The sequence below is a fragment of the Pseudomonas sp. TH49 genome (assembly GCF_016650625.1).
Lineage (GTDB): Bacteria > Pseudomonadota > Gammaproteobacteria > Pseudomonadales > Pseudomonadaceae > Aquipseudomonas > Aquipseudomonas fluorescens_H.
On record NZ_JAEKFL010000001.1, the window covers coordinates 2,622,501 to 2,735,776 of the forward strand.

The window sequence follows — 113,276 nt, forward strand, 5'->3', positions numbered from 1 at the left end:
AGCATGGGAGACACACGGCGGGTGCTAACGTCCGTCGTGAAAAGGGAAACAACCCAGACCGTCAGCTAAGGTCCCAAAGTTATGGTTAAGTGGGAAACGATGTGGGAAGGCTTAGACAGCTAGGAGGTTGGCTTAGAAGCAGCCACCCTTTAAAGAAAGCGTAATAGCTCACTAGTCGAGTCGGCCTGCGCGGAAGATGTAACGGGGCTCAAACCATACACCGAAGCTACGGGTATCACGTAAGTGATGCGGTAGAGGAGCGTTCTGTAAGCCTGTGAAGGTGAGTTGAGAAGCTTGCTGGAGGTATCAGAAGTGCGAATGCTGACATGAGTAACGACAATGGGTGTGAAAAACACCCACGCCGAAAGACCAAGGTTTCCTGCGCAACGTTAATCGACGCAGGGTTAGTCGGTCCCTAAGGCGAGGCTGAAAAGCGTAGTCGATGGAAAACAGGTTAATATTCCTGTACTTCTGGTTATTGCGATGGAGGGACGGAGAAGGCTAGGCCAGCTTGGCGTTGGTTGTCCAAGTTTAAGGTGGTAGGCTGAGATCTTAGGTAAATCCGGGATCTTAAGGCCGAGAGCTGATGACGAGTTACCCTTTGGGTGACGAAGTGGTTGATGCCATGCTTCCAAGAAAAGCTTCTAAGCTTCAGGTAACCAGGAACCGTACCCCAAACCGACACAGGTGGTTGGGTAGAGAATACCAAGGCGCTTGAGAGAACTCGGGTGAAGGAACTAGGCAAAATGGCACCGTAACTTCGGGAGAAGGTGCGCCGGTGAGGGTGAAGGACTTGCTCCGTAAGCTCATGCCGGTCGAAGATACCAGGCCGCTGCGACTGTTTATTAAAAACACAGCACTCTGCAAACACGAAAGTGGACGTATAGGGTGTGACGCCTGCCCGGTGCCGGAAGGTTAATTGATGGGGTTAGCTAACGCGAAGCTCTTGATCGAAGCCCCGGTAAACGGCGGCCGTAACTATAACGGTCCTAAGGTAGCGAAATTCCTTGTCGGGTAAGTTCCGACCTGCACGAATGGCGTAACGATGGCGGCGCTGTCTCCACCCGAGACTCAGTGAAATTGAAATCGCTGTGAAGATGCAGTGTATCCGCGGCTAGACGGAAAGACCCCGTGAACCTTTACTATAGCTTTGCACTGGACTTTGAATTTGCTTGTGTAGGATAGGTGGGAGGCTTTGAAGCGTGGACGCCAGTTCGCGTGGAGCCATCCTTGAAATACCACCCTGGCAACTTTGAGGTTCTAACTCAGGTCCGTTATCCGGATCGAGGACAGTGTATGGTGGGTAGTTTGACTGGGGCGGTCTCCTCCTAAAGAGTAACGGAGGAGTACGAAGGTGCGCTCAGACCGGTCGGAAATCGGTCGTAGAGTATAAAGGCAAAAGCGCGCTTGACTGCGAGACAGACACGTCGAGCAGGTACGAAAGTAGGTCTTAGTGATCCGGTGGTTCTGTATGGAAGGGCCATCGCTCAACGGATAAAAGGTACTCCGGGGATAACAGGCTGATACCGCCCAAGAGTTCATATCGACGGCGGTGTTTGGCACCTCGATGTCGGCTCATCACATCCTGGGGCTGAAGCCGGTCCCAAGGGTATGGCTGTTCGCCATTTAAAGTGGTACGCGAGCTGGGTTTAGAACGTCGTGAGACAGTTCGGTCCCTATCTGCCGTGGACGTTTGAGATTTGAGAGGGGCTGCTCCTAGTACGAGAGGACCGGAGTGGACGAACCTCTGGTGTTCCGGTTGTCACGCCAGTGGCATTGCCGGGTAGCTATGTTCGGGAAAGATAACCGCTGAAAGCATCTAAGCGGGAAACTTGCCTCAAGATGAGATCTCACTGGAACCTTGAGTTCCCTGAAGGGCCGTCGAAGACTACGACGTTGATAGGTTGGGTGTGTAAGCGCTGTGAGGCGTTGAGCTAACCAATACTAATTGCCCGTGAGGCTTGACCATATAACACCCAAGCAATTTGACTACTCGAGAGAGCATCAGATTGCGGTGTGTGAAGACGCAATGAACCGAAAGTTCGCGATGCTCACAAACACCTGTATCACATACCCGATTTGCTGAAGCGAGGCCAACAGGTCACGAGTCAGTACCCGAATTTCTTGACGACCATAGAGCGTTGGAACCACCTGATCCCATCCCGAACTCAGAAGTGAAACGATGCATCGCCGATGGTAGTGTGGGGTTTCCCCATGTGAGAGTAGGTCATCGTCAAGATTAAATTCCGAAACCCCAATTGCGAAAGCAGTTGGGGTTTTGTTTTGCCCGCAGGAAAGTATTTTTGCTTAGCCAGCGAACAATTTTGCACAGTTATTTTCGAATCAGAACACTAGAATAGCCCCCATCTTTTTCGGAGCCAGAGCCTTTATGTCAGATCCGGTTGACGCCCCAGGGCTGTCAGATTTACCGCTGGAAGACTTGGTGGCCTGTCATGAGTGCGACCTGCTGATGCGCAAGCCCAAGCTTGCCCATGGCGAGAAAGCGCTCTGCCCGCGCTGCGGTTACGAGTTGTATGCCCATCGTCACAATGTTGTGCAACGCAGCCTGGCCCTGGTCATCGCCGCACTGTTGCTCTACGTGCCGGCGAACTTTTTACCGATCATGAAGCTCAATGTACTCGGGCAGTCTTCGCAGGACACGGTCTGGACTGGTGTTGTCGGGTTGTTCAATACCGACATGCGCGGCGTTTCGGTGGTTGTGTTCCTCTGCAGCATGGCGATTCCACTGCTCAAGCTGTTGTGTCAGCTCATGGTATTGCTGTCGATCCGTTTTGATATCGGACGCAGTTACGGCTTGCTGCTCTACCGCATTTATCACCACCTCAAAGACTGGGGAATGCTCGAGGTTTACCTCATGGGCGTCCTCGTGGCGATCGTCAAACTGGCGGACATGGCGGCCATCACCGTCGGCCTCGGTCTGGCGTGTTTCATCGGTTTGTTGTTGGTCCAGGTCTGGCTGGAAGTGGTGATGTCACCGCACCAGATCTGGCAGGCGTTATCAGGAGAGGATGCCCATGCGGGCGATTGATGCGGGCATTCTGATCTGTACCGAATGCCATGAATTGAACAAACAGGATGCGGACACCGACGAGCAGACCTGCACCCGCTGCGGTGCGCTGGTTCACGCTCGTCGTCCGAACAGTCTGGCCCGCACCTGGGCCCTGCTGATCACGGCTGCGATTATCTACATCCCGGCCAATGTGTTGCCGATCATGACCGTCAGTTCGCTCGGGCAGGGCGATCCCAGCACCATCATGTCCGGCGTGATCCAGTTGGTGCAGCACGGCATGATCCCGATTGCCGCCGTGGTGTTCATCGCCAGTATTCTGGTGCCGACCTTCAAACTGGTAGGCATCGCGCTGCTGCTGTTTTCGGTGCAGCGACGTCAGCCGTTGTCCGCGCGGCAGCGGATCTGGATGTACCGCTTTATCGAGTTCATCGGTCGCTGGTCGATGCTCGATATCTTTGTGATCGCCATTCTGGTGGCGGTCGTCAATTTCGGCCGGCTTGCCAGTGTCGAAGCCAATCTTGGCGCCATCGCTTTCGCCAGTGTGGTGATTCTGACGATGCTTGCCGCAGTAACTTTCGATCCCCGACTGATTTGGGATAACACGGAGTCGGACGACGACCATGACTGATTTGCCTGTAGCGAAAACCCGACCGGCCTCCAACTGGTCTGCCATTTGGGTACTGCCTCTGATTGCCCTGATCATTGGCGGCTGGCTCGGCTGGCGTGCCTACAACGAAACCGGCATCGAGATTCAGGTGCGTTTCGAAAGCGGTGAAGGCATCCAGGCCAACAAGACCGAAGTGGTCTACAAGGGCATGCCGGTGGGTAAGGTGAAGACGCTCAAGCTTGATGACGAGGGCAACTCCAAAGGGGTGATTGCCACCGTCGAGATGAACAAGGACGTCGAGCAATACCTCAAGACCAGCACGCGCTTCTGGTTGGTGAAACCGAGCGTGACGTTGGCCGGTATCACCGGTCTGGAAACCCTGGTTTCGGGTAACTACGTGGCTATCAGCCCCGGCGAAGGCGAGCCCACCCGCAAGTTCAAGGCGCTGGCCGAAGAGCCACCGCTGTCGGACTCCAAGCCGGGTCTGCACCTGACCATCAAGGCCGATCGCCTCGGTTCGCTGAACCGTGGCAGCCCGGTGTTCTACAAGCAGATCAAAGTCGGCCAGATCAAAAGCTACGTGCTGTCTGAAGACCAGAGCACCGTTGAGCTCAAAGTGTTCATCGAGCCGACCTACGCCAAACTGGTGCGCAAACACACGCGTTTCTGGAATGCCAGCGGCATCAGCATCGACGCCAACCTGTCCGGGGTGAAAGTACGCAGCGAGTCTCTGGCGAGCATCGTCGCCGGTGGCATCGCCTTCGCCACACCAGAGAATCGCAAGGACAGTCCGCCCACCGATCCAAGCCTGCCGTTCCGTCTCTATGAAGACTTCGACGCCGCCGCTGCCGGCATTCGGGTCAAGGTCAAACTCAGTGACTTCGAAGGTCTGCAGGCCGGCCGTACGCCGGTGATGTACAAGGGCATTCAGGTCGGCAACATGAAAGCGTTGAAAATCGATCCGGATCTGAACAGCGCCACGGCCGAGCTGACGCTCGATCCTCTGGCGGAAGACTATCTGGTCGAGGGCACACAGTTCTGGGTGGTCAAACCGTCGATTTCCCTGGCCGGTATCACCGGGCTCGAAGCATTGGTCAAAGGTAACTACATCGCCGTGCGTCCGGGCGACAAAGGTGCCGCGCCGAAACGCGAATTCGAGGCGCGGCCAAAAGCGCCGCCGCTGGATCTGCGTTCACCTGGTCTGCACCTGGTGCTGTTCACCGATGTTCTGGGTTCGATCGAAGTCGGCAGTCCGATTCTGTACAAACAGGTCAAGGTCGGTTCGGTACAGAGCTATCAGTTCTCCAAGACCAAAAAACAAATCGTCATCGGCGTGCATATCGAGAAGGAATACGAAAACCTGGTCAACGCGTCGACACGCTTCTGGAATGTCAGCGGCATCACCCTCACCGGTGGCCTGACGGGCGGGATTCAAGTGAAGAGCGAGTCATTGCAGACGTTGATGGCCGGCGGCATTGCCTTTGAAACACCGCAAGCCAAGGCGCCGCTGCAAAAGCGTATTCCGCGCTTCCGTCTGTTCGCCAACCACGATGAGGCGAACCAGAAAGGCACTTTGGTGACGATCAAGGTTGATCGCGCCGATGGCCTGCGCAGCGGTACCCCGGTTCGATTCAAGGGGCTGGACGTCGGCAAGATCGAAAGTGTTGATCTGGCTGATGACTTGCAATCGGTGCTGCTCACTGCGCGCATCACCGAAGTGCCAGAGCGCATTGCGCGGGTCGGCAGTCAGTTCTGGGTGGTCAAGCCTGAGTTGGGTCTGATGAAGACTTCCAACCTGGAAACCCTGGTCACCGGGCAGTATGTGGAAGTGCAGCCGGCGGCGAAAAACCTTGGCCCACAGAAGAACTTCGTCGCACTGGCCAATCCGCCGGAAGTGAGTAAGCAAGAAGCCGGCTTGAGTCTGGTCTTGAGCGCCGCGCGCCGTGGCTCGCTGAAACCGGGTGTGCCCGTGACCTACCGCGAAATCACCGTGGGCAAGGTCACCGGTTATGAACTTGGGCAGACGGCTGACCGGGTGTTGGTGCACATTTTGATCGAACCGAAATACGCGCCGTTGGTGCGCAGCGGCAGCCGCTTCTGGAACACCAGCGGCGTCGGTTTCGACATCGGCTTGTTCAATGGCCTGACGGTGCGCACGGAGTCACTGGAGACGGCGATTCAGGGTGGCATCGCCTTCGCCACACCGGACGGTGAGCGCATGGGCAACCCGGCACGGCCTGAGCAGACGTTCCCGCTGTTCGACAAGTTCGAGGATGAGTGGCTGACCTGGGCGCCGAAGATTTCGCTCGGTAAGTAATTCTGTGGTGTCTGAAGTGGCGCCATCGCGAGCAGGCTCACTCCTACAGGGGAACGCGTTCCAAATGGTAGGAGTGAGCCTGCTCGCGATAGGGCACTAAAAGTCCGCACAAATCCAAAGCCATAAAAAAGGGCCGTGATCCCAACAGATCGCGGCCCTTTTTTTGCCTTCAGCTAACGTCGATCAAACCTCATCCAGCTCCGGCTCATCGGCTTGCACATTGACGGTGGCTTTCACCACGTCATGGCGGCGGATGTACTTCCAGTCCGCCTCGTCGATGTAGATCCCCGCCGGGCCGCTGCCGCCTTCCAGGTCGATGGCGACACTGGCGCAGACCTGCGGCTTCACACTCGCCAGAATCGGCACAAAGCCCAGTTGCAGGCTGGTTTCCAGCAGGGCTGCCTGGTTCTTCTCGTCGATGTCCGCCGCCTCATCGAGGTAGTACGGCAGGCGTACGCGGCCGGCCAGATCACGGTCCATCAGGTGCAGCAACAAGTACATGTTGGTCAGCGCCTTGATGGTCATGGTGGTGCCGTTGGACGCGGCGCCGTCGATGTCGGTGTGGATCACTGGCTGGCCGTTGACCTTGGTGATCTCGAACGCCAGTTCGAACAAGTCCTTGAGACCGAGCTGGTTGTGGTTCGCCGCCACCAGCCGCGCCAGGTACTCCTTGGCCTCTTCGTTCTTGTTGTCCTGTTCGGCGCTCTGGCTCAGGTCGAACACCGACAGGGTTTCGCCTTCTTCGTATTGACCGGCGCTGTGGATGATCTGGTCGATGTGCTTGAGCGCTTCCTTGTTTGGCGCCAGGACGATGCGGAAGCTCTGCAGGTTGGACACCTGACGCTTGTTGATCTCGCGGTTGAACAGCGCCAGTTGATGCTCAAGGCTGTCGTAGTCGCTGCGGATGTTGCGCAGGGTCCGGGCGATGTCGGTGACCGCCGCACGCCGCGCCTTGCCCAACGTCAGGGCTTCGTCGGTACGGTGCGCGTAAGCGTTGATCAGCAACGACAGACGGCGCTCCATGTCGTCTTCGCTGTCGAACTTGGCCACGCCTTTGAGGCGTACTTGCGCGTACAGCGCTTCGATCTGCCCGTCAGCGCGCAGCAAGCCTTGCCAGCTGTCCTGATAGTCGTTGAGCAGCGGCAGCAGGTTGTCCATCGAATCGTCGACCGGATCCATGAACGGCGTACCGAACGGCAGGTCCGCCGGCAGCAACTGACGACGGCGCAGGGCGTCATCGAGGGTGCGCTGCTTGGCTTCCATATCCGCGATCTGCCGACCGACCAGTTGCAACTTGGCCGACAGTTGCTGGACGCGCTCGGTGAACGCATCGCTGGAACGCTTGAGTTCGTCCTGCGCGGCTTCCATCTGCGCCAGTTGCTCAAGCTTGTCGCCTTCTTCGGCGCTCAAGGTCTGGGTGCGACGGAAATCTTCCAGGGCTTTCTGCGCATCCAGCACTTGCTGGTACAGCGCTTCGGTCTGGGTCTTGCTCGCGGCGCGGTCGGCGGCCACGGCTTGCTGAGTCTTGAGCTGCTTGAGCTCTTTTTCCAGACGCTCTTTCTGGTCACGCAGCGCGGCGCGGTCGGCCAGCGCTTGCAGCGCCGGCGGCTCGATGTGCGAGATGTCGATCGACAGGCCCGGTACTTCGAAGCGCTCGCCCTTGAAGCCATCGAGGATCAGCTCGACCGATTTGACCCACTCGCCGTCCTCGTCGAGGGTGATGCCGTGCTCGCCCAGCGGCAGGCTGAACAGCGCACTGTTGAACAGGCGCATCAGGCGCTCGACGTCCTGCTGCGAGAACTCCTCACGCAGGCGCGCATAGCTGTTGTTGTCGGCGTGATCGAGTTGCTGCTTCACCGACTTCAGGCGTTTTTCCAGATCGCGCAGACGCTCTTCCAGATCTTCGGCGCTGAACTGCCGGGACTGTGCCAGCGCACCGGCCAATTCGTCGTGGGCGTCCTTGGCCGCGAGCAGCTGTTGCTCCAGCACTTTGACGTCATCGACCAGCGCGAAGCGGTTCTTCAGTACCGACAACTCGCCAAGCCAGCGCTGAATCCCGGAGATCTCCCGCTCCAGACGCATCAGCTCCTGCGTGCCACCGCGCTGATCGTTTTGCAGATCATCCTGCTCGCGACGGTAGTGCTCGGCCTGAATGGTCAGCTCTTCCTTGCGTGCCGTGGCGTAATCCGACCAAGTGCCGAGCAACGAGTCGAGCAGCGGCGACAGGCGGTGCAGCTTGCCGCGCAGCACGTCGCGCTGTTTCACGCCGTTGGCCAAGGCTTCGACCAGCGGGCCGGCAGCGACCAGCGAGTTGTAGTCCTGCTCCATCCGGCGCACATCGCGGAAGGCTTCTTCGCACGCGGCGATGTAGTCGACGCTGCCGGAACGCAGGCTGTGCTCGAAGGCATCGAGGAATAGTTGCTTCAACTTGGCCGCAGTGATTTCGCGCATGTGCAGCAGGTTGATGAACAGTGCGCGGAAGGTTTTCAGGCTCTGCTCGCTGGTGGAGCGCAGCGGGATCAGGGTCAGGTTGAGCGGGATAGAGGTGTGCCCGCCAACCAGCAGACGACGCAGTTCGTCCGGCTTGAGTTCGTAGGCTTTCAGGCCTTCTTTCTCAAGGTTGCTGAACAGCTCTTTCTGCCGCAGGCAGGTGTCGTTCTTTTGGTAGTGCGCCAGGTCGAGCTTGCCGGCATAGGCGAAGAACTGGTGACCGAAACCACCACCCGGGCCGCGACCGACCACGCCGATCACGTGCGGACCGTGGGGCAGATTGACTTCGACGAGGATGTAGCTGGTGTCGGAGGCGAAGTAGAAGCGCCGCGATTGTTCCAGGCTGTATTTGCCGAAACTCATGTCCGACATGCGCGCCAGAATCGGAAACTGCAGGGCGTTGATCGACGCCGATTTACCGAGGTTGTTCGCGCCGTAGACCGACAACGGTTCTTCCAGCGGGAACAGGCCGAGGCTGTAACCGGCGGTGTTCAAAAGGGCAAAGCGGCGGATGCCGTAGCGTTCCTGGCTCATGCGTCGGACTCCTGTTCTTCGGCAATGGCCCGGGCCAGTGCGTCTTCTTCGCTCTCTTCCTCAAATTCGCTGAGATCAAGCGGATCGTCGGTTTCGAGGAATTTGGCTTCGGCGGCTTCGTCGATCAGTACCGGTGCCGGCAGCGGCAGCACGCTGTGTACGCTGGCCGCCAGATCGCGGTCCTGCTGCACCGACAGGCACACATCGAGGAAGCGGTGCATCGGCGGCAGGAAACGGTACACGCCGTTTTCTTCGCCGGCGAAACCGAGCTGGGTCATGCGACGCATGATTTTTTCTTCGAGTTCTTCAACGGTCTGCACTTCGGCCTGGATGAACAGGTCGCGGTATTTGTCCAGCAGCGACGGCAATTCTTCGCGGCCGAGGCTGCCGCCGTCGAGCACGGCGATCGGATCGCGGCCCTGATCGGCCAGATGCTCGACGAGAATGAAGGTGAACAGCGCCAGACGCTGAGCAGTCTTGTTCACCGCCGCAGCGGCCATGTCCGGCACGAAGTAATAGAACCCACGGGTGTCGCAGACCAGTTCGAACCCCAGCGCCTTGAACAGCGTGCGGTATTGATCCTGGAAGTTCGACAGTTGCGCGTACAGTTCCGGGTCGCGGCGGCTGACGTGATAGCCCTTGAACAGCTCGCGGAAGATCGGCGCCAGTTGGGACAGTTCGGATAGATCAAGATGCATTGGGGATGCTCGCAGAATCCTCGGCGGCGGAGTCGCGGGCCGAGAGCAGGGCGAAGGAGCGCAGGCTGACCTGGTGCTCGTGAGTGTGATATTCGCGGCGTTCCAGACGCTCGCGCTTGAAGCGTTTTTCCCGCGACAGGCGCGAGAACCAGTACAGCAATTCGTCGGTGGCGCCGTCCGGTTCCTGCTCCAGCAGCCAGGTCATCAGATCCGGCATTGGCAGGGACTCTTCGCAACGCTCGACCATCTCGCGCACGGTGCGCGGTGCGCGCGGGGCATCGCCGGATTTCTGGGTTTTGTGCGCCTTGGGGAAACGCGCCGGTTTCGGCTCGAAACGCGCCAGGGCGTAGACGTAAGCCTCGACCTGACTGGCGCTGCCGAGGAAGGTGCTTTGCGGCCGGGTGAACAGGGGCATCGCCGCTTGTGGCACGGCATCGATGCCTTTACGGCGAATCGCCGCCAGCGCCAGCGCGGCACCACGGGTCACGGCGTTGTGGCGGCGTGCTTCTTCACGCAGCGGCAGCAGCAGTTCGCGGGCGTGACGCAGGGTCAACTGGGCGCTGGTCTGCATTTCGAGGATGCGCGCGTGGGTGCGCAGCAGCATGTCGTCGTCGACCAGATGGCCGAGGCGCTGCTGTTCGCTGAGCATCTTCAACAGCACGGTTTCAACCTTGCGCACGCCTTGTTCGAAGGCGCCGTCGGCGTTCACCAGATCGATCATTGGCTCGACGTATTCGTCCCAGGTCGCCAGGACTTCGGCGTAACGCTGACGCAGCGGAATCTGCCGGTCGCTGGTCTTGGCCCGTTCGGCGACGGCCACCAGCGCCTGTTCGTCGTTGTCGAGTTTCTTCAGCACGTCGCGCACGCGCATGTCGAGCAAACGCAGCTGACGGGCGAGATCGTTGCCGTCGCGAACGTCGAACGCGTCCTGAATGTAGCCGGCCAGCCGTTCGAGGTGGCGCAGATAGGCTTCGATTTCCAGGCACAGGCCCAGCCGGTGCTCACGGCGCAGATAGGCGAGGAAGTCGTGGATCTGCGCGTTCAGCTCGAAACGGTTCGGGCTTTTCGCCACGGGCACCAGAATGTCGAGGCGAATCCACACGTCGAGCAGGCTGGTGATGTCCTGCGGCGTGCTGTCCAGTTGTTGGGCGGCCAGTTGCGTGCGCAGTTCGTTGAGGCTCAGGGTGCCTTGGTCGAAGTGCTCGCACAGTGGCTCCAGAAGTGCCCAGTGTTCAGCGAGGGCGCGCAAGACGCGCTTGGGTTCGATCATCGGAATGGCCGGCTGGTTGGCGATTAAAAGCCGCGATTGTACTGCATCAGGAGGGATGCGATTCACTCTCGGGACGGGCTGTCGCTTTTTCCCGGATTAAAGACGGGATCAAGACTATCGATCAACAACGGGCGATCTTGAGCGAAGGGCGGTAGAATCAGCACACTTTCAGTTATCCACAAGTGGCCGACCTTTGCTTATCGAGTCCCGCCGCCGCGCCTATTTGAACGCCATGCAGGTGGTCAACTGGCTGCCGCGCACCGAATTGCCTTTCGCCGCCCCGTCGCGGCCCGAACTGCTGGACATGCCCGAGCCTGAGCCAGAGGTGGCGGCGGTGCCGGTTGTTCAGGCCGAAGCCCCGGTGCAGAGTGCACCGCGCCCAGTCGAACGGCCGAAAATCGAGGTGCCGCGCCCGTCGCTCGCCAGTACCCGTACCGGTGCCAAACCGGTGGCAGAGGTCGAAGAGGCGCCAGTGGTGGTCAAACCCGCCCCCGTGCCGCCACCGCGGTTTGCCCTGCAACTGCTGCGCGCCGGGGCTTGCCTGCTGCTGGTCGAGTTACCCACAGGCGAAGCGTTCCAGAGCCGCGATCCGGCCTATCTGTTGCTCAAGGACATGTTGCGCGCCGCCGGTCTGCCGGATGCGCCGCAGATCGTCGGCGAGCCGGTGCGCTGGCCGTGGCTGAACCGCGGCACCCTGGATCAGGGCCCGGAAGCGGCACGCGACTTCGTTCAGGGTTTTCTTTCGGTACAAATGGAAGCGGCGCCTTGCGCCTGCCTGTGGCTGATCGGCCTGCCGGCGGTGCGTTTTGCCGGTGAAGCGGACGCCGAAGCGTTCAATAGTGAATTGCAGATCGAAGGCCTGGGCCTGGCCTGGGCCATCCCCGGTCTGGAATTGTTAATGGAAGAGCCACAGCGCAAAGCCGCTGTGTGGCAAGCCATGCGTCGGCTGATGGCGCGCTGGAAACCATCGAATGAGTGAAGCTGTATCGTTCCGCCCGATGACCGAGGCGGACCTGGACGCGGTATTGAAGATCGAATACGCGGCGTACAGCCATCCTTGGACCCGCGGGATTTTTCTCGACGGGCTGGGCAAATACCAGATCTGGCTGATGTTCGAAGGTCAGCAACAGGTCGGCCACGGAGTGGTGCAGATCATTCTCGACGAGGCGCACCTACTGAACATCACGGTCAAACCGGAGAATCAGGGGCGTGGGCTGGGGCTGGCGCTGCTTGAGCATCTGATGTCGCGGGCATACGCGGCTGAAGCGCGGGAGTGTTTCCTGGAAGTGCGGGATAGCAACACGGCGGCGTTCAAGCTGTATGAGCGCTATGGTTTCAACGAGATTGGCCGGCGGCGGGATTATTATCCGGCGGTGGGCGGGCGTGAAGATGCCGTAGTGATGGCCTGCACCCTGGTCGACTGAACTTATTTAAAAGCTTCGCGAGCAAGCCCGCTCCCACATTGGTTTTGAGTCGTGTCTCAATTCCCTGTGGGAGCGGGCTTGCTCGCGAAGGCGTCCTTACAGGCAATACAGATCAGCGATTGCCATCCAGCGGATCACGCCGCGCCAGCTCCGCCTCATCCAGGCCGTTACCCCCGCCAATGTCGTCCTCGTCGACAATGCTCAGATCCCAATCCGCCTGATTGCCTTCGCCAGCCTCCTCGGCATCGCGTGCACCGTCCTCATGAATCAGGGTTTCCGGGCTCAGGTCATCGTCGGTCGGTTCATGGTCAGCAGTTGATGCGCCGGTAAAACCCGCCTCGCGCACCCGTTCGTCGGGCATCAGTTGCTCGCGCTCGCGCTCGGGAATCTCGTCGCCGATTTTTGCGCTGGGTTCGTCTTCATCGAAATCCAGCTCATGCACCGAGCCCATGCGGTCTTCGTTATCATCGATGGGTTCCGGTTGCACCGCATCGAACGGACGTCGTGAATCAGTCATGGCAAATCCTCATACTGTGGGCCTTACTGAGGTGGACACACCGGGCACACGAGAATTCCAACGAAAACACTTGCGATCCTTGCGTGACCCCGACGGGCGGTCGTTTGTCATACCTGCGCATCTTTCTTGAGGCCTTAACCATGCACGACTTACAAGACCTGATTAATAACAACGAGCGCTGGGCTGACGCGATCACCAAGGAAGACCCGGATTTCTTCGCCAAGCTGGCGCGCCAGCAGACCCCGGAATATCTGTGGATCGGCTGCTCCGACGCACGGGTGCCGGCCAACGAGATCGTCGGCATGCTGCCGGGCGATCTGTTCGTACACCGCAACGTCGCCAACGTGGTGCTGCACACCGACCTCAATTGCCTGTCGGTGATTCAGTACGCGGTCGACGTGCTCAAGGTCAAACATATCCTCGTTACCGGCCACTATGGCTGCGGCGGTGTGCGCGCCTCGATGCAGGATCGCCAGTTCGGCCTGATCGATGGCTGGCTGCGCTCGATCCGTGACCTGTATTACGAAAAACGTGAAGAACTGGCCAAGCTGCCGACCGAGGAAGAGCAGGTCGACCGCCTCTGCGAGCTCAACGTCGTCCAGCAAGTGGCCAACGTCGCCCACACCAGCATCATCCAGAACGCCTGGCATCGCGGCCAGAGCCTGTCGATTCACGGCTGCATCTACGGCATCAAGGACGGTCGCTGGAAAAGCCTGAACACCACCATCAGTGGTTTCGAGCAACTGCCGCCGCAATATCGTCTGCGTCCGGTCGGCGCGTTGTAATCCCGATCAGTGCGCACCTCGCCAGCGCTGCAAAAAGTGCTGGCCCTCGATCGTGGGTGGTTCATCGTAACCGGTGATCCATCCACGACAGCGCGGTGAGCCGCAGTCGCAGGCAAACTGCTGCAGCAAGCGGTCTTCGGTGGAGGCGAAGTCGATGCTCAGGCGTTCACCCGGCTGAATGTCGCGCAGCGCCCACAGCCACAGCTCACTCATGTCGAGAAAAACATTCGGATCGCAGGCATGTTCGAGCAACCCGCAAAAGCGCGGGTCGTAGATATGGATGCCGCTCAGCAACTGACGGCTCTGGCGGCAGCGGTAGGGCAGCAGTTGTCCGGAAATGCGGCACATTCTGGTGATACGCAGGAACTCCCGACGCGCCACAACGGCAGCGCGGCCATGTTCGTCCTGCACGATTTCGAAATCGACAGTGGACGGAAAACCCAGACGCACAGGCAACCCGGCAAACGGGTAGATGCCTGGCGCGTCGCGTGGAACGTGGTGCTGATGTACCTGGTTGTTCATAACGATCCCTGTCAGCCAGATGCTGCGACTTCTCGGGTCTGACATCCTGTCAGCTCTGCAACATGTTTGGATCCAATCCTCCAGTGTTTGACACAAACCGTCTACTGTCAGATCTGACAGGCGTGATTAGCTGCTTCCCGCGTCAGCGATGGCTGACACGGGAAGTCTTTTCTGCAGATCAGAGGTGTGGCGCGGGAACAGCAGGGGCCGGCAATTCGCCCTGAAGCTGTTGCAACTGGGCCTTGATCGGCGTGGTCGAGCATTTGGCGGCAGCCTGAGCCGGGGTCAGGTTGCGGATCGAGGTGTAGAACAGCTCGCAGGTCTTGACCTTCTGCGTCACTTGCCAGGTCTGCGTACAGCTGTTGAGCAGGGCTTTCGCATCGGTGCCGGGTTTGCTGCCCATCCCGGCCTGCCAGCAGGCGGCGCTCAAGTCCTGACCCATGACCTTCAAGCCGGCGGCATCGGCTTTCGCTTCATCGCCGTCGTAGCTGGCCGGGTCGGCGGCGTACCAGATGTAGCTCGGGTGGTTCGAACCCAGCACCGGCACGTTCACCCCTGCGCTCGGGCTGATGGTCGCCAGACCCAATACGGCCACGGTCGGGCCGTATTGCTGCTTGATCCAGTTACGCACCGGGGCACCGAAGGCGACCATCGGCAGGGTGGTGCCGGCGGCGGTCTGGCTGAACTGCTTGACCAGCGTGGTCTGGTAGTCCTTGAAGTAGTCGTAGACGCCTTCCAGATCACTGCCGGCGTTGGATGGCGCGGCGATCGGCGCAATGTCGATGATGGTCTGATAGGCCGGCGTCTGGTCGGTCGGGATGCCGTTGACGGTCAGCAGGGTGGCCCAGCGATCGGTGGTGTTCGAGCGCAGATAATCCTGGGCCTGGGTCAGCGAATAATCTGGCGGGAAGTGCAGCAGTTCGACGCTCTTGCGGTTTTCCAGGGCCATGCCCAGCGGCAGGAACAGATACCAGCTGTACGCCCATTTGCCATCGGCATTGAGTTTGCTGGCGCCGGTATAGGCCAGGTCACCGGCATCCAGCAGCGCCGACAGCGGTTTGTCGTAGCCTTCGGGGACGCCGCTGATCTCGGCGTAAATCTGCCCGTTATCGTTCTTCACCAGGACTTTGGCGTTTGTGTAGCCATCGCGCTGCACGCTCTGGCTCAGGTAATGGGCGACGGTCTGCTCCAGCGACCAGTTGCGATAGCAGATCACACTGCAGTTGTTGGGGTAGGCGAAGAGGCGAGTGACGCGCTCGGTGCTGCCCAGCTTCAGGTCGATATCGGCGTGGGCAGCCGCGCTCAGGGTGAGCGCGGCGAGGGTAAGCACTGCGGGGGTAAATCCTGCGAGTTTGAACATGCTCAGATCCTTTTCAGCGTGGGTTCCCCGGAGTTTCGGGGCGCTTCATAGTGGATCAGCCGTGTTGCACAGAGAAGCCGTCATTCACGGATTTTTGCGTCAGCCCGCAGAACTCATTTTTCAGACCTGAAAATGCAGGGCGTTGGTCAGATCGCCCATGGGTTTCTGGCCGCGAGCGATCATCGCTTCATCGCGCTGCTTGAGGCCGTCGAGGGTTTCCAGTTGGAACACTCGGGTGATCAGGCGCAGGATCGACGCCGTGTCGTAGACCGTGTGATCCACCGTGCCTTTGCGGGCGAATGGCGACACCACCAGCGCCGGCACCCGTGACCCCGGGCCCCAGCGATCACCCTTGGGCGGTGCCACGTGGTCCCACCAGCCGCCGTTTTCATCGACGGTGACGATCACCACCATGTTTTTCCACTGCGGGCTTTCGCGCAGCACCTTCAGGGCGCGCACGATGTGCCGGTCACCGGAGGCGACGTCGGCATAACCGGCGTGCATGTTCAGGTTGCCCTGGGGCTTGTAGAACGTCACCGCCGGCAACTTGCCGGCCTCGGCATCGGCGAAGAACTTGTTGGTGCTTGATTCATCGCCCAGGCCGGCATCGCGCAGGCGTTTGTTGCGCTCTTGCGGGGTTTCCGGGCCTTGCTGCTTGAAGTAGTTGAACGGCTGGTGGTGATACTGGAAGTTGGGGATCTTCGGAATGCCGCCCGAATCCTTGTACTGCTCCAGCGTCGCCTGCCAGGCGCCAGCGTACCAGGCCCAGTCGACGTTCTTCTTCGACAGCTTGTCGCCAATGTGCTCGTGGGTCTGCGGCACCATTACGTTGGGCAGATCGGCCTTGGAATATTCCGGACGTTCCGGATCGCGAATCCACGTCGGCCAGTACGGCGGAGCGAGGGTGTTGACGCCGAAGCCGTCCGGGGTCAGCGCACTCGGGCCGAACTGCGGCGGGCCGGTCATGGCGCTGGCGGGTGACTGTTCCAGTGGCTTGAGGCGCGGGTCAGTCGGATCATCGCTTTGCAGGACGGCAATCTGTGACTTGGCCACCGAATTGGCTACGTCCGGATAGAACGGCGCGGTGGCGCTGATCAGGTACTGGTGGTTGAGGAACGAGCCGCCGAAGGCACCCTGGAAGAAGTTGTCGCACAGCACGAATTCCTGCGCCACATCCCACAGGCGCAGCGAGTAGCGGCTCTGGGCGTAGTGCCCCATGGTCAAACCACCGGAGTCGGCCCAGGCGACAAAACCATCGTTCTTGCCGCCATTGATCTGCATCTGGTTCTGATAGAACACGTGCCACAAATCGCGGGTCACCAGACCGAACGGCAAATCTTCGGCATTCGGGCCCTTGAGGGCGAACGGCGCGTTGGGCAGGTTTTCCTGAAACTGCGTGGCGCTGGGGTAGGTCACGCCATCAAGCGTTTGCGGGCCGATCTGCAGCACGCCACCCCAGACTGGCGGCAGCGTCTGCAGCAGGCTGCCGTCGCGGTCACGTTGCTGGTAATCGGCAGGCTTGAGCGCCGACAGCGGTTTCTCGACACCGGGGAAATCACCGAACAGGTTGTTGAAGCTGCGGTTCTCGGCGTAGATCACCACCACGGTTTTCACCTGATCGCGCAGGGCCTTGTCCAGCTCGGTCGGGGTCAGCGGGCGCTCCACCGGTTTACCCGGTTGATCGCTGGCGTTGCCGCAGCCGGCCAGGGTCGCGCCCACGCCGAGGACGGCGACACCGCCGAGAAAGCGGCGGCGACTGGTGTCGGTGGGGTTGTCGGATTCAGGTGCGTCAGTGCCGTCTGTCTCGTCTTTCATCTGTCAGCCCGTTCTGCTTAATTGTTTCAGTTTGTTTCGGGCGGACGCTAGCAAGGCAATGTGACAGTTGGGTGACACTTTCAGGTGCAGCAAAACAAATGTGGGAGCGACCAGGTCGGCTCCCACAACGATTCACTCGATTACAACCGGCGCAACGCAAGCTCGCTGCTGTTCTAGCCGGGCATCAGCGAGTGCAAGGAATAGCCGAGCCTGCTGGCCGCCGTTATCGCGGTCATCACCACCAGAAACAGCAGTTGCAGCGGACTGAAGTGCGCCCAGTGCAGCGCGGTCAGCCAAGGGTGGTTATTGCTCAGCTGCGGGTCGAGAGAGCCGATTCGTCGTTTGTGCACCAGTCCGATCAGGATCACGCCCACGTAAGTGAGCGCGCCCAGTGGCCCGAGCAGCAACGAAAACAGCAGCACCATGACCACCTGCGGTAGCCCGTGGCGTATTACCAGCCAGCGGGTGTCAGGGTTCCATCGGCGCGGAATCAGCCCTTCGGTGAGCCACAGATCCGCAACGATCACGTGAGACGTCAGCACCACCCACCAACTCAGCGCAAAACGAAAAAACCACACCGGCACACACGCAAACACCAGCGGAATGAAGACCAGGGTTGCCGCGTCTTTTTGATGCGAGGGCAGATAGAACAGGAACAGCGCCAAGACAATGGCCGTCCATACCCGCACCCAGGTTTCGTCGGCGATGGGCCGTGGCAAAAACCGCCGCCAGTAAAAAACGTCGGCGTAGGGCAATCGCGCGAGCAGCTCCGGGAAGCGCCATTTGAGCTTTTCCGACAGATCGTGGCAGGCCTGCCATTCATTCTGACCAAAGCCGTCGATGATCTTCTTCTGCTGCATCGGTTTGAGCGGGTTGATCAACAGATGCGCTGCCTGCACGTCGGCCGCCCACGTACGATCGCTTTCAGCCTTGGCCCGCAGGTTGTCGTAGAAACTTTCCTGATTGCAGCGTTCGATCAATTTTTCCCAAAGCCAGTCTGGTTGCGGGTGCAGACCTTTGGTGTGATCCCAGCCGAACAATTGGCCGATACGGTCGAACAGCGGCACGCTCCACTCATGGTCGTTGAGCAGATGCAGCAGATTTTGTTGCCATTGTTCGCGGCGATCGAATACCTGGAGCCACGGCTGGCCGCTGTAGTGTTTGAGCAAATTGAGGAATTCGCGCTCGCTCCGGCTTTCGAGCAGCGCCTGCAAGGCGTTTCGATAGTCGGACATCAGGCTCTCGGCGAGCATGTCGCGCTGGCGATCGTTCATCAGCACTTCTTGCCAGGGGCCCAACCATCCCAACTGCTCGACGGCCCAGTGCAGTACCGGGCCGCGCAGTTGTGGATGCTCAAAACATAATTGCAGCAACAGCCTTTCGAATGCCTTGGCGCAGCCTTGTTGTTGCGCCTGCTCCCAGCGCTCGCCGAGGTTGTCGGGCGACAGATCTTCAAGCAGTTGCCATGCGGCGTGCGCTTCAAGACTCTGCGCGTCGGCGCCCGCATTCGCCGCCAGCGGCTCGACACGCAGGGCGTCGTCCTTCGATGGCGGCACAAACGGCTCCGGGGCTGCCGGAATGACGGGCGAAACTCCCAGAGCGGCGAAATCCCACGTCTGGTTTTGCGCCTGGCTGGAGCTGTTGGCCAGGGCATTATCGAGCGCCAGCGCAGCAAAGGCGCTGGACGCCGTGGCGACAGCGACGTCGGCGTCCTGCTCGTCTTCCTGTTCGGCGTTTTCCAGGCGCCATTGGGCAATCGCCAGCGCGCGTTCGTAGGCTTCGCGCAAGCGCTGGAAGCCTTCGGGATCTTCATCGGGCCTGAAGGTTTTCAGCAGGCGTGCATAGCTGCGCTTGATATCGCGGACGTCAGCGTCATCGGGCAGGTGCAGGACGGACCAGCAATCCATGTCAACGCTCCCTTATTGCCACGGCGTGCGATCAAGTTCGCTCAGGTGCCTGCTCAGCTCGGTGCGCACTTCACGAATCTGGCGCTCGTCCTGCGAGTCGAGCGCGATCTGGAATTGCTTGGCCCAATGGCCAATCTGATCGCGCAGGTCGCCCAGGCTTTCCTGGTAGAGCCGTTCGAGACGGGCACTGAGCAGCGTGTTGACCTGTTGCTCGCGCGGGTGAATCTTGAGCTGAGCGAGGTTCTGCAAGCGTTGCTGAATCTCTTCGGGCGTGAGCACGCCGGGGTTGTTTTCGATGACCAGCGAATGTTGTTGCCCGGTCAGCGGAATATTCACCTGGGCCTCCAGCAGGCCGTTGTTGTCATAGGTGAAACGCACATCGAGGGACACTTCGCCGGCCTTGCGTTTCGGCACCTTGATCGCCAGTTCGCCAAGCGCGACGTTGTCTTTGACCAGACGGCTTTCGCCCTGGAAGATCCGCACGACCACCTGCTCCTGATTGTCCTGCAAGGTGTACACGGTCTTGACCCGGCTGACCGGGACGATGCTGTTGCGCTCGATGATGGGCAGGTAGTGACCGGCCTCATAATTGCGGCCAATCTGAGTCGAAGTTTCGATGCCCAGCGTGTAGGAGCAGACGTCGGTCAGCACCACTTCTTCAAGTGCGGCCGAGCGGGCCTTGAGTGCTGCCTGAATGGCTGCGCCTTGCGCCACCACCTGATCCGGATCGAGGGTGATCGACGGAAAACGGCCGAACAATCCGGCGGCAAGTTTGCGCACCAGCGGCATCCGGGTAGTACCGCCGACCAGCAGAATCTCATCGAGGTCGCTGACCCGGATGCGTGCGTCACGCAGAGCCCGTTCGATCGGCGCGCGCAGGCGCTCGAGCAGTGGCATGTAAAGCGTCGCCAATTCTTGCTGGGTGATGGTGTGGGTCCAGTGACGGTCACCCAGTTGCAGCCGGAACTCGGCGCTGCTGTCCTGACCCAGGGTCTTGCGCACACGCTCAGCCTCGCGGCGCAGGGGCTGGATGACGCTGTTGCGATCAGGAAAGTCGGCGACCGAGCGGTGCTGGTCGATAAAGTGTTCCAGCAGCACGCTGTCGAAGTCTTCACCACCGAGGAAGTTGTCGCCGGCGCTGGCGCGGACCTCCATCACCCCTTCGAACAACTCCAGAATCGACACGTCGAACGTGCCGCCCCCGAGGTCGAACACCAGGAACGAGGTTTCCTTGTCGCGTTGGTGCAGCCCATAAGCGAGGGCGGCGGCAGTCGGTTCGTTGATCAGCTTCTCGACTTTCAGCCCGGCCAGCTCGCCGGCGATCCGCGTGGCTTTGCGCTGGGCGTCGCTGAAGTAGGCCGGGACGCTGATCACCGCTTCAGTGACGGTTTCGCCATAAGCCCGTTCGACGTCTTCTTTCAGACTTTTCAGCACCAGCGCAGACAGCTCTTCCGGACGAAACGCCTTGTCAGCCAGATAGACTTCCGTGGCGCTACCCATGTGACGCTTGAACAGCGACGCCGTCAGGCGCGGATGGGTGTGCAGACGCTCGCGTGCAGCCTGGCCGACCAGAATCCGGCCCTGATCATCCAGCCCCACCACGCTCGGTGTCAGGAACTGACCGAGGGCATTGGGCACCAATTCGGAGGATTCGCCACGCCAGACGGCGACGAGGCTGTTGGTGGTTCCCAGGTCAATCCCTACGATCATTGCAACAACTCCCTTGGCGCTTGGCAAAAAAATGAAACATATTTTCGGCGCGCAAGGATATTACCGAGGCGGTAATGCGGTAAAGGACGATGATGGCGCTGAGCCATTATTTGCGACAGAAAGCCATGTCGGCCTCGACGCAGCGCTGTCAGGAAGGGAAAGGCGGGGCGTCGGCCGATTGACCGCGCCCCGCACTGACTCAAGGAATGACCGGCGGCGTATACGCCAATGTCGTTCCCAGCACCCACAGCAAGAACAGCACCAGCGGCGTGTGCACCAGCAATTGCACGAACGAGAAGCCGATCAGGTCGCGCGCCTTCAGGCCAAGCACGCCCAGCAGCGGCAACATGTAGAACGGGTTGATCAGGTTCGGCAGGGCTTCGGCGGCGTTGTAGATCTGTACTGCCCAGCCGAGGTGGTATTGCAGATCGTTGGCGACTTGCATCACGTACGGCGCTTCGATGATCCACTTGCCGCCGCCGGACGGGATGAAGAAGCCGAGAATCGCCGAGTACACGCCCATCAGCAACGCGTAGGTGTCGTGGGAGGCGATGCTGACGAAGAAGGTCGAGATGTGATGCGCCAGGGTCTGTGCGTCGGCACCTTTGACCGTGGTCAGCAGCGCGGCGATCGAGCCGTACAGCGGGAACTGGATCAGCACGCCAGTGGTGGTCGGCACCGCCCGGGCCACCGCATCGAGGAAGCTGCGTGGCCGCCAGTGCAGCAGGGCGCCGAGCATGATGAACAGGAAGTTATAGGTGTTGAGTCCGGAAATAGCGGTGATCGCCGGTTTGCTCGAGAACTCGTGGAACAGCCAGCCGGCGGCCAGCAGCACCAGCAAGATGATCAGCAGCGGACTGTGCTCCAGCCATTCGCCGGGCCGGGTGCGCGGTTGCAGCGGTGGCAGGTTGAACGCCGGGTCGATGCCACAATCCTTGGCATCGCGCGCAGAGTTCGGGCCGGGTGCGGTGGCGTAGGCGACGATGATCGAAATCACGATCAGCGCCAGCAGCATGGCGCCGGACTGCCAGAGGAAGATGGTTTGGGTGAACGGAATCACCCCGGTGATCGACAGGATCGCCGGCGGCAGGCTGGCCGGGTTGGCCTGCAACTGCGCCGCCGATGAGGACAGGCCCAGCGCCCAGACCGCGCCGAGGCCCAGATACGCCGCCGCACCGGCCGCGCGGTAATCCATTTTCAGATCGGTGCGGCGGGCGAGGGCGCGCACCAGCAAACCGCCGAACACCAGCGACAGGCCCCAGTTCAACAGCGAGGCGACCATCGAGATCAGCGCGACCCAGGCCACGGCAGAGCGGCCGTTTTTCGGGATGCGCGCCAGTTTGTCGATCAGCTTGACCGCCGGCGGCGAACTGGCGACGACGTAGCCGCCAATCACCACGAAGGCCATTTGCATGGTGAACGGGATCAGGCTCCAGAACCCGTCGCCAAAGGCCATCGCGGCATCGGTGGGTTTGGCGCCCATGGCCAAAGTGGCCAGCGCGACAATGATCACCGCCAGTGCGGCGAACACCCAGGAGTCGGGGAACCAGCGTTCGGCAAAGCTTGAACAGCGCAAGGCAAAGCGCGCGGAGCGGCTATCTTCGATATCAACGGCCACAGGGAGTACCTCGGATTTTTATGGTTATTTTCAGGTCTGCAGCACGCTGAGTGCTTTGGGTGGGAGCGGGCTTGCTCGCGAATGCGGTGTGTCAGTCGACGCTGATTTGGCTGACACACCGCATTCGCGAGCAAGCCCGCTCCCACAGGTTTTCACTGGACTGTGGCTGCAGACAAGCCTCAACAGTAAATCAACCGCCGCCATTTTGTGAGCAGGTTTTGCCCATCCGGGACTATGGTCTAACGGGTTGTCCCCAGGCGGATTTGCGTAGACCATGGGCGCCTTGGTTTTTTGCCTGCCAGAGTTCTTTGCCATGACTGCCCAATCCACAGCGCGACCGGCGCCGTTCAGCCGTTCCGACTACAAGACCCTCGGCCTTGCGGCCCTCGGCGGGGCGCTGGAGATCTACGATTTCATCATTTTCGTGTTCTTCGCCCTGACCCTCAGCCAATTGTTCTTCCCGCCGGAAATGCCCGAGTGGCTGCGTCTGCTGCAAAGCTTCGGGATCTTCGTCACCGGTTATCTGGCGCGGCCGCTGGGCGGGATCCTGATGGCGCATTTCGCCGACAAACTCGGGCGCAAGAAAGTCTTCAGCCTGAGCATCCTGATGATGGCGCTGCCGTGCCTGCTGATCGGGATCATGCCGACGTATGCCCAGATCGGTTATTTCGCACCGCTGCTGTTGCTGGCGCTACGCATTCTCCAAGGCGCGGCGGTCGGCGGGGAAGTGCCGAGCGCCTGGGTGTTCGTCGCCGAACATGCGCCAACCGGCCATCGCGGTTACGCGCTGGGCTTTTTGCAGGCCGGGCTGACCTTCGGCTACTTGATTGGCGCGTTGACCGCGACCTTCCTTGCACAGGCGTTCACCCCGGCAGAAATCCTCGATTACGCCTGGCGTTATCCGTTCCTGCTCGGTGGGGTGTTCGGCGTGATCGGCGTCTACCTGCGGCGCTGGTTGAGCGAAACCCCGGTGTTCATGGCCATGGAAGCCCAGCGCGAGGCGCGGGTCGAACTGCCGCTGCGCACCGTGCTGCGCGAGCATCGGCTGGCGATGTTGCCGGCCATGTTGCTGACTTGCGTACTGACTTCGGCGGTGGTGGTGTTCGTGGTGATCACCCCGACCATGATGCAGAAAACCTTCGGCATGACCGCCAGCCACACTTTTGCCCTCAGTGCGTTGGGCATCGTCTTCCTCAATATTGGCTGCGTGATTGCCGGGTTGCTGGTCGATCGCCTCGGCGCCTGGCGCACGGTCATGCTCTATAGCCTGCTGCTGCCCTTGGGCATCGGCGTGCTTTACAGCTGCTTGATCACGGGGGGCGACTGGGTGGGGCTGGCGTACGCCATCGCCGGTCTGGGTTGCGGTGTGGTCGGCGCGGTGCCGTCGGTGATGGTCGGGCTGTTCCCAGCGCGTATCCGGGTATCCGGCATTTCCTTCACCTACAACATTGCCTACGCCGCGTGGGCGAGTATCACACCGCTGTTGCTGATCGGTCTGATGCCTTGGAGCCCATGGATCTGCGTGATGTTCTGTGCGGTGATGGGTGCGGTCGGCATCGGCAGCGCGGCGTACTTCGGCTCGCGCATGAGTGGTGTCGGGCGCCAATCCGTGGCGCCCTGTTCCTGACCGCTGTCAGGTCAACCAGTGCCACCACAGCAACGTCCCGACCAGTCCCACCACCGAAACAATGGTTTGCAGGATCGACCAGACCCAGATCGTCTGTTTGAGCTGCAAGCCAAAGTACTCGCGAACCATCCAGAAACCGGCATCGTTCACATGGCAGAAGAACACTGAGCCGGCACCAATCGCCAGCGCCACCAACGAACTTTGCGTCGCGGCGAGCCCTGCCATCATCGGCGCCAGAATCCCCGCTGTCGTGGTGGTGGCGACCGTCGCCGATCCGGTGGCTTGACGCAACGCCACGGCAATCAGCCAGGCCAGCAGCAGATACGGCATATGCGCACCTTCGGCGACTTTGCTGATGGTCTGGCTGACGCCGGCATCCAGCAAGGTCTGCTTCAGGCCGCCACCGGCACCGATGGTCAGCAACAGCACGGCAATCGGCGCCAGGCTTCTGCGCAGGGTGCCGCCCACTTGATCGCGCGGCATGCCGTTGGCCCAGCCGAGGCAGATCACCGCTGCCATCACCGCAATGCCCAGCGCCACCAAAGGCTCGCCGAGGAACTTCAGGGTCAGGGCGACGCTGCTTTCCGGGCTCATCGCGACTTTCGCCAGGGTGCTGCCAAGCATTAGCAGCACCGGCAACAGAATGATCAGCAGCGACATGCCGAAACTCGGCTGGCGCGGCGCTTTCGGTGGGGCGCTGAACAGGGCGCCGAGCTCTGCCGGTTCATCGACGTGCATGCGTTTCGACAGCCAGTTGCCGTACAGCGGCCCCGCCAGAATCACCGCCGGAATCGCGATGCTGAAGCCCAGCAACATGGTCAGCCCGAGGTCGGCATGCAACGCGCTGACCGCGATCAGCGGCCCGGGGTGCGGCGGCATCAGGGCGTGCAGGGTGGTCATCCCGGCCAGTGCCGGAATCGCGATTTTCAACAGTGGCTGACCCGAACGACGGGCCATGACAAAGATGATCGGTACCATCATCACCAGGCCCACTTCGAAGAACAGCGGCAGGCCGATCACCATCGCCACCAGCGCCATGACCCACGGCAGGGACTTGCCTTTACCCAGGCCGAGCAAGGTTGAAGCGATGCGGTCGGCCGCGCCGGACTCGGCCATCAGTGCGCCGAGCATCGAGCCCAGGGCAATGATGATCCCCGCTTCTCCGAGGATCGCCCCGGCGCCTTTGCTGAACGCCTTGGCCACGTCTTCCGGCGGCAAGCCGGCGCCGACACCGGCAATAAAGGTGCCGATCAGGATCGAGAGAAAGGGCGGAAGTTTGGTGGCGCTGATCAACACGATAATTGTGGCAATCGCCAACAGGCAGCAGAGAATCAGACGGGTATCGTGAACCATCCAGGCAGCGGTCGATAAATCCAAAACGGGACTCCTTATCGGGCAGTTACCTGCAACATGTTGTTGCAATTTGCCCTGAGAATACCTGAAGTGGCCGGTCCAGAGCGGTGGCTTTTGTAACGGCTCAGTGAGGGCGATGAATAGGAGCAAAAGCCCGACGGGATTATTTTTGACTGACCGGTCTCAATCGCTCTTCAGAAAACTTTTCCAAGGCCGATGGTTAGGCTGCATCCCGCTTTCTACCCTGCCTATCGGTACTTTCCCATGTTCAACAAACGCCTCAAGCAAGAGCTGGCCACTCTTCGTGAAGAACTCTCCAGCCTGCTGCAGGTGAAGGAAAGCCTGGAAAGCGAGATGCTGGTGCTGACCCTGGAGGCCGATGGGCGGATCCAGTCGGTCAACCAGAACTTCCTGACCGAGATGCTCTACAAGAGCCAGGACCTGGTGGGGCGCGCCATTGAAGACATCGTTCCGGCGCATGTGAAGTCCGACGAATTCCATCATCGCTTCAAGGCCGCACTGACGCGGGGCGAGCATTTCGCCGGGGCCGTGCGTCTGTTGCGTGGTAATGGTGAAGAGGCGTGGCTGCGCTCCATCGTGCAACCGGTGCGTTCCTCGGACGGGCGGATCAAGCATTTCTCGATCTTTTCCAGTGACCTGACCCGCACCATTGAAGCTTCGCGCGAGCACGAAAACCTGATCGGTGCGCTGGTGCGTTCGACGGCGGTGATCGAGTTCGACCTCAATGGCAACGTGTTGAATGCCAACGAGCGCTTTCTGCATGGCATGGGTTACAGCCTGGCGCAGATCAAAGGCAAACATCACCGGATGTTCTGCACACCCGAGGAGTACAACAGCGCCGAGTACCAGAATTTCTGGCGTCGCCTGAACAACGGTGAGTTTGTCGCCGAGCGCTTCAAGCGGGTCGACAGCCATGGTCGTACGGTGTGGCTGGAGGCGTCCTACAACCCGGTGGTCGATGCCAACAATAAACTGTACAAAGTGGTGAAATTCGCCACGGTGATCACCGATCAGGTCAACCGCGAACAAGCGGTTGCCGACGCGGCGAGCATTGCCTACAGCACTTCGCAGCAAACCGACAACACCGCGCAACGTGGCACCACGGTGGTCACCGAGGCGGTGAATGTGATGCGCGATCTGTCGCGCCACATGCAGGCGGCCGGTGAGGGCATCGAGGCGCTGAACGAGCAGTCGCAGGTAATCGGCACCATCGTCAAAACCATCAGCGGCATTGCCGAGCAAACCAACCTGCTGGCGCTCAACGCCGCCATTGAGGCGGCTCGCGCTGGTGAACAGGGGCGAGGTTTTGCGGTGGTGGCCGACGAAGTGCGGCAACTGGCCTCGCGCACCAGTCAGGCGACCGAAGAGATCGTCACCGTGGTGCGGCAGAACCAGGAGATGGCGCGCAATGCTGTGGCGCTGATGACCGATGGCAAGCTTCAGGCCGAACAGGGCCTGGCACTGGCGGCGGAAGCGGGCACGGTGATTGTCGAGATTCAGGACGGCGCGCAGAAAGTGGTGGATGCGGTCGGCCAGTTTGCCAATCAACTGTCTAACTAACCTCCATTGATCCCATGTGGGAGCGAGCTTGCTCGCGAATGCGGTGTGTCATTCAACATTGATGTAACTGACCTATCGCCTTCGCGAGCAAGCTCGCTCCCACAGGTTTTTCATCCGCCTTCTTTCTGTGGTCTGGCGCTACAATCTGTTCCTTTTCCCCGGAGCAGATCCCCATGAGTGCTTCCCACCGCCGCCCGGTGCCCTTGAACAAAGCCTATCGTCTGCTCAATCACGGGCCGACCGTGCTGGTCAGCGCTGCCCATGACGGCCAGCGCAACATCATGGCCGCCGCTTGGGCGATGCCGCTGGATTTCGAACCGCCGAAAGTCGCCGTCGTCCTCGACAAGTCCACCTGGACGCGCCAGTTGCTCGAAGCGTCCGGCACGTTTGTGCTCAACGTGCCGTGCGTCAATCAGGCAGACATCGTGCAAACCGTCGGCAATACCTCGGGGCTGGAGATCCAGCAGAATCAGGGGCAGGACAAGTTTCAGGCTTACGGCCTGCAAACCTTCGCCGGTGAAACCGTCGAGGTGCCTCTGCTTGAAGGCTGCGTGGCCTGGCTCGAATGCCGCTTGCTGCCCGAACCGCGCAACCACGAGCAGTACGACCTGTTCCTCGCCGAAGTCATCGCCGCCCAGGCCGATGAGCGGGTGTTCAGCGACGGCCGCTGGCATTTCGACGGGCATGATGGCTTGCGCACGCTGCACCACGTGGCCGGCGGGCATTTCCTGACGATTGGCGATGCGGTGGACGGTAAAACCCTGGCGCTGTGACCTGCATCTGATGGAAAACGCGCGCCGGATGTAGCAAGGTGTGGGGCATTGTCGAACCAATCAGGCGCTCGCCCCATGGACCTTTCGCTTTATCTCGCCCCGTTGCTGTCGCTGGCGTTGTTGTGGACGGTCGCGGTGGTCACCCCCGGCCCGAACTTCTTCAACATCGCCCAACTGGCGGTCAGCCGTTCCCGACGCCATGGCGTGGTCGCGGCGCTGGGCGTCGCCACCGGCACCGTGTTGTGGGGCCTGGCCGGCGGTTTGGGGATTCAGACCTTGTTCAGCGCGGCGCCAACCCTGTACCTGAGCTTCAAGATCGCCGGTGGCTGCTACCTGATCTACCTCGGCCTCAAGCAGTTCAAACGCAAAGCGCCGATTGCCGCCGGTACGCTGGATGAGTCGCAACAGACCCTGCTGGGTGCCTACGGGCGGGGCTTTCTGGGCAACATGACCAACCCCAAGTCGGCACTGTTCGTCGCCACCATCTTCGCCACCGCAATGCCGGCCCACGTCCCGCCGCTACTGCTGACACTGGCCGTGCTGACCATGGCCACGCTGTCGTTCAGTTGGTATTGCAGCGTCGCGCTGTTCTTCGCCAGCCGCCGGATCGCGAGTGTTTACGAGCGTTCACGGCAATGGCTGGATCGCTTGGCCGGTGGTTGTTATCTGCTGTTTGGGACGCATCTGGTGGCTAATCGCTGAGCCGTAGTTCTTGGATGGGACAACTGTTTGGCCTCGTAAGCTTCGATAAGGCTGATCATGCTGTCAAAGTGATCACCTTCAGGAGTGCCCGGCACTGGCTCGTTGTCGAAAAGTGCAGACACGTCTTTGAGCGCCGCACGATAGTCTTCTTCGTTATGAATTGGGGCGTGCGCTCATGGATTACTTCACTTCAAAGGGGGGGGCTGCCTCTAGGGCAATAAGGCACGCCAGGTCTATTCTGGACAACGCCAGGAATTAAGAATCCGATGCCTGCCCGGCATCGGATTTTTTATGCATTGCGATAACTACGCGACCGGCTGAACGTTATCCAGCGCCTGATTCACCGCCAGCTCACTGAGCATGACGATTTGCGCAATACCCAGCGCGGTCTTGCGGTGCGAGGTGTCCAGTACGGCGGCGAAGTTGTTTAGCATCTCGGTGACCGAGCCTAGTGTTTCACTGGCATTGGCCAATAGGGATTCGGTGTCATACACCGGGTTGGCAAGGTACATCGGTTCGTAACTGCGCGTGGACGCCATGATGTGGGCGGCCGGTTTGAGGTAATGATCAAGAGCGCGGTCGGCAGCTTCGTGGAGCTTTTTGCTGTCGATGGAGGCGTAAGGAGAGGTTGGGTCGATATCTGTTTCGGGGGGATTGGGTGTTGGCTTTTTCATGGTGTTCTCCGATCAGGATTGGAGCTGACCCATTCGGTTTCCGAACGAAAGGGTGGCAGCTGTACGCAGGTTGGAAACCCGGGGAACGGAGAACCCGGTTGACCCGAAGGTCTCCCGCGCACAGCCGCCATAACGGAGTGCACACATTGAAGTGCGCAAGGATACGTTATGAAAGGAGCTTGTGCGCTCGGTTCTACTCGGGGTTTCCAATCCCGGCCGCTGAATTGGCAGCGACGTTCACAGGCTAGAGAGCTGACGTCCGACGGACAACCTGAAAACCTTGTGGGACGGTTCTGCGTTTGCTTGGCCGCTATTAAACATCCCGATTTGAAATACGCAGTGTGTTGCGTAAAAGGCCTGCCTTGCGGCAGGCCTTTTCTTCAACCCTTGTCGCCTCAATCCCCCAACGCTTCCCCTTCACGCCGCGGATCCGCGCCACCCTCCAAAGACGCTTTACCCTGCGCATCCTTGACCCTAACGATCGCCTGGGTGCCGCTGGTCATGTCGATTTCATTCACAACATGTCCTTTGTCCTTCAACGCCTGAATCAACGCCGGGCTGAACTGGCCTTGTTCCAGTTCGGTCGGGCCGTTGCGGCTGCCGAAGTTGGGCAGGCTGATGGCGCTTTGCGGGTCGAGGTTCCAGTCGAGCAGGCCGACGGTGGTCTTGGCCACGTATTCGATGATCTGCGAACCGCCCGGCGAGCCGACGCTGGCGAGGAATTCGCCGCTGTTGCGGTCGAAGATCAGCGTCGGCGCCATCGAGGAGCGAGGGCGTTTGCCGGGTTCGACGCGGTTGGCGACTTTCTGCCCGTGCTCTTCGGGGATGAACGAGAAGTCGGTCATCTGGTTGTTCAGCAAAAAGCCCTGCACCATCAGGTGCGAGCCGAACGCCGCTTCGATGGTGGTGGTCATCGACACCGCACCGCCCAAGTCATCCACGGCGACGACTTGCGAGGTGGAAATGCGCAGCGGCGAGCGATCCGGCGCGTAGGCCACTTGCACGCCCGGCGGGGTGCCCGGTTGGGCGCTGCCCATGCTGCGTTCGCCGATCAGGCTGGCGCGGCTGGCCAGATAACCCGGGTCGACCAGACCTTTGACCGGCACCGGAACGAAATCGGTGTCGGCGACGTATTGCGCACGGTCGGCGTAGGCCAGGCGTTCGGCTTCGGCGATCAGGTGCACCGCTTGGGGATCGGGTTCGATACCGGCCGGTTTGTTGGTTTTCACGGGTTTGAGCGGCGTCAGTGACAGGCGCGGGTCGCGGCTTTCCAGCGCCTGCAAGGTGCCGAGAATCTGCGCCACGGCGATCCCGCCCGATGACGGCGGCGGCATGCCGCAGACCTGCCAGCGCTTGTAGTCGGTGCACAGCGGTGCGCGTTCCTTGGCCTGATAGCGCTGAAGATCATTCAGCGACAGGCTGCCGGGATTGGCGTGGCCCTGCACCTTGGCGACGATCTCCTCGGCAATCGGGCCTTTGTACAGCGCGTCCGGGCCTTCGTTGGCGATGCGCTTGAGCACGGCGGCCAATGCCGGATTCTGCAGACGGGTGCCGATGGCTTTGACGCTGCCGTCGCGGTTGAGGAAGTAGGCGGCCATGTCCGGTGATTTACGGATCACCGGGTCGGATTCCAGCAGCGAATGCAGGCGCGGCGAAATCGCGAAACCCTGCTCGGCGAGTTTGATCGCCGGCTCGAACAGCGTGGCCCATGGCAGGCGACCGTGTTGCTTGTGTGCCATTTCCAGCGCACGCAGCACGCCCGGAGTACCCACCGACCGACCGCCGATCTGCGCCTGCGGGAATGGCATCGGTTTGCCGTCGGCCTGCAGGAACAGCTTCTCGGTGGCACCCGCCGGGGCGGTTTCGCGTCCGTCGTAGGTGCGCACCTGTTTGCCGTCCCACAACACGATCATCGCACCGCCACCGATCCCGGAGGATTGCGGTTCTACCAGAGTCAGCACCGCTTGCATGGCAATCGCCGCGTCGATGGCCGAACCACCCTTGCGCAGCATCTCGCGACCGGCCTCGGCGGCCAGCGGATTGGCGGCAGCGGCCATGTGTTGACTGGCGTGGCGAGTCTGCAGGTCGGTGCGGTAACCGGAAGCGGCTTCCGGCGCCAGCGGCAAGGTCGAGGAGGGCGGGGCGTTGCACGCGGTGAGGGTCAGGGCGCTGATGATCAGCGTCAGGGCAGGCAGGCGAAAGCGGCTCAGGGGCAGGGCTGGAAACACGTGGGGCTCTCCGTCCGTGGGATGAAAGGTCTGACGGACTTTATCGACCGGTCGGTCGCGACGCAAACCGGTGGGCATTTTTGTCTTTCTTTTCGGGGCGGATGTTCGCTAGGGTCAACCTCAATAGAACGACCGCAAATATCCCCCTGTAGGAGTGAGCCTGCTCGCGATAGCGTCATCACATTCAACATCAATGTTGACTGAGCCACCGCTATCGCGAGCAGGCTCACTCCTACACAGGTCAAGCCATAAAAATCACAAGAGGCCGATATGCACAGCGAGTTTCCAACCCAGTCCAGTTACCGTGATCAACGCGAACAGTTTTTGACCGCCGCCCAAGCTGCCGGAGCCACGCTCACCTCCTACGCCCATTCGCGTTGCGGACCGTTTGGCGAACCGCTGAGCACCGATGTCGCGGTGCTCGGAGACCCGCAAGCCAAACGCCGGCTGGTCGCACTCAGCGGCACCCATGGGGTCGAGGGCTATTACGGTTCGGAATGTCAGATCGACTGGCTGCAGGCTTTCGTTCCCGGCTCGCTGCCCAAGGATGTCGCAGTGGTGATGATCCACCTGATCAACCCATGGGGCACCGCGTGGCTGCGCCGGGTCAACGAAGACAACATCGACCTCAACCGCAATCACCTGGATTTCGTCGCCCCGTTGCCGGACAACCGCGCCTACGCCACGCTGCACGAGATTTACGCCTGCACCGATTTGCACGGCCCCGAGCGTCAGCGCGCCGACGCTTTGCTCGACGCACAGATTGCCGAACACGGCTGGCCGGCGGTGATGTCGATTGTCGAGGGCGGTCAGCACAGCCATCCCGATGGACTGTTCTATGGCGGCCGCGCGCCGAGCTGGTCGAATCGCACGCTGCACCAGATCATCGACGCGCATCTGGCGGATGCGGAAACCGTGATGTGTTTCGACCTGCACACCGGCGCCGGCGAGTACGGGCATCCGATGTTGCTGACCATCACCGAAGCGCCTTACCCGGCACTGACCCAGGCGCAAACGATCTACGGCCCGTGGCTGTACACCTTGCACACCGGCGCCGAAACGTTGAGCGAAACCGGTGTCGCAGCGACGGCTACCGGCTACACCTCACAGGCATTGCTCGATGCGTTGCCGGGCGTGCAGCTGATGCCGTTCGTGATCGAGTGCGGAACGTATCCGGGGCCGCAGGTGCATCGTTACTTGCGTGATGACCATTGGCTGCATCTGCATGGCGATCCGCTGGATGCGACGGGGCGGGCGATCAAGTTGAAACTGCTGGAGCAGTTCTATCCGGCTGATCCGGACTGGCGGGCGATGGTGGGGCTGCGGACTCGGCAGATCTGGGCGAGGGGGGTGATGGCCTTGTCGGCAGAGCAGCCTGAATAGGTCAGGTTTGGCATTGTGGTGAGGGGATTTATCCCCGATGGACTGCGCAGCAGTCCCATGCGTTTTTACTGGGGAAGAAGGGCGCTGCGCACCCTATCGGGGATAAATCCCCTCGCCACGGGTTTGGTGTTGTCTCGAGGGATAAAAAGCGCTTATTGCTTGAAGCCGGGTAGTCCATTAGCAGCACGCCATGCTGCAACTGTACGAGCTATGCCAGCGGACGACGTGTCAGCTCCGGGTTCTGGATAGTAAATAAGGTCCATCCCGCTTGGATGGCCAACAATCGAGTTGAAGTGCCGCACTAAAACGTCTGCACGCTCATCAGTGGGCGCCTTATCTTCTTTTCTAATCTCGTCCACAAACTCAACGAAGTCTTGTTCGGTGTAGTCCGAAAAGCTGCGTTTGATGAATGGATCACTCATGCTGTTCCCTATTCTTGGTGTGTTTCGACGTGATTTTTTGGCGTGTAGATCCGCAGATTATCTACGTTATAGACCTCGCCGCCTTCGGATATCAGTTCCACGTGGTGAATCTCGTGAGAGATCCTCTTGCCCGCCGCATCTATTAAGCGTGCTCGGGGTGCCTTCCCATTGCGCATACGTTCCAAGCTGTCCTCGCTGAACTGCCCCGCTACCACACCATCCCTCGAGACCGCGGTCCAGAAGGCTCGTCTGAATGAATCAAAAGTAGAGTATTCGCGTCCTCTCAGTGAATCGGCAATAGTGGTAGGGATGGGTGCACCAGATCCAGTCCGGGCATGTTCCAGCCAGATCCCGGATACGTCCTCACCACCCCCCGTCACCGTCCCCGGCGTCAGTCTGGCCGGCCTCGAAAACACCAGATACAGCGGCTTCAGCCCAGTGTCCGCCGGGAACACCAGAATACAATCCTCGGCGGTAATGTCCTCGCCGGGCAGGCCTTCTATCTGGCTGTCAGTGTTCTCAGGTATCGGGTGGACAAGGATCGTGTTCAGTTGCTCGCCATGCTCGGGATAAACCAGCGGTGGCATTGAACCGAGTGGCCCGCGTTGTGGCGTCCACAAAATCGTGATGCCGTTGAGCTTGGCCTCCATCGCCGTCTGGTCGCTGTTCCAATCGACGTTGACGGTGCGCACCGAGTCATCGCCCGAGGCGCCGGTGTGGATGCCGTAGACCTGCATGACCCCTTCGGCATCGCGTCGGAACTGGAAGCGCACGCGAGTGGTAGCGCGCGTCAGGCTGCGCAGCTGTTGGTCGGTGTACAGCGTGCCGTCACCCATTCGGGTCGGCAGCATTCCGAGGATGAACACGCTGGCCGGGCCGCCTGCGCCACGGATGGCCCAGTTGAGACGTTGTTGCAGAATTCCACCTCCGGCCATGCGACCCAATGCCAGGTCGGCGCCGAGTGCGGTCGCTACCGCGGTGCTGGCTGAGGGAAAGAGCATGGCCCCCGCGACCATGATCTTGCCGAAATTGGCGGCGGACTCGGGCTCCGTGCCGGCGTCCGTTCGACACCAGTTACCCGGTGTGCAGGACTTGGCGAACACCAGGTCTTCGCGGGGCCTGGGCGTTGGCCATTCATCCTTTTCGATGTATACCGGCTCCGGCGGGGGAGGCGGATTCCAAGCGGCCCATGAGCCGTTCCTTCCCGGACGTTTCCAAGGCCAATCTTCATCGAAGAGAGATTTGAATCGAGCCATGACAACTCCCTGTATGGCTTTGAATCGAGCCAGGGAAGCTTGTCGGTCAGTGGGGATTTCGGGCAAACCGATGGGGTGAGTTACAGGCGTATGGTTTTACGAAAAATCTCTTTCGTACACCGTTCGCACCTTTTTCCTGCAGGGCTTTCTCGGTTTGTTGACCTGCCATGAAGCATGGTCAAGGCCAATCAGGAGTTATGGGGGGAGTGGCGACTGGATCAGCCAACTTTGTTGAGAGGGGCTGCTTTGCAGCCATCGGGGAGAAATCCCCTCACCACAGAGGATGGTTTCTTCGAGGCATAAAAAAACGGCCTACCTTTCGGTAAGCCGTTTTTAGTACTTGGTGGCTACACAGGGACTTGAACCCCGGACCCCAGCATTATGAATGCTATGCTCTAACCAACTGAGCTATGTAGCCAAGTGGCGCGCATTATTCCCCTGAAATGGAAAAGCGTCAAGCGTAAATTTAAAAATTTTTTCTACGCTTTCAACCGTTTATCAAAATCACTGGCTCAGCAGCGGCGAAGGGCAGCGCTGGAACCAGCGGCTGACCTGTTCATACGCGTACGCCAATTGCAGGACAGCGAAGTCGGCCTGGTGCTTGCCGATGATTTGCAGGCCCATCGGTAAACCATTTGAATTGAATCCCGCCTGAACGTTGGCGACCGGGCAACCCGACAGCGTGCCGGGGATCACCACCTCCATCCAGCGATGATACGTGTCCATGCTCACGCCTTCGATAGCGGTCGGCCATGGCTGCGTCTTGTCGAACGGGAAGACCTGCGCGCTCGGCAACAGCAGGTAATCGTAGCGTTCGAACAACCGGGAAATCGCCCGATACCAATCGCTGCGCGCAACGGATGCGGCGAACACTTCGCCGGCCGAGAGCTTCAAGCCGTTTTCCACTTCCCAACAGGCTTCCGGTTTCAACTGCGCGCGTTTCTGCGGATCGGCGTAGGCCGCGCCCAACGACCCCGCGACCATCCAGTGCCGCAACGTGCGCCAACTACTCCACAGCCGCTCAGGCGCGAAATCAGGCTCCACCGACTCAACGTGGCAACCGATACTTTCAAAGTCGGCAAAGGTTTTCTCGCACAGCGACAGCACACCTCTCTCCATCGGCAGATAGCCATTGAAGTCCCCCAGCCACCCCAACCGAGTGCCTTTGAAGTCACGCTCCAGCGGCGCGGCAAATGCCTCCCCGGATTCGCTGATCGACAGCGGCGCCCGCGCATCGCCCCCGGCCTGCACCGACAGCAACAAGGCTGCATCCCTCACGCTGCGCGCCATCGGCCCTTCGTAACCGAGTTGATCGAAAAACAGATCAGCACTGTCATCAAACGGCACGCGGCCCTGAGAAGGTCTGAACCCGAAGATGTTGTTGAACGCCGCCGGGTTGCGCAGCGAACCCATCATGTCGCTGCCATCCGCCACCGGCACCAGGTGCATCGCCAGTGCGGCCGCCGCGCCACCGCTGCTGCCGCCCGCGGTTTTGCTCGGGTCATAGGCGCAACCGGTGGCGCCGAACAGCGGGTTGTAGCTCTGCGAACCGAGGCCGAATTCCGGGGTGTTGGTCTTGCCGATGATGATCGCGCCGGCCGCTTTGATCCGCTCGACCATGATGCCGTCGCGCTCGGGGATAAAGTCCTTGAACAGCGGCGAACCCAGCGTGGTGCGGATGCCTTGGGTCAGCGACAGATCCTTGATCGCGTGGGGCAGGCCGTGCATCCAGCCACGGTTTTCACCGCGCGTCAGTTCAGCGTCGCGCGCATCGGCCTGAGCCAGCAGAACATCGGGCGGCTGCAGGCTGATCAGCGCGTTGACCTGCGGGTTGAAACGTTCGATATGGGCAAGATAAGTCTGCATCACTTCGCGGCAGGACACCTGACGCAGGCGGATGCGGTCGGCGAGGGCGTGGGCCTGCAGCAGGACCAGTTCGCTGATGTTATTGGAATTCATGACAACGGCGCCTTTCAGACGGCTGGAGAAACGCCCCGGCCTCATGCCGGGGCGGGCAGGAATCAACGCATCAGGTTGGTCCAGAGACGGTCGGCGAGGCGGATCGCGCCTTCACCGCAGGTCTTGCTGAACACCACGTTGGTACCCTCGGGAATGTGCAATTCCGGCGCATCCTTGAGCGCCGCATCGAGGAACGGTTCGACGCCTTTGATCGGGCTCTGGTGCTTGAGGAAGTTCTGCGTCATCGCCGAGTTCTCCGGCTGGCTGAGGAACGCGATGAACGCCTTGGCATTCGCCGGATTCTTGCTGCCGGTGGGGATGACCATGTTGTCGACCCAGGCCAGCACGCCTTCTTTCGGGTACAGGTATTTCAGGCTCGGTTTCATCTCGCGGGCGCGCATCGACGAGCCGCCCCAGAACATCGACATGTCGATTTCACCCGAGGCAAGGTTTTCGCGGATCGAACCGGCCTTGGAGCTGTAGGTCTTCACGAACGGCTTCTGCGCCTTGAGCAGCGTGAGGATCTGCTGCATCTGTTTCGGGTCTTCGCTGCACAGCGGAATGTTCAGGTACAGGCTGGCCATGTCGACCATGTCGCTGACCGAATCGAACATGTTGATCCGCCCCTGCAACTCGGCTGGCGGCTCGTACAAAACCTTGTAGCTGTCGGCCGGCCCTTGGTAGCGCGCACTGTCGAGGACCACGCTGGTGGTGCCCCAGATGAACGGCACCGAATACGCGCCTTCAGGGTCCCAGCTCGGTTTTTTCAGGTTATCCACAACGCTGGCGTAGTACGGTTCCTTAACCGGATCGAAACGCTCGAGCAGGTTTTCCTTGATCAGAATCGGGATGAACTGGTGCGACGGAATCGCCACGTCATAGCCAGCGCCGCCCTGTTTCAGCTTGGCCAGCAGGGTCTCGTTGGAGTCGTAGGAATCGACCGTGACTTCGATGCCCGTCTGCTTCTGGAACTTGGCGAGAATCTCCGGCGAGAAGTAGCCGCTCCAGCTCACCACGTTGAGTTTTTCCGCGGCCTGAACGCTGCCGGCCATGACCAGCGGCACAGTCAGGAACAACCCGGTGCCGACACTTTTCATCCACTTGCTCATGTTATTTCCCCACGGTTCGTAGAAGGTTCAGGCGGGCTTTTTGCCCAGCAGGTAAGAGAGGCTGACGAACAGCACCGAGACGCCGAGGATCAGGGTCGAGACGGCGTTGACGTCGGGTGTCACGCCCATGCGCAACAGACCGAAGATGAAGATCGGCAGGGTGGTGGTGCCGGCCTGGGAGACCATCATCGAGATCACGAAGTTATCCAGCGAGACGATGAAGGCCAGCATCAGCCCGGAGAAAATCCCCGGCATCAGCAGCGGCAAGGTCACTTTGCGGAAGGTGCGCCACGGGCCGGCGTAGAGGTCGGCGGAGGCTTGCTCCAGCGACAGGTCCATGTCGTTGAGGCGAGCGCGGATCGGCAGGTAGGCGAACGGAATGCAGAACACCGTATGGGCGATGATCAGGTTGCCGTAGCCCAGCGACAGGCCGATGGTGGAGAACAGCGCCAGCGTCGCCACACCGACGACGATTTCCGGCAGCACCAGCGGCAGCATGATTGCGCCCATCGACAGTTGCAGGCCCTTGAACCTGGCGCCGCGCGAAGTACCGAGGGCGGCGAGGGTGGCAATCGCGGTGGCGATCATGCTTGCGCAGACCGCGATCAACAGGCTGTTGCCGGCGGCCTGGCGCAGGGCCTGATTGGCGAACGCGGCGCGGTACCAGTCGAGGCTGAACCCGGTCCACACCGTCGCCGACTGGTTGGCGTTGAACGAGAACACCACCAGCACCACGATTGGCGCATACAGGTACAGATAGAACAGGAAACTGAAGCCGCCGAAGCCGGGGAAGTCCTGCACGCCCAGTCCTTTGCGTTTGAATAATCCGAGCATCACGCACCTCCCTTGGCGATGCGCTGGCGCTCGGCGCGCAGGGCATACACGGTCAGCACCAGCATCACGGCGGCCATCAGCACCAGCGACAGTGCGGCGCCGAACGGCCAGTTACGGGCATCGCTGAACTGCCGGAAAATCAGATTGCCGAGCATCATCCGCGTGCCGCCGCCGAGCAATTCCGGAGCGATCATTGCGCCCAGACAGGGCACGAAGGTGAGGATGGCGCCAGCGAGAATCCCCGGTTTGGCGATTGGCAACACCACTTTGCGCAAGGTGCGCACGCGTCCGGCATACAGATCCTGCGCCGCTTCGAGCAGGCGAATATCCATCTTTTCCAGCGTCGCGTAGATCGGCAACACCACGAACGGTGCGTAGGTGTAAACCAGCCCCAGCAGCACCGCGCCGTCGGTGTACAACAACTGCAACGGCTCATGGATGACTCCCATGCCCATCAAGCTGTTGTTGATCACTCCGGTGTTGCGCAGCAGCAGAATCCACGCGTAAGTGCGGATCAGCAGGTTGGCCCAGAACGGCACGGTGATCAGAAAGATCAGCAAGCCACGCCGGTGCGCCGGTTGCATCGCCAGCCACACCGCGACCGGGAAACCGATCAGCAGGGTGATGATCGTGGTCAGCCCGGCGATGCCGATCGAGCGCAGGGCAATGATCAGGTAGGAGTCGGCGAACGCGAGGCTGTCGTCCATCTGGCGTTCGAACAGCAACGAGGTGTAAGCATCGGTGCTGAAGACTTTATTGACCCCGCCGTAGGGGTTGGCTTCCATCAGCGAATAGCCGATGACGATCAGGATCGGCACCACCAGAAACAAGCCGATGGCGAACAGCGCCGGGCTCACTCCGAGGAAGCTCTGGAAAGCCTTGCGGCGTTCCAGTGTGTTGGCAATCGGTAAGGCGTGCATGGCAACTCCTCGGGCTCAATCGTGCAAAACGCTCGCGCTTCCCCGGTCGAACAACAGACCGGCCTGACTGCCGACGGCAAAGCGCAGGCTCTGGTCGACGCAGTTGGGCGTGCGCACGGTGAGGCGTGAACCGTCGCTGAGGCTGACCTGATATTGCAGATCGGTGCCGAGGTAGATCTGCGCTTCGATCCGGCACGGCAAGGCGTTTTCCATGTCGGCTGCGACCAGATGCAGGCGTTCCGGACGCACCGACAACGTCACGCTGGCGCCGACCGCCACATCGCTGCACGTTTGCGCCGGCAACGGATGCCCGGCCGGCCCGGCGAACCAGGCCATGCCGTCTTCGACTTGCGTGACCGTGCCTTCGATGAAATTGGTTTCGCCAATGAAGTCGGCGACGAAGCGATTGCGCGGGCGTTCGTAAATGTCTTGCGGGCGGCCGACCTGCTGCACTTCGCCTTCGGACAACACGGCGATGCGGTCGGACATGGTCAGCGCTTCTTCCTGGTCGTGGGTGACGAAGATGAAGGTGATGCCGGTCTTGGCCTGAATCGATTTCAGCTCTTCGCGCATGGCCTGGCGCAGCTTCAGATCGAGCGCTGACAGTGGCTCATCGAGCAGCAGCACTTTGGGGTGTGGCGCCAGTGCGCGGGCGAGGGCGACACGCTGTTGCTGACCGCCGGACAGCTGCGCCGGTTTGCGTTGGGCGAAGCGCTCCATCTGCACCAGCGCGAGCATCTCGCGCACGCGCTCGGCGATCTGCGTCTTGCTCAGGACTTTGCCCATCGGCTGCGATTCGAGGCCGAAGGCCAGGTTTTCGGCGATGGTCATGTGCGGGAACAGTGCGTAATGCTGGAACACCGTATTGACCGGGCGCTGGAACGGCGGGCGGTCGGCGATGTTTTCGCCGTACAGCAGGATCTCGCCTTCGGTGGGAAACTCGAAGCCGGCGATCATCCGCAGCAGGGTGGTTTTGCCGCAGCCGGAAGGGCCGAGCAGGGTGAAGAATTCGTTGTCGCGGATGTCCAGGTCGATGTTTTTCAACGCCACCGGACCGGTGTTCGGATCACCGTAAACCTTGCGCACCGAGCGGATCGACACCGCCAGCGTTTGCAGCGAATGCAGGGCATTCATGCGTTACCTCCGATTCCCCCATGCCTGCGATGGCGCTGTGAATCAGCGACGTCGTCGGGCCATGGATATTATTTTTCTGGGCAGGATCGAGATTGCGTTCGGGGTGAAACCAGCTGTTTTTTTGTTCTGCTGTGGCTCGATTATCAGCGAGGGCTTGCGCGGGGCGAAACTTCAATTTAAACATGGCAGGTGTTAGTTAATTTAACAGCCAAAGGTGCCAGGAATCATGCCCGACCACCGTTTGCCGCCGCTCAACGCGGTGCGTGCGTTTGATGCCGCCGCGCGCCTGGGCAGCTATGTCGAAGCCTCGAAGGCCCTGCATGTGACCCAGCCAGCGATTGGTCGGCACGTGAAGTTGCTGGAGGAGTGGCTGGGCATTCAGTTGTTCGAGCGCACTTCGCGCGGGGTCAACCTGACAGCGGCGGGGGAGAAGTACCACCGCAAGATCGCCGCCGCCCTGCAGTTGATCATCGAGGCCGGCAAGGAAGCGCAGCCCAAAGAGGCCGAGCGCTGGTTGCGGATCATGGTGGTGCCGGGGTTCGCCAAGCGTTGGCTGATGCCACGGATTGAAGCGATGCGTCATTTGCGTCCGGGTTTGAAGTTCGCCATCGAGCCGAACTCGACCTTCACCGAAGTCGATGGCAAAAGCGCCGATCTGGGCATCGTCTACGGGCTCGACGGGCAGTACGCCGACTCCCGTGAGGCGTTGATCTGCCCGCGCGTGTTTCCGATCTGCACCCCGCACTATCTCGCCAGCATCGGACCTGTGACCAGCCCGGCGGATCTGATCCGCCACGAGCTGATCCATGTCGATGACGGCGAATGGTGGAACCTGTGGTTCGCCGCGCACGACCTGGATATTCACCTCAATTCCGACATGCTCTACGTCAACAACGATCACGCGCTGTCGGTGGCCGAAAGCGGGCAGGGCATTGCCCTGGCCAACGAAGTGCTGGTTCGCGAGGAACTCAAATCCGGCAAACTGGTGCGCGCGGTGGACGCCCAGGTGAAGCTGGAAAGCTATCGGGTCCTCACGCCGTCCGCCGAACTGTCGGCGGATGCGGCGTGGTTTATTCAGTGGCTGAAGACCGAGCTGGAAGCGGACTTCCCCGAGGCGCGGATCAACTGAGGCGGAAGCGTGCGGTGTTGTCGCTCAGGGCCTTGCTGCCCTGGCTCAGGGTGTCCGCCGCCAGGTTCACTGCACGGGCGCCTTCCAGCAGACGCACCGCGGCTTGATCGACCTGCTGGATATTGCCGCTGACTTCATCGGCGGTGCTTGCCTGTTCTTCGACGGCGGTGGCGATCTGCGCCAGGGTGTCAGTGACGCTCTGCACCGCGCTGGCAATTTCGCCGAGACGTTCACCAAGACCGGTCACCGCTTCGGCATCCGATTGCGCCTGGCCGCATGCGGCTTCCATCAGACTCACCGCTTCGTTGACCGTGGCGCGCAGGCTGTCGACCGTGCCGGCAATCTGCGCGGTCGATGACTGGGTGCGCTGCGACAGGCTGCGCACTTCATCGGCGACCACGGCAAAGCCGCGTCCCTGTTCGCCGGCGCGTGCTGCCTCGATCGCAGCGTTGAGTGCCAGCAGGTTAGTCTGCTCGGCGACGCCACGAATGGTGTCGACCACCAGTTGAATCTGCTGACCTTGCTCGCTGACTCGACCGAGCGCCGCTGCGGTTTCGTTGAGGCGTTGGTTGAGTTGCTGAATGCTCGCCGTGGTGCGCTGACTGTCGCGGCTGCTGTCAGCGGCGATGCGCCGGGTGTGCTGGGCGCTGCCGGACGCCTGTTCGCAACTCTGCGCCACACCTTGCGAAGTGGCGGCGAGTTGCGTGGCAGCGGCGGCGATCTGGCTGATCTGCAACTGCTGCGCTTCGACTTCACTGAGCGCACCGCTGGAGTGATCGTTGAGGCTGCGCACCGCGTGGCTCAGTTGCGAGGTTTCGTGATCGACCCCGAGCATGCTGGCGCGCAGTTGCACCACGGCAACGTTGAGTGCGGTGCTGATCGCCGCCAGCTCATCGCGGCCCACCACCGGCACTTGCAGGCTCAGGTTGCCGTCACGCAGGGCCTCGGCCAGCAGGGTGATGCCGCTGGCGCTGCGGCGGATCGAAGCCTGCAGGCAGACGAACAGGTACAGCGCCGCCAGCAGCAGGCAACCGAAGATCGCCGCGACCACGATGAACTGGCGAATCGCCGAAGCGTGGTAGGCATCCAGACGCTGATCCAGCGACAGCAGCGATTGCTGGCGCAGCGACGCAAGATCGCCCAGCAATGCATCGAGGCTGCGTTCGAAGTCTTCCGGTTTGAGGGTAATGCTGCCGCCGAACACGCCCTCATCCAGCACTTTCAGCCCAGCGTCGAGACGCTTGAGACTGTCGTGGTACTGACCGGCCCAGGTTTGCAGATCGCTCGGCAGGCGCGCTTCGAGCAGGCCTGCCGTTTTGACAAGCTGCTCGCGGGCGTCGCCGATGCGGCCGCGCAGGTCGCGTAGCTGCAAGCGGCTTTGCAGGGTGAATTGTCCCGAGACCACCGAAGCCTGGCCGACCGCCGCCAGGCGACCCACGCGCTCGATCAGATCCGGTGCGTGCTGCGTGGAGATCTGCGTCAGCAGATAGGTTTCCAGCCATGGCGCCAGCGTCAGGCGGTTGTCCATGACAATCTGCTCGCGCAAGGCTTGCAGGGCGCTGAGGGCGTTGGTGAAACGCTCATAACCGTCCGGCCACCAACCGACGCTGCTCAGGCTTTTTGAGTCCAGACCACCGAGCGCGGTTTGCAGGGCTTGATAGCGAGCGAGGGTTTCGCCTTCGGCACCTTCATTTTTCAGGGCGTCGCCCAGATCCGTGGTGGCTTGCACAACGGCGGGCTGAACCTTGTCGAACGCAGCCATGGCGGCGAGGGTTGCCGGGGTTGGCTGGCGATTGGTTTCGGTGGCGCGCCAACGGGCGGCGCGGTCACGTTGGGCGGCGAGCAGGTTGTCCAGCGCATCGAGGCTGAGCAACTGGCGTACACCGGCGCGTTCGCCGGAAATCAGGTTGAGCTTGTCGCGATAGTCCTGGCCGATCATCAACAGACTGCCGGCCAACGGCAGAATAAACAGCAGAAACAACAGCTGGAATTTACGTGCGAATCCAAACCGCCCCAGCAATTTGATCCCCGGTGACAAGAAAGCCTGCATGCCTCATGACTCCTCTGGACACCACGCACCAATGGCGTGCATCGCGGTAGTGCGACCTCGATGTCGTGCCCTGCTAAAAGGCCTCGAAAGTTCACTCTCGCCCGCTCTGTAGGCCGGCTCTGTAGCGAAACTTCCCATTCTCGGCTGCCTTTGTAAGGCGGCCGCGTTCGAGGAGAGAAGCAAGGCAAGATTCAGACCATGGCGTTGGGCTATCACCTATCCCATGTAGGAGCTGCCGAAGGCTCGGGCCGCGATCGGACGATCTTTTGATCTCTGTTTTTAAGATCAAGATCAAAAGATCGCAGCCTTCGGCAGCTCCTACAGAGATTGGTCTGTTATTCGGTTGATTAGTTAGCTGGCTAAGGGGATGGCGCTGGCGCACCGAAAAATGGCACATTGGCGCACCTGCCTGCGTGCACCCATCTGCTGTACGGAAACTTTCATGGCTATCAGCAACGCTCAGACCGCCGCTGCCTCGGCGTCCGCTCCTCCCCAAAGCAGCCCGTTGGTGATGCGTATCATCGGCGCGGTGGCGCTGGCGCATTTGATCAACGACCTGATTCAGTCAGTGCTGCCGTCGATCTATCCGATGCTCAAGGCCAACTATGGTTTGAGCTTCACCCAAGTCGGTTTGATTACCCTGACCTTTCAACTGACAGCATCGTTGCTGCAGCCGTGGGTCGGTTATCACACTGACCGCCATCCGAAACCGTGGCTATTGCCGGCAGGTTCGGTTTGCACGCTGATCGGCATCGTGATGATGTCGATGGTCGGCAGTTTCCCGTTGATTCTGCTGGCGGCGGCGCTGATCGGTATCGGCTCCTCGACTTTCCACCCCGAGGCTTCGCGGATCGCGCGGTTGGCCTCGGGCGGGCGCTTCGGTCTGGCGCAGTCGACCTTCCAGGTCGGTGGTAACGCCGGTTCTGCGTTCGGCCCGTTGCTGGCAGCGGCGATCATCATTCCGTTCGGTCAGGGCAACGTGGCGTGGTTCGGTCTGTTCGCCGTGTTTGCGCTGTTCGTGCTGTACCGCATCAGCCGCTGGTACGCCCATCACCTCAACCTGTTCAAGCTCAAGGCCGGGCAGGCGGCGACTCACGGGTTGTCGAAGGGCAGGGTGACCAGTGCGCTGGTGGTGCTCGGCTTGCTGGTGTTCTCCAAGTATTTCTACATGGCCAGCCTCACCAGCTATTTCACCTTTTACCTGATCGAGAAGTTCGACCTGTCGGTGGCCAGTTCGCAGCTGCACCTGTTCCTGTTTCTCGGCGCGGTGGCGGCGGGGACGTTCTTTGGCGGGCCGATTGGCGACAAGATCGGGCGTAAGGCGGTGATCTGGTTTTCGATCCTCGGCGTGGCACCGTTCACCTTGCTGATGCCGCACGTCGATCTGTTCTGGACCACTGTCCTCAGCGTGGTGATCGGCTTCATTCTCGCTTCGGCGTTCTCGGCGATTGTGGTTTACGCGCAGGAACTGGTGCCGGGCAATGTCGGGATGATTGCCGGGGTGTTCTTCGGCTTGATGTTCGGGTTTGGCGGGATTGGCGCGGCGCTGCTTGGGCATCTGGCGGATGTACATGGCATCGAATACGTGTATTTCCTGTGCTCGTTTTTGCCGTTGTTTGGCGTGCTGGCGATTTTCTTGCCGCGCACCAAAAAAACCTGACCTACACAATTCCAACTGTGGGAGCGGGCTTGCTCGCGAATGCGGTGTATCAGTCGATATTAATGTGGCTGACACATCGCCTTCGCGAGCAAGCCCGCTCCCACAGGGTATTGCTGGTGTTGCATACAAATCTGTCAGGCACAAAAAAGCCGCGTATCAAACGCGGCTTTTTCTTGGGCGTGTTGCTTACACGTTGAAGCGGAAGTGCATTACGTCGCCGTCTTTGACGATGTAGTCCTTGCCTTCCAGGCGCCATTTACCGGCTTCCTTGGTACCGGCTTCGCCCTTGTACTGGATGAAGTCGTTGTAGGCGATCACTTCGGCGCGGATGAAGCCTTTTTCGAAGTCGGTGTGGATCACGCCAGCGGCTTGTGGTGCGGTGGCACCGACGCGGACGGTCCAGGCGCGGACTTCTTCAACACCAGCAGTGAAGTAGGTCTGCAGGTGCAGCATTTCGTAGCCGGCGCGGATCACGCGGTTCAGGCCAGGCTCTTCCAGGCCCAGGGCCTCGAGGAACATGTCTTTCTCTTCGCCGTCGTCGAGCTCGGCGATTTCCGCTTCGATCTTGTTGCACACCGGAACGACCATGGCGCCTTCTTCTTCGGCGATGGCCTTGACCACGTCCAGGTGCGGGTTGTTCTCGAAACCGTCTTCAGCGACGTTGGCGATGTACATGACCGGTTTGGTGGTCAGCAGGTGGAAGCCCTTGATCACGGCCTTTTCGTCAGCGCTCATGTTCTTCATCAGGCTGCGCGCAGGCTTGCCTTCGGTGAAGTGCGCGATCAGTTGCTCCAGCAGAGCCTTCTGAACCACGGCGTCCTTGTCACCACCCTTGGCGTTGCGCGCGACTTTCTGCAGTTGCTTCTCGCAGCTGTCGAGGTCGGCGAAGATCAGTTCCAGGTCGATGATCTCGATGTCGCGCTTCGGGTCGACGCTGTTGGAAACGTGGATCACGTTGTCGTCTTCGAAGCAGCGCACGACGTGAGCGATGGCGTCGGTTTCGCGAATGTTGGCCAGGAACTTGTTGCCCAGACCTTCACCTTTCGACGCGCCGGCCACCAGGCCTGCGATGTCGACGAATTCCATGGTGGTCGGCAGGATGCGCTTCGGATTGACGATGGCCGCCAGAGCCTCCAGACGTGGATCCGGCATCGGCACGATGCCGCTGTTCGGCTCGATGGTGCAGAAGGGGAAGTTCTCGGCCGCGATACCGGATTTGGTCAGGGCGTTGAACAGGGTGGACTTGCCGACGTTAGGCAGGCCGACGATGCCGCAATTGAATCCCATGGTGTTTCCCCTCGGATTAGAGTCAGGCCTTCTGGCTGTGCAGGTTTTTCATCGCGCGGTTCCATTCACCGGCGAGGATATCCGGCAGCACGCCGAGGGCAAAGTCGATGCTGGCATCGAGTTTTTCCTGTTCGGCGCGTGGCGCACGACCCAGGACGAAATTTGAAACCATACTGGCGACGCCCGGGTGGCCGATGCCAAGCCGCAGGCGGTAGAAAGTATTCTGATTGCCCAGTTGCGCGATGATGTCGCGCAACCCGTTGTGACCGCCATGGCCGCCGCCCTGCTTGAGCTTGGCGACGCCCGGAGGCAGGTCGAGTTCGTCGTGCGCCACCAGGATTTCTTCAGGCTTGATGCGGAAGAAACCGGCGAGTGCCGCCACGGCCTGGCCGCTGCGGTTCATGTAGGTGGTGGGAATCAGCAGACGAACATCCTGACCCTGATGCGAGTAGCGCCCGGTCAGGCCGAAATATTTGCGATCGGCCACAAGGTTCACACCTTGCGCGGCAGCGATGCGCTCAACAAAAAGGGCCCCTGCGTTATGCCGGGTCTGTTCGTATTCAGCGCCTGGATTTCCCAGGCCAACGATCAGTTTGATGGCAGTCACGATAGGGGCCCTTCCTTGGAGTGGTGGATAACATCGCCGCAAGCAGTGAAGGCGGCGAAAGTGGACGAAAATTGCTCATTTACCATGAATGTAAACTCCGCGTTCTCGCCCGCTTTCTCGCTACGTTCCAGTCCGCGATGTTTCACTCACTCCGACGAACAGAGTGAAATTACTCTGCTGCGCCTTCTTCGGTAGCTTCTGGAGCAACACGTGGAGCGTGGACGTTGGCTACTGCCTTGTCATCGCCGTGTGCCAGAGCAACGAACTCGACACCTTTAGGAGCTTTGAGGTCCGACAGGTGAACGATGGTGCCGATTTCAGCGTCAGCCAGGTCGACTTCGATGAACTCAGGCAGATCTTTTGGCAGGCAGGAAACTTCGATCTCGGCAACAACGTGCGAGATTTCGCCGCCTTTCTTCACTGGAGCAGCTTCGTTGATGAAGTGCACAGGAACGATAGCGGTCAGTTTCTGGCCAGCTACAACGCGTACGAAGTCAGCGTGCATCACGTGGCCTTTGGCCGGGTGACGTTGCAGAGCTTTGATCACGACGTTCTGCTTCTTGCCACCAACGTTCAGCTCGATGATGTGGCTGTAAGCCGCTTCGTTTTCGAGCAGTTTGGCAACTTCTTTGGCCAGCATGCTGATGGATTCAGGGGCTTTGTCGCCACCGTAAACTACAGCTGGAACCAGGCTTGCGAGACGACGCAGGCGGCGGCTCGCACCTTTCCCCAGGTCGGAACGCACTTCAGCATTCAGAGTAAAATCGTTCATTTTGTATCTCCAAAATAGCCATGACCGAGTGGCGTTTGCGACCAGCGCCGAACACGGTATGGGCAAAAAAGCCCCGCCCCGACAGGAATGCCGGGGCGGGGCGCTTTTCGTCAACGAGACATTTCGAGAAGGGCAGGGCCCTTAACGGAACATCGCGCTGATCGATTCTTCATTGCTGATGCGGCGAACCGCTTCGGCAACAACCGGTGCGATATCCAGTTGACGGATACGTGCACAGGCTTGTGCTGCAGCGGACAGCGGGATGGTGTTAGTCACCACCAGTTCGTCCAGCACGGAATTTTCGATATTCTCGATGGCCCGACCCGACAGCACAGGGTGTGTGCAGTAGGCAAAGACCTTGGCTGCGCCATGCTCTTTCAGGGCCTTGGCCGCGTGGCACAGAGTGCCGGCGGTATCGACCATGTCATCGACCAGAATGCAGGTACGCCCTTCGACATCACCGATGATATGCATCACTTCAGAGTGATTGGCTTTCTCACGGCGTTTGTCGATGATCCCGAGATCCACGCCCAGGGATTTGGCAACAGCCCGTGCACGCACGACGCCACCAATGTCCGGGGACACGATCATCAGGTTTTCGAAGCGCTGATCTTCAATGTCATCCACCAGAACCGGGGAGCCGTAGATGTTATCTACCGGAATATCGAAGAAACCCTGAATCTGGTCAGCATGCAGATCAACCGTGAGAACACGGTCGATGCCGACTACGGTAAGCATGTCAGCAACGACTTTCGCGCTGATAGCCACACGTGCGGAACGCGGACGGCGATCCTGACGGGCATAACCAAAATAAGGAATAACAGCAGTAATACGAGTAGCCGAGGAGCGGCGGAAGGCATCAGCCATCACTACCAGTTCCATCAGGTTATCGTTGGTCGGAGCGCAAGTCGGCTGAATAATGAAAACGTCTTTACCGCGAACGTTTTCATTGATCTCGGCAGTAATTTCGCCGTCGGAAAATTTGCCGACAGAGATGTCACCGAGAGGGATATGCAGCTGACGTACAACACGCCGAGCCAGATCGGGGTTAGCGTTCCCCGTAAAGACCATCATCTTGGACACGCGCAGTACCTAGAGGCTGAGGGTAACCTGGATGAGTATAGAAAATGGCAGGGGCGGCTGGATTCGAACCAACGCATGGCAGGATCAAAACCTGCTGCCTTACCGCTTGGCGACGCCCCTGTATCTGTTGCTTCAAGTGCCTGGCACTTGATTCCTTTTAGAGCAGACTTTGCAGCTTGCGATGCAACATCGAAACGTTGCTTCCTTTCGCTACAAACCCTGTAAGGGTCTCTGTCAGAAGGGCCGAGACTTTATCAGCTTCAGCTTTGCTTGGGAAGCCCCCAAACACACAACTTCCAGTTCCGGTGAGTTTTGCTTCGGTAAATTTACCTAACAAATCCAATGCGTTACGTACCTCTGGATAACGCCTTGCAACCACCGGCAAGCAGTCATTTCGACTGTTTCCCTCGGGAACGGGGCGCACTTTAATGGGCGGCGTGTTACGTGTCAACAAAGGATCGGAAAAAATTTCTGCCGTACTTACAGAGACTTGCGGCACGAGTACCAGATACCACGGTTCTTCGGGGTCGACCGGGGTCAGTTTCTCGCCCACGCCTTCGGCAAATGCTGCATGGCCACGGACGAAAACCGGCACGTCTGCACCGAGCGAAAGGCCCAGTGCCGCGAGGCGATCTTCATCCCAGCCCAGTTGCCACAAGTGATTGAGGCCGAGCAGGGTGGTCGCCGCGTTGGAGCTGCCGCCACCGATGCCGCCGCCCATGGGCAGCACCTTGTCGATCCAGATGTCGATGCCGAGTGTGCAGCCGGACTGTTGCTGAAGCATTTTTGCCGCGCGCACGATCAGATTGCTGTCGTGGGGCACGCCCGCGAATTCGGTGTGCAGTTGAATCACGCCGTCATCGCGTACGGCGAAGGTGATTTCGTCGCCGTAATCGACAAACTGAAACAGCGTCTGCAGTTCGTGGTAGCCGTCTGCACGGCGCCCGAGAATGTGCAGCATAAGGTTGAGCTTGGCCGGCGACGGCAGCGTCAGACGTGGAGCGGTCATGCTTTATTGCCCCAATTTACGCGGTTGCCAGGTCTTGATCACCAGCGTCACGTCCAGATCGGTGCCGTGCAGCTTGATCCGCTCGGGCAGCCAGTAACCGTTTTGTTCGGCATAGCTGAGGTATTCGACCTTCCAGCCGTCCTGTTCCAGGTTGGCCAGGCGACTGTCGTTATCGAGGGACACACGGCTTTTGCTGCTTGGCGCCGGCAGGCCACGAACCCACCAGGCCAGATTGGACACCGGCAGTTTCCAGCCGAGTTGTTCTTCAAGCAGCGCTTCCGGCGACTCGGAGTCATAGCGGCCCTGGTTGGCGACTTCCAGCGAGACCTTGCCCGGGCGCCCGGTCAGGCGCGCCGCGCCGCGACCCAGCGGGCCGGACAGGCGAATGTCGTAGTAGTCCTGGCGTTGCAGCCAGAACAGCGTGCCGCTACCGGAATCTTTCGGTGCGCGGATGCCGATCTTGCCGTCGATCTGCCAGCCGTCGAGGGCGGTCAGCTGTTGTTTGTTCGCGGCCCACTGAGCCGGACTGCCGTGACCCTCGACCGATTCGCGAGCGCCGAAGCCCGCGCAACCGGCGAGCAGGGCGATGAAGCTGAAAACAATAACGTGGCGCAAAAACATGAGTTAAAGAGTCTCGGATCCGGTCAGGCGCTTGATGGTGCTGCGCAGAATGGTGCTGTCGGGCTGATCTTTGAGGTACTTGCCCCAGATCTGCTTCGCCTCGCGCTGATTGCCCTTGACCCACAGGACTTCGCCCAGGTGCGCGGCGACTTCGTGGTCAGGGAAACGCTCGAGGGCCTGACGCAGATATTTCTCGGCGTCGTCCAGATTGCCCAGGCGGAAATTCACCCAGCCGAGGCTGTCGAGTACCGCCGGGTCTTCCGGATTGATCTGGTGCGCCTGTTCGATCAGCGCCTTGGCTTCAGCGTAACGGGTGGTGCGATCGGACAGGGTGTAGCCCAGCGCATTGAGCGCCATGGCGTTGTCCGGATCGCGCTTGATGATCAGGCGCAGGTCTTTTTCCATCTGCGCCAGGTCATTGCGTTTTTCCGCGAGCATGGCGCGGGTGTAGAGCAGATTCAGGTCGTCCGGGTATTGCAGCAAGGCTTGCTGCAAGACTTTCCAGGCCTTGTCGTCCTGTTTGTTGGCCGACAGGGTTTCGGATTCGATCAGATACAACTGGATCGCGTAATCCGGCTGGGCGTCACGCTCGGCGGCCAGCTTGCTCTGGGCTTCGGCGGTCTTGCCGTTGTTCATCAGGATATCGGCCTGACGCAGTTGCGCCGGCAGATAGTCGTTGCCCGGGCCGACCTGGGCGTACTCGATCAGCGCGCCCTGCGGATCGTTGCGCTCTTCAGCGATGCGACCGAGGTTCAGGTGCGCCGAATCGACGTGACTTTCGCGCGCGATCAGGTCTTCCAGATAACCCTTGGCCTCGTCCCAGGCCTTGGCTTCCAGGCAGACCAGCGCCAGCGAGTAACGCAGTTCGTCGTCTTCCGGGTATTGCTGAACGAGCGTGGAGAACTCGACCTTGGCGTCGTCCATCCGGTCCTGTTCAACCAATGTACGTGCGTAGGTCAGGCGCAGACGCTTGTCGTCCGGGTACTTCTTGATGCTTTTGCGCAGCAGCGGCAGTGCCTCGTCGCCACGATTCATGGTTTGCAGCAGGCGGGCGCGCAGCAGGATCGGGGCGATTTCGCCGTCTTCCGGCGGATGGTCTTCAAGCAGGCGCAGCGCCGCTTTATTGTCGCCGTCCTGCTGCAGCAGCAGGGCCTTGCCGAAAATCAGCTGATTGTTGTTCGGATGACGCTGCAGCAGGCGGTCGAAACTCTTCATCAGGCCGTTGCGGGTTTCCTGATCGGTATCGGCCGCGGACAGCGCGAGAAAGTCGAAATGGGTGTCGCCCTTGCCCTGCAGGACTTTTTCCATGTAGACCATGGAGTCGTCATAACGCCCGGCGCGGGCCAGTTGCACGGCGGCGGCGCGTTGCGCTTCCAGATCGTCCGGGGCGTTTCTCGCCCAGATCAGCGCGGTATCCAGCGCAGGCTGGTCGGCACCGAGGTATTCGGCGATGCGGAACGCGCGCTCGGAAACCCCCGGATCCTGGGTGTTGATGGCCTGGGTCACGTAGTTGTCCAGGGCAATGTCGAAACGATTGCGCTGGCCGGCGAGTTCGGCGGTCAACAGGCTGTATACGGTTTCCTCGCTGAACGAGCTGTAAACCTTGGGCTTTTCAGGCGTGGGCGTGGTGTCTTCGACCGGCGGGGTACCGTCCGGCGAAACGGGGGCCAAGGCCTGGCAGCCGCTGAGGAAGACAAAAGCTAGGAGCAACGCGGAAGATCTATTCATATAGGAAGAGGACGACTAACCTGCGGTCGGATCATCATGACACAAGCCTTCGGCCAAACATAACCGAGTCTCAGTTGTGAGCATTATAGGCACCAACCATTGGGACAATAGTCAGCGGTAGTTGTTCTGAATCTGACGAAGTAGGACAATTGCCGGCTTCACGTCACTATCAGCGACCTTGAATGGCCTTCCTCGCACTCGGTATTAACCACAAGACTGCTTCAGTAGACGTCCGCGAGCGCGTGGCCTTTACCCCTGAGCAACTGGTTGAGGCCTTGCAGCAGCTCTGCAGAATGACCGACAGCCGCGAAGCCGCGATCCTCTCCACCTGCAATCGCAGTGAGCTTTATATAGAACAGGATCAGGTTTCAGCTGATCTGGTCCTGCGCTGGCTGGCCGATTATCACCATTTAAGCCTCGATGAGCTGCGCGCGAGTGCTTATGTGCATGAAGATGATGCGGCAGTTCGTCACATGATGCGCGTCGCCTCCGGGCTCGACTCGCTGGTGCTGGGCGAACCGCAGATTCTCGGCCAGATGAAGTCGGCCTACGCCGTGGCTCGCGAGGCCGGGACCATCGGCCCGCTGCTGGGGCGGCTGTTTCAAGCGACGTTCAATGCCGCCAAGCAAGTGCGCACCGACACTGCCATCGGCGAGAACCCGGTGTCCGTGGCGTTTGCCGCCGTCAGCCTGGCCAAACAAATTTTCAGCGACCTGCAGCGCAGCCAGGCCCTGCTGATCGGCGCCGGCGAGACCATCACCCTGGTTGCCCGCCATCTGCATGAGTTGGGGGTCAAGCGCATCGTGGTCGCCAACCGCACGCTGGAGCGCGCCAGCCTGCTGGCCGAGCAGTTCGGCGCTCATGCGGTGCTGCTCTCGGACATTCCGGCGGAGCTGGTGCGCAGCGATATCGTGATCAGTTCGACCGCCAGCCAGTTGCCGATCCTCGGCAAGGGCGCGGTGGAAAGTGCGCTGAAGCAGCGCAAGCACAAGCCGATCTTCATGGTCGACATCGCCGTACCTCGGGACATCGAGCCGGAAGTCGGCGAACTCGACGACGTTTACCTGTATAGCGTCGACGATCTGCACGAAGTGGTCGCCGAGAACCTCAAGAGTCGTCAGGGCGCAGCCCAGGCCGCGGAAGAGATGGTCTCGGTCGGCGCCGACGATTTCATGGTGCGCCTGCGCGAGCTGGCCGCGGTCGATGTGCTCAAGGCCTATCGGCAACAGAGCGAGCGCCTGCGCGACGAGGAGCTGCAAAAAGCCCTGCGTCTGCTGGCCAACGGCGGCAACGCCGAAGATGTGCTCGGGCAACTGGCTCGCGGCCTGACCAATAAACTGCTGCATGCTCCAAGCGTGCAACTGAAAAAGCTTTCTGCCGAAGGCCGCCTCGATGCGCTGGCCATGGCCCAGGAACTCTTTGCCCTTGAGGGCTCACCGGATAGTTTTTCGGATAAAAAACCGCAATGAAAGCGTCACTGCTCAACAAGCTGGACATCCTCCAGGACCGATTCGAGGAACTGACTGCGCTGCTTGGCGACGCTGAAGTCATTTCCGATCAGGCCAGATTTCGCGCTTATTCCAAGGAATACGCCGAAGTCGAGCCGGTCGTCGCCGCTTATAAAAAGCTGCTCGGCGTACAAAATGATCTGGAGAGTGCCCAGGCACTGCTCAAGGACAACGACCCGGACATGCGTGAAATGGCCGTGGAAGAAGTCCGCGAAGCCAAAGAGCTGTTGATCACCCTGGAATCCGATCTGCAGCGCATGCTGCTGCCCAAGGACCCGAACGACGGTCGCAACGTGTTTCTCGAAATCCGCGCCGGCACCGGTGGCGACGAGGCGGCGATCTTCTCCGGCGACCTGTTCCGCATGTACTCGCGTTACGCCGAGCGACGTGGCTGGCGCGTGGAAATCCTCTCGGAAAACGAGGGTGAACACGGCGGCTATAAAGAAGTCATTGCCCGGGTCGAAGGCGACAATGTCTACGGCAAGCTGAAGTTCGAGTCTGGCGCGCACCGTGTGCAGCGCGTGCCGGCCACCGAATCCCAGGGCCGCATCCACACTTCGGCCTGTACCGTGGCGGTATTGCCGGAGCCGGACGAGCAGGAAGCGATCGAGATCAACCCGGCGGATCTGCGCGTCGACACCTACCGTTCCTCCGGGGCCGGTGGTCAGCACGTGAACAAGACCGACTCGGCGATCCGCATTACCCACTTGCCGACCGGCATCGTGGTCGAATGCCAGGAAGAACGTTCCCAGCACAAGAACCGTGCCCGGGCGATGGCCTGGTTGTCGGCCAAGCTCAACGACCAGCAGACTGCCGCAGCGGCCAACGCGATTGCCAGCGAACGTAAATTGCTCGTGGGTTCCGGCGACCGCTCCGAGCGCATTCGCACGTACAACTTTGCCCAGGGCCGGGTCACCGACCATCGCGTCAACCTGACCCTGTACTCCCTTGATGAAATCCTCGCCGGCGGCGTTGAAGCGGTGATCGAGCCTTTGCTGGCCGAATACCAGGCCGACCAACTTGCAGCGATAGGTGAATAAATGACCATCATTGCCAGTCTGTTGCGCGCCGCCGAATTGCCGGACTCGCCCACGGCGCGTCTGGATGCCGAACTGCTCCTGGCTGCGGCACTGGGCAAGCCGCGCAGTTTCCTGCACACCTGGCCCGAGCGCATCGTGCCCAGCGAAGCGGTGCTGATTTTTACCGAGTACCTGCAACGGCGTCGTGGCGGTGAGCCGGTGGCCTACATTCTTGGTCAGCAGGGGTTCTGGAAGCTCGATCTGGAAGTCGCTCCGCACACACTGATCCCGCGTCCGGATACCGAATTGCTGGTCGAGGCCGCGCTGGAACTGCTGGCGGCAACGCCGGCGAACGTTCTCGATCTGGGCACCGGCAGCGGCGCGATTGCCTTGGCCCTCGCCAGTGAGCGCCCGGCGTGGAAGGTCACGGCGGTGGATCGTGTACTGGAAGCCGTGGCCCTCGCCGAACGCAATCGCCACCGCTTGAACCTGAACAACGCCACGGTGCTGAGCAGCCACTGGTTCAGCGCCCTCGAAGGCCAGCGTTTCCATTTGATCATCAGCAACCCGCCTTACATCGCCGCCGCCGACCCGCATCTGGTCGATGGCGATGTGCGCTTCGAACCGGCCAGTGCGTTGGTGGCGGGTGTCGACGGGCTCGACGATCTGCGCCTGATTGTCGCCCGGGCCCCGGAGCATCTCGAAGCAGGCGGCTGGCTGATGCTCGAACACGGCTATGATCAAGCCGAAGCCGTGCGTGATCTGTTGCTGACCCGCGGTTTCGAAGAAGTTCACAGCCGCACCGATCTGGGCGGCCATCAACGGATCAGCCTGGGGCGCCTGCCGTGCTGAATGATCAGGAATTGCTGCGCTACAGCCGGCAGATTCTGCTGCAACACATCGATATCGATGGGCAACTGAAGCTTAAAGACAGTCGTGTACTGATCGTCGGCCTCGGCGGTCTCGGTGCGCCGGTCGCGCTGTACCTGGCGGCGGCCGGTGTCGGTGAGTTGCATCTGGCGGATTTCGACACGGTCGACCTGACCAACCTGCAACGCCAGATCATTCATGACACCGACAGCGTCGGCATGAGCAAGGTCGACTCGGCGCTCAAGCGCCTGAGCGCGATCAATCCGGAGATTCAACTGGTGGCCCATCGTCAGGCGCTGGATGAGGATTCCCTGGCCGCCGCCGTGGCCGCGGTGGATCTGGTGCTCGACTGTTCCGACAATTTCTCCACCCGCGAAGCGGTCAACGCCGCGTGCGTGGCGGCGCGCAAACCCTTGGTCAGTGGCGCGGCGATTCGTCTGGAAGGGCAGTTGTCGGTGTTCGACCCGCGCCGCCCGGAAAGTCCGTGCTACCACTGTCTCTACGGACACGGCAGCGAAGCCGAACTGACCTGCAGCGAGGCCGGTGTAGTCGGGCCGCTGGTGGGGCTGGTTGGCAGTCTGCAGGCGCTTGAAGCCTTGAAAGTGCTGGTCGGTTTTGGCGAACCACTGGTGGGGCGTTTGCTGTTGATCGATGCCCTGGGTTCGCGCTTCCGTGAACTGCGGGTCAAGCGCGATCCGGGGTGCAGCGTCTGTGGTTCGCAGCATGCGTGAGGCACCGATCGCGGTGTTCGATTCCGGTGTCGGCGGCTTGTCGGTACTGGCCGAGATCCAGCGCTTGCTGCCCCATGAATCACTGCTGTATTTCGCCGATTGCGGGCACATCCCCTACGGTGAGAAAACCCCGGAGTTCATCCGTCAGCGCTGCAATGTGATGGCCGGTTTTTTTCGCGAGCAGGGCGCCAAGGCCCTGGTGATCGCCTGCAACACGGCGACCGTGGCCGCTGTTGCCGATCTGCGCCGGGATTTCCCCCAGTGGCCGATTGTCGGCATGGAACCCGCGGTCAAACCTGCTGCCGCCGCCACCCGCAGCGGTGTGGTCGGCGTACTCGCCACCACCGGCACCTTGCAGAGTGCCAAGTTCGCCGCATTGCTCGATCGCTTTGCCACAGACGTTCGCGTCGTCACCCAGCCGTGTCCCGGTCTGGTGGAACTGATTGAAAGCGGTGATCTGCACAGCGCCGAGTTGCGCACGTTGCTGCAGCACTATGTCGATCCGCTGCTGGCCAACGGTTGCGACACGATCATTCTCGGCTGCACCCACTATCCGTTTCTCAAGCCGCTGCTCAAGTCGATGATCCCGGACCACATCAGTCTGATCGACACCGGTGCCGCCGTCGCCCGTCAATTGCAGCGACTGCTGGCCGAGCGTGAACTGCTCGCCGAAGGCCTGAACCAACCAGTCAGATTCTGGACCAGCGCCGATCCCGAGTCCTTTCGCAAAACCTTGCCCCTGCTGGGCCAAGTTGCCGGTGACGTTGAAAAATTCACCTTGTAAAAAAAGTGTGAAATATCTAAAAAGTCAGCTGAACTTCTGCTCAAGCGCCGATTTCTATACCGCTGGGTTTACTAGAAAACCAAAACGATCGTTCCGGAAAAGGAAGTTTTCAACGTGAAGCGACTATTCTGCTTGGCCGCGATTGCGGCTGCACTGATGGGGCAAAGTTTTACTGCACAAGCGGCAAACGTTGAGTTTGCAGTGGGGGCAACCAGCGATTCGACGATGACTTATCGCTTGGGCATGAATTTCGATTGGGACAAGAGCTGGCTGCAAAGCGACGTCGGTCGCCTGACCGGTTACTGGAGCGGCGCTTACACTTACTGGGAAGGTGACAAGACTTCCAGCAACAACAGCCTGTCGTTCTCGCCGGTATTTGTTTACGAGTTTGCCGGTCAGTCGGTCAAACCGTATGTCGAGGCCGGTATTGGTGTCGCGGCCTTTTCCAACACCAAATATGAAAGCAACAACATCGGTCAGTCCTTCCAGTTCGAAGACCGTATTGGTTTCGGCCTGCGTTTCAACGGCGGACATGAAGTGGGGATCCGTGCGACGCACTACTCCAACGCCGGTCTGAACAGCAACAACGACGGTGTAGAAAGTTACGCGCTGCATTACTCGATGCCGCTGTAACTGCAGCTTGCACAAATCTTTGTGGGAGCGGGCTTGCTCGCGAATGCGGTGTGTCAGTCGACAACACTATTGACTGACACACCGCATTCGCGAGCAAGCCCGCTCCCACATTGGTTTTGAGCTGCTGTTGAAATCAGCGGTAGGCAGTGGCAATGCCTTTGCGTTCTTCAATGCATTCCGGCGCGCCCATCTCGAACTCGCGACAGATCAGCGGACGTTTCTCGTAGATCGTGCACATCATGCTGTCGCGATCCAGCGCCGCGCACCAGCCGTCGTCCAGACGCAGCATCACCTCACCACCCCATTCATCGGTATCGATAAAGCGTTCGGGCACGCCAGTGTCGGTGATCAGCATCACTTCAAGCTGGCAACAGCACGCCGCACAGGTCGAACACGTGACCGCTGGCTCGGTGATTTGCTGGTGGGGAATGGTTTTCATGGCGCCAGTGTAAGCCAGTCGCCTGTGGCTGTGTGAAAGGCCTGACAGACGCTCAGTGGCTGAGCCGCCGTGCCATCGCGTGCAGCACCGGAAACAGTACCGCCCACAGCAGGCCGATGCCGATCAGGGTCGGAATTTCCCCGTAGGGAAATTGCACCCCGGCGAGGCGCCCGCCACCGTAATAGGAAACAGCGCCGCCGACCGCGCCCAGCGCGCTTGCCAGCCACCACGGACGAGCCGTCCATTGCAGACAGTGGCGCAACGTGGTGGCAAGCAGTGCCCAGAGCAGCATCAGCCAGAGCGGAATCAGCGGCGACGGATCCTGGAATTCGAACACGCCCGCCGCGCGCAACAGGCTGTCCACCGCTGTGCCGACAATTACCACGCAGAGAATCAAGCGACCCTCCGCCGGCCAACTGCTGATCCAGCCCAGATGAATCACCAGCACCGCCAGCGCCACCAGCAACCACAGACTGTTGCCGCCGATCACGCAGGCCAGCCAGCCGACCTGGAACAGCACGGCATTGATCAGCCGCTCAAGCATCGAAGCGCCCGAGCAACGGCGCTGGCATCGCGGCAGGTTTGGCCAGCAGCAATTGCGCGGTGCCGATGGTGCGCTCGAGGAACCCGCCTTCGCAGTAGCACAGGTAAAACTCCCACAGCCGCAGGAAGTAATCGTCGTAGCCCAACTCGCTCAACCGGCCATGGGCGCGGCGAAAGTTCTCGTGCCACAGGCGCAGGGTGCGGGCGTAGTGCAGGCCGAAGTCTTCCATGTGCAGCAGGTTCATGTCGGTCTCGCGGCTGACTACTTCGAGCATCTTCTGCACGCAGGGCAGGGCGCCGCCGGGGAAGATGTAGCGCTGGATGAAGTCGACGCCGCGCTTGGCCTGCTCGTAGCGCTGCTCGCGGATGGTGATTGCCTGCAACAGCATCAGGCCGTTGCTCTTGAGCAGGTGCGCGCACTGTTTGAAGTAGGTCGGCAGGAAGCGATGGCCGACTGCTTCGATCATCTCGATCGACACCAGTTTGTCGTATTCGCCGGTGAGGTCGCGGTAGTCCTTGAGCAGCAGCGTCACCCGATCCTGCAACCCCAGTGCTTCAATGCGCTTGGCGGTAAACGCGTACTGCTCTTTCGACAGCGTCGTGGTGGTGACGCGGCAGCCGTAGTGCTGCGCGGCGTAGAGCGCCATGCTGCCCCAGCCGGTGCCGATCTCCAGCAGATGATCCTCGGGTTTGAGCGCGAGCTTCTGGCAGATCCGTTCCAGTTTGTTCAACTGCGCCTGTTCCAGGCTGTCCTCGGGGCTGAGGAACTGCGCGGCCGAGTACATCATGGTTGGGTCGAGAAACTGTTCGAACAGATCGTTGCCGAGGTCATAGTGCGCCGCGATGTTTTTCTGCGAGCCCTTGCGCGTGTTGCGGTTGAGCCAGTGCAGGCCTTGCACCAGCGGCCGGCTGAGGCGGGCCAGACCGCGCTCCATGGCGTCGAGCACGTCGAGGTTGCTGACGAACACGCGCACGACCGCCGTCAGGTCCGGCGAGCTCCAGTAACCGTGGATAAACGCTTCGCCAGCGCCAATCGATCCGTTGCCGGCGACCATGCCCCACACCGCCGCGTCCTGGACATGGATTTCGCCGAGCAGGTGGCTGCCCGGCGTACCGAACATCAGGCGTTCGCCGTCCTCGACCACCAGCAATTGCCCGTGTTTGAGTTGACTCAGTTGCCGCAAAACGCCACGACGCAGCAGCGAACCGGTCAAACCATTGGTGCTGAAGCGACTGGCCGACAGGCTAGAGGATTTCATGGCGGTGCTCCTTGGGAGGCACAGTGGCGATTTGAAAGCTGCCGTCGGCAGCCTGATGAGCAAAAATCGGGGCACGCTTGAGCAACAGGCGCACGGCTTGCCAGTAAATCGCCAGACAGGTTTTCGCGGTCATCCACGGAAAACGTCGCAAGTAGCGGTGCAGGCTGTGGCGGTCGAGGGGTTCGCGCTGCAGATTGAGCGTGGCGTCGAACAGCTTGTGCTCACCCTGCCAGTCGGCCATGTGCACGCCGAGCTTTTGCGCCGCCGGGCTGAAGCTCATGCGGTACTCGAGATCGCGTGGCAAAAACGGCGAGACATGAAAGGCCTTGGCCACGGCAAAGTGCTGATGAAAGTCTTGCAGGTCGGTCGGTGTGCGGGCCGGCAGCACGTAGTGATAACGCTCGCGCCACGGCGTGTTGGTAACTTCGCAAAGAATCGCCGCCAGTTGCCCGTCGGCCTCGTGGCAATAAAAGAAACTCACCGGATTGAACGCCAGACCCCAACTGCGTGGTTGGGTCAGCAGACAGATCGATCCCTGCGGCTGGTGGCCGATGGCAGCACCGACTTGCTGGCGTACCGCATCGATCAGGCGCATTCCATTGCCGGTGAAGGTTTTCAGGTAGTCGGTTTCGCGAAACGAAAACGCTGCAAAGCGGCTGCGACTGGCAAACGGCGACAGACCGAGCACGGCGTCCTGTTCCGCGAGATCGAGGTACAGCAGACCGATCCGGTAACGGAATTCGTGGCGTCTGGGCGAAAAGCGCCGATGGCCGATCCAGCCGCTGTACAGGGCGCTGTTCATAAGCTTTCCCCGAAGGCGGCAGCCACGCGCATGGCGCTGACGACACCGTCCTCATGAAAGCCGTTGGCCCAGTAGGCGCCGCAGTAGTGGGTGTGCTGCTGACCGTCGAGTTCGGCCCAACGGTTCTGCGCCGCCACGGCCGCAAGGCTGAACTGCGGATGGGCGTAGGTGTATCGGGCAAGCACCTTGGACGGGCTGATGCCGGCGCTCTGATTGAGGCTGACGCAGAACGTGGTGTCGCTCTGAATGCCCTGCAGGATGTTCATGTCGTAGGTGACGGCCGCGTGCGTATGGCCGGCGCCGCTCAAGCGATAGTTCCAGCTGGCCCACGCCAGTTTGCGGGTCGGCAGCAGACGGGTATCGGTATGCAGCACCACTTCGTTATCGGCGTAGGGCAGGGCACCGAGGATCGACCGTTCCGCCTGGCTTGGCGTGGCGAGCAATTGCAGGGCCTGGTCGCTGTGGCAGGCGAGCACAACCTTGTCGAAACGCTCGATGCCGGCCGGGCTGTGGATAACCACGCCGTGTTCGTCGCGATCGATGCGCGTCACCGGGCAACTGAGGCGGATCTTGTCCTTGAACGCAGCGGTCAGCGGTGCGACATAGGCACTTGAACCGCCCTCGATCACCTGCCATTGCGGGCGATCACTGACTGACAGGAGTCCATGATTCTTGAAGAAGCGCACAAAGAATTGCAGCGGGAAATTGAGCATCTCGGCCATGGGCATCGACCAGATCGCCGAGCCCATCGGCACGATGTAATGCAGGATGAAACGCTCACCATAACCGCCGGCCTTGAGGTAATCGTCGAGCGTGGTGTCGGCGGCGATCCGCTGTTCGGCGAGGTCGCGCTGGGCTTCTTTGTTGAAGCGCAGGATATCGCGCAACATGCCCCAGAACCCCGGCGACAACAGGTTGCTGCGCTGGGCGAACAAACTGTTGAGGTTGTTGCCGTTGTATTCCAGGCCAGTCTCCGGATCGGTGACCGAGAAGCTCATTTCCGTCGGTTTGAACGACACGCCGAGCTGGCCGAGCAAACGGATGAAGTTCGGGTAGGTCCAGTCGTTGAACACGATGAAGCCGGTGTCCACGGCGTATTCGCGGCCTTCGACGGTCACCTCCACGGTGTGCGTGTGGCCGCCGACCCAGTCGCTGGCTTCGAACACCGTGACATCGTGTTGGCGATTGAGCAGATAGGCGCAGGTCAGGCCTGCGATTCCGCTGCCGATGATGGCGATTTTCACGAGGGTTCCTGCAGCGGTGGCGGTTTACGCACCATGCGTTTGCCGATCGCCAGTTGCACCCGCGACGGCAGTTTCGACAGCGGCCACAACGCCGCCATGAACAGCGCCGGGAAAGCGATCTCCAGTGGTCGATCCTTGAGTTTGGCGAAGATGTGCCGTGCGGCTTTATCCACAGGCCAGCTCAGTGGCATCGGGAAATCGTTTTTCGCCGTCAGTGGCGTATCGACGAACCCCGGGCTGATGATGGTGACCTCGATCCCTTCATCCGCCAGATCAATGCGCAGCGATTCGAACAGGTAACGCAGGCCTGCCTTGGAGGCACCGTAAGCTTCGGCCCGGGGCAGCGGCAGGTAGGTCACCGAGCTGGCCATGCCGATCAGATGCGGCGCGGTGCCCTTGCGCAGCAACGGCAGGGCGGCTTCGATGCAATAGCTGCTGGCCAGCAGATTGGTACGCACCACGTGCTCGATGATCGACGCGTCGAATTGCCGGGCGTCGACATATTCACAGGTCCCGGCATTGAGAATCACCGAATCCAGCGAGCCCCAGGTCTCGCTGATCTGCTGACCGATCTCACGCACGGTCTGACTATTGGTCAAGTCTCCGGGCACCACCAGTACTTGGCCGGGGTAGCGCTGGGACAAGACTTTCAAGGGCGCCACCTGACGCGAACTGACGGCCAGATGCGCGCCGCTTTTCAGAATCTCTTCGGCCAGCGCGGCGCCGATGCCACTGCTGGCTCCGGTCAGCCAATAACGCCGTGGAGGTGTACGACTCATCCCATTCTCCTTTTCAGCCAGGCGATCACCCGGCCCAATACGGGTAAATGTTCATACAGCATGGCCCCGGCATCGAAGTAATCCCGGTGGCGATAAACCTTGTCGCGCCAGAGCAGATGCGAACACCCGGCGACGCGAATCAAACGACCACCGGCCAGACGCGGGTGGCGGTAACTCATGACCCAGCGCAGGTAACCTTCACAGTCACCGATCTGGTCGAAGCCGTGGAAATCGAAACGCAGCTCGCTGACGTTGGCGTACAGCTCGCTGAAGTAATGACGCAGTTGCGCCAGCCCCTGCACTTCATGCAGCGGATCGGTGAAGTGAATGTCATCGCTGTACAGCTCGCCCAGACGCTGCAAGTTGTCTTTGTCCAGCTCGGCGAACTGACGGGCGAAGCGGCGCAGGAATTCACTCATGGACTTCTCCCGTGGACGAACGCGACGGCAGGCTCTTGAAGGCCGCCAGCGCCCGTTCGCGCGAAGCCCCGAGATTGACGATCGGCGACGGATAGTTGGCGACGCCGAACAGTCCACCGACACTGGCCGGGTTGTGTACTTCTTTCTTGTTCAGGCCGGCGAGTTCGGGCAACCAGTGCTTGATGAACAGGCCTTCGCTGTCGAATTTTTCCGACTGGCTGATCGGGTTGAAAATGCGGAAGTACGGCGCCGAATCGGTTCCGGTCGATGAGCTCCATTGCCAGCCACCGTTGTTCGCCGCCAGATCGCCGTCGATCAAGTGACGCATGAAAAAGCGCTCGCCCTCACGCCAGTCGATCAGCAGATTCTTGGTCAGGAACATCGCCACCACCATGCGCAGACGGTTATGCATCCAGCCGGTTTCCAGCAGTTGGCGCATGGCCGCATCGATGATCGGCAAACCGGTGCGTGCTTCTTGCCAGGCCGCCAGATCGCCCGGCGCATCACGCCAGGCCAGCGCTTCGGTTTCCGGGCGAAACGCGCGGTGGCGCGAAACCCGTGGGTAGCCGACCAGAATGTGTTTATAGAACTCGCGCCACAGCAGCTCGTTGATCCAGGTCACCGCGCCGACCTTGCCGCTGTCGAACTCGCCCTGATTGCTTTGCAGGGCTGCCTGCAGGCATTGGCGTGGCGAAATCACCCCGGCGGCGAGATACGGCGAAAGTTGGCTGGTACCGGGCTTGGCCGGAAAATCGCGCTCGCTCTGGTAGTAGTCGATCTGCGCGTCGGCGAAGGTATCGAGGCGGCGCCGGGCTTCCTGCTCGCCGGCCGGCCACAGCGCACGCAAGGACTCGCTCGGCGTTGCAAAACCGGCGACGGCTGCCGGTACCGGATCGCTGTCGATATTCAGCTTTGCCTGTTTGCCGGGCGTCTTCACCAGCGCCGGCATCGAGCGATGCAGGCGTTCGTAGCAGACCTTGCGGAACTGGCTGAACACCTGAAAGTAGGTGTCGGTTTTGGTCAGTACCGTGCCGGGCTTGAACAGCAGTTGGTCAAGGTAGCTGTGGAAAGCGATGCCTTTGGTCTTCAGGGCCACGGCCACGGCGGCGTCGCGCTGGCTTTCGTGGATGCCATATTCCTCGTTGACGTGCACGGCCTGGACATTCAATTGCACGCAAAGCTCAAGCAGCACCGCTGGGGCCTGATCCCAATGATCAGCGGTGCGCAGCAGCAACGGAATGTTCAGCTCGCCGAGGCGGCTGCTCAGCTCACGCAGGTTGCGCAGCCAGAAGTCGACCTTGCATGCGGCGTCGTCGTGTTCCAGCCACTGCTGCGGGCTCAACAGATACACGGCAACCGTCGGCCCGCGCGCTGCGGCGGCCGCGAGAGCGGTGTTGTCATGTTGGCGCAAGTCGCTGCGCAGCCAGATCATTTGCATAGCGGATTCCATTAAATCAGCCCACGCTGGACGAGTGCCTGATGCGCCGAGAGCGGATCTTCGGCCAGGATCAAATCAGCGGTTTCGCCAGTTCTTACGGACAACTCGGTCTGGTGGATGCATACCGTTGGTCCGACCAGCAATGTGGGGGCGCTGACGCCATTCAGCAGTTTTGGCAACTGCGCCAGGTTCATCGCCTTGCTGGAATACAGCAGCACGCCGCGGGCTTGCAGATGATCGACCGCCAGCGCCAGTTCTCCGGCCGATAGCGGCCAGTCGAACACTTGCACCGGGCAATCGGCGCTGCTGATCAGCCACGCGCAGAGCCACAGGTGCGGTTCCAGCGGCAGGTCCGAGTGATTGATCAACAGCAGCGGCGCGGTGTGTAACTGTCGATTGTTATGGTAGATGCGCGCGCCGAATTTGCTGCGTAACCAGGAATAAAAGAACACCCGCTCCATCTGCGCACCGAACTGGCCTTGCCAGCGCTGCTCGAGTTCGGTCAGCAGCGGCAGCAGCAACTGCTCACACAGAGTGCGCGGCGGATACAGGGCCATGGCCTGGTTGATGCTGTCGTCGAGGTTGCGCTCGTTGAGGTGGGTGACGGCGTCGAGCAATACGTTGCGCTGGCGCTGCCAGTCGTTTTCCACCGTTTCGGTAAAGGCTTGCGGGGTGTCGAGCAACGGCTTGACCTGACTGACCGCCACGCCCCGGTTGAGCCAGGTCAGGATGGTCAGAATTTGCTGCACATGTTCGCTGGAATACAGGCGATGGCCCTTGGGTGTGCGTTGCGGCACGATCAGCCCGTAACGGCGCTCCCAGGCGCGCAGGGTGATGGCGTTGACGCCGGTCTGCCGCGCCACTTCGCGGATCGGCAGCCAGCCCTCGTCGAGGGCTTTCTTGAAGTCTGCACCCAGGTCTTCCTGGGCGCTGGTGTCGAGTGTGTCGTTCATCAAATGGCGTTTCGCAGGCTGAGGTTTTCCGGATGCGGCTGCAGGTAAACCTGCTGCGCAATGTAGGGATCCGGGTGTAGGCGAAAGTGGTGCTTGAGCAAGGTCAACGGCACCACCAGCGGCACGATGCCGTGGCGGTACTGGCCGATCACATGCTGCATTTCCTGTTTGTCTTCAGGGCTGATCGCCTGTTTCAGGTAGCCGCTGATGTGCTGCAGGACATTGCTGTGGGTGCGGCGGGTGGCGCATTTCTTCAACGCGCTCATCAACTCGCTGAAGTAGTGCGGGCCAAGTTCGACTGGATTGGTCTTGCCCATGTTGCCCAGCAGTTTGCCCAGGGCTTTGTATTGCTCCGGGTTGTGCGCCATCAGCAGGTATTTGTAGCGGGAGTGGAATTCGGTCAGTGCGCGGCGGCTCAAGCCTTGTTCGAGCACCTGCTGCCAGGCGCTGTAGGCGAGCACGCGGGTGATGAAGTTTTCCCGCAGCACTGGATCGTTCAGGCGTCCGGCTTCTTCCACCGGCAGATCAGGGTGCTGCGCGCAGAATGCCTGGGCATAGATGCCACGGCCGCCGCCATTCACCGGGGCGCCGTTGGCGTGATAGACCTTGACCCGCTCCAGACCGCATGAAGGCGACTGCTGCATGAAGATGTAGCCGCAGATGTCATCGAGTTCACCGGCCATTTTCTGCCCGTAGGCGGCCAGCGGTTCAGTCACATTGATTTGCGGATTGACTGTGCCGACGGCTTCGGGAGCCTCCGGATCGCCGACCAGACGGATCGGTTCACGAGGGATGCCCAGGCCAATGGCAACTTCGGGGCACACCGGGACGAATTCGAAATGTTCAGCCAGGGTGCGGCTGCACAGCCGCGATTCTTTGTGCCCACCGTTGTAGCGCACTTCAGCGCCCATCAGGCAGGCGCTGATGGCGATTTTGGGCCGGGATGCAGAAAGGTCGGACATGCACACCTCGAATCTATTCCTGTACAGACAGTTAGTCCTGTACAACTTTTCCTCAGCATAGATTCATACGTGTACAAGTCAAATCATTTGTATAAGTTTTTCCAGGTTTACACGATCGACTGTGGGAGCGGGCTTGCTCGCGAAGGCGTCAGCTCAGCTGGATCAATGTGACTGACACAGCGCTTTCGCGAGCAAGCCCGCTCCCACAGGGAAATCATTTCCAGCCCAGTAACCAGTGATCGTTGTTCTTCAACGTCTGCCAATCGAGGCGTTCTGCGCGCTTGGTCAACACCGCCTGCAACTCAACCTCCAGCACCGTACCTTCCTCATCGCGGAACAGCTCGGTGACCAGAAAATGCTTTTCGCGGTTTTGCGGGTGGGCTGCTGTCCACTTCGACAGCAGCAGTTTTTGCGGATTGATACGGTTCACTGCAGGTTCTCGTGCAAGCGGCGCGCGGCTTCCTGACCACTGAGCCAGGCGCCTTCGACACGTCCGGACAGGCACCAGTCGCCGCAGGCGTACAGGCCGAGGTCGGCATCGGCCAGCGTGCCCCATTCGTGGCCGGTCGCAGGGCGAGCGTAGAGCCAGCGGTGGGCGAGGCTGAAGGTCGGAGCGGGCATTGCACTGTGCAGCAGTTCGGCGAAAGCGCCATGCAGTTGCTCAATGACCGCTTCCTTGGGCAGATCGATGTGTTGTCGGCTCCAGGCGCTGCTGGCGTGCAGTACCCAAGTGTCGCAAGTGGTGTCGCGCCCCGGTTTACTGCGGTTGCGCGCCAGCCAGTCGATGGGGCTGTCCTGCACGAAGCAACCTTCGATCGGCGTATCCAGTGGCGTATCGAAGGCGAGGGCGACGGCCCAGGTCGGGTCCATTTTCACCCCGGCGGCCGCACCGGCCAGTTTCGGCGCCGCGGCCAGCAATGCAGTGGCTTGCGGTGCCGGTGTGGCAATCACCACGTGGCTGAAGGGGCCATGGGTGAAGCCTTCCGCGTCCTGCAGGTGCCAGTGTTCTTCACCGCGAAAGACTTCGGTGATGCGGCAGGCGAAGTGGACTTCCAGACCGTCGAGCAAACCCCGGGTGATCGCGCTCATGCGTGGCGTGCCGACCCAGCGGGTCTGCTCGTCCGGCGACAGGTTCAGTTGCCCGCCCTGAAAGGTATAGAGCTGCGGCGTCCATTCGGCGACCCAGCCCAGGCTTTGCCAGCGTTGCACTTCGGTGACGAAACGCCGGTCGCGGGCGGTGAAGTATTGCGCGCCCATGTCCAGAGAACCGGCGTCGCTGCGTTTACTCGACATGCGCCCGCCACTGCCGCGGCTTTTGTCGAAGAGCTGGACGGTGTGTCCGGCGTCTGTCAGGGCCTGGGCGGCGGAGAGTCCGGCGATGCCGGTGCCGATGATTGCGATAGGTACAGTCATAGGGGCCTCGTTTTACCTTTCTGTACAGACTACGCCGTCAATGAAACCTGTACAATTTTGTTTTTTGGTATAACTTCTAGCGTTCTCGTTCTGACAGCTTGGCCTATGGTTAAACAATAGAGCCTGCCCGATAGAAAAGATCCCTGCTTATAAAAATAGACTAGTGATCCGGGTAAAACGCCACGCGAGGAAGATGTCATGCGCATATTGCTGACCGGCGGTACTGGTTTGATAGGCCGTCAGCTCTGCCGACACTGGTCGGGACAGGGCCATCAACTGACGGTGTGGAGTCGGCGTCCGGAAAAAGTCGCGAAAATCTGTGGCGCGCAGGTGCGCGCGATTGCGCGTCTCGAAGACTTCGGCGACGAGCCGCTGGACGCGGTGGTCAACCTGGCCGGTGCGCCGATTGCTGATCGGCCATGGACCCATCGGCGCAAGGCGTTGTTGTGGAGCAGCCGCATCACCCTCACCGAAACCCTGCTGGCCTGGCTGGAAACGCGTCAGCAGAAACCGGCGTTGTTGATCTCCGGCTCTGCTGTCGGCTGGTACGGCGACGGCGGTGAACGTGAGCTGACCGAAGATTCGCCGCCAGTGATCGACGACTTTGCCAGTCAGTTGTGCATTGCCTGGGAGGAAACCGCCCAGCGTGCCGAAGGTCAGGGCATCCGCGTGGTGCTGGTGCGTACCGGGTTGGTGCTGTCGGCCGAGGGCGGCTTTTTGTCGCGGCTGTTGCTGATGTTCAAACTCGGTCTGGGCGGGCCTTTGGGCAATGGCCGGCAGTGGATGCCGTGGATTCACATCGATGATCAAATCGCCCTGATTGATTTTCTTCTGCACCGCGATCAGGCGAGCGGTCCTTATAATGCCTGCGCGCCCAAACCGGTGCGCAATCGCGAGTTTGCCAAAACGCTGGGCAGCGTGCTGCACCGCCCGGCGTTCATGCCGATGCCGGCCCTGGCCTTGAAGGTCGGGCTTGGCGAAATGTCATCGCTGTTGCTGGGTGGCCAACGCGCCATGCCGGCACGCTTGCTGGAAGCGGGTTTCACTTTCCAGTTCACGGATTTGCGCGCGGCTCTGGATGATCTCTCCGGCCGCCTTTGAAATAGGACGATGCATGACCGATCACGCCTTGCTTCTGGTCAACCTGGGTTCCCCGGCCTCCACTTCGGTGGCCGATGTACGCCGCTACCTCAATCAATTTCTGATGGACCCGTATGTGATCGACCTGCCGTGGCCGGTGCGGCGGTTGTTGGTGTCGCTGATCCTGATCAAGCGCCCCGAGCAATCGGCCCATGCCTACGCTTCGATCTGGTGGGAGGAGGGCTCGCCGCTGGTGGTGCTCAGCCGTCGTCTGCAACAGCAGATGACCACACAGTGGAGCCACGGTCCGGTAGAGCTGGCCATGCGTTACGGCGAGCCGTCGATTGAAACCAGGTTGCTGCAGCTGGTCGCAGCAGGGCACAAGCGCATCACGCTGGCGCCGCTCTATCCACAGTTCGCCGACAGCACCACGACCACGGTGATCGAAGAAGCCAGGCGGGTGATTCGCGAGAAGAAACTCGACGTGCAGCTTTCAGTGCTGCAACCGTTTTACGACCAGCCGGAATACATCGACGCACTGGTCGCCAGCGCCACGCCGCATTTGCAGCAGGACTACGATCACTTGCTGCTGAGCTTCCATGGCTTGCCGGAACGGCACCTGACCAAGCTCGATCCGACCGGTAACCACTGCTTGAAAAACGCGGATTGCTGCCAGAATGCTTCGCCGGCCGTGCTTGCCACCTGTTACCGCGCCCAGTGCATGCGCACCGCCTCTGAATTCGCCAGGCGCGCGGGCATTGCCGATGGCAAATGGTCGGTGTCGTTTCAGTCGCGTCTGGGGCGGGCGAAGTGGATCGAACCCTACACCGAAGCGCGGCTGGATGAGCTGGCGAAAAGCGGCGTGAAAAAGATTCTGGTGATGTGCCCGGCATTTGTTGCCGACTGCATCGAGACGCTGGAAGAGATCGGTGATCGCGGCAAGGAACAGTTCCGCGAAGCGGGGGGCGAGGAGTTGGTGCTGGTGCCGTGCCTGAATGATGAGCCGCAATGGGCGAAGGCGTTGGCAACCCTGTGTGAACGAGCGCCGCTGGCGCTTTAAAGCCAAAAGCTTCGCGAGCAAGCCCGCTCCCACATTTGATCTACGGTGCGCTGAAGATCAAATGTGGGAGCGGGCTTGCTCGCGAAAGCTATCTGTCAGACAACAAGGATCTAGACCCTTAAATCAGCGGCTCATCCGCCTTCTTGTTCTTCCAGCCATCATTGCCCGGCAGGATCAGGTTCAGCGCAATCGCCACCACCGCGCACAGCGCGATGCCTTTGAGGCCGAAGTCATCCGGGCCAGTACCGGTGCCGACCAGCACACCGCCGATACCGAACACCAGGGTCACCGACACGATCACCAGATTACGCGCCTCGCCGAGGTCGATCTTGTGGCGGATCAGGGTGTTCATCCCCACCGCCGCGATCGAACCGAACAACAGGCACAGAATCCCGCCCATCACCGGCACCGGAATGCTTTGCAGCAGCGCGCCGAACTTGCCGATGAACGCCAGGGTGATGGCGAAGATCGCCGCCCAGGTCATGATTTTCGGGTTGTAGTTCTTGGTCAGCATTACCGCGCCGGTCACTTCGGCGTAGGTGGTGTTTGGCGGGCCGCCAAACAGGCCGGCCGCCGTGGTGGCGATGCCGTCACCCAGCAGGGTACGGTGCAGGCCGGGCTTCTTCAGATAGTCGCGACCGGTCACGCTACCCACGGCAATCACGCCGCCAATGTGCTCGATGGCCGGAGCCAGCGCCACCGGAACGATGAACAGGATCGCCTGCCAGTTGAACTCCGGCGCGGTGAAGTGCGGCAGCGCAAACCATGGCGCCGCCGCAATCTTCGCGGTATCGACCACGCCGAAATAGAACGACATGGCGAAACCCACCAGCACCCCGGAAATGATCGGCACCAGACGGAAGATGCCTTTACCGAACACCGCTACGATCAACGTGGTCAGCAGCGCCGGCATCGAGATCATCATCGCGGTCTGGTAGTGGATCAGCTCGGAACCGTCGCCCGCCTTGCCCATTGCCATGTTCGCGGCAATCGGCGCCATGGCCAGGCCGATGGAAATGATTACCGGACCAATCACCACCGGCGGCAGCAAGCGGTCGATGAAACCGGTGCCCTTGATCTTCACGGCGAGGCCGAGGAAGGTGTAGACGAAACCGGCTGCCATCACGCCGCCCATGGTCGCGGCGAGGCCGAACTGGCCCTTGGCGAGAATGATCGGGGTGATGAAGGCAAAGCTCGATGCAAGGAATACCGGCACCTGACGCCCGGTGACGATCTGGAACAGAATCGTCCCCAGACCTGCGGTGAACAGTGCCACGTTCGGGTCAAGGCCGGTGATCAGCGGCATCAGCACCAGGGCGCCGAACGCTACGAACAGCATCTGGGCGCCGGACAGCACCGTGCGCCAGAGCGGATCGTTGAACTCTTGCTGCATGCTCACGCGTCCTTCTGCTTGGTACCGAAGATCTTGTCACCGGCATCGCCAAGCCCTGGGATGATGTAACCGTGTTCGTTCAGACGCTCATCGATGGACGCGGTGTAGATGGTCACGTCCGGGTGAGCCTTTTCTACGGCAGCAATGCCTTCCGGCGCGGCTACCAGGACCATGGCGCGGATGTCCTTGCAACCGGCTTTCTTCAGCAGGTCGATGGTCGCGACCATGGAGCTGCCGGTGGCGAGCATCGGGTCGATGATCATCGCCAACCGTTCGTCGATTTCCGGAACCAGTTTTTCCAGATAAGTGTGCGCTTGCAGGGTTTCTTCGTTGCGGGCAACGCCCACAGCGGAAACCTTGGCACCCGGGATCAGGCTCAGCACGCCTTCGAGCATGCCGATGCCGGCGCGCAGGATCGGCACGACGGTGATTTTCTTGCCGGCGATTTTCTCCACCGACACAGTGCCGCACCAACCGGCGATATCGTAGGATTCGAGCGGCAAATCTTTTGTAGCTTCATAGGTCAACAGAGCGCCGACTTCCTGAGCAAGCTCACGGAAATTCTTGGTGCTGATATCGGCGCGGCGCATCAGGCCGAGTTTATGGCGGATCAGCGGATGGCGGATCTCGAGGATGGGCATGGAAAAACTCCGGCGGCGGGCAAAAAAACCGGCCTAGATTAATCTATCCGAGGGTGATGTCCTATAGGACATTGAGTACGTTAGTCCATTAAGGCTTGATTCGACCTCACGGGATGCGTACCTTTGCCCGCTTTTCCGAAAACATCCCCCTGGAGAGCGCCATGTCCGCTGATCTCGAGCATATCCGTCAAATCATGCGAGAGGCTGACTGCCTGTACACCGAATCTGAAGTCGAGGCCGCCATCGCCCGCGTCGGTGCACAAATCAACGAACAACTGGCCGATAGCAACCCGGTGGTGTTCTGCGTGATGAACGGCGGCCTGATCTTCTCCGGCAAACTGCTGACTCACCTGCAATTTCCGCTGGAAGCGTCCTACCTGCACGCGACCCGTTATCGCAACGAAACCAGCGGCGGCGACCTGTTCTGGAAAGCCAAGCCGGAAGTCTCGTTCATCGACCGCGACGTGCTGATCATCGACGACATCCTCGACGAAGGTCACACCCTGGGCGCGATCATCGACTTCTGCAAACACGCCGGCGCGCGCAAAGTGCACACCGCCGTGCTGATCGACAAGGATCACGACCGCAAGGCGCGCCCTGACCTGAAAGCGGATTTCGTCGGCCTGCCATGCGTTGACCGTTACATCTTCGGTTACGGCATGGACTACAAAGGCTACTGGCGCAACGCCAACGGGATCTTTGCCGTTAAAGGCATGTAAGGACCCTGCACTATCCCCTGTAGGAGTGAGCCTGCTCGCGATAGCGATCTGTCAGCAATGTTGATGTTGACTGATACGACGCTATCGCGAGCAGGCTCGCTCCCACAGTTGTTTTGTGTGTGCTGATCCATCCGCGTTCCCCATGCTAGAGTGCTCGGCCCCGCCCCCGGAGCCTGTCATGAGCCTTCTGTTCCGCAGCCTTGCCGCCCTGTTGATGACCCTCAGCCTGCCCCTGGCCGCCGCCCCGGCGCCGATGCACAGTCAATTTCTGCCACCAGACGACCTGACCCTGCGCGATGCCGAGCCCGAGCAGCAACAACTGCTGCAAGTCACCGATTATTCGGTGGTGGTCGGTGCGCAACGCCAGTCCAATCAGCAGCCAATCCCCGTCACGTCGCCGCTGATGATCCGTCTCAAGGGCAAGTCGTTGAACAAGGGCGCGACCATCACGCAAGTGCTGGTCAATTTCGATGGCGAAAGCAAGAGCCTGAAAAAACCGGTTTATGACGACAAGAGCAAGACCCTGACCCTGTATTACCCGCTGGCCCAGTACCGGGTAGTGATCGATCTGCTGCGCAACGACACCGTCTATGTGCAATTCCTCAGTTACGCCAACGGCCACATCTGGGCCGATCTGCACACCGGGGCCGTTCGTTCGCGTTGAGCCTTGTGGCGGGGCAGGGGTAAACTGCCCGCCCCGTGTAATGTCTGCGAGCTGGAGTCGGCAATGCGTAAAGATAAGAAACAGGTGATTGGTGACGAGATCGGCGATGAGCAGATCAAGCTGTTCCTCGATTTTGAACCGGTCGACGCCACTTCGCCGTCGCTGCACAAACTGGTCAAGGCCTATCGCGGCCTGCGCATCGACGATTTCGAACGCTTTCTGACCTTCTTCGTTGCCGCTGGCTACGACGTCGATGGCAAGGATGAGCACGGCAAGACCTTCGTTGAGCTGATCGCCGATCAGCGCAACGCCCCGGACTACATCGAACTGATCGAAAAAGCCCGCGCCTAACACCATCCCTGTGGCGAGGGAGCTTGCTCCCGCTGGGCTGCGCAGCGGCCCCAAGATCTTGTGAGCGCTGCGCACTCAAGCGGGAGCAAGCTCTCTCGCCACAGTGGTCGGTGGTTCAACTAAGTCCTGCCCATAAAAAAACGCCCCGCACTCACTGAGTACGGGGCGTTTTTATGCCGCAAGATCAAGCGAAGCTTGGGGTCTCGCTGCTTTCTTCAACCAGTTCCAAAGCGATGTTGTTCTGCGTGTTGATCTTGCGATACAGCGCAGCATCGGTTTCCAGAACCTTTTCGCGGGCCGGGAAGATCTCCGCCAGTTTGGCCGCCCACTCACCCTTGGCCTTGGCCGGGAAGCATTTCTCGATCAGCTCGAGCATGATCGAAACGGTCACCGAAGCCCCTGGCGAAGCGCCGAGCAGGGCGGCGAGGGAGCCGTCTTTCGCGGCGACCAGTTCGGTACCGAATTGCAGGATCCCGCCCTTTTTCGGGTCTTTCTTGATGATCTGTACCCGTTGGCCGGCCACTTCCAGGCGCCAGTCTTCGGCTTTCGCCTCCGGGTAGAAGCGGCGCAGGGAATCCAGGCGCTGCTCCATCGATTGCATCACTTCGCTGACCAGGTACTTGGTCAGGTCCATGTTGTTTTTCGCCACTGCCAGCATCGGCCCGATGTTGCTGGCGCGAACCGACAGCGGCAGGTCCATGAAGGAGCCGTGCTTGAGGAACTTGGTGGTGAAGCCGGCGTATGGCCCGAACAGCAGGGATTTCTTGCCGTCGACCACGCGGGTGTCCAGGTGCGGCACCGACATTGGTGGCGAACCGACCGCGGCCTGGCTGTAGACCTTGGCCTGGTGGTGCTTGACCACTTCCGGGTTATCGCAACGCAGCCACTGCCCGCTGATCGGGAAGCCGCCGAAGCCTTTGCTTTCTTCGATGCCCGAAGCCTGCAGCAGCGGCAGGGCCGCGCCACCGGCGCCGAGGAAGACGAATTTGGCGTCGACTTCACGGCTGCTGCCGCTGTTGACGTCCTTGATGCTGACGGTCCAGCCGGCGCCGTTGCGCTTGAGGCCGGTCACGCGCTTGCAGTATTTGACCTGGGTGTCCGGTGCGCTGGTCAGGTGCTTGAGCAACTGATTGGTCAGGGCGCCGAAGTTGACGTCGGTGCCATTCATCACGCGGGTGGCGGCCAGCACTTCATCCGGCGAGCGGCCCGGCATCATCAGCGGCATCCACTCGGCCATCTTGGCCTTGTCTTCGGTGTATTCCATGTCGGCGAAGGCGTGGTGCTTGTGCAGCACGTTGAAGCGTTCCTTGAGGAACGACACGCCTTTTTCACCCTGAACGAAGCTCAGGTGCGGCACCGGGCTGATGAAAGATTTGCACGAGCCGAAGGTGCCTTTCTTGGTCAGGTACGACCAGAACTGCTTGGACACTTCGAACTGGGTGTTGATGTGCACGGCTTTCTTGATGTCGACGCTGCCGTCGGCTGCCTGCGGCGTGTAGTTCAGCTCGCACAGGCCGGCGTGGCCGGTACCGGCGTTGTTCCACGGGTTGGAACTCTCCGCAGCACCGGAATCCATCAACTCGACGACTTCCAGCTTGATCGCCGGGTCGAGCTCTTTGAGCAGTACTGCCAGGGTGGCACTCATGATGCCGGCCCCAACCAGAACTACGTCGACTGCTTCGTTATGCGCCATTTAACGCGTCTCCAAAATCTGCAGCACCAAATTGTCGGCATGGCTGCCAGGGAGTGACGGGGCAGGTCAGTTGCGCCCCGGATACCCATGGTCAGGTTCGTCATGTCCGAATCTTCGCAATTTTTCGCAACTTCGACGGATGCATGCGGCCTGGCTTCAAGAGTTGCATGAACTCATTTCAGCACGCGGCTGGCAATTCGACTTATGGTCGAGACATCCGTTTTGTGCAACCAAATCCGTAGCGGACAGGCTTCAGGCTCCGATGTTCGAGGTATCCCCGGTCCTGTGTCGTTGGGCTGTTTCAGACGCTAATGGTGCATGTTCAGACGCAAAACTATTCATTTGCTCGCCACACTCTTGTGAAGTTGTGAAAACCCGTTTTTTTCACGCTCTTTTGAAGACGTGAACCTCAAAAAGGGCTGTCCAGGCCTGGCACCGTGCCCGCAAAGGCAAAACAACGCGGTGGCCGAGCGTATGACAGCTCTGCAGATTCGCGAAAAGCGGGGTTTTGCCGGAAGAACAGGCAAGCGCGCCAACTTCACTCGATCTGTTTGGGCGGCTCTCTGTGGGCGATTTTGATGGCTAATGCTGGGCATTGCCGGTGTTGCGGGGCCCGATCAGGAGACGTCCTTATAATCGGGGGGAGATTGTATCGAAGAAATGCGGGCAGTTGCTCGTGTTTAATGACTTTTATTAGGCATCCGGTCAGATGCTCAACATCGCTTGCACGCGTGCGCGGGGCTGCGACGCTATGACGCGGGCGCTGGCGGGCAGTGGCTGGTGCAACCAGTTGAGACGGATTTCTTCGATTTCCACCCAGCCATCACCCATCGGTTGCAGGCTGCACTGCTTGAATGCTTGGCAATGACCGTTGCGGTCGAGCAGGGCAAAGCTGCGGTGCAGCGGACGTGGAGCGAACAACGAGATCAGATAACGCATGGCCAGGTACCTTGTTGGAGGACTGGTTTGAAGCTTGCCAAGTGGCCGTGACGCCAAGGTGTATGGGCGGTGAATAATCTGTGACAGGAACCGCATTCCCATGGGCGGGTCAGACATTCGAGTATTCACTGTCGAGTGCTGGTTACCCGCAGTGGCCCACCGCTATACTGCCGGCCTGTTTGTGCCTGATTCTGGAGAAAAGAGCATGTTGCAACGCCTGTTGTTCGGTTTGATCACTGTGACCAGTTTGACCCTGGTTGGCTGCGCCCACAGCCCGCAACAACTGAGCCCGGAACCCAAGCTGACCACGCAGTTGGCCCCGGTCGGCCATGGCCAGCAAGTGGTGGTGCGCGTGGTTGACGGTCGTCCGTCGCCAACCCTCGGCACCCGTGGCGGCCTGTACCCGGAAACCAGCGCCATCACCGTGCAGCGTGAGCAGATCCTGCCGAAGCTGCAGGCGCAGGCTGAAGCCGCGGTGCGTCTGCTCGGCTTCACCCCGACCAGCAACGGGATGAACGCGCCGCAACTGACCGTGACCCTGACCGAGCTGAAGTACCAGTCGCCGAAAGAAGGCATGTACGTGACCGAAGCCACCATCGGCGCGACCTTCCGCTCCGATGTGCAGAGCGGCAACCGTCGCTACAGCGGCCGCTACGGTGCTTCGCTGGACCAGCGCTTCGGCATGGCGCCGAACCAGGAAACCAACACCAAGCTGGTCAGCGACGTGTTGAGCGATGCCTTGACCCGTCTGTTCAAGGACCCGACCGTAGGTCAGATCCTCGCCGAGTAAGCTGTTCGGCAGATGTGCAGAAGCCCGACGCCAGTGATGGCGCCGGGCTTTTTTGTGGCCACACAATTTATCTGAATACTCATACAACTGTGGGAGGGGGCTTGCTCCCGAAAGCGGTGGATCAGTCAACTCAGAAGTCGACTGACACTCAGTCTTCGGGAGCAAGCCCCCTCCCACAGGGACAGGCGTGTGTCAGGCAGCCTGGGAGTAGAAGTCGAGCACGCTCACGCCGGTCAGCAGATCAGTCTCCGGCAAGTCCGCGTGCTGATGCCCGCCGAGGGCGCAATACACCAGCCAGTGGCGATCCTGAACATTGAAGGCAAGACTGCCGACGAGGCTCTGTTGTTCGTCGGTCGGGGTGATGAGGTACAGGCGATCCTGGTTTTCGGCGTGAAGCATGTCGCGTTCCATGTGTGTTTCGAGGCGCGCATGGTGGCCGATGTAAATGACGATGCCGTGACACAGGGCAGCCATCGGTCGATTGTCAGATTATTTGTCGCAAAGGGTAGGGTAGTGGAGGCGTGTTTCGGTAGAATCCGCGCCGCGGTCGTCGATCTGGCGCCTGCCACACCGATTCAGTTCCGAGGTCTGTGATGTCGCTGCACTTGATGACGCTGTTTACCGCCCATCCCGCCAAATTGATCAACCTGCTGGCACTGGCACTGGCCTTTCCAGGCAGTTGGCTGCTGCACGCGACCCGCCGTCGTGAACAACGCGCTCTGGCCAGCATCGCCGCTCAACGCCAGGCTCAACCGAATGCCGAACCGATTCTGGATTGGGCAACGCTGCGCATGAACCGCTTTTTCTACCGCTTCGGTTTTGCCTGCCTCGGCCTGGCCCTGATCGTTTCCTGGATCAGTACCCGCTTCTGAAGCGAATGCAAAACCTTGTGGCGAGGGGATTTATCCCCGATGGCCTGCGCAGCAGACCCATGATTATTCAGGCAGAATCCTGGGGCCGCTTCGCGACCCATCGGGGATAAATCCCCTCACCACAGGGGCTCCGCTATGCGTGCTTACAACGGCAACCCAGCCTTCACCCGGTACTGATTACGCACCGGTGTCGCATATTGCAGCACCAGATACGGACGGTGCTCCTCGGGGCAGGCGTCCAGCCGGCGCTGCCATTCTTCCTGTGCCTTGGCCAGCTCATCGGCCGGGAACACCTCGGCGGCCTTCGGCACGTTCAGTTGCGGATCGGCATCGGCCCACATCGCATACGCCAGGTAATGCACCGGGAACAGGCGATAACCGCCGAGAATCTGCTTGTCCATCTCGACCGCCAATTGCTTGGTGTCTTCGAACAGCTCGGTGATCGGCGCGGCGAAGTTCACGTGCACCCGGCCCTTGTAGCCAGTGATGCCCTTGGCGATGCTCACGTCATCCTCGCCCGGTGCCTTGGTGTAGGTGCCGGTGGTGGCGCGGATGTACAACTCGCGGGCCTTGGCCTGATCGCACGGGTCGTATTCGTAGCTGATCGACACCGGTGTCAGGTTCAGCGACTGAATCACTTCGCCGAACGGCTCGTCCTTGCGGCTCATGTGGAACATCTTGAGGATCGCCGACTCGGTGCGGTCGTCACCATCCTTCGCCCGGCCCTCGGCCTGAGCGATCCAGATCGACGCACAATCGTTGCGGATCGAGTGGTTGATGTACGCCGACAGCAACTGATACGCCGCCATCTTCTCGCGACGCCCGGTGATCGAGCGGTGCACGATAAAGCTCTTGTTCAGGCGCATCAGGTCGCTGACAAAAGGCTTTTGCAGCAGGTTGTCGCCGATCGCGATGCGCGGGGTCGGCAGGCCGGCGTGGTACACGGCATAGTTGACGAAGGCCGGGTCCATCACGATGTCGCGGTGGTTGGCGATAAACAGGTAGGCGCTGCCGGACTTGAATTGCTCGACACCGGTGTAGGTCACGCCATCAGTGGCGCGCTCGATGGTGTGGTCGACGTAAAACTCGACTTTGTCCTGCAAAGTGGCCACGGAGGTCACGTCGGCAAACTCACGACGCAGCCGATGGGCTATAAGTGGTTTGAGCATCCAGCCGAAGGCACCGGCAAAACGCGGGAAGCGGAAGTGGGTGAGGATATCTAGAAACGCCTTGTCGCCGAGCAGTCTTGCCAGTACCGCAGGTACTTCGCTGTCGTCGTAAGGTCGGATGGCATCGAATTCGCCCATCATGCTCTCTTGTTGGAAACGGCTAGGGTAAGTAAAGGTTTTGATCGAAAACCAGCGGGGCACGGTCTGAAAAGGTAGCCAGACAAAAATAGCCCTGCAAATAGACCGGCGATTATACGCACAAGTCACCTGGGAGACCGCGATGCTGGAAAGCGCACTGTATGAATGTCCGTATTGTGGTGAAGAGGTCGAGACGACGGTGGACTTGTCCGGCGGCGATCAGACCTACATCGAGGACTGTCAGGTGTGTTGTCGACCGATCACGTTTGTCTTGCAGGTGCATGGCGAAGATTGGTTTCTGGAAGTTTTCAGAGAAGACGAGTGAGGGGGCGCCCATGCAGCGAATCTACGAGCCGGAAAACCTGATGGAAGGCGAGATGCTCAAGGGCATGCTTGCCAGTGAGGGCATCGAGGCGCACCTGGTGGGCCGGGATCTGCTGGGCGGCACCGGGGAATTGCCGATTTTCGGCCTGCTCGGCCTGTCGGTCGAAAACGACCAGGCCGAATACGCCCGCGAACTGATCACCGCGTACAATGCCGCGCTGCCGCTGCCCGGCGATGAACCGGAGAGCTTCCCCGGGACGCTGGTCTGTTAGGCTGACGTTCGTTTTATTTTTGAGTCGTGTTGCGCCATGTGTGGACGTTATGCCCTGTTTCGCTGGAACCGCGATTTCGCGGCCCTGCCCGGATTTCCCGCCGATCAGCAGGCGCAGTGGAACATTTCCCCCAATGATTCGGTGTTGATGCTGCGTGCCGAGGCTGACGGCCAACGCACGCTGGCCCGCGCCCGTTGGGGCCTGACGCCGCCGTGGCTGACCGATCTGTCGCGTACCCCGGCGCATGCCCGGGCCGAAACCGTCGCCGAGCAACCAATGTTCCGCGAGGCGCTGCGCCTGCGTCGTTGTCTGTTGCCGGCCAACGGTTTCTACGAATGGCGCGGCAATCTGCGCAAGCGCCCGTACTGGCTGACGCCGGGGGAGGGCTCGTCGCTGTTTTTCGCGGCGATCTGGGAGGCGTATCCGGTGCAGGAGCAGGTGTGGCTGAGCACCGCGGTCATCACTCAGCCGGCGGCCAGTCAGCGCCGACCTTTGATTCTCGATGAGGCGGGGCAGGCGGCATGGCTCGATCCTGCGACGCCGCTGCATGTGCTGCAGGGCCTGCTCGCCAGTGAGCCCGCAGCGTTGCGCGAGCGGGTGTTGGCGAATCTGATCAATGATCCGAAGCTCAATGGGCCGGAGTGCCTGACTCCGGGTTGAGTTGATGCTGTGCCGCCCTCTTCGCGAGCAAGCCCGCTCCCACAGGTTTTGTGAACGCCGCAAAATTACTGTGGGAGCGGGCTTGCTCGCGAAGGGGCCTTTGGATCAGACCTTGAACTGATTGATCAACCGCCGCTGCTGCTCCGCCAATTTAGTCAGGCCGGCACTCGCCGAACTCGACTCATCCGCGCCGCCCGCCACTTCATTCGCCACCTGACCGATATTGATCACGTTGCGATTGATGTCATCGGCCACCGCGCTCTGCTCTTCCGCCGCACTGGCAATCTGCGTATTCATGTCATTGATTACCGACACCGCCTGAGTAATCGTCTCCAGCGCCTCGGCCGCTTTCGCCGCGTGCTGCACGCTTTCGTCGGTGCGGTTCTGGCTGTCCTCCATGACCCGCACCACATCGCGGGTGCCCTGTTGCAGTTGCTGAATCATGGTCTGGATTTCTTCGGTGGCCTTCTGGGTCTTCTGCGCCAGATTGCGCACCTCGTCCGCGACCACGGCAAAGCCGCGACCCTGCTCGCCGGCCCGCGCCGCTTCGATCGCCGCGTTCAGCGCCAGCAGGTTGGTCTGCTCGGCGATCCCGCGAATCGCGGTGAGGATCGCGTTGATGTTCTCGCTGTCCTTGGCCAGCGTCTGCACCACGTCCACCGCTTTGCCGATTTCCAGCGCCAGCGCACCAATCGAGTTCGACGTATCACGGACGATCTGCATGCCCTGACCGGCGGCCTGATCCGCATGGCTCGCTGCCTGAGCCGCTTGGGTAGCGTTGCGCGCCACGTCCTGCGCAGTGGCGGTCATTTCCTGCACCGCGGTGGCGACCTGATCGATCTCGGCCATTTGTTTCTGAATGCCGATGTTGGTGCGGATCGCGATGTCGGCAGTGTGCTCGGAGGAATCGCTGACGCTCTGCACCGACGTCACCACCTGCGTGATCATCGCCTGCAACTTGGCGAGGAAGGTGTTGAAGCCCTTGGCAATCGAGCCCAGTTCATCACTGCGATCACTGCTCAAGCGACGAGTCAGATCGCCTTCACCTTTGGCAATGTCATCGAGCATGGCGACCATCTGCTTCAGTGGTCGGGCGATGCCGTGACCCACCAGCCAGATCACCAGCAGGCCGATGGCGGCAATGATCAGGCCGACCATGGCCATGCCAAAGGTGTCTGACTTGCGCTGTGCATCGAGATCGGCCTGGAGTTTTTGCAGATCCGCCATCACCGCGTTCAACGGCAGTTGCAGCATCAGTGTCCAGCGCGCGTCGGTCTGGCCGATGCCGAACGGCAGGTACAGTTCGATGCGGCCCTTGTCTTTGTTCACCGAGTAGGTGACTTCGCCGCGCTTGAGGTTGACCATGTTGGCGATCTGCTCGGCGTCGAGGATGTCGCTGACTTTCTCGCCGAATTTGCTCGGGTCCTTGGTGTAGGCGACGATCCGGCCGTTGCCGCCGATCAGGGCCATTTGCCCGGCGCCGCTGTACAGTTTCTGGTTGGCCCCGAGGAGCATTTCCTGGATGAAGTTCACCGACAGGTCGGCGCCGACAATGCCCTGGAACGCGCCGTTGAGCATGATCGGTTCAATAAAGGAGGCGAGCATCACGATCTTGTCGCCGACCTTGTACGGCGCCGGATCGATCACGCAGGATTTCTTGCTCTCTTTCGAGCACAGGTAGTACTCGCTGGCCCGTACGCCAGTGGACAGGACTTTCTGGTCGTCGACGTCCGCCAGTTTGTCCAGGCCCAGGGTGCCGTCGTCATTGCGGAACCACCAGGGCAGGAAGCGCCCGTTGGCCGCGTCGATACCGACCACGCGGGTGCCGACGTAGGCCGCGTCATTGTGGTCCAGTGCGTTTTTTTCCCAGCCGATGTAGGTGCCGAGAATCTTCGGATTCTGCTCGACGTTCTCCTTGATCAGGCTGATCAGTTGCTCGCGGCTGATGGTCAGTCGCGGCTGGCCGTCGGCGCCCGGCGTGCCGAGCAGCGCGTTGACCCGCACCAGTCCGCCGGCAATCAGCAGTGGCGCTTCGAGTTCGCGCTGGATCTGGCTGACCTGAGTCTGCGCCAGCGAGGTCAGGCGTTGTTCGATGACTTGTTCGAACTGCGCCTGGGTGCGCTGTTGCACCATGTCTTGCGTGCGGGCACCGGAAAACAGCGCGTACAGCACCAGCGCGGCGACCACACTGAGCACGATGGCGCCGGCCAGGGCGGCGACGGAAAACTGGATAGACTTGAACTTCATGGGAGCTCCGCACGCAAGAGGACGTCTGCGCTGTTGTATCGGCAGCAGGCATTGCGCCATGAGGGCGGTGCGAAGCAATGCGCGGCAGATGTCGCAAATGGATCAGTGTGCGGCGCAGCTGTGCAGGACTTGCGCAGGCGTGTGAATTTTTTCCTACAGGGGCAGCGGCCAATTTCTGAAAGTGCATGCAACGCGTCTGTTGTATCTGGCGTCGATACAATTGACCCCCTACGATACGCGGCATGTTTTCAGGGAGCTTTTGAATGAACAAGACATTGGTTGTAAGTGCACTGAGCGCAGCGCTGTTGCTGGCAGGTTGTCAGTCGGTCAACACCACCAGCGGCGGCGCGGTGGGCGTAGAGCGCACGCAGTACATGTCCAGCCTGCTGTCCTCGCAAGAGGTCGACCAGATGTATGCCCAGTCCTATCAGAAGACTGTTGGCGAAGCGTCGAGCAAAGGTGTTTTGGACAAGACCAGCCCTGAGGCCAAGCGGGTTCAGGCGATTGCCAACCGGCTGATTGCCCAGGCGCCGACCTTCCGCCCCGACGCCGCGCAATGGCAGTGGGAGGTCAACCTGATCAAGAGTGATGAGCTCAACGCCAACTGCGGCCCTGGCGGCAAGATCATTGTCTACACCGGGCTGATCGACAGCCTGAAGCTGACCGACGATGAAATCGCCGCAGTCATGGGCCATGAAATCGCCCACGCCCTGCGCGAGCACGGACGTGAAGCGATGTCCAAGGCCTACGCGATTCAGATGGCCAAGCAGGGTGCCGGTGCGTTGTTCGGTCTGGGTCAGGACAGCCTGGCGCTGGCCGACGCCGTGGCCAAATACGGCATGACCTTGCCCAACAGCCGCGGCAACGAAAACGAAGCCGACCTGATCGGTCTGGAGCTGGCCGCCCGCGCCGGCTACAACCCGAATGCGGCGATCACCTTGTGGAACAAGATGAGCAAGGCTTCGGAAGGCGCACCGCCGGAATTCATGAGCACCCACCCGGCCTCGTCCAGCCGGATCGCCTCGCTGCAGGCGGCGATTCCAAAAGTCATGCCGCTGTACGAAAAAGCGCCGAAGTCCTGATCAGCACCAAGGCAAGGCGAACTTGATTTTGTGGCGAGGGAGCTTGCTCCCGCTCGGCGGCGCAGCCGTCGCAAACCCTGCCAATGCGGTGTTCATGTTTGATCGCATTGGCAGTATCAGGGCTGCTTCGCAGCCCAGCGGGAGCAAGCTCCCTCGCCACAATGATGTGAAAGGCTCAGGGGTTAAATCCAGCCACTGCTCTGCATCGCCTTGTACACCGCAACGATCGCCAGAATGAAGAACGCCGAAGCGGCCAGGCGACGGATCAGGGTCAGCGGCAGTTTCTCCGCAGCAAAATTACCCGCCAATACCACCGGCACGTTGGCAATCAGCATGCCCGCCGTGGTGCCGATGATCACCAGCCACAGCTCCGGATATTGCGCCGCCAGCATCACGGTGGCGATCTGCGTCTTGTCACCGATTTCCGCAAGGAAGAACGCGATCAGCGTGGTCAGGAAGGGACCGAACTTGCGTGCGGTGCTGGCTTCATCGTCGTCCATCTTGTCCGGGACCAACGTCCACAGCGCAGTGGCGGTGAAGCTCGCGGCGAGAATCCAGTGTAGGACCGAGTCTGAGAAGAAGCTGCCGAACCAGGCGCCTACCGCACCGGCTGCTGCGTGGTTGGCCAGGGTCGCAGCGACAATACCGGCAATGATCGGCCAGGGTTTGCGAAAGCGAGCGGCGAGAATCAGCGCGAGCAGTTGCGTCTTGTCGCCGATTTCGGCCAAGGCAACGATTGCGGTGGGAACGAGTAACGAGTCCAGCATCAGGATTTTCCTAAGGGGCGGGTCGACACGGCTATGACACGTACAGCCTTCCCGCCCCGGGTAAGGTGTGCGTGTCATAGGTCTTGTCAAACCCTGCGATCCGTCTGGTGCGGACGCTTGGGTCGCATACGCCATGATCTGAGGATCAAGTATGTTGACGTATGCCGGACGAGCTTGGCGCTCGTGGGAGACTACTCCCCTAGGACGGAGCGGATTCTGCCTAGGCAGAATCCATTCGGCAAGTGCTAATTTTCAGCCGCGCTTGGCCCGGTAAATCCGGAAACCATTGCCTTCGGCCTTGATCGCACACACGCCCAGATGCTCTTCGATCAGTGGCTGATACTTCAGGAAGCTGTTCGCAACCAGGCGCAGTTCGCCACCGTTTTTCAGATGTTTGGCCGCTTTTCGCAGCAAGTTCTCGGTAGCGAAATAATCGGTGTGCACGCCGACATGGAACGGCGGATTGCTCAGAATCGCGTTCAAACCCATCGGTGCAGCGTCGATGCCGTCACCGGTCAGCACCTCGGCTTCCAGACCGTTGGCCGCCAATGTCAGGCGACTGCTGGCGGCGGCGAAGGCATCGACGTCGAGCAGGGTCACCTGATTGTGCGGGTAACGCCGTTTGACCGCCGCGCCCAACACCCCGGCGCCGCAACCGAAGTCCAGCAGGTGACCGCTCGGCAATTTGTCCAGATGCTCCAGCAGCAGGGCGCTGCCGCGGTCCAGTCGACCATGGCTGAACACGCCCGGCAGACTGATGACTTTCAACGGGCCTTCGGCCAGTGGCAGCTCATAAGTCTGCGCCAGGCTTTCCAGCGATTTGGCTTCGGGTGCATTGGCCACGGTGACTTGCCACAGTTGGCAGTGACGGGCGCTGTCGAGTTTGCGCGGCTTGCCGAACGGGTTGAGCTGCTTGGACGCACCCTCGATACCGCTGCGTTTTTCCCCGACCAGAAACACCTCGCGCCCGGGCAGACGTGCGGCCACGGCATTGAGGATGTAATCGGTCAGATCCTTGGACTTGGGCAGAAACACCACGGCGCTGTCGAATTCGCGCTCCGGCACATTCACACCGAAATGGCTGCGACCTTCGAAGCGCGCATCGAGTGCCGCTTGATCGCCGGCATGCCAGCACCAGCCGAACGCATTGGGTAGGCGTCCGAGCAAATCGTCGGCAGGCAAACCGGCCAGCAACAGCGAACCCTGGAATAATTCGGCCTGACGAAGCAGTACTTCACTGCGCGGATCCATAACTGCTCCTTGAAAAAAAGTGCCGCAGTTTATCAACTGACGACCCGCAGCGCTGTACCGCAGAAGAACGCCTGAGCGTTTTCGGTCAATTGGCCGACGATACGCTGCCGCGCTTCGCGACTGCCCCAGGCGTTGTGCGGGGTGACGATCAGCCGCGGAATATCGGCCGCAAGTAGCGGATTGCCGTTGACCGGCGGTTCGACACTCAACACATCGGTAGCCGCGCCGCCGAGGTGACCGTTGCGCAAGGCGTCCGCCAGGGCCTGTTCATCGATCAATCCGCCGCGCGCAGTGTTGACCACAAACGCGCCGGGTTTCATCGACGCCAGCTCGCGGGCGCCGATGAAGTGCCGGGTGTGTTCGTTGAGCGGGCAGTGCAGGGTCAGGGCGTCGATCTGCGGCAGCAGTTCGGCCAGTGGCAGACGATCCGGGCGCGCCGGCCGGCCCGGAATCTGTCCGAGCAATACACGCATGCCGAATGCTTCGGCCAGGCGCGCGACCGCACCGCCGAGTTCACCGTGACCGAGCAGACCGAGGGTTTTGCCTTGCAGTTCGACAATCGGGTAGTCGAGCAGGCAGAACTGTCTGGCCTGCTGCCAGCGACCCTCGCCGACGGCTTTCTGATAATCCGCCAGGCGGGTGGCGAGGTTGAGCAGCAACATGATCGTGTGCTGCGCCACCGACGGCGTGCCGTAACCCTGACAGTTGCACACGGTGATGCCATGGGCGCGGGCCGCGTCCAGATCGACGTTGTTGGTGCCGGTGGCGGTGATCAGGATCAGTTGCAGATCCGGGTTGGCGGCCATCGCGGCGGCGTCGATGCGGATCTTGTTGGTGATCGCCACGCTGGCACCGTGCAGGCGCTCGCTGACCTGTTCAGGCAAGGTCTGAGCGAACAGTTGCAGATCGCTGAAGCAGGCGCGCAGGGGGCTGAGGTCGAGATCGCCGAGATCCAGTGACGGGTGATCGAGGAATACTGCGCGGCGCGGGTTCGTCATCAACTGTACCTTTTGTGCTTGGAACGGAAGGCGTAATCTGCCGAGCCTACCAGATGAAACAATTGGTTACGCACAGCGCCCGCAATACCCTGTGGCGAGGGAGCTTGCTCCCGCTGGGCTGCGAAGCAGACCCAAACCCATTCACCGTACTGTGTCAGGCACACCGTTGTTTCAGGTTTTACGACTGCTGCGCAGCCGAGCGGGAGCAAGCTCCCTCGCCACAGGGTTTGAGCCAGTTGATGAATTGTTTTTACTCATTAAAGAGGAGCCCCCATGTACTGGACCGAGTTCTTGACCGTTGCACTGATCCACCTGTTGGCCGTGGCCAGCCCCGGCCCGGACTTTGCCGTGGTGGTGCGCGAGAGCGTGACCCATGGGCGTCGCGCCGGCACCTGGACCGCGCTGGGTGTGGGCACGGCGATTTTCCTGCACGTGGGCTATTCGCTGCTGGGCATCGGCCTGATCGTGTCGCAGTCGATCGTGCTGTTCAACGCCTTGAAATGGGCTGCAGCGGCGTACCTGCTGTACATCGGCTTCAAGGCTTTGCGCGCGCAGCCGGCGAAAACCGTCACCGATGACTTGCACAAGGAAGCCGGCGTGCGCACCGCTCGCGGCGCCTTCACTTCGGGCTTCGTCACCAATGGCCTGAACCCGAAAGCCACGCTGTTCTTCCTCTCCCTGTTCACCGTGGTGATCAACCCGCACACGCCGCTGGCGGTGCAGGCCGGTTACGGGGTTTATCTGGCGGTCGCGACGGCTGTCTGGTTTTGCCTGGTGGCGATGCTGTTCAGCCAGCAGCGCGTGCGCGCCGGTTTCGCCCGCATGGGCCACTGGTTCGACCGCACCATGGGCGCAGTGCTGATCGCGATCGGCGTGAAACTCGCCTTCACCGAGATGCATTGATCTCAGAACCGCGACTTAATCCTGTGGGAGCGAGCCTGCTCGCGAAGGCGTTGGGTCAGTCGACATTATTGGTGGCTGAAAGACCGCTTTCGCGAGCAAGCTCGCTCCCACAGGGTCTTACACAAGCTCGCTGAGTTTGCTCAGGGTGTTCAGGTACTGCCGGGGATTCTCCCCAAGCAAACGGCGAAACATCGCGCTGAACGCCCGCGCGCTGCCGTAGCCCAAGTCCCGTGCCACGCTTTGTACGCTGTCCCCGGCGAGCAGGCGCGGCAGGGCTTCCATCAGGCGCAGTTGCTGGCGCCAGGCGTTGAAACTCATCTTCAGTTGTCGCTGGAACAGCCGCGCCAGGGTGCGCGAGCTGGCGCCGACCTGCTGCGCCCAGTCTTCCAGGGTGTTGGGGTGATCGGGGGTGTGCAGCAAGGCCAGGCAGATGTTTTGCAGGCGCCGGTCAGTGGGCATCGGAATGTGCAGCGGCAGGTTTTCCAGGCCGGCCAGTTCTTCCAGCATCAACTGCTGGATCAATGGATTGTCCGCATGCGGCGGGCCCTGCACGGCGCGCAGGATCAACTCGCGCAACAGCGGCGTCACCGCCAGCACGCAGCACTGTCGCAGGCTGGCCGGTGACAGTTCGGGGGCGATGAACAGCGAGCGCATCTGCACATCGCCGGACATGAAAATCTCGTGTGCGACCTGCGGCGGAATCCACACCGCGCGGCTCGGCGGAATCACCCAGGCACCAAGATCGGTGACCACCCGCATGATCCCTCTGACGGCATACAGCAACTGCGCCTCGCGGTGCAGGTGCAGCGGCTGGTGGGCACCGTCCAGATAATCCCGGGGATAGGCACTCACCGGGCCGTGTTCGAAATGGCTGATCAACATGTCGGGTTTGATGACCTGAATGGCAGATATGCGCTTTTTCGCCAACTTAGCATAGGCCGCTCATAACAATCCGCCCACAACACACACAAGCGTGCTGCCATGAATCAATCCCGAAACGTCATACGCTACGTCAACGCTGCCCATGTGATCGATCACATGTTCATGCTGATTTTTCCCGCCGCCGTGCTCGGCATGACCCAGGCCTTCGACCTCGACTACGCCGCGCTGATCGGTCTGTCACTGGGTGGCTTCATTGCCTTCGGTGCCTGTTCGCTGCCGGCCGGCTGGCTGGGTGATCACTGGAGCCGGCGGCAGATGATGCTGGTGTTTTTCTTCGGCATCGGCGCCTCGGCGATCTTCACCGGGTTGAGCAGCAGCCCGACGATGCTGGTGATCGGGCTGACCCTGATCGGCATTTTCGCGGCGATCTACCACCCGGTGGGTACCGCGATGCTGGTGGCCTACGCGCAGAACCGTGGCCGGGAAATCGGCATCAACGGCATGTGGGGCAACCTCGGCGTGGCGTTTTCGGCGCTGATCACCGGGTTGCTGGTGGCGCAATTCGGCTGGCGCTCGGCCTTTGTGTTACCGGGCGTGGTGGCGATTGTGCTGGGTATCGGTTTTGCCCTGCAGGTGCGTGAAGAGCCGATCCCGCAGCGTCCGCACACCGTGCTGAAAGGCGCTGCCGGTCAGAAGATTTCGATGCTCATGGTGTTCGGTGTGCTGGCGCTGGCGACGGCCACCGGCGGTGTGGTGTTCAACGCCACCACCATGACCTATCCGAAGCTGTTTCAGGAGCGTTTGCATGACCTGTTCGCCTCGCCGCAAACCCTTGGCGTGGTGGTCAGCCTGGCGTATGCCTTCGGCGCGGTGGCGCAGTTGAGCATCGGGCAGGTGCTGCATCGGGTCAGTCTGAAATGGCCGTTTCTGGTGCTCACGCTGTTTCAGGCGCCGCTGTTATACGGCATGGCCCATGTCGATGGCTGGGCGGTGATCGTGCTTGGAGCGGCGTTCATGTTCGTGGTGTTCGGCCAGGTCACGGTGAACGACTCGATGGTCGCCAATTTCGTTGCACCGCAGTGGCAATCCCGGGTGTTCGCCCTGCGTTACTGCCTGTCGTTCGGCGCCAGTGCGACGGCGATTCCGCTGATTTCCTACGTCGAGCCGCGCCATGGTTTCGTCGGGCTTTACCTGATTCTGGCGGGTTTTGGCGCGTTGACCTTCCTCGCTGCCGTAGCTTTCCCACGCACACCTTCCGAAGCGGCTGTAGGACAAGCCGCCTGAGTGGGGCTGAATACCGGCAAATGCTGGCTCAAAGCTAGCATTTGTACGGCTGTGCAAATCATTCCTTCGGCTGATTTGACTGGGGTATAACGGCTCTAGAGTAACGCTCTCTACGTCAACACCGTGCAGCCAGAAAAGGGATTCATATGTTGCAGACTCGCGTCATTCCCCCGGCCGATGGGGCCTACCAGTATCCATTGCTGATCAAACGGCTGCTGATGTCCGGCGCCCGTTACGAGAAAACCCGCGAGATCATTTACCGAGACCAGTTGCGTTACAGCTATCCGACTCTGATCGAGCGGGTTGCGCGGCTAGCCAATGTGTTGACGGCGGCGGGGGTGAAGGCGGGTGACACCGTGGCGGTGATGGACTGGGACAGCCATCGCTACCTCGAGTGCATGTTTGCCATTCCAATGATCGGCGCGGTGATCCACACGATCAACGTGCGCCTGTCTCCGGAACAGATCCTCTACACCATGAACCACGCCGAGGATCGCTTCGTGCTGGTCAACAGCGAGTTCGTCGGGCTGTATCAGGCCATCGCGCCGCACCTGACCACGGTAAAGAAAACCCTGCTGCTCACCGATCTGCCGGAAAAGACCGCCGAGCTGCCGAATCTGGTCGGCGAGTACGAGCAACTGCTGGCCGCTGCGAGCCCGCATTACGACTTCCAGGACTTCGACGAGAACTCGGTCGCCACCACCTTCTACACCACTGGCACCACCGGTAACCCGAAAGGTGTGTACTTCACCCATCGGCAACTGGTGCTGCACACCATGGGCGTGTCGACGATCATGGGCGCAATCGACAGCGTGCGCCTGCTCGGCACCAACGATGTGTACATGCCGATCACTCCGATGTTCCATGTGCATGCCTGGGGCCTGCCGTACGTGGCGACCATGCTCGGGCTCAAACAGGTTTACCCGGGGCGTTACGATCCGGAGTTTCTCGTCGAGCTTTGGCGCAAGGAGAAGGTCACGTTCTCCCACTGCGTGCCGACCATCCTGCAAATGCTGCTCAACGCCAAAGGCGCGCAAGGCACGGATTTCGGTGGCTGGAAGATTGTCATCGGTGGCAGTGCGCTCAATCGCACGCTGTACGAGACCGCCAAGGCCCGAGGCATTCAGCTCACGGCGGCGTATGGCATGTCCGAGACCGGGCCATTGGTCTCGTGTGCGCATCTGAACGACGAACTCATGGCCGGCACCGAAGACGAGCGCACCACTTACCGGATCAAGGCCGGTGTGCCGGGGCCGCTGGTGGAAGCGGCGATTGTCGATGGTGACGGCAACTTCCTCCCCGCCGACGGCGAGACTCAGGGCGAACTGGTGCTGCGCGCGCCGTGGCTGACCGAAGGCTATTTCAACGAACCACAGAAGGGCGCCGAACTCTGGGCCGGTGGCTGGCTGCACACCGGGGATGTGGCAACGCTCGATAGCATGGGCGTGATCGACATCCGCGACCGGATCAAGGACGTGATCAAGACCGGCGGCGAGTGGATCTCTTCGCTGGACCTCGAAGACCTGATCAGCCGGCATGTGGCGGTGCGTGAAGTAGCCGTGGTGGGGATTGCCGATCCGCAGTGGGGCGAGCGGCCGTTTGCTTTGCTGGTGATCCGCGAAGGGCACGAGATCGGCGCGCGCGAACTCAAGGAACACCTCAAGCCATTCGTGGAGCTGGGGCACCTGAGCAAGTGGGCGATTCCGAGCCAGATCGCCCTTGTTACGGAAATTCCCAAGACCAGTGTCGGCAAACTCGACAAGAAGCGCATCCGCCTCGACATCACCGAATGGCAGGCCAACAACAGCACCTTCCTCTCGACGCTCTGAGCGTCTGCTGGCGCGCCGAAAACGGCGCGCCAGACCCACCAAGCAAGCGCTTGGCTTGTGAAATCGAAAAAATCAGCCATCCTTGCCGGGCCGACATCTGTCGGACTGGCGAAAGGACTGTTCCAGAGTGGCCGGCAGCTGCAAATCACACTTTAGAGGGATCAAGCAGTAGCACCTGCTGGCTATAGTCCGCTCAAGGATTTTTAAGAACGGGGCACACGCACAAACGGGGCGATGCAATTTTGGAGTGACGTCGGGTGGCTACTGGCTCCCGGTCTTCCAGGCGTTTTTAAAAGTACTCACTGCCATAACAATAATGCACATGGAGTAGCGTCGATGACATCAGTAAACCAGTTCTGGCGCCGGGCTAAACTGCCTCTGGCCGTCAGTCTTGCCTCTACGCTCGCCGGGCCCGCATTCGGCGTCAGTTTCAACGTCGGTGAAATCGAAGGCCAGTTCGATTCCTCGCTCTCCCTGGGCATGAGTGTTTCGACCCAGCAGCCGAACAAGGATCTTATTGGTGTCAACAACGGCGGCAAGGGCTTGTCCCAGACCTCCGACGACGGTCACTTGAACTTCAAGAGCGGGCAAGCCTTCTCGAAGATCTTCAAGGGTATCCATGATCTCGAATTGAAATACGGTGACACCGGCGTCTTCGTCCGGGGCAAATACTGGTACGACTTCGCGCTGCAGAATCAGGACCTGGAATACAAGGACGTCAGCAACCACAACCGCGACGTCGCAGCGCGTTCTTCCGGCGGGCAGATCCTCGACGCCTTCGTCTACCACAACTACTCGATTGCCGATGAGCCGGGTTCGGTGCGTCTGGGCAAGCAGGTGGTGAACTGGGGTGAAAGTACCTTCATCGGCGGCGGCATCAACTCGATCAACCCGATCGACGTGTCCGCGTTCCGCCGTCCGGGTGCCGAGATCAAGGAAGGTTTGATTCCGGTCAACATGTTCTACGTGTCGCAGAGTCTCACCGAGAACCTGTCGGCCGAAGGTTTCTACCAGATCGACTGGCAGAAGACCGTGACCGACAACTGCGGCACGTTCTTCTCGCAGCCGGACATCGTTACCACTGGTTGCGACGACAACCTGCGGGTGCTGAACAAGCGTTCGACCATTCCGGGTATTGCGCTCGGGCCATTGGCCGCTGCCAACGTGGACGTCAACGAAGAGGGCGTTCTGGTGCGTCGTTCGCCCAACCGCAATGCGCGTGACAGCGGGCAGTGGGGTGTGTCCGCCAAGTACATGTTCGACCCGCTGGCCACCGAGTTCGGCGCCTACTTCATGAACTACCACAGCCGTGCGCCGATCTTCAGCGCCACCGGTGCGCCACAGTCGATCTATAACGGCGTCAAGGCATTGCCAGGGCCGTTCCAGGCACTGGGTCCGCTGGTGGTGGCAGGCAATTCGGAATACTTCATCGAATACCCTGAAGACATCCGCCTCTACGGTCTGAGCTTCTCCACTACCCTGCCTACCGGCACGGCGTGGAGCGGCGAGGTCAGCTACCGGCCGAATGCGCCGGTGCAGTTGAACTCCACCGACATTCTGTTCGCCGGCGTACGTCCGCTGGGTGGCGCGTTGACCAATGCGTCGATCCTCAACGGCGTGCCGGGCCAGGATCTGCACGGTTACAACCGCAAGGAAATTACCCAACTGCAAACCACCCTGACGCACTTCTTCGATCAGGTGATGGGCGCCAACCGTCTGACCCTGGTGGGTGAAGTCGGCGTGACCCACGTCGGTGGTCTGGAAAGCAAATCCGAAGCCCGTTATGGCCGCGATCCGGTGTTCGGTCCGGGTGAACTGCCGTCGACCGGCGGCCTCAACACCTGCTCGCAAATCCTCAACACCTCGACCATCAATGGCGCGGGGGCCGGGGCTTCGAACAGCAACGTGGCCAGCAACTGCAACAACGACGGTTTCACCACAGCGACCTCGTGGGGCTATCGCGGTCGGGCAATCTGGGATTACAGCGACGTGTTCGCCGGCGTGAACCTCAAGCCGAACGTGGCCTGGTCCCATGACGTCAAAGGTTACTCGCCTGGCCCTGGCGGCAACTTCGAGGAAGGTCGCAAGGCCGTCAGCCTCGGGCTGGATGCCGAATATCAGAACACCTACACCGCGAGTCTGAACTACACCAACTTCTTTGGTGGTCGCTACAGCACGGTGGATGATCGCGACTTCGTTGCACTCAGCGTTGGCGTGAACTTCTAAGCACAGTTTTTTCAGGACGAACACACATATGAAAATAACAAAGAGTCTGTTCCACGCGGGTGTTCTGGGGCTTTCGCTGCTGGCGACCGGCGTCATGGCGGCAGTGCCTGCTGCCGAAGCCGACAAGCTCGGCAAAAGCCTGACACCCATGGGCGCCGAAATGGCCGGCAACGCCGACGGTTCGATCCCGGCCTGGAAACCGCTGCCGAAGAATGCCGGCACGGTCGACAGCAAGGGCTTCCTGTCAGACCCGTACGCCGGTGAAAAACCACTGTTTACCATCACCGCGCAGAACGTCGAGCAGTACAAGGCCAAGCTTGCTCCGGGCCAGTACGCGATGTTCAAACGTTACCCGGACACCTTCAAGATGCCGGTGTATCCGTCCCATCGCGGTTCGACCGTGCCGGATAGCGTATTCGCCGCGATCAAGAAGAACGCCACGACCACCAATCTGGTCGCCGGCGGCAACGGTCTGGAAAACTTCGACACCGCCGTGCCGTTCCCGATTCCTAAAAGCGGTCTGGAGGTGATCTGGAACCACATCACTCGCTATCGCGGTGGCAGCGTGACCCGTCTGGTGACCCAGGCAACTCCGCAAACCAACGGCTCGTTCAGCCTGGTGTACTTCCAGGACCAGTTCGTGTTCCGCGACAAGATGAAGGACTACGATCCGGCCAACCCTGGCAACATCCTGTTCTACTTCAAGCAGAAAGTGACCGCGCCGGCACGTCTGGCCGGTACCGTGCTGCTGGTGCATGAAACCCTCGATCAGGTGAAAGAACCGCGCAAGGCCTGGGTCTATGCCACTGGCCAGCGCCGTGTCCGTCAGGCGCCACAAGTGTCCTATGACGGCCCGGGTACTGCGGCGGACGGTCTGCGTACTTCCGACAACCTCGACATGTACAACGGTGCACCGGATCGCTACGACTGGGCGCTGGATGGCAAGAAAGAGATCTATATTGCCTCCAACAGCTACAAGATCGATTCGCCAAACCTGAAGTACACCGACATCATCAAGGCCGGTCACATCAACCAGGATCTGACCCGTTACGAGTTGCGTCGTGTCTGGCACGTGGTCGCCACCCTGAAACCGGGTCAGCGCCATATCTATGCCAAACGTGACTTCTACATCGACGAAGACACCTGGCAGGCTGCAGTCATCGACCACTACGACGGTCGCGGTCAGCTGTGGCGTGTGGCCGAGGCGCATGCCGAGGACTACTACGACAAGCAAGTGCCGTGGTACGCGCTGGAAGCCCTGTACGACCTGCAATCGGGCCGCTACCTGGCGCTGGGTATGAAGAACGAAGAGAAGCAGGCGTATGACTTCGGCTTCTCTGCCACCAAGAGCGAATTCCAGCCAGGCAACCTGGGCCAGGACGGTATCCGCTAAGCTTTGACCCGAGGCCGCATCCTCGAAAAAACGCCCCGACTGGTTCGGGGCGTTTTTTTGCCCGGCGTAATTGGCTGAACCTTTTTGTAGCCATTTGTAGCAGCAACCTTCATAACCGCTACGTTTAAGGCTAGGCTGCGGACATCTGCTACGCCGCCAACAGCCATTCAAACAAGAGCCGGCCATGACTGATCTGTCCCCGCTTCCGGGTCCTGCAAGCGTTGCCGTCGCGACACTGGACGGACGTTTTTTTCGTCCGCCACTGCCCGACGGCTATGTGTTGCGACCGCGTCTGTGTGAACGCCTGAGCGCCGGACTCGCGGGACGGCTGTTGCTGGTCTGCGCCCCCGCCGGCTTCGGCAAGAGCTCGCTGGCGGTGGAGTTCTGTCAGAGCCTGCCGGCGCACTGGCAAAGTCTGTGGCTGGGATTGAGCCCGCGGGATAACGATCCGGGGCGCTTTCTCGAGCGGTTGCTGGAAGGGCTGCAGGACTACTTTCCGGATCTGGGCAGTCGCGCGCTCGGCCTGTTGAAGATGCGTCAGCGCCATCAGCCGTTTGCCTTCGAAGAATGGCTCGACGGCTTGCTCGACGAGTTGGCGCTGCAACTGCAACCCACCGCGCCGTTGCTGCTGGTGCTCGATGATTACCATCTCGCCCAAGGCCCGGTGCTTGATCGCTGCCTGCAGTTCTTCCTCAATCATTTGCCCGATGGCTTGCTGGTCATGGTCACCAGTCGCCAGCGCCCTGACTGGCATCTGGCGCGCCTGCGCCTGTCGCGGCAACTGCTGGAACTGCATGAACAGGATCTGCGCCTGACCCATGACGAAGCCCTGACACTGCTTGATCGGCACAGCAGTTCATTGCGTGGCGAGGCGCTGGAAAATCTGATCCAGCGCAGCGAGGGTTGGGTGGCCGGGCTGCGTTTCTGGTTGCTGGCGGCATCCGAAGCCGGTAGCGAGGCCGCGTTGCCGCAAGCGCTGAACGGCGGGGAAGGGCTGATCCGCGACTACCTGCTGGAAGAAGTCATCGACTGCCTGCCCGCCGAAGTGCAGGCGTTTCTCTACGACACCGCCCCTCAAGAGCGCTTTTGCAGCGAGCTATGCGACGCGGTGCGCGAAGCCCACGACAGCGCCGAAATCCTGCGTTTTCTGCTGGCGCATCAGGTATTTCTGGTGCCGCTGGACGAACACGGTCACTGGTATCGCTATCACCATCTGTTCTCCGATCTGCTGCGCAGTCGGCCCATTGCTCGACCGTTGGTGCCCGCCGCGACGTTACACCTGCGCGCCTGTCGCTGGTTCAATGCGCAAGGCCTGCTCGACGAAGCGGTCGAACAGGCCTTGCGCGCCGGGCATCTGGATGTGGCGGCCAATCTGGTGCAGAACCTGTCCGAGGAACAACTGCTCGCCGAGCAGAACGTCGGCATGCTGCTGCGCTGGAAAATGGACTTGCCCGACAGCCTGCTGATCAGCACGCCACGCTTGATCGTGCTCTATAGCTGGGCGCTGGGGCTGGCCTGTCAGCTTGATGCCGCAGAAGAGCTGGCCAGTCATTTAAGTCGTTTCCTGCCTGCGCCTTCGGCCTCTGCGCAGAAGTCGATGCTCGCACAATGGCTGGCGCTCAGCGGCATCATCGCCCGCGGGCGAGGCCATCGCGAGCAGACCATCGAGTATTGCAGCGAAGCGCTGGAAAGCCTGCCGGCCAAGCGCTACGGGCAGCGCCTGATGTGCCTGTCGACCCTGTCCAACCTGGCGATTGCCGACGGTGACCTGTGGCGAGCACGGGGTCTGAACCGCGAGTCGCTTGAGCTAGCGCAGCGGGTCGGCAATCCGTTGTTCGAAGCCTTGGCGCATTACGACCGGGCGCGGGTCCTGCAATCGCGCGGGGAAATACTGCGCGCCCTGGATGAGGTGCATCAGGGCCTTGATCGTCTGCGCGGGCTGTCGGTGCAACGTCTGTACGCGGTGCGTGCGCGGCTGACGCTTTATGAAGGTTTTCTGCTGTCGATGCGCCTGCAACCGCAGCAGGCCCGGGCCCGATTGCTGAGCGGTCTGGCCGAAGCGCGGGCCTGCCGCGATATCAGCGTATTGATCGGCCACTGCGTGATCGCCCGTCTGGACGGCAGCGCCGGCGAGTTTGCCAAGGCCTTCGCCGAACTCGCCGAAGCCGAGCGCCTGATGCACATCTGGGACGTGCCGCCGATCTACTACCTGGCGATGATCACCCTGGTCAAATGCGAACTGTGGCTGGCGCAGGGGCGTACCGATCTGGCCGAAGCCTGGCTGGCACGTCTGGGGCAGACCTACACCGGCGAACGCGCAGCGGCGCCACCGGAGTTTCATCCACAGTTGCCGCTGCACGTCGAACTGCAGCAGGCGTTGCTTGATGTGATCAAGGGCCAGCCGATGCTCGCCGAAGGGCGACTGAACGTGCTGCTGGAAAACGGTCAGCAAACCGGACGCCAGTTGCTATGTGTCATGGCGCTGGCGCAGAAGGTCGCCTTGTTGCTGGGCACTGGCCGCGAACCGGAGGCGCGCAAGGCGTTGAGTCAGGCGCTGGAAGCAGCGGCTGGCGGCGTGATACAGCCGTTTGACGCGCTGATCAGAGAATGTCCGGACTGGTTACGCAGCCAATTGCACGCCTCACCGGCGTTGGCAGGACAGCAGTTACTGGCGCATTTTCCGCTGGTGGCTACTCGTCCGGTGGTTGAGTCCGCCGCTGCCGAACAACTCAGCAGCCGGGAGCTGGCGGTGCTGCGCTTGATTGCTCAAGGCTGTTCCAATCAGGAAATCAGCGAACAGCTGTTTATTTCGCTGCATACGGTGAAAACCCATGCGAGTCATATCAACAGCAAGCTGGGCGTTGAGCGGCGTACGCAGGCGGTGGCGCGGGCCAAGGCGCTGGGGTTAATGATCTAGTGCCGGTAAAATCTTCGGCATCAGCGGTTTCCACCGCCGTCGAATATTGAACAGGATTGCCTCATGACTGTTATAGCACCTGCGCTCATCCGCGAAACCTTTCCCGTCGGCCCGCTGCAGTGCAACTGCACGATCATCGGCGATCCACTCACTAAAAAAGCCATCGTCGTCGACCCGGGTGGCAATCCTGACCTGATCATGGCGCGCCTCGATGCGCATGGTCTGAAAGTGGTCAGCATCATCCACACCCACGCGCATCTCGATCATTTCCTCGCCTCCGGACAGATGAAGGAAAAGACTGGCGCGACCCTGCATCTGCACAAGGAAGACCAGTTCCTGTGGGACAACCTCGAGATGCAATGCCAGATGTTCGGCGTGCCGTACACCCCGGTGCCATCGCCGGATCGCTGGTTGAGCGACGATGAAGAACTGGCTTGCGGCTGCGGTGTGGCGCTGCATACGCCGGGACATACACCCGGTTCCATGAGCTTTTGGTTTTCCGAGGCTAAGCTGTTGATTGCCGGCGACACGTTGTTTCGTCGTGGCGTAGGACGCACGGATTTGTGGGGCGGCGATCAGGCGACCATCGTGCGATCAATCAAGCAGCGGCTGTACACGCTCGACGAAGACGCGACAGTGGTTGCCGGGCATGGCCCGGACACGCGTCTTGGGGATGAAATGCGGGAAAACCCGTTCGTGCGCGCCTAAACATTTTGTCACGAGTGTGCAGCGGAATTTTTGTGCATTGTCATGATCCAACGCCCGCACAGGTCTATTGCCTAGGGCCGCTGCCACACAGAATGCGAAACCAGGAGCTCTTCATGTTCACCACGCCTCGTTTGATTATTGTTGCTACCGCTGTGGCCATGTTGGCCGGCTGCGCCTCGCCCAACCCGTATGACAATCAGGGCCAGGCCGATGGTGGCGGTGTGAGCAAGACCGCCAAATACGGCGGCCTCGGCGCTTTGGCCGGTGCGTTGGCCGGTGCTGCCATCGACCACAACAACCGTGGCAAGGGCGCGTTGATCGGCGCGGCTGTCGTCGGTGCTTCGGCCGCCGGCTACGGCTATTACGCCGATCAGCAAGAGAAGAAATTGCGCGCCAGCATGGCCAACACCGGGGTTGAAGTGCAGCGTCAGGGCGATCAGATCAAGCTGATCATGCCGGGCAACATCACCTTCGCCACCGACTCGGCGAACATCGCCCCAAGCTTCTACCAGCCGCTGAACAACCTGGCGAACTCGCTGAAAGAGTTCAACCAGAACCAGATCGAAATCGTCGGCTACACCGACAGCACCGGCAGCCGCCAGCACAACATGGACCTGTCCCAGCGTCGTGCGCAGAGCGTGGCGACCTACCTGACCTCGCAAGGTGTCAGCGGTGCCAACCTGAGCGCCCGTGGTGCCGGCCCGGATAACCCGATTGCCAGCAACGGCGACGTCAATGGCCGTGCGCAGAACCGCCGCGTCGAGGTCAACCTGAAAGCGATTCCTGGTCAGCAGTATGGTGGTCAGCAGCAACCGCAGCCGGGCACAGTGCAGCAGTATCCGTAAGTGAGGCTTGAGTGAAGAAATGCCCGGTCCTTGTGATCGGGCATTTTTTTGGGTCGCCCGTGCTGGCCTTTTCGCGAGCAAGCCCGCTCCCACAGGGATGGGTGTTGTTCACAGAATTTGTGTTCAACACGTAACCCTGTGGGAGCGGGCTTGCTCGCGAAGGGGCCGGGCCAGTCACCATCAAATCATCAGATACAAAAAAGCCCCCGGACAACCGAATTGTCCGGGGGCTATTTGTTGGGCGCGAAACCCGATTATTTCTTCAAACCATAGTGCTCATCGAGCATGCCCGGCGAGTTAGGGGTTTTCGGCGCGTAGTCGCGTGGCGGCTCCTGATCGCGCGGCGGCGTCAGGCGTTCGCGCGGTGCCTGGGCGGCATCGGCGTGCAAAGCGGCGATCAGGCGTTGACGGGTCTGCTCGTCCAGGGCCAGGCGGTTGGCGCCCTCGGCGAGATGATCCTGCACTTCCTGATAGCTCTGGGTCAGCTTCTTGACCAGCGTCGCGGTGCTGTTGAAGTGGGTGACCACCTCGTTTTGATAGCTGTCGAAACGCTCCTGGATATCATCCAGTTGACGCTGCGTGCGGCTCGGCGCGGCATTCGGTGCGACGCGAGCGATCAGGAATCCAATGGCGACACCCACAACCAGGGCAAGAGTCGGTAACAACCAAACTAAGAGCGAGTGTTCCACGAGTCCTTCCTCTATAAACGGCTTTGCTTTACGTTAACGGCTCGAACCTGCGCTGTATACCGCGATTCACTCGCAATAGATTGGCACAGACAATTTGCTAGACGAGTCGACCCGATTCGAGGTCACGGAGTTCCTTCCTTGCTGATGCGTGAAACCCCTGTAGTGATTGATGGCCCAGTCGGCCAGATTGAAGCGCTGTACCTGGATAACGAGCAGCCAATCGGCATCGCGCTGATCTGCCATCCCAACCCGGTGCAGGGCGGCACCATGCTCAACAAGGTCGTCTCGACCCTGCAGCGCACCGCGCGCGATGCCGGTCTGATTACCTTGCGCTTCAACTATCGCGGCGTTGGCGCCAGCGAAGGTACGCACGACATGGGCAGCGGTGAAGTCGACGATGCTCAGGCCGCCGCCGCCTGGCTGCGGGAAAAACATCCGGATCTGCCGCTGACCCTGTTCGGTTTCTCCTTCGGCGGATTTGTTGCAGCAAGTCTCGGCGGTCGTCTCGAAACCCAAGGCGTGCAGCTCAAGCAGCTGTTCATGGTCGCGCCAGCGGTGATGCGTCTGGGCGATCAGGATCAACTGCCACAGCACGGCGAGCTGACCGTGATCCAGCCGGAAACCGACGAAGTGATCGACCCGCAACTGGTCTACGACTGGTCGGCAAAACTCCAGCGCCCCCATGAGCTGCTGAAAGTGGCAGAATGCGGACACTTTTTTCATGGCAAGCTGACCGATCTCAAGGATCTGATCCTGCCGCGTCTCTCGAATTGATTGCAGTCTGACAAGCGATTACCCATGACGAACCGAACCCGTATCCTCACCGGCATCACCACTACCGGCACGCCGCACCTGGGCAACTACGCCGGCGCCATTCGCCCGGCGATCCTCGCCAGCCGCGACAGCAATGCCGATTCGTTCTACTTCCTGGCCGACTACCACGCCCTGATCAAATGCGATGACCCGCTGCGCATCCAGCGCTCGCGTCTGGAAATCGCCGCGACGTGGCTGGCCGGTGGCCTCGATGTTGACCGTGTGACCTTCTATCGCCAGTCCGACATCCCGGAAATCCCTGAGCTGACCTGGCTGCTGACCTGCGTCGCGGCCAAGGGCCTGCTCAACCGTGCGCACGCCTACAAGGCCTCGGTGGACAAGAACGTCGAAACCGGTGAAGACCCGGATGCCGGGATCACCATGGGCCTCTACAGCTACCCGGTGTTGATGGCGGCGGACATCCTGATGTTCAACGCGCACAAGGTGCCGGTCGGTCGTGATCAGATTCAGCACGTGGAAATGGCCCGTGATATCGGTCAGCGCTTCAACCATCTGTTTGGCCAGGGCAAGGAGTTCTTCACCATGCCCGAAGCACTGATCGAGGAAAGCGTGGCAACCCTGCCAGGCCTCGATGGGCGCAAGATGTCGAAGAGCTACGACAACACCATCCCGCTGTTCTCCAGTGCCAAAGAGATGAAGGATGCGATCTCGCGGATCGTTACCGACTCCCGTGCACCGGGCGAGGCGAAAGATCCGGACAACTCGCACCTGTTCACTCTGTTCCAGGCCTTCGCAACACCTGCGCAGGCTGACGAGTTCCGCAGTGAACTGCTCGGTGGTCTGGGCTGGGGCGAGGCGAAAAACCGTCTGTTCCAGTTGCTGGATAACGAGCTGGGCGAGTCTCGCGAGCGTTACCACCAGTTGATCGAGCGCCCGGCGGATCTGGAAGACATCCTGCAACACGGCGCGAAAAAGGCCCGTGCGGTGGCGACGCCGTTCCTCAACGAGCTGCGTGAAGCGGTCGGTCTGCGTTCTTTCGTCAATCAGGTGCAAGTTGCTGCGACCACCAAGAAGAAGGCCGCGAAAGCCGCACGTTTCGTCAGCTTCCGTGAAGACGACGGCAGCTTCCGTTTCCGTCTGCTGGCGGCTGATGGCGAGCAACTGTTGCTGTCGCGCAACTTCGCCGACGGCAAAACCGCCGGCCAGGTGACCAAGCAACTGCAGGCCGGTCAGGCGTTGGACATTCGCAATCAAGACCTGAGCTTCAGCGTGTGGCTGGAAGGCGAGTGCGTTGGCGAAAGCCCGACGTTCGCTGATGTTGCTGCGCGGGACGCGGCCATCGAGGCTCTGCGCGTTGCGCTGACCCCGGTTCAGGACTAATCCGCGGCGCGGCCCGACCAAGGGCCGATTGCCATTCCCACGGGCCGTCGCTACAGTGACGGCCCGTTTTTGTTGCCTTGCTAACGGATTATGACGCCCCTAGAACGATACCAAGCTGATCTGAAACGCCCGGACTTCTTCCATGACGCCGCGCAGGAAACTGCTGTGCGTCATCTGCAGCGCCTGTACGACGATCTGATCGCGGCCGAGCAGAACAAGCCGGGTTTGCTGGGCAAGCTGTTTGGCAAAAAGGATCAGACGCCGGTCAAGGGTCTGTACTTCTGGGGCGGCGTGGGCCGCGGCAAGACTTACCTGGTCGACACCTTCTTTGAAGCGCTGCCGTTCAAGGAAAAGACCCGCACTCACTTCCACCGCTTCATGAAGCGTGTGCACGAAGAGATGAAAACCCTCGGCGGCGAGAAAAACCCGCTGACCATCATCGCCAAGCGCTTCGCCACCGAGTCGCGAGTGATCTGCTTCGATGAATTCTTCGTCTCCGACATCACCGATGCGATGATCCTCGGCACGCTGATGGAAGAGCTGTTCAAGAACGGCGTGACCCTGGTCGCGACCTCGAACATCGTTCCAGACGGTCTGTACAAGGACGGCCTGCAACGTGCGCGCTTCCTGCCGGCCATCGCGCTGATCAAGCAGAACACCGAAATCGTCAACGTCGACAGCGGCGTCGACTACCGTTTGCGCCACCTCGAACAAGCGGAGCTGTTCCACTATCCGCTGGACGAAGCCGCCCACGAAAGCCTGCGCAAGAGCTTCAAGGCCCTCACGCCGGAATGCACGGCGGCGGTGGAAAACGATGTGCTGATCATCGAGAACCGCGAAATCCGTGCCCTGCGCACTTGCGACGACGTGGCCTGGTTCGACTTCCGCGAACTGTGCGACGGCCCGCGCAGCCAGAACGATTACATCGAGCTGGGCAAGATCTTCCACGCCGTGCTGCTCAGCGGCGTCGAGCAGATGAGCGTCACCACCGACGACATCGCCCGTCGCTTTATCAACATGGTCGACGAGTTCTACGACCGTAACGTCAAGCTGATCATTTCTGCCGAAGTCGAGTTGAAAGACCTGTACACCGGCGGACGCCTGACGTTCGAGTTCCAGCGCACGCTCAGCCGTCTGCTGGAGATGCAATCGCACGAATTCCTGTCGCGGGCGCACAAGCCTTAAACAGCTTCGTCAAAGAAAAAGGGCCTGCAATTGCAGGCCCTTTTTTTATGCGACGCAGTACCCCTGTGGGAGCGGGCTTGCTCGCGAATGCGGTGTGTCAGCTAAATAGATGCCAACTGAAAGTACGCTTTCGCGAGCAAGCCCGCTCCCACAGTGGTTTTGTGCGTGGGCAGCGAGTTATGCAGCCTGCTGAAACTGCTGCCGATACTGGTTCGGCGACAGCTCCGTATGCTGGCGGAACAGCCGCGCAAAGAAGCTCGCATCGTCGTAGCCGACCTCATAACTGATGGTCTTGATGCTCTTGCGGCTGCCGGACAGCAAGCCCTTGGCGGTCTCGATGCGCAGGCGTTGCAGGTAGTGCAGCGGTTTGTCGCCGGTGGCGGTCTGGAAGCGGCGCATGAAGTTGCGGATGCTCATGCCGTGCTCGCGGGCCACGTCTTCGAAGCGGAACTTGTCGGCGAAATGCTCTTCGAGCCAGTGCTGGATCTGCAGGATGATCACGTCCTGGTGCAGCTTCTGGCCGCCGAAACCGATACGTCCCGGCGAGTAACTGCGCTGCACTTCATACAGAATGTCGCGGGCCACGGCTTGGGCGACGTTGGCGCCACAGAAGCGTTCGATCAGGTAAATATAGAGGTCGCAGGCCGAGGTGGTGCCGCCGGCGCAATACAGGTTGTCGGCGTCGGTCAGGTGCTTGTCCTGATTGAGATACACCTTGGGGAAGCGCTCGGCAAAGGCATTGAAGAAGCGCCAGTAAGTGGTCGCTTCCTTGCCATTGAGCAGACCGGCCTCGGCCAGCCAGAACACCCCGGTGGCTTCGCCGCACAATACGGCGCCGCGGGCGTGCTGCTCGCGCAGCCATGGCAGGATCTGCGGATAACGGCCGCAAAGCGTATCGAAATCGTCCCAGAACGCCGGGAGGATAATCACGTCGGCGTTTTCCAGGGCGCCGTCCACCGGCATCATCACGTCACTGAAACTGTTCACCGGTTTACCGTCGGGGCTGACCAGGCGGGTTTCGAACGCCGGAGTCAGGCCGTGGCCCAGTTGTTTGCCGTAACGCAGGCTGGCCAGATGGAAGAAATCCTTGGCCTGCATGAGGGTGGAGGCGAAAACCCGGTCGATTGCCAGGATGCTGACGCGCCGCAAGGGCGTGGAGACTTGCTTGGACATAATTCAACTTTTGTTTTGTTTTTATAAGGGAAAGTGGTCACCAGACGGCTGGATCGTCTTATTTTTTGTCGGATGTGTCCAGTGTCCTGTATCGGAGGTGAGGCTTAGTCTCTGAAGGTCATATCCCTCCAACAAGAATGAAAGGTGCCGCATGATCCCCAGAACCTTGTTCAGCTCCGAGCACGAATTGTTCCGCGACAGCGTACGAACCTTCCTCGAAAAAGAGGCCGTGCCGTTCCATGCGCAGTGGGAGAAACAAGGCCACATCGACCGCAAACTGTGGAACAAGGCAGGGGAGGCGGGGATGCTCTGCTCGCATCTGCCGGAGGAGTATGGCGGCCTGGGCGCGGACTTTCTGTACAGCGCGGTGGTGATCGAAGAGGTCGGTCGTCTCGGCCTGACCGGTATCGGTTTCTCGCTGCATTCGGACATCGTTGCGCCGTACATCCTGCATTACGGCAGTGAAGCGCTGAAGCACAAGTACCTGCCGAAACTGGTCTCGGGCGAGATGGTCAGCGCGATTGCGATGACCGAGCCGGGCGCCGGTTCCGACCTGCAAGGGGTCAAGACCACCGCAGTGCTGGATGGCGACGAGTATGTGATCAACGGTTCCAAGACCTTCATCACCAATGGCTTCCTCGCTGACCTGGTGATCGTGGTCGCCAAGACCGATCCAAAGGCCGGCGCCAAGGGCACCAGCCTGTTTGTCGTGGAAGCGAATACGCCGGGCTTCGAGAAGGGCAAACGCCTGGAGAAAGTCGGAATGAAGGCCCAGGACACGTCGGAATTGTTCTTCCAGGACGTGCGCGTACCGAAAGAAAACCTGCTGGGTCAGGCCGGGGCAGGGTTTGCCTACCTGATGCAGGAATTGCCGCAGGAACGTCTTACGGTGGCGATTGGTGGCCTGGCCTCAGCCGAAGCCGCGCTGAAATGGACGCTGGATTACACCCGTGATCGCAAGGCGTTCGGCAAGGCAATTGCCGACTTCCAGAACACCCGTTTCAAACTGGCGGAAATGGCCACGGAAATTCAGATCGGTCGAGTATTTGTCGACAAGTGCCTGGAATTGCATCTGCAGGGCAAGCTCGACGTGCCGACAGCAGCGATGGCCAAATACTGGGGCACCGACCTGCAATGCAAGGTGCTCGACGAGTGCGTGCAGTTGCATGGCGGCTACGGCTTCATGTGGGAATACCCGGTGGCACGGGCATGGGCGGATGCGCGCGTGCAGCGGATCTATGCCGGCACCAATGAAATCATGAAGGAGATCATTGCGCGATCGCTGTGAGTTTTGCAGTGAATTGACAGGCCCTTTCGCGAGCAAGCCCGCTCCCACAGGTACGGAGTGATCTTTGTGGGAGCGGGCTTGCTCGCGAAGCTTTTAGCGGTCGATCAAGGCGCCGGATTCGGATGAACCTTGTGAATCGCCTCAATCCCGGCCAGCACTTCATCGGAAAGTTTCAGATCAAAACTGGCAATGTTGCTGTCCAGTTGCTCCAGCGTGGTCGCACCAATGATGTTGCTGGTGACGAACGGTTGCTGGGTGACGAACGCCAGGGCCATTTGCGCCGGGTCCAGACCATGGTCCCGGGCCAGTGCCACGTAACGGCTGCAAGCAGCTTCCGACTGCGGGTTGAAGTAGCGGCTGAAGCGGCTGTAGAGGCTCAGGCGGCCTTTCGGCGGACGAGCGCCACCTTCGTACTTGCCGGACAGGAAGCCGAACGCCAGCGGCGAGTACGCGAGCAGGCCGCACTGTTCGCGAATGGCGATTTCCGCCAGGCCGATTTCGAAGCTGCGGTTGAGCAGGTTGTACGGGTTCTGGATCGACACCGCGCGCGGCCAGCCACGGGCTTCGGCCAGGGCGAGGAAACGCATGGTGCCCCACGGCGTCTCGTTGGAGAGGCCGATGTGACGGATCTTGCCGGCCTTCACTTGTTCGTCGAGGGCTTCGAGGGTGTCTTCGAGCGGCGTCAGGTTGGCTTCGATCTTGTGCTTGTAACCCAACTGGCCGAAGAAATTGGTGCTGCGCTCCGGCCAGTGCAGTTGGTAGAGGTCGATGTAATCGGTCTGCAGGCGCTCGAGGCTGGCATCCACTGCGGCAGTGATGTGCTGGCGATTGTGGCGCAGGTTCTTGTCGCGGATGTAGTCGATGGTGTTGCCAGGGCCGGCGATCTTGCTGGCGAGAATCCAGTCGGCGCGGTCGCCGCGACTTTTGAAGTAATTGCCGATGTAGCGTTCGGTGGTGGCGTAGGTGTCGGCTTTCGGCGGCACCGGGTACATCTCGGCGGTGTCGATGAAATTGATCCCGGCTTCCTTGGCCCGTTCGATCTGGGCGAAGGCTTCAGCTTCAGTGTTTTGCTCGCCCCAGGTCATGGTGCCGAGGCAGATTGCACTCACGTTCAGGTCGGTCCGGCCTAGCTGGCGATAGTCCATCGGGTGCTCCTTGGGCAAAACAATCATAAAAGCAGGTTGAAAAATTTTTCGCAATCTGCATAATTGCCGACCTCTTTCTGCAGTGGAAGTGATGCGCCGCCGCCGAAGAATCTTGCCGTTGAACGGACGCGCCGACCCGAGCCCCCGAAAGCGTCTGTATCCGGCTGCCTTTGACTTGTCAAAGTACGCACTATTCAGTAAGATCCGCCGTCTTATTTACAGGCGGCCCCTGAGGCTATAAAGAATGAAAACTTTTACTGCTAAACCGGAAACAGTAAAGCGCGACTGGTTTGTCGTCGACGCTGCTGGTCAGACCCTGGGTCGTCTGGCCACCGAAATCGCGAGCCGTCTGCGTGGCAAGCACAAGCCTGAATACACTCCTCACGTTGACACTGGCGACTACATCGTCGTAATCAACGCCGAGCAGATCCGTGTTACCGGCGCTAAAACCACTGACAAAATGTACTACTCCCACTCCGGTTTCCCGGGCGGCATCAAGTCGATCAACTTTGAAAAGCTGATCGCCAAAGCCCCTGAGCGCGTGATCGAGACCGCGGTTAAAGGCATGCTGCCTAAAAACCCACTGGGTCGCGACATGTACCGTAAGCTGAAAGTCTATGCGGGCGCTGCACACCCTCATACTGCTCAGCAGCCCCAAGAACTGAAGATTTAACGGAATAGTTCATTATGTCGGCGACTCAAAATTACGGCACTGGCCGTCGCAAGACCGCAACCGCACGCGTTTTCCTGCGTCCGGGTACTGGTAACATCTCCATCAACAACCGTTCGCTGGATAACTTCTTCGGCCGCGAAACTGCCCGCATGGTAGTTCGTCAGCCGCTGGAGCTGACCGAGACTGTCGAGAAATTCGACATCTACGTCACCGTGATCGGCGGTGGTGTAAGTGGTCAGGCTGGCGCAATCCGCCACGGCATCACTCGCGCTCTGATGGACTACGACGAAACCCTGCGTAGCGCTCTGCGCAAAGCTGGCTTCGTTACTCGCGACGCCCGTGAAGTTGAACGTAAGAAAGTTGGTCTGCGTAAAGCGCGTAAGCGTCCGCAGTACTCGAAGCGTTAATTCGTTTCCACGTTCAAAAAAGAACGCCCGATTCCTCACGGAATCGGGCGTTTTTTTATGCCTGCGATTTATTAAAGAATTGCGCTGTGACAACTTGCCACATTCGTAGACCCCCTATACTACAAGGCTTGAGGGTGGGAGCTCCGGGTAATTCCCTTGTCAGAATTGGGGCTTTTCATTACCATCTCGGCAAAATTTTTATAAGTAACATTGATTTATTTAGTAGATGCCTGATTTAACAGGCCACAAAAGCTGATGGGAGAGGACTGAATGAGCAATGACGGCGTGAATGCAGGCCGGCGTCGCTTCTTGGTAGCAGCCACATCCGTGGTGGGTGCTGCAGGAGCGGTGGGGGCTGCGGTCCCGTTCGTGGGGTCATGGTTTCCCAGTGCCAAGGCGAAAGCCGCCGGTGCACCGGTGAAAGTGAATGTCAGCAAGATTGAGCCAGGACAGCAGATGATTGCCGAGTGGCGCGGCCAGCCGGTGTTCATTGTCCGCCGTACTGCGGAAATCCTGGGGAATCTCAAGAAGATCGAGGGCCAGCTCTCCGATCCGACTTCCAAAAACTCCACGCAACCTACCTATGTCGACCCCGAAGTGCGTTCGATCAAGCCGGAAATTCTGCTGCTGATCGGTATCTGTACTCACCTGGGTTGCTCACCAACCTTCCGTCCCGAAGTGGCGCCTGCGGATCTGGGTAAAGACTGGGTCGGTGGCTATTTCTGCCCTTGCCACGGTTCCCACTACGATCTGGCTGGCCGCGTCTACAAGTCGCAACCTGCGCCTTTGAACCTGCCAGTTCCCCCGCATTCCTATGAGACCGATGACCTGATTGTCATTGGCGTCGATACGGAGAAAGCGTGATGAGCAAGTTCATGGATTGGGTTGATGCGCGCTTCCCCGCGACCAAAATGTGGGAAGACCATCTCAGCAAGTATTACGCGCCAAAAAACTTCAACTTCTTCTATTTCTTCGGCTCGCTGGCGCTGCTGGTGCTGGTCAACCAGATCGTCACCGGTGTCTGGCTGACGATGAGCTATACGCCGTCGGCAGAAGAGGCGTTCGCTTCCGTCGAATACATCATGCGCGACGTCGAGTACGGCTCGATCCTGCGCCTGCTGCACTCCACCGGCGCTTCGGCGTTTTTCATCGTGGTCTATCTGCACATGTTCCGTGGCCTGCTCTACGGTTCGTACCAGAAACCCCGTGAACTGGTGTGGGTGTTCGGCATGCTGATCTACCTGGCGCTGATGGCTGAAGCCTTCATGGGTTATCTGCTGCCGTGGGGCCAGATGTCCTACTGGGGTGCCCAGGTGATCATCTCGCTGTTCGGTGCGATTCCGGTCATCGGCAACGACCTGACCCAGTGGATTCGTGGTGACTACCTGATTTCCGGGATTACCCTGAACCGCTTCTTCGCCCTGCACGTCGTGGCCCTGCCGATCGTGATCCTCGGTCTGGTGGTGCTGCACATTCTGGCGCTGCACGAAGTTGGCTCGAACAACCCTGATGGCGTCGACATCAAGAAGCACAAAGACGAAAACGGCATCCCGCTGGACGGCATCGCCTTCCACCCTTACTACACCGTGAAAGACATCGTCGGCGTAGTGGTGTTCCTGTTCATCTTCTGCTTCATTGTGTTCTTCTTCCCGGAAATGGGCGGCTACTTCCTCGAAAAGCCAAACTTCGAGCAAGCCAACCCGTTCAAGACTCCAGAGCACATTGCACCGGTCTGGTACTTCACACCGTTCTACGCAATCTTGCGGGCAATCCCGGACAAGCTCATGGGCGTTATCGCCATGGGGGCGTCGATTGCCTTGCTGTTCGTGCTGCCGTGGCTTGATCGCAGTCCGGTGAAATCGATGCGCTACAAGGGCTGGATGAGCAAAGTCTGGCTGTTGGTGTTCTGCGTCGCGTTCGTGATCCTCGGCATTCTCGGTGTTCTGGCTCCGACGCCTGAGCGCACGCTGATCTCGCAGGTCTGCACCTTTCTGTACTTCGCTTACTTCATTCTGATGCCTTTCTACACCAGGCTCGAGAAGACCAAACCGGTTCCGGAAAGGGTGACTGGCTGATGAAAAAGTTATTTTTTGCTCTGATTTTTGCTGCTCTGCCTGTGCTGTCTTTTGCTGCCGAACATGGTCCGGAACTGGAAAAAGTCGACATCGACGTTTCCGACAAGGCTGCTCTGCAGGATGGTGCGCGTACCTTTGCCAACTACTGCATGGGCTGCCACAGTGCCAAGTTCCAGCGTTACGAGCGGGTTGCCGATGATCTTGGTATTCCCCACGAAATGATGCTCGAGAAGCTGGTGTTCACTGGCGCCAAGATCGGTGACCACATGAACATCGGCATGCAACCGGCTGACGCCAAGACCTGGTTCGGTGCAGCACCGCCGGACCTGACCCTGGTGGCGCGTGTGCGTGGCACCGACTGGCTCTACGGTTATCTGCGCTCGTTCTACGAAGATCCTGCGCGCCCATGGGGCGTGAACAACAAGGTCTTCCCGAACGTCGGCATGCCTAACGTGCTGGTCGGCCTGCAAGGTCGCCAGGTCGTGGGCTGCAAGCAAGTGCAGATCGTCGAGGATGGCAAGAAGCAATACGATCCGCTGACCGGTACGCCGTTGACGCATGAAGCGTGCGATCAGTTGACCATCGTGCCGAAAACCGGTGCTCTGAACGAAGAGCAGTTCGATGAGAAGGTCAAGAATCTGGTAACCTTCCTGGCTTACTCGGCTAACCCGGTTAAGCTGCAACATCAGCGCATCGGTACTTACGTCTTGCTGTACCTGGCGTTCTTCTTTGTGTTCGCCTATCTGCTCAAGCGTGAATACTGGAAAGACGTGCACTGATACGCTTCAAGCATTGCTGTTAATCGCGCGCGCCCAAGGGTGCCTCTGAAAACGCAACGCCTGGTTCGCCAGGCAGTGCGTGAGGCGCCCTCTGGGCGCGCGCGTTTTTCCGGTTCCGATAATTTCAACAAGCGAGGAGGATCGCCATGGGCGTGACCAATCGGTTGGCCTGTTACTCCGACCCCGCCGACCACTATTCCCACCGAGTGCGCATCGTGCTTGCAGAGAAGGGTGTCAGCGCCGAAATCATTTACGTGGAAGCTGGTCGCCAGCCGCCTAAACTGATTGAGGTGAACCCTTACGGCAGTCTCCCGACGCTGGTCGATCGCGACCTGGCGTTGTGGGAGTCGACCGTGGTGATGGAGTATCTGGATGAGCGTTACCCGCATCCGCCACTGATGCCGGTTTATCCGGTGGCGCGTGCCAACAGCCGTCTGCTGATTCACCGTATTCAGCGTGACTGGTGTGGTCTTGTGGATCTGATTCTTGATCCGAAAACCAAGGAGGCCGCGCGTGTCGTGGCGCGCAAGGAATTGCGTGAAAGCCTGACGGGCGTGTCGCCGCTGTTTGCCGACAAGCCGTTTTTCCTCAGTGAGGAACAAAGTCTGGTGGATTGCTGCCTATTGCCAATACTCTGGCGTTTGCCGATTCTGGGTATTGAACTGCCGCGGCCGGCCAAGCCGCTGCTTGATTATATGGAGCGCCAGTTTGCGCGTGAGGCTTTCCAGGCGAGTCTGTCTGGCGTCGAACGCGATATGCGCTAAGGCTTAAGGAGCCGCTATGAACTCCAGTCGACCTTATCTGGTCCGCGCGCTCTACGAGTGGATTGTGGATAACGATTGCACCCCGCACATGCTGGTCAATTCCGAATACCCGGCGGTGCAGGTGCCGCAGGGTTTTGCCAGTGACGGCCAGATCGTCCTGAACATTTCGCCCAGCGCCGTGCGTCATTTGCACATGGACAACGACGTGGTGACCTTCGAGGGTCGCTTCGGTGGCGTTCCGCACAGTCTGTATGTGCCGATCAGTGCGATTCTGGGTATCTATGCCCGGGAGAACGGGCAGGGCATGGTCTTCGATCTCGAGTCGCCGATGGATGACGAAGACGATATCGAACCCGATGACGACTTGCCGCCACCGGACAGCGAGCCGCCGCGCCCAAGCGGCCGGCCAAGCCTGAAAGTGGTGAAGTAATAAAAAAGGCGATCCGGATGGATCGCCTTTTTTATTACGTAGGAGCTGCCGAAGGCTGCGATCTTTTGATCTTGTTTTTGACGATCAAAAGATCGCAGCCTCGTTTCACTCGACA

General features: G+C 60.4%; 102 protein-coding genes, 2 tRNA genes, 2 rRNA genes, 4 pseudogenes and 1 riboswitch (1 of these 111 only partly in view). Of the genes and pseudogenes, 52 read left to right on the forward strand and 58 right to left on the reverse strand.

Annotated elements, in window-relative coordinates:
• From JFU48_RS11975 to JFU48_RS11995, 5 genes are all read left to right on the forward strand, one after another.
• Positions 1 to 1,969: ribosomal RNA gene (locus JFU48_RS11975) — 23S ribosomal RNA — on the forward strand; it begins 923 nt to the left of the window's first position.
• 154 nt (positions 1,970 to 2,123) lie between these two features.
• Positions 2,124 to 2,239: ribosomal RNA gene (gene rrf / locus JFU48_RS11980) — 5S ribosomal RNA — on the forward strand.
• Positions 2,240 to 2,389: 150 nt separating this feature from the next.
• Positions 2,390 to 3,049 carry a paraquat-inducible protein A gene (locus tag JFU48_RS11985; RefSeq protein WP_045122636.1) on the forward strand — a complete coding sequence of 220 codons (660 nt, stop codon included), beginning with the start codon at positions 2,390 to 2,392 and terminating at the stop codon, positions 3,047 to 3,049.
• Entirely contained in the window at positions 3,036 to 3,659 is a 624-nt protein-coding gene (locus JFU48_RS11990) for a paraquat-inducible protein A (RefSeq protein WP_007961513.1), read from the forward strand. The genes JFU48_RS11985 and JFU48_RS11990 overlap by 14 nt, the downstream gene beginning before the upstream one ends.
• Positions 3,652 to 5,955: a PqiB family protein gene (locus JFU48_RS11995; protein WP_003228208.1), complete on the forward strand. Its 2,304-nt coding sequence runs from the start codon at positions 3,652 to 3,654 to the stop codon at positions 5,953 to 5,955. The genes JFU48_RS11990 and JFU48_RS11995 overlap by 8 nt, the downstream gene beginning before the upstream one ends.
• A gap of 183 nt (positions 5,956 to 6,138) precedes the next feature.
• On the opposite strand, the gene mksF is transcribed toward JFU48_RS11995, so the two are convergent.
• From mksF to mksB, 3 genes are read right to left on the reverse strand one after another with little or no spacing between them, the layout of a single operon-like run.
• A complete protein-coding gene (gene mksF, locus JFU48_RS12000; protein WP_201136574.1) occupies positions 6,139 to 8,979 on the reverse strand; it encodes an Mks condensin complex protein MksF in 2,841 nt (946 codons plus the stop codon).
• A complete protein-coding gene (mksE, locus tag JFU48_RS12005; protein ID WP_064589195.1) occupies positions 8,976 to 9,677 on the reverse strand; it encodes an Mks condensin complex protein MksE in 702 nt (233 codons plus the stop codon). The genes mksF and mksE overlap by 4 nt, the downstream gene beginning before the upstream one ends.
• Positions 9,667 to 10,947: an Mks condensin complex protein MksB gene (gene mksB / locus JFU48_RS12010; RefSeq protein WP_003228202.1), complete on the reverse strand. Its 1,281-nt coding sequence runs from the start codon at positions 10,945 to 10,947 to the stop codon at positions 9,667 to 9,669. Before mksB ends, mksE begins: the two co-directional genes overlap by 11 nt.
• A gap of 232 nt (positions 10,948 to 11,179) precedes the next feature.
• On the opposite strand from mksB, the gene JFU48_RS12015 reads away from it, so the two are divergent.
• Positions 11,180 to 11,926: a hypothetical protein gene (locus tag JFU48_RS12015; RefSeq protein WP_003228200.1), complete on the forward strand. Its 747-nt coding sequence runs from the start codon at positions 11,180 to 11,182 to the stop codon at positions 11,924 to 11,926.
• Positions 11,919 to 12,371: a ribosomal protein S18-alanine N-acetyltransferase gene (rimI, locus tag JFU48_RS12020; RefSeq protein ID WP_201136575.1), complete on the forward strand. Its 453-nt coding sequence runs from the start codon at positions 11,919 to 11,921 to the stop codon at positions 12,369 to 12,371. Before JFU48_RS12015 ends, rimI begins: the two co-directional genes overlap by 8 nt.
• A gap of 112 nt (positions 12,372 to 12,483) precedes the next feature.
• Here rimI and JFU48_RS12025 read toward each other — a convergent pair whose 3' ends face one another.
• On the reverse strand, positions 12,484 to 12,888 hold the full coding sequence (locus JFU48_RS12025; protein WP_003228197.1) for a hypothetical protein: 405 nt from the start codon (positions 12,886 to 12,888) through the stop codon (positions 12,484 to 12,486).
• Positions 12,889 to 13,028: 140 nt separating this feature from the next.
• On the opposite strand from JFU48_RS12025, the gene can reads away from it, so the two are divergent.
• The gene (gene can / locus JFU48_RS12030) at positions 13,029 to 13,673 is read left to right on the forward strand and encodes a carbonate dehydratase (protein ID WP_201136576.1); all 645 of its coding nucleotides are present in this window, start codon (positions 13,029 to 13,031) and stop codon (positions 13,671 to 13,673) included.
• A gap of 6 nt (positions 13,674 to 13,679) precedes the next feature.
• Here can and JFU48_RS12035 read toward each other — a convergent pair whose 3' ends face one another.
• The 6 genes from JFU48_RS12035 to JFU48_RS12060 form a co-directional block, all read right to left on the reverse strand.
• Entirely contained in the window at positions 13,680 to 14,195 is a 516-nt protein-coding gene (locus JFU48_RS12035) for a lysine methyltransferase (RefSeq protein ID WP_201136577.1), read from the reverse strand.
• Positions 14,196 to 14,373: 178 nt separating this feature from the next.
• On the reverse strand, positions 14,374 to 15,555 hold the full coding sequence (locus JFU48_RS12040; protein ID WP_201136578.1) for a hypothetical protein: 1,182 nt from the start codon (positions 15,553 to 15,555) through the stop codon (positions 14,374 to 14,376).
• Positions 15,556 to 15,675: 120 nt separating this feature from the next.
• Positions 15,676 to 17,370, reverse strand: coding sequence for an acid phosphatase (gene acpA / locus JFU48_RS12045; protein ID WP_201136579.1), 1,695 nt, complete (start codon positions 17,368 to 17,370; stop codon positions 15,676 to 15,678).
• A gap of 173 nt (positions 17,371 to 17,543) precedes the next feature.
• Entirely contained in the window at positions 17,544 to 19,277 is a 1,734-nt protein-coding gene (locus JFU48_RS12050; RefSeq protein WP_003228191.1) for a J domain-containing protein, read from the reverse strand.
• A 12-nt stretch (positions 19,278 to 19,289) separates the two neighbouring features.
• The gene (locus JFU48_RS12055) at positions 19,290 to 20,987 is read right to left on the reverse strand and encodes a molecular chaperone HscC (RefSeq protein ID WP_201136580.1); all 1,698 of its coding nucleotides are present in this window, start codon (positions 20,985 to 20,987) and stop codon (positions 19,290 to 19,292) included.
• Positions 20,988 to 21,186: 199 nt separating this feature from the next.
• Positions 21,187 to 22,605, reverse strand: a complete 1,419-nt coding sequence (locus tag JFU48_RS12060) for a short-chain fatty acid transporter (RefSeq protein WP_003228189.1) — start codon at positions 22,603 to 22,605, stop codon at positions 21,187 to 21,189.
• Positions 22,606 to 22,918: 313 nt separating this feature from the next.
• Here JFU48_RS12060 and JFU48_RS12065 point away from each other — a divergent pair, with 313 nt between their 5' ends.
• A complete protein-coding gene (locus JFU48_RS12065) occupies positions 22,919 to 24,232 on the forward strand; it encodes an MFS transporter (protein WP_064590092.1) in 1,314 nt (437 codons plus the stop codon).
• 6 nt (positions 24,233 to 24,238) lie between these two features.
• Here the strand turns inward: JFU48_RS12065 and JFU48_RS12070 are convergent, their stop codons facing one another.
• Positions 24,239 to 25,609 carry a GntT/GntP/DsdX family permease gene (locus tag JFU48_RS12070; protein WP_201136581.1) on the reverse strand — a complete coding sequence of 457 codons (1,371 nt, stop codon included), beginning with the start codon at positions 25,607 to 25,609 and terminating at the stop codon, positions 24,239 to 24,241.
• Between the two features lie 330 nt (positions 25,610 to 25,939).
• Here JFU48_RS12070 and JFU48_RS30530 point away from each other — a divergent pair.
• From JFU48_RS30530 to JFU48_RS12085, 4 genes and pseudogenes are all read left to right on the forward strand, one after another.
• Positions 25,940 to 26,626 (forward strand): annotated as a pseudogene (locus tag JFU48_RS30530) (PAS domain-containing protein); the annotation flags it as partial.
• 102 nt (positions 26,627 to 26,728) lie between these two features.
• Positions 26,729 to 27,166 (forward strand): annotated as a pseudogene (locus JFU48_RS30535) (methyl-accepting chemotaxis protein); the annotation flags it as partial.
• Between the two features lie 173 nt (positions 27,167 to 27,339).
• The gene (locus JFU48_RS12080) at positions 27,340 to 27,939 is read left to right on the forward strand and encodes a flavin reductase family protein (RefSeq protein ID WP_201136583.1); all 600 of its coding nucleotides are present in this window, start codon (positions 27,340 to 27,342) and stop codon (positions 27,937 to 27,939) included.
• A 75-nt stretch (positions 27,940 to 28,014) separates the two neighbouring features.
• Entirely contained in the window at positions 28,015 to 28,641 is a 627-nt protein-coding gene (locus JFU48_RS12085; RefSeq protein ID WP_201136585.1) for a LysE family translocator, read from the forward strand.
• Positions 28,642 to 28,664: 23 nt separating this feature from the next.
• Here the strand turns inward: JFU48_RS12085 and JFU48_RS29940 are convergent.
• From JFU48_RS29940 to ggt, 3 genes and pseudogenes are all read right to left on the reverse strand, one after another.
• Positions 28,665 to 28,802 (reverse strand): annotated as a pseudogene (locus JFU48_RS29940) (transcriptional regulator); the annotation flags it as partial.
• A gap of 144 nt (positions 28,803 to 28,946) precedes the next feature.
• On the reverse strand, positions 28,947 to 29,315 hold the full coding sequence (locus tag JFU48_RS12090; RefSeq protein WP_201136587.1) for a DUF6124 family protein: 369 nt from the start codon (positions 29,313 to 29,315) through the stop codon (positions 28,947 to 28,949).
• A gap of 395 nt (positions 29,316 to 29,710) precedes the next feature.
• Entirely contained in the window at positions 29,711 to 31,543 is a 1,833-nt protein-coding gene (ggt, locus tag JFU48_RS12095; RefSeq protein WP_201137076.1) for a gamma-glutamyltransferase, read from the reverse strand.
• Between the two features lie 270 nt (positions 31,544 to 31,813).
• Between ggt and JFU48_RS12100 the strand changes: the two genes are divergently transcribed.
• Complete coding sequence (locus JFU48_RS12100) at positions 31,814 to 32,926, forward strand: DUF2817 domain-containing protein (protein WP_201136589.1); 1,113 nt, start codon at positions 31,814 to 31,816, stop codon at positions 32,924 to 32,926.
• 152 nt (positions 32,927 to 33,078) lie between these two features.
• On the opposite strand, the gene JFU48_RS12105 is transcribed toward JFU48_RS12100, so the two are convergent.
• The 8 genes from JFU48_RS12105 to JFU48_RS12140 all read right to left on the reverse strand — a co-directional run bounded on the left by JFU48_RS12105 (position 33,079) and on the right by JFU48_RS12140 (position 40,560).
• Positions 33,079 to 33,348 (reverse strand): bacteriocin immunity protein, encoded by a 270-nt coding sequence (locus JFU48_RS12105; protein ID WP_201136591.1) that lies wholly within the window; start codon positions 33,346 to 33,348, stop codon positions 33,079 to 33,081.
• Between the two features lie 8 nt (positions 33,349 to 33,356).
• Positions 33,357 to 34,604, reverse strand: a complete 1,248-nt coding sequence (locus JFU48_RS12110) for an S-type pyocin domain-containing protein (RefSeq protein ID WP_201136592.1) — start codon at positions 34,602 to 34,604, stop codon at positions 33,357 to 33,359.
• Positions 34,605 to 34,945: 341 nt separating this feature from the next.
• Positions 34,946 to 35,022: transfer RNA gene (locus JFU48_RS12115), tRNA-Met, on the reverse strand.
• Between the two features lie 86 nt (positions 35,023 to 35,108).
• A complete protein-coding gene (locus JFU48_RS12120) occupies positions 35,109 to 36,563 on the reverse strand; it encodes an amidase (protein ID WP_201136594.1) in 1,455 nt (484 codons plus the stop codon).
• A 62-nt stretch (positions 36,564 to 36,625) separates the two neighbouring features.
• Complete coding sequence (locus JFU48_RS12125; protein WP_420066389.1) at positions 36,626 to 37,660, reverse strand: ABC transporter substrate-binding protein; 1,035 nt, start codon at positions 37,658 to 37,660, stop codon at positions 36,626 to 36,628.
• A gap of 39 nt (positions 37,661 to 37,699) precedes the next feature.
• Complete coding sequence (locus JFU48_RS12130; protein ID WP_003228176.1) at positions 37,700 to 38,506, reverse strand: ABC transporter permease; 807 nt, start codon at positions 38,504 to 38,506, stop codon at positions 37,700 to 37,702.
• The gene (locus JFU48_RS12135; RefSeq protein ID WP_201136596.1) at positions 38,506 to 39,426 is read right to left on the reverse strand and encodes an ABC transporter permease; all 921 of its coding nucleotides are present in this window, start codon (positions 39,424 to 39,426) and stop codon (positions 38,506 to 38,508) included. Before JFU48_RS12135 ends, JFU48_RS12130 begins: the two co-directional genes overlap by 1 nt.
• A gap of 15 nt (positions 39,427 to 39,441) precedes the next feature.
• Positions 39,442 to 40,560, reverse strand: a complete 1,119-nt coding sequence (locus tag JFU48_RS12140) for an ABC transporter ATP-binding protein (protein ID WP_201136598.1) — start codon at positions 40,558 to 40,560, stop codon at positions 39,442 to 39,444.
• 226 nt (positions 40,561 to 40,786) lie between these two features.
• Here JFU48_RS12140 and JFU48_RS12145 point away from each other — a divergent pair, with 226 nt between their 5' ends.
• A complete protein-coding gene (locus JFU48_RS12145) occupies positions 40,787 to 41,689 on the forward strand; it encodes a LysR substrate-binding domain-containing protein (RefSeq protein WP_201136599.1) in 903 nt (300 codons plus the stop codon).
• Here JFU48_RS12145 and JFU48_RS12150 read toward each other — a convergent pair.
• Entirely contained in the window at positions 41,682 to 43,739 is a 2,058-nt protein-coding gene (locus JFU48_RS12150) for a methyl-accepting chemotaxis protein (RefSeq protein WP_201136600.1), read from the reverse strand. The genes JFU48_RS12145 and JFU48_RS12150 overlap by 8 nt on opposite strands.
• Positions 43,740 to 44,181: 442 nt before the next feature.
• Between JFU48_RS12150 and JFU48_RS12155 the strand changes: the two genes are divergently transcribed.
• Positions 44,182 to 45,399 carry an MFS transporter gene (locus tag JFU48_RS12155; protein WP_003228168.1) on the forward strand — a complete coding sequence of 406 codons (1,218 nt, stop codon included), beginning with the start codon at positions 44,182 to 44,184 and terminating at the stop codon, positions 45,397 to 45,399.
• A gap of 186 nt (positions 45,400 to 45,585) precedes the next feature.
• On the opposite strand, the gene ychF is transcribed toward JFU48_RS12155, so the two are convergent.
• The 8 genes from ychF to JFU48_RS12195 form a co-directional block, all read right to left on the reverse strand.
• Positions 45,586 to 46,686, reverse strand: a complete 1,101-nt coding sequence (ychF, locus tag JFU48_RS12160) for a redox-regulated ATPase YchF (protein WP_003228166.1) — start codon at positions 46,684 to 46,686, stop codon at positions 45,586 to 45,588.
• A 22-nt stretch (positions 46,687 to 46,708) separates the two neighbouring features.
• Complete coding sequence (pth, locus tag JFU48_RS12165; protein ID WP_003228164.1) at positions 46,709 to 47,293, reverse strand: aminoacyl-tRNA hydrolase; 585 nt, start codon at positions 47,291 to 47,293, stop codon at positions 46,709 to 46,711.
• Positions 47,294 to 47,462: 169 nt separating this feature from the next.
• The gene (locus JFU48_RS12170) at positions 47,463 to 48,065 is read right to left on the reverse strand and encodes a 50S ribosomal protein L25/general stress protein Ctc (protein ID WP_003228162.1); all 603 of its coding nucleotides are present in this window, start codon (positions 48,063 to 48,065) and stop codon (positions 47,463 to 47,465) included.
• A gap of 141 nt (positions 48,066 to 48,206) precedes the next feature.
• The gene (locus tag JFU48_RS12175) at positions 48,207 to 49,148 is read right to left on the reverse strand and encodes a ribose-phosphate pyrophosphokinase (RefSeq protein WP_003171603.1); all 942 of its coding nucleotides are present in this window, start codon (positions 49,146 to 49,148) and stop codon (positions 48,207 to 48,209) included.
• Positions 49,149 to 49,193: 45 nt separating this feature from the next.
• A tRNA-Gln gene (locus JFU48_RS12180) sits at positions 49,194 to 49,268 on the reverse strand.
• Between the two features lie 37 nt (positions 49,269 to 49,305).
• On the reverse strand, positions 49,306 to 50,157 hold the full coding sequence (gene ispE, locus JFU48_RS12185; protein WP_003228157.1) for a 4-(cytidine 5'-diphospho)-2-C-methyl-D-erythritol kinase: 852 nt from the start codon (positions 50,155 to 50,157) through the stop codon (positions 49,306 to 49,308).
• Positions 50,158 to 50,160: 3 nt separating this feature from the next.
• Positions 50,161 to 50,778 carry a lipoprotein insertase outer membrane protein LolB gene (gene lolB / locus JFU48_RS12190; protein WP_003228156.1) on the reverse strand — a complete coding sequence of 206 codons (618 nt, stop codon included), beginning with the start codon at positions 50,776 to 50,778 and terminating at the stop codon, positions 50,161 to 50,163.
• A gap of 3 nt (positions 50,779 to 50,781) precedes the next feature.
• Entirely contained in the window at positions 50,782 to 52,506 is a 1,725-nt protein-coding gene (locus JFU48_RS12195) for a tetratricopeptide repeat protein (protein WP_003228155.1), read from the reverse strand.
• A 182-nt stretch (positions 52,507 to 52,688) separates the two neighbouring features.
• On the opposite strand from JFU48_RS12195, the gene hemA reads away from it, so the two are divergent.
• The 6 genes from hemA to JFU48_RS12225 all read left to right on the forward strand — a co-directional run bounded on the left by hemA (position 52,689) and on the right by JFU48_RS12225 (position 58,051).
• The gene (gene hemA / locus JFU48_RS12200) at positions 52,689 to 53,975 is read left to right on the forward strand and encodes a glutamyl-tRNA reductase (RefSeq protein ID WP_003228154.1); all 1,287 of its coding nucleotides are present in this window, start codon (positions 52,689 to 52,691) and stop codon (positions 53,973 to 53,975) included.
• Positions 53,972 to 55,054: a peptide chain release factor 1 gene (prfA, locus tag JFU48_RS12205; protein WP_103520208.1), complete on the forward strand. Its 1,083-nt coding sequence runs from the start codon at positions 53,972 to 53,974 to the stop codon at positions 55,052 to 55,054. Before hemA ends, prfA begins: the two co-directional genes overlap by 4 nt.
• Positions 55,055 to 55,885: a peptide chain release factor N(5)-glutamine methyltransferase gene (gene prmC / locus JFU48_RS12210; protein WP_201136601.1), complete on the forward strand. Its 831-nt coding sequence runs from the start codon at positions 55,055 to 55,057 to the stop codon at positions 55,883 to 55,885. It abuts the gene before it with no gap.
• Positions 55,879 to 56,634, forward strand: a complete 756-nt coding sequence (locus tag JFU48_RS12215; RefSeq protein ID WP_201136602.1) for a molybdopterin-synthase adenylyltransferase MoeB — start codon at positions 55,879 to 55,881, stop codon at positions 56,632 to 56,634. Before prmC ends, JFU48_RS12215 begins: the two co-directional genes overlap by 7 nt.
• Positions 56,627 to 57,418, forward strand: coding sequence for a glutamate racemase (murI, locus tag JFU48_RS12220; protein ID WP_201136603.1), 792 nt, complete (start codon positions 56,627 to 56,629; stop codon positions 57,416 to 57,418). Before JFU48_RS12215 ends, murI begins: the two co-directional genes overlap by 8 nt.
• Before the next feature lie 114 nt (positions 57,419 to 57,532).
• Positions 57,533 to 58,051 carry an acyloxyacyl hydrolase gene (locus tag JFU48_RS12225; RefSeq protein ID WP_045122633.1) on the forward strand — a complete coding sequence of 173 codons (519 nt, stop codon included), beginning with the start codon at positions 57,533 to 57,535 and terminating at the stop codon, positions 58,049 to 58,051.
• A 133-nt stretch (positions 58,052 to 58,184) separates the two neighbouring features.
• Here the strand turns inward: JFU48_RS12225 and JFU48_RS12230 are convergent, their stop codons facing one another.
• The 12 genes from JFU48_RS12230 to JFU48_RS12285 form a co-directional block, all read right to left on the reverse strand.
• Positions 58,185 to 58,490, reverse strand: a complete 306-nt coding sequence (locus JFU48_RS12230) for a YkgJ family cysteine cluster protein (RefSeq protein WP_007967664.1) — start codon at positions 58,488 to 58,490, stop codon at positions 58,185 to 58,187.
• Between the two features lie 52 nt (positions 58,491 to 58,542).
• The gene (locus JFU48_RS12235; protein WP_201136604.1) at positions 58,543 to 59,034 is read right to left on the reverse strand and encodes a DUF2878 domain-containing protein; all 492 of its coding nucleotides are present in this window, start codon (positions 59,032 to 59,034) and stop codon (positions 58,543 to 58,545) included.
• Positions 59,027 to 60,292: an SAM-dependent methyltransferase gene (locus JFU48_RS12240; RefSeq protein ID WP_003228144.1), complete on the reverse strand. Its 1,266-nt coding sequence runs from the start codon at positions 60,290 to 60,292 to the stop codon at positions 59,027 to 59,029. The genes JFU48_RS12235 and JFU48_RS12240 overlap by 8 nt, the downstream gene beginning before the upstream one ends.
• Positions 60,279 to 61,094 carry a DUF1365 domain-containing protein gene (locus JFU48_RS12245; RefSeq protein WP_201136605.1) on the reverse strand — a complete coding sequence of 272 codons (816 nt, stop codon included), beginning with the start codon at positions 61,092 to 61,094 and terminating at the stop codon, positions 60,279 to 60,281. The genes JFU48_RS12240 and JFU48_RS12245 overlap by 14 nt, the downstream gene beginning before the upstream one ends.
• The gene (locus JFU48_RS12250) at positions 61,091 to 62,338 is read right to left on the reverse strand and encodes an FAD-dependent oxidoreductase (RefSeq protein ID WP_201136606.1); all 1,248 of its coding nucleotides are present in this window, start codon (positions 62,336 to 62,338) and stop codon (positions 61,091 to 61,093) included. The genes JFU48_RS12245 and JFU48_RS12250 overlap by 4 nt, the downstream gene beginning before the upstream one ends.
• Positions 62,335 to 63,117, reverse strand: a complete 783-nt coding sequence (locus JFU48_RS12255; RefSeq protein ID WP_003228137.1) for an SDR family NAD(P)-dependent oxidoreductase — start codon at positions 63,115 to 63,117, stop codon at positions 62,335 to 62,337. Before JFU48_RS12255 ends, JFU48_RS12250 begins: the two co-directional genes overlap by 4 nt.
• Positions 63,114 to 63,536 carry a nuclear transport factor 2 family protein gene (locus JFU48_RS12260; protein ID WP_003228136.1) on the reverse strand — a complete coding sequence of 141 codons (423 nt, stop codon included), beginning with the start codon at positions 63,534 to 63,536 and terminating at the stop codon, positions 63,114 to 63,116. Before JFU48_RS12260 ends, JFU48_RS12255 begins: the two co-directional genes overlap by 4 nt.
• Positions 63,529 to 64,974, reverse strand: coding sequence for a deoxyribodipyrimidine photo-lyase (gene phrB / locus JFU48_RS12265; RefSeq protein WP_201136607.1), 1,446 nt, complete (start codon positions 64,972 to 64,974; stop codon positions 63,529 to 63,531). The genes JFU48_RS12260 and phrB overlap by 8 nt, the downstream gene beginning before the upstream one ends.
• Before the next feature lie 11 nt (positions 64,975 to 64,985).
• On the reverse strand, positions 64,986 to 65,927 hold the full coding sequence (locus JFU48_RS12270) for a MerR family transcriptional regulator (protein ID WP_003228132.1): 942 nt from the start codon (positions 65,925 to 65,927) through the stop codon (positions 64,986 to 64,988).
• Positions 65,927 to 66,889 carry a YbgA family protein gene (locus JFU48_RS12275; RefSeq protein WP_201136608.1) on the reverse strand — a complete coding sequence of 321 codons (963 nt, stop codon included), beginning with the start codon at positions 66,887 to 66,889 and terminating at the stop codon, positions 65,927 to 65,929. The genes JFU48_RS12270 and JFU48_RS12275 overlap by 1 nt, the downstream gene beginning before the upstream one ends.
• Positions 66,890 to 67,103: 214 nt before the next feature.
• Complete coding sequence (locus tag JFU48_RS12280) at positions 67,104 to 67,319, reverse strand: TIGR02450 family Trp-rich protein (RefSeq protein WP_201136609.1); 216 nt, start codon at positions 67,317 to 67,319, stop codon at positions 67,104 to 67,106.
• Positions 67,316 to 68,302, reverse strand: a complete 987-nt coding sequence (locus JFU48_RS12285) for an NAD(P)/FAD-dependent oxidoreductase (RefSeq protein WP_201136610.1) — start codon at positions 68,300 to 68,302, stop codon at positions 67,316 to 67,318. The genes JFU48_RS12280 and JFU48_RS12285 overlap by 4 nt, the downstream gene beginning before the upstream one ends.
• Positions 68,303 to 68,500: 198 nt before the next feature.
• Between JFU48_RS12285 and JFU48_RS12290 the strand changes: the two genes are divergently transcribed.
• Together JFU48_RS12290 and hemH are read left to right on the forward strand one after the other, a co-directional pair.
• On the forward strand, positions 68,501 to 69,403 hold the full coding sequence (locus JFU48_RS12290; RefSeq protein WP_201136611.1) for a TIGR01777 family oxidoreductase: 903 nt from the start codon (positions 68,501 to 68,503) through the stop codon (positions 69,401 to 69,403).
• 13 nt (positions 69,404 to 69,416) lie between these two features.
• Entirely contained in the window at positions 69,417 to 70,442 is a 1,026-nt protein-coding gene (gene hemH / locus JFU48_RS12295; protein WP_201136612.1) for a ferrochelatase, read from the forward strand.
• Between the two features lie 118 nt (positions 70,443 to 70,560).
• Here the strand turns inward: hemH and JFU48_RS12300 are convergent, their stop codons facing one another.
• Positions 70,561 to 71,835 (reverse strand): uracil-xanthine permease family protein, encoded by a 1,275-nt coding sequence (locus JFU48_RS12300; RefSeq protein ID WP_003228120.1) that lies wholly within the window; start codon positions 71,833 to 71,835, stop codon positions 70,561 to 70,563.
• Between the two features lie 2 nt (positions 71,836 to 71,837).
• Positions 71,838 to 72,476, reverse strand: coding sequence for a uracil phosphoribosyltransferase (gene upp, locus JFU48_RS12305; protein ID WP_007912842.1), 639 nt, complete (start codon positions 72,474 to 72,476; stop codon positions 71,838 to 71,840).
• Between the two features lie 161 nt (positions 72,477 to 72,637).
• Between upp and JFU48_RS12310 the strand changes: the two genes are divergently transcribed.
• The 3 genes from JFU48_RS12310 (at position 72,638) to JFU48_RS12320 (ending at position 74,210) form a co-directional block, all read left to right on the forward strand.
• Positions 72,638 to 73,195, forward strand: coding sequence for a hypoxanthine-guanine phosphoribosyltransferase (locus JFU48_RS12310; protein ID WP_003228116.1), 558 nt, complete (start codon positions 72,638 to 72,640; stop codon positions 73,193 to 73,195).
• 178 nt (positions 73,196 to 73,373) lie between these two features.
• Positions 73,374 to 73,859, forward strand: coding sequence for a hypothetical protein (locus JFU48_RS12315; RefSeq protein WP_201136613.1), 486 nt, complete (start codon positions 73,374 to 73,376; stop codon positions 73,857 to 73,859).
• A 63-nt stretch (positions 73,860 to 73,922) separates the two neighbouring features.
• The gene (locus JFU48_RS12320) at positions 73,923 to 74,210 is read left to right on the forward strand and encodes a PA4642 family protein (RefSeq protein ID WP_003228112.1); all 288 of its coding nucleotides are present in this window, start codon (positions 73,923 to 73,925) and stop codon (positions 74,208 to 74,210) included.
• A 184-nt stretch (positions 74,211 to 74,394) separates the two neighbouring features.
• Here the strand turns inward: JFU48_RS12320 and mqo are convergent, their stop codons facing one another.
• Both mqo and JFU48_RS12330 read right to left on the reverse strand, forming a co-directional pair.
• Positions 74,395 to 75,903, reverse strand: coding sequence for a malate dehydrogenase (quinone) (gene mqo, locus JFU48_RS12325; protein WP_201136614.1), 1,509 nt, complete (start codon positions 75,901 to 75,903; stop codon positions 74,395 to 74,397).
• Positions 75,904 to 76,608: 705 nt separating this feature from the next.
• Positions 76,609 to 76,842, reverse strand: a complete 234-nt coding sequence (locus JFU48_RS12330) for a hypothetical protein (protein WP_007912834.1) — start codon at positions 76,840 to 76,842, stop codon at positions 76,609 to 76,611.
• Positions 76,843 to 77,047: 205 nt separating this feature from the next.
• On the opposite strand from JFU48_RS12330, the gene JFU48_RS12335 reads away from it, so the two are divergent.
• Positions 77,048 to 77,632 carry a YajG family lipoprotein gene (locus JFU48_RS12335; protein ID WP_003228101.1) on the forward strand — a complete coding sequence of 195 codons (585 nt, stop codon included), beginning with the start codon at positions 77,048 to 77,050 and terminating at the stop codon, positions 77,630 to 77,632.
• Between the two features lie 192 nt (positions 77,633 to 77,824).
• Here JFU48_RS12335 and JFU48_RS12340 read toward each other — a convergent pair whose 3' ends face one another.
• Positions 77,825 to 78,031 carry a hypothetical protein gene (locus JFU48_RS12340; RefSeq protein WP_027612213.1) on the reverse strand — a complete coding sequence of 69 codons (207 nt, stop codon included), beginning with the start codon at positions 78,029 to 78,031 and terminating at the stop codon, positions 77,825 to 77,827.
• 194 nt (positions 78,032 to 78,225) lie between these two features.
• Here JFU48_RS12340 and JFU48_RS12345 point away from each other — a divergent pair, with 194 nt between their 5' ends.
• Positions 78,226 to 78,504, forward strand: coding sequence for a hypothetical protein (locus JFU48_RS12345; RefSeq protein WP_003228098.1), 279 nt, complete (start codon positions 78,226 to 78,228; stop codon positions 78,502 to 78,504).
• Between the two features lie 143 nt (positions 78,505 to 78,647).
• On the opposite strand, the gene JFU48_RS12350 is transcribed toward JFU48_RS12345, so the two are convergent.
• Positions 78,648 to 79,811: a 1-acyl-sn-glycerol-3-phosphate acyltransferase gene (locus JFU48_RS12350; RefSeq protein WP_003228096.1), complete on the reverse strand. Its 1,164-nt coding sequence runs from the start codon at positions 79,809 to 79,811 to the stop codon at positions 78,648 to 78,650.
• A gap of 142 nt (positions 79,812 to 79,953) precedes the next feature.
• Between JFU48_RS12350 and JFU48_RS12355 the strand changes: the two genes are divergently transcribed.
• From JFU48_RS12355 to JFU48_RS12365, 3 genes are read left to right on the forward strand one after another with little or no spacing between them, the layout of a single operon-like run.
• A complete protein-coding gene (locus JFU48_RS12355) occupies positions 79,954 to 80,136 on the forward strand; it encodes a CPXCG motif-containing cysteine-rich protein (protein ID WP_003228095.1) in 183 nt (60 codons plus the stop codon).
• Positions 80,137 to 80,146: 10 nt separating this feature from the next.
• Positions 80,147 to 80,407 (forward strand): putative signal transducing protein, encoded by a 261-nt coding sequence (locus JFU48_RS12360; protein ID WP_003228093.1) that lies wholly within the window; start codon positions 80,147 to 80,149, stop codon positions 80,405 to 80,407.
• Positions 80,408 to 80,443: 36 nt separating this feature from the next.
• A complete protein-coding gene (locus tag JFU48_RS12365) occupies positions 80,444 to 81,067 on the forward strand; it encodes an SOS response-associated peptidase (protein WP_045122631.1) in 624 nt (207 codons plus the stop codon).
• 105 nt (positions 81,068 to 81,172) lie between these two features.
• Here the strand turns inward: JFU48_RS12365 and JFU48_RS30540 are convergent, their stop codons facing one another.
• Both JFU48_RS30540 and JFU48_RS30545 read right to left on the reverse strand, forming a co-directional pair.
• Entirely contained in the window at positions 81,173 to 82,015 is an 843-nt protein-coding gene (locus JFU48_RS30540) for a methyl-accepting chemotaxis protein (RefSeq protein ID WP_400508457.1), read from the reverse strand.
• 12 nt (positions 82,016 to 82,027) lie between these two features.
• A pseudogene (locus JFU48_RS30545) lies at positions 82,028 to 83,374 on the reverse strand (HAMP domain-containing protein); the annotation flags it as partial.
• Positions 83,375 to 83,577: 203 nt separating this feature from the next.
• Between JFU48_RS30545 and JFU48_RS12375 the strand changes: the two are divergent.
• Positions 83,578 to 84,396, forward strand: a complete 819-nt coding sequence (locus tag JFU48_RS12375; RefSeq protein ID WP_201136616.1) for a M48 family metallopeptidase — start codon at positions 83,578 to 83,580, stop codon at positions 84,394 to 84,396.
• A 182-nt stretch (positions 84,397 to 84,578) separates the two neighbouring features.
• Here the strand turns inward: JFU48_RS12375 and JFU48_RS12380 are convergent, their stop codons facing one another.
• From JFU48_RS12380 to JFU48_RS12390, 3 genes are all read right to left on the reverse strand, one after another.
• On the reverse strand, positions 84,579 to 85,163 hold the full coding sequence (locus JFU48_RS12380) for a TMEM165/GDT1 family protein (protein WP_003228090.1): 585 nt from the start codon (positions 85,161 to 85,163) through the stop codon (positions 84,579 to 84,581).
• An 88-nt stretch (positions 85,164 to 85,251) separates the two neighbouring features.
• A riboswitch (yybP-ykoY riboswitch) is annotated at positions 85,252 to 85,376 on the reverse strand.
• 39 nt (positions 85,377 to 85,415) lie between these two features.
• Positions 85,416 to 86,414: a class I SAM-dependent methyltransferase gene (locus JFU48_RS12385; RefSeq protein ID WP_003228088.1), complete on the reverse strand. Its 999-nt coding sequence runs from the start codon at positions 86,412 to 86,414 to the stop codon at positions 85,416 to 85,418.
• Between the two features lie 32 nt (positions 86,415 to 86,446).
• Positions 86,447 to 87,412: a 2-hydroxyacid dehydrogenase gene (locus JFU48_RS12390; RefSeq protein ID WP_201136617.1), complete on the reverse strand. Its 966-nt coding sequence runs from the start codon at positions 87,410 to 87,412 to the stop codon at positions 86,447 to 86,449.
• Between the two features lie 273 nt (positions 87,413 to 87,685).
• Here JFU48_RS12390 and JFU48_RS12395 point away from each other — a divergent pair, with 273 nt between their 5' ends.
• Positions 87,686 to 88,315, forward strand: a complete 630-nt coding sequence (locus tag JFU48_RS12395) for a LysE family translocator (RefSeq protein ID WP_003228086.1) — start codon at positions 87,686 to 87,688, stop codon at positions 88,313 to 88,315.
• Between the two features lie 117 nt (positions 88,316 to 88,432).
• On the opposite strand, the gene JFU48_RS12400 is transcribed toward JFU48_RS12395, so the two are convergent.
• Entirely contained in the window at positions 88,433 to 89,197 is a 765-nt protein-coding gene (locus tag JFU48_RS12400) for an AraC family transcriptional regulator (RefSeq protein WP_201136618.1), read from the reverse strand.
• Positions 89,198 to 89,296: 99 nt separating this feature from the next.
• Between JFU48_RS12400 and JFU48_RS12405 the strand changes: the two genes are divergently transcribed.
• The 7 genes from JFU48_RS12405 to JFU48_RS12435 all read left to right on the forward strand — a co-directional run bounded on the left by JFU48_RS12405 (position 89,297) and on the right by JFU48_RS12435 (position 100,399).
• On the forward strand, positions 89,297 to 90,481 hold the full coding sequence (locus JFU48_RS12405; protein WP_201136619.1) for an MFS transporter: 1,185 nt from the start codon (positions 89,297 to 89,299) through the stop codon (positions 90,479 to 90,481).
• 146 nt (positions 90,482 to 90,627) lie between these two features.
• Positions 90,628 to 92,310, forward strand: a complete 1,683-nt coding sequence (locus tag JFU48_RS12410) for a fatty acid--CoA ligase (RefSeq protein ID WP_003228080.1) — start codon at positions 90,628 to 90,630, stop codon at positions 92,308 to 92,310.
• 336 nt (positions 92,311 to 92,646) lie between these two features.
• Positions 92,647 to 94,536: a DUF1302 domain-containing protein gene (locus JFU48_RS12415; protein WP_003228078.1), complete on the forward strand. Its 1,890-nt coding sequence runs from the start codon at positions 92,647 to 92,649 to the stop codon at positions 94,534 to 94,536.
• Between the two features lie 28 nt (positions 94,537 to 94,564).
• Complete coding sequence (locus tag JFU48_RS12420; RefSeq protein ID WP_003228077.1) at positions 94,565 to 95,929, forward strand: DUF1329 domain-containing protein; 1,365 nt, start codon at positions 94,565 to 94,567, stop codon at positions 95,927 to 95,929.
• A gap of 184 nt (positions 95,930 to 96,113) precedes the next feature.
• Positions 96,114 to 98,846 carry a LuxR C-terminal-related transcriptional regulator gene (locus JFU48_RS12425; RefSeq protein WP_201136620.1) on the forward strand — a complete coding sequence of 911 codons (2,733 nt, stop codon included), beginning with the start codon at positions 96,114 to 96,116 and terminating at the stop codon, positions 98,844 to 98,846.
• A gap of 63 nt (positions 98,847 to 98,909) precedes the next feature.
• Positions 98,910 to 99,554 (forward strand): MBL fold metallo-hydrolase, encoded by a 645-nt coding sequence (locus JFU48_RS12430; RefSeq protein ID WP_201136621.1) that lies wholly within the window; start codon positions 98,910 to 98,912, stop codon positions 99,552 to 99,554.
• A gap of 113 nt (positions 99,555 to 99,667) precedes the next feature.
• Entirely contained in the window at positions 99,668 to 100,399 is a 732-nt protein-coding gene (locus JFU48_RS12435) for an OmpA family lipoprotein (RefSeq protein WP_003228074.1), read from the forward strand.
• 254 nt (positions 100,400 to 100,653) lie between these two features.
• Here JFU48_RS12435 and JFU48_RS12440 read toward each other — a convergent pair whose 3' ends face one another.
• A complete protein-coding gene (locus tag JFU48_RS12440) occupies positions 100,654 to 101,088 on the reverse strand; it encodes a YhcB family protein (protein ID WP_003228072.1) in 435 nt (144 codons plus the stop codon).
• A gap of 144 nt (positions 101,089 to 101,232) precedes the next feature.
• On the opposite strand from JFU48_RS12440, the gene JFU48_RS12445 reads away from it, so the two are divergent.
• From JFU48_RS12445 to zapE, 3 genes are all read left to right on the forward strand, one after another.
• Positions 101,233 to 101,862 carry an alpha/beta hydrolase gene (locus tag JFU48_RS12445; RefSeq protein ID WP_201137077.1) on the forward strand — a complete coding sequence of 210 codons (630 nt, stop codon included), beginning with the start codon at positions 101,233 to 101,235 and terminating at the stop codon, positions 101,860 to 101,862.
• A 24-nt stretch (positions 101,863 to 101,886) separates the two neighbouring features.
• On the forward strand, positions 101,887 to 103,242 hold the full coding sequence (locus JFU48_RS12450; RefSeq protein WP_201136622.1) for a tryptophan--tRNA ligase: 1,356 nt from the start codon (positions 101,887 to 101,889) through the stop codon (positions 103,240 to 103,242).
• Between the two features lie 90 nt (positions 103,243 to 103,332).
• Positions 103,333 to 104,427, forward strand: coding sequence for a cell division protein ZapE (zapE, locus tag JFU48_RS12455; protein WP_041074841.1), 1,095 nt, complete (start codon positions 103,333 to 103,335; stop codon positions 104,425 to 104,427).
• 177 nt (positions 104,428 to 104,604) lie between these two features.
• On the opposite strand, the gene JFU48_RS12460 is transcribed toward zapE, so the two are convergent.
• Entirely contained in the window at positions 104,605 to 105,501 is an 897-nt protein-coding gene (locus tag JFU48_RS12460; RefSeq protein ID WP_177434775.1) for a GlxA family transcriptional regulator, read from the reverse strand.
• Between the two features lie 250 nt (positions 105,502 to 105,751).
• Between JFU48_RS12460 and JFU48_RS12465 the strand changes: the two genes are divergently transcribed.
• Entirely contained in the window at positions 105,752 to 106,888 is a 1,137-nt protein-coding gene (locus JFU48_RS12465) for an acyl-CoA dehydrogenase family protein (RefSeq protein ID WP_003228064.1), read from the forward strand.
• Positions 106,889 to 106,992: 104 nt separating this feature from the next.
• Here the strand turns inward: JFU48_RS12465 and JFU48_RS12470 are convergent, their stop codons facing one another.
• On the reverse strand, positions 106,993 to 108,033 hold the full coding sequence (locus tag JFU48_RS12470; protein ID WP_201136623.1) for an NADP(H)-dependent aldo-keto reductase: 1,041 nt from the start codon (positions 108,031 to 108,033) through the stop codon (positions 106,993 to 106,995).
• 244 nt (positions 108,034 to 108,277) lie between these two features.
• Here JFU48_RS12470 and rplM point away from each other — a divergent pair, with 244 nt between their 5' ends.
• The 7 genes from rplM to JFU48_RS12505 all read left to right on the forward strand — a co-directional run bounded on the left by rplM (position 108,278) and on the right by JFU48_RS12505 (position 113,161).
• On the forward strand, positions 108,278 to 108,706 hold the full coding sequence (gene rplM / locus JFU48_RS12475) for a 50S ribosomal protein L13 (RefSeq protein ID WP_003228062.1): 429 nt from the start codon (positions 108,278 to 108,280) through the stop codon (positions 108,704 to 108,706).
• A 14-nt stretch (positions 108,707 to 108,720) separates the two neighbouring features.
• Complete coding sequence (rpsI, locus tag JFU48_RS12480) at positions 108,721 to 109,113, forward strand: 30S ribosomal protein S9 (protein ID WP_003228056.1); 393 nt, start codon at positions 108,721 to 108,723, stop codon at positions 109,111 to 109,113.
• Positions 109,114 to 109,383: 270 nt separating this feature from the next.
• Complete coding sequence (gene petA, locus JFU48_RS12485) at positions 109,384 to 109,977, forward strand: ubiquinol-cytochrome c reductase iron-sulfur subunit (protein WP_003228055.1); 594 nt, start codon at positions 109,384 to 109,386, stop codon at positions 109,975 to 109,977.
• A complete protein-coding gene (locus JFU48_RS12490; protein WP_003228050.1) occupies positions 109,977 to 111,188 on the forward strand; it encodes a cytochrome b in 1,212 nt (403 codons plus the stop codon). The genes petA and JFU48_RS12490 overlap by 1 nt, the downstream gene beginning before the upstream one ends.
• Positions 111,188 to 111,967 carry a cytochrome c1 gene (locus JFU48_RS12495; protein ID WP_201136624.1) on the forward strand — a complete coding sequence of 260 codons (780 nt, stop codon included), beginning with the start codon at positions 111,188 to 111,190 and terminating at the stop codon, positions 111,965 to 111,967. The genes JFU48_RS12490 and JFU48_RS12495 overlap by 1 nt, the downstream gene beginning before the upstream one ends.
• 146 nt (positions 111,968 to 112,113) lie before the next feature.
• Positions 112,114 to 112,731: a glutathione S-transferase N-terminal domain-containing protein gene (locus JFU48_RS12500; RefSeq protein ID WP_003228048.1), complete on the forward strand. Its 618-nt coding sequence runs from the start codon at positions 112,114 to 112,116 to the stop codon at positions 112,729 to 112,731.
• A gap of 16 nt (positions 112,732 to 112,747) precedes the next feature.
• A complete protein-coding gene (locus JFU48_RS12505) occupies positions 112,748 to 113,161 on the forward strand; it encodes a ClpXP protease specificity-enhancing factor (RefSeq protein WP_003228047.1) in 414 nt (137 codons plus the stop codon).
• Positions 113,162 to 113,276: the final 115 nt, after the last annotated feature.

Coding starts and splice junctions, on each gene's coding strand:
- JFU48_RS12140 (WP_201136598.1), bottom strand. CDS start 40,560: ATGAATGCCCTGCATTCGCTGCAAACGCTGGCGGTGTCGATCCGCTCG.
- JFU48_RS12345 (WP_003228098.1), top strand. CDS start 78,226: ATGTCGCTGCACTTGATGACGCTGTTTACCGCCCATCCCGCCAAATTG.
- JFU48_RS12505 (WP_003228047.1), top strand. CDS start 112,748: ATGAACTCCAGTCGACCTTATCTGGTCCGCGCGCTCTACGAGTGGATT.
- JFU48_RS12470 (WP_201136623.1), bottom strand. CDS start 108,033: ATGGACTATCGCCAGCTAGGCCGGACCGACCTGAACGTGAGTGCAATC.
- JFU48_RS12335 (WP_003228101.1), top strand. CDS start 77,048: ATGTTGCAACGCCTGTTGTTCGGTTTGATCACTGTGACCAGTTTGACC.
- JFU48_RS12425 (WP_201136620.1), top strand. CDS start 96,114: ATGACTGATCTGTCCCCGCTTCCGGGTCCTGCAAGCGTTGCCGTCGCG.
- JFU48_RS12380 (WP_003228090.1), bottom strand. CDS start 85,163: ATGCTGGACTCGTTACTCGTTCCCACCGCAATCGTTGCCTTGGCCGAA.
- JFU48_RS12065 (WP_064590092.1), top strand. CDS start 22,919: ATGACTGCCCAATCCACAGCGCGACCGGCGCCGTTCAGCCGTTCCGAC.
- JFU48_RS12315 (WP_201136613.1), top strand. CDS start 73,374: ATGAGCCTTCTGTTCCGCAGCCTTGCCGCCCTGTTGATGACCCTCAGC.
- JFU48_RS12170 (WP_003228162.1), bottom strand. CDS start 48,065: ATGAACGATTTTACTCTGAATGCTGAAGTGCGTTCCGACCTGGGGAAA.
- ispE (WP_003228157.1), bottom strand. CDS start 50,157: ATGACCGCTCCACGTCTGACGCTGCCGTCGCCGGCCAAGCTCAACCTT.
- JFU48_RS12085 (WP_201136585.1), top strand. CDS start 28,015: ATGGACCTTTCGCTTTATCTCGCCCCGTTGCTGTCGCTGGCGTTGTTG.
- JFU48_RS12150 (WP_201136600.1), bottom strand. CDS start 43,739: ATGCAGGCTTTCTTGTCACCGGGGATCAAATTGCTGGGGCGGTTTGGA.
- JFU48_RS12240 (WP_003228144.1), bottom strand. CDS start 60,292: ATGAAATCCTCTAGCCTGTCGGCCAGTCGCTTCAGCACCAATGGTTTG.
- petA (WP_003228055.1), top strand. CDS start 109,384: ATGAGCAATGACGGCGTGAATGCAGGCCGGCGTCGCTTCTTGGTAGCA.
- JFU48_RS12055 (WP_201136580.1), bottom strand. CDS start 20,987: ATGATCGTAGGGATTGACCTGGGAACCACCAACAGCCTCGTCGCCGTC.
- JFU48_RS12025 (WP_003228197.1), bottom strand. CDS start 12,888: ATGACTGATTCACGACGTCCGTTCGATGCGGTGCAACCGGAACCCATC.
- JFU48_RS12310 (WP_003228116.1), top strand. CDS start 72,638: ATGTCCGCTGATCTCGAGCATATCCGTCAAATCATGCGAGAGGCTGAC.
- JFU48_RS12145 (WP_201136599.1), top strand. CDS start 40,787: ATGCCCGACCACCGTTTGCCGCCGCTCAACGCGGTGCGTGCGTTTGAT.
- mksE (WP_064589195.1), bottom strand. CDS start 9,677: ATGCATCTTGATCTATCCGAACTGTCCCAACTGGCGCCGATCTTCCGC.
- JFU48_RS12490 (WP_003228050.1), top strand. CDS start 109,977: ATGAGCAAGTTCATGGATTGGGTTGATGCGCGCTTCCCCGCGACCAAA.
- JFU48_RS12260 (WP_003228136.1), bottom strand. CDS start 63,536: ATGAGTGAATTCCTGCGCCGCTTCGCCCGTCAGTTCGCCGAGCTGGAC.
- JFU48_RS12445 (WP_201137077.1), top strand. CDS start 101,233: ATGCGTGAAACCCCTGTAGTGATTGATGGCCCAGTCGGCCAGATTGAA.
- JFU48_RS12500 (WP_003228048.1), top strand. CDS start 112,114: ATGGGCGTGACCAATCGGTTGGCCTGTTACTCCGACCCCGCCGACCAC.
- JFU48_RS12155 (WP_003228168.1), top strand. CDS start 44,182: ATGGCTATCAGCAACGCTCAGACCGCCGCTGCCTCGGCGTCCGCTCCT.
- prfA (WP_103520208.1), top strand. CDS start 53,972: ATGAAAGCGTCACTGCTCAACAAGCTGGACATCCTCCAGGACCGATTC.
- JFU48_RS12130 (WP_003228176.1), bottom strand. CDS start 38,506: ATGCTCGGATTATTCAAACGCAAAGGACTGGGCGTGCAGGACTTCCCC.
- JFU48_RS12270 (WP_003228132.1), bottom strand. CDS start 65,927: ATGAACGACACACTCGACACCAGCGCCCAGGAAGACCTGGGTGCAGAC.
- JFU48_RS12465 (WP_003228064.1), top strand. CDS start 105,752: ATGATCCCCAGAACCTTGTTCAGCTCCGAGCACGAATTGTTCCGCGAC.
- JFU48_RS11990 (WP_007961513.1), top strand. CDS start 3,036: ATGCGGGCGATTGATGCGGGCATTCTGATCTGTACCGAATGCCATGAA.
- JFU48_RS12350 (WP_003228096.1), bottom strand. CDS start 79,811: ATGGGCGAATTCGATGCCATCCGACCTTACGACGACAGCGAAGTACCT.
- JFU48_RS12365 (WP_045122631.1), top strand. CDS start 80,444: ATGTGTGGACGTTATGCCCTGTTTCGCTGGAACCGCGATTTCGCGGCC.
- JFU48_RS12300 (WP_003228120.1), bottom strand. CDS start 71,835: ATGCAGCAAGAGTTCAACGATCCGCTCTGGCGCACGGTGCTGTCCGGC.
- JFU48_RS12235 (WP_201136604.1), bottom strand. CDS start 59,034: ATGCTTGAGCGGCTGATCAATGCCGTGCTGTTCCAGGTCGGCTGGCTG.
- rimI (WP_201136575.1), top strand. CDS start 11,919: ATGAGTGAAGCTGTATCGTTCCGCCCGATGACCGAGGCGGACCTGGAC.
- JFU48_RS12330 (WP_007912834.1), bottom strand. CDS start 76,842: ATGCGTTATCTGATCTCGTTGTTCGCTCCACGTCCGCTGCACCGCAGC.
- JFU48_RS30540 (WP_400508457.1), bottom strand. CDS start 82,015: ATGATCACGCAGGTGGTGACGTCGGTGCAGAGCGTCAGCGATTCCTCC.
- JFU48_RS12400 (WP_201136618.1), bottom strand. CDS start 89,197: ATGTTGATCAGCCATTTCGAACACGGCCCGGTGAGTGCCTATCCCCGG.
- lolB (WP_003228156.1), bottom strand. CDS start 50,778: ATGTTTTTGCGCCACGTTATTGTTTTCAGCTTCATCGCCCTGCTCGCC.
- JFU48_RS12405 (WP_201136619.1), top strand. CDS start 89,297: ATGAATCAATCCCGAAACGTCATACGCTACGTCAACGCTGCCCATGTG.
- JFU48_RS12080 (WP_201136583.1), top strand. CDS start 27,340: ATGAGTGCTTCCCACCGCCGCCCGGTGCCCTTGAACAAAGCCTATCGT.
- hemH (WP_201136612.1), top strand. CDS start 69,417: ATGACCGATCACGCCTTGCTTCTGGTCAACCTGGGTTCCCCGGCCTCC.
- JFU48_RS11995 (WP_003228208.1), top strand. CDS start 3,652: ATGACTGATTTGCCTGTAGCGAAAACCCGACCGGCCTCCAACTGGTCT.
- JFU48_RS12245 (WP_201136605.1), bottom strand. CDS start 61,094: ATGAACAGCGCCCTGTACAGCGGCTGGATCGGCCATCGGCGCTTTTCG.
- JFU48_RS12050 (WP_003228191.1), bottom strand. CDS start 19,277: ATGGATTGCTGGTCCGTCCTGCACCTGCCCGATGACGCTGACGTCCGC.
- zapE (WP_041074841.1), top strand. CDS start 103,333: ATGACGCCCCTAGAACGATACCAAGCTGATCTGAAACGCCCGGACTTC.
- JFU48_RS12230 (WP_007967664.1), bottom strand. CDS start 58,490: ATGAAAACCATTCCCCACCAGCAAATCACCGAGCCAGCGGTCACGTGT.
- JFU48_RS12385 (WP_003228088.1), bottom strand. CDS start 86,414: ATGGATCCGCGCAGTGAAGTACTGCTTCGTCAGGCCGAATTATTCCAG.
- JFU48_RS12110 (WP_201136592.1), bottom strand. CDS start 34,604: ATGGCTCGATTCAAATCTCTCTTCGATGAAGATTGGCCTTGGAAACGT.
- JFU48_RS12390 (WP_201136617.1), bottom strand. CDS start 87,412: ATGACGAACCCGCGCCGCGCAGTATTCCTCGATCACCCGTCACTGGAT.
- JFU48_RS11985 (WP_045122636.1), top strand. CDS start 2,390: ATGTCAGATCCGGTTGACGCCCCAGGGCTGTCAGATTTACCGCTGGAA.
- ychF (WP_003228166.1), bottom strand. CDS start 46,686: ATGGGATTCAATTGCGGCATCGTCGGCCTGCCTAACGTCGGCAAGTCC.
- acpA (WP_201136579.1), bottom strand. CDS start 17,370: ATGAAAGACGAGACAGACGGCACTGACGCACCTGAATCCGACAACCCC.
- rpsI (WP_003228056.1), top strand. CDS start 108,721: ATGTCGGCGACTCAAAATTACGGCACTGGCCGTCGCAAGACCGCAACC.
- JFU48_RS12410 (WP_003228080.1), top strand. CDS start 90,628: ATGTTGCAGACTCGCGTCATTCCCCCGGCCGATGGGGCCTACCAGTAT.
- JFU48_RS12420 (WP_003228077.1), top strand. CDS start 94,565: ATGAAAATAACAAAGAGTCTGTTCCACGCGGGTGTTCTGGGGCTTTCG.
- JFU48_RS12450 (WP_201136622.1), top strand. CDS start 101,887: ATGACGAACCGAACCCGTATCCTCACCGGCATCACCACTACCGGCACG.
- JFU48_RS12320 (WP_003228112.1), top strand. CDS start 73,923: ATGCGTAAAGATAAGAAACAGGTGATTGGTGACGAGATCGGCGATGAG.
- JFU48_RS12340 (WP_027612213.1), bottom strand. CDS start 78,031: ATGCTTCACGCCGAAAACCAGGATCGCCTGTACCTCATCACCCCGACC.
- can (WP_201136576.1), top strand. CDS start 13,029: ATGCACGACTTACAAGACCTGATTAATAACAACGAGCGCTGGGCTGAC.
- upp (WP_007912842.1), bottom strand. CDS start 72,476: ATGCCCATCCTCGAGATCCGCCATCCGCTGATCCGCCATAAACTCGGC.
- JFU48_RS12355 (WP_003228095.1), top strand. CDS start 79,954: ATGCTGGAAAGCGCACTGTATGAATGTCCGTATTGTGGTGAAGAGGTC.
- JFU48_RS12120 (WP_201136594.1), bottom strand. CDS start 36,563: ATGAATTCCAATAACATCAGCGAACTGGTCCTGCTGCAGGCCCACGCC.
- JFU48_RS12495 (WP_201136624.1), top strand. CDS start 111,188: ATGAAAAAGTTATTTTTTGCTCTGATTTTTGCTGCTCTGCCTGTGCTG.
- JFU48_RS12015 (WP_003228200.1), top strand. CDS start 11,180: ATGCAGGTGGTCAACTGGCTGCCGCGCACCGAATTGCCTTTCGCCGCC.
- JFU48_RS12375 (WP_201136616.1), top strand. CDS start 83,578: ATGAACAAGACATTGGTTGTAAGTGCACTGAGCGCAGCGCTGTTGCTG.
- hemA (WP_003228154.1), top strand. CDS start 52,689: ATGGCCTTCCTCGCACTCGGTATTAACCACAAGACTGCTTCAGTAGAC.
- JFU48_RS12035 (WP_201136577.1), bottom strand. CDS start 14,195: ATGAACAACCAGGTACATCAGCACCACGTTCCACGCGACGCGCCAGGC.
- JFU48_RS12395 (WP_003228086.1), top strand. CDS start 87,686: ATGTACTGGACCGAGTTCTTGACCGTTGCACTGATCCACCTGTTGGCC.
- phrB (WP_201136607.1), bottom strand. CDS start 64,974: ATGCAAATGATCTGGCTGCGCAGCGACTTGCGCCAACATGACAACACC.
- JFU48_RS12275 (WP_201136608.1), bottom strand. CDS start 66,889: ATGTCCGACCTTTCTGCATCCCGGCCCAAAATCGCCATCAGCGCCTGC.
- JFU48_RS12415 (WP_003228078.1), top strand. CDS start 92,647: ATGACATCAGTAAACCAGTTCTGGCGCCGGGCTAAACTGCCTCTGGCC.
- mqo (WP_201136614.1), bottom strand. CDS start 75,903: ATGGCGCATAACGAAGCAGTCGACGTAGTTCTGGTTGGGGCCGGCATC.
- JFU48_RS12290 (WP_201136611.1), top strand. CDS start 68,501: ATGCGCATATTGCTGACCGGCGGTACTGGTTTGATAGGCCGTCAGCTC.
- JFU48_RS12255 (WP_003228137.1), bottom strand. CDS start 63,117: ATGAGTCGTACACCTCCACGGCGTTATTGGCTGACCGGAGCCAGCAGT.
- JFU48_RS12360 (WP_003228093.1), top strand. CDS start 80,147: ATGCAGCGAATCTACGAGCCGGAAAACCTGATGGAAGGCGAGATGCTC.
- mksB (WP_003228202.1), bottom strand. CDS start 10,947: ATGATCGAACCCAAGCGCGTCTTGCGCGCCCTCGCTGAACACTGGGCA.
- JFU48_RS12195 (WP_003228155.1), bottom strand. CDS start 52,506: ATGAATAGATCTTCCGCGTTGCTCCTAGCTTTTGTCTTCCTCAGCGGC.
- JFU48_RS12435 (WP_003228074.1), top strand. CDS start 99,668: ATGTTCACCACGCCTCGTTTGATTATTGTTGCTACCGCTGTGGCCATG.
- mksF (WP_201136574.1), bottom strand. CDS start 8,979: ATGAGCCAGGAACGCTACGGCATCCGCCGCTTTGCCCTTTTGAACACC.
- prmC (WP_201136601.1), top strand. CDS start 55,055: ATGACCATCATTGCCAGTCTGTTGCGCGCCGCCGAATTGCCGGACTCG.
- JFU48_RS12090 (WP_201136587.1), bottom strand. CDS start 29,315: ATGAAAAAGCCAACACCCAATCCCCCCGAAACAGATATCGACCCAACC.
- JFU48_RS12430 (WP_201136621.1), top strand. CDS start 98,910: ATGACTGTTATAGCACCTGCGCTCATCCGCGAAACCTTTCCCGTCGGC.
- murI (WP_201136603.1), top strand. CDS start 56,627: ATGCGTGAGGCACCGATCGCGGTGTTCGATTCCGGTGTCGGCGGCTTG.
- JFU48_RS12125 (WP_420066389.1), bottom strand. CDS start 37,660: ATGAAAAGTGTCGGCACCGGGTTGTTCCTGACTGTGCCGCTGGTCATG.
- JFU48_RS12285 (WP_201136610.1), bottom strand. CDS start 68,302: ATGACTGTACCTATCGCAATCATCGGCACCGGCATCGCCGGACTCTCC.
- JFU48_RS12040 (WP_201136578.1), bottom strand. CDS start 15,555: ATGTTCAAACTCGCAGGATTTACCCCCGCAGTGCTTACCCTCGCCGCG.
- rplM (WP_003228062.1), top strand. CDS start 108,278: ATGAAAACTTTTACTGCTAAACCGGAAACAGTAAAGCGCGACTGGTTT.
- JFU48_RS12100 (WP_201136589.1), top strand. CDS start 31,814: ATGCACAGCGAGTTTCCAACCCAGTCCAGTTACCGTGATCAACGCGAA.
- JFU48_RS12105 (WP_201136591.1), bottom strand. CDS start 33,348: ATGAGTGATCCATTCATCAAACGCAGCTTTTCGGACTACACCGAACAA.
- JFU48_RS12135 (WP_201136596.1), bottom strand. CDS start 39,426: ATGCACGCCTTACCGATTGCCAACACACTGGAACGCCGCAAGGCTTTC.